Raw genomic sequence first — 110,461 nt, 5'->3', positions numbered from 1 at the left:
ACCCCCGGGTCCTGCATTTTTTCCGCTTGCTTCTGGACGGCTTCGCCTTGCGGGGCGTGGCGCACGGAGTTCATGACCATGCCGTCGTCCTCTTCTGCGCCGGGGAAGTACAGCTTGACCTTGGAACCAAGCTCTGGCATGAGGTATAAAATCTGGTTGCCTTCTGCGGCGTACGGGAACCATTGGGCTTTGCTTGCGTCTTGTTTTTGGTCCATATTCAGATGAATTTTGACCTGGTTGCGGCCAACCTGAATGATTTTGCCGTCGATGGCTGCGCCGATAATCGCGGAGTTGTACAGCTTCGTTTGCTTGACCGATTCAGGCACAGCGCACACATAGGTCCACTTCAACAGTCCCTGCTCCAGCGTTCCCACAACCTTCGTGATGACAAACGTCCGGCCGTCACGCTGCACTTCATCGCCGATGTGCAGCCATTCGTCGTGAGCGAAGGTGTACGTCGTGTACTGGTATTCGGACAGCGAGGATGCGCCGTTCGCCGCTTTTTTCATGTACGGCGCAATCGCCCGGTTGACCTCGTACGGAGCCGCTTCCAGCTTGATTTGCTTGCGTCCCTCGGGCATTCCGATCCAGAAACGCACCTTGTGGTCACTGACATCCGGGACGAGGACGGCTCCCACATGCGAAGCGATGCGCCTGACAAACGTCCAGTCTGTCTCCTCGTACTGCATGATGAACTTGCCCTGCTTTTTCTCGTCAAAAGCTTGGTCGATGAAATCTCCGCCCGGATAGACGGACAAAGCTTCCTCGACGACATCCCGGTACAGGCGGTCTACCTGTTGAAAAGAGCGTGTTTTCGGACTCAAGTCCATCGCGTATGTATGGGAAATCGCTTGAATCGTCACGTAATGAATATCCCGGACGACTTTGATCTCCACATGCTGCAAGCAACCCATGAAAATCGGCTTTTTCGCCGCGCCCTGTTTCCCGTACAGCCCGATGCCGTCGTGGTTGCTGGCCAGATGGATGATTTCCTCTTCTTTGTCTTCCGGGACGATTCCGGTCAGACGCAAAGTCGCATGCGTGCCCGTCTGATGCAAAAATGTCAGGCTGTCCAGCCGGATCGGTCCATACGGCCAGACGACTTGCAAATCGTGATAGGTCATGACGCCATCTGTTGCCTGCATGTCATTTCCCTCCCTTTTTCAGGTCGCAGGTTGGCGTCAATCTTGTCCGTCCTTGTCAATGGTGATGATGCCTGAGGCAGTGCAAACTAGCCGCGATTTGCTCAGCAAAGCGGGTTCGTTATCCACCAGCACATCCTCTTTTCCGTCCGTCCACTTTTCCGGCGTCTGCGGCACGCACTGGCTTCCCGTCAGCTTGCAAAATCCGAAGCAGCCAATATTCGCACCCGAAGCGTGATCTGCGACGTTCATGACAGGCTTTCCGCGACTGTACACTCCGTGGCACGTAGGCAAGTTTAGCACCCCGGGGTCTGTTCCTTGCGAGCATTTTGCTGTCGCGCCGCGTACGACATACGAATACTCTTCGCCAAATATTCCTGCACTCAGCGCCCTGAGCAAGTTTTCCAGCATATCCCTCTCTCCTTTCCCACTCATTCACCAAAAGCTTATACGCCCTCGCTTATCTTGAGAGTCCGGATCAATGCGGTCGCAAGCGGCTGCCACACCCACGCTTCACTCGCCGAAAACACCAGGCTGCCAAAAAAAGCTCTCCCGTTTAGCGACGTCGCGAACATGATCTGATAAAAGTTGCCGTCTGGCTTCGGAACGACATATTCGTAACTCGCCATTAACCGCCCAGCTTGCTCCCACACATCGTTTTTTACGATCTGCAAACCTGGCGTCTTGCTTTTGATCTGTGCCGTCATCTCACGCAAAAAAATTTCGCTCTCATTCACCGAAAGCGCATGGATCATATGGTTGAGACCAAGCAAAATCGTGCCTGCTTCGTCCTGAAAAGCCAGCTGCTCATGCTGCTGTGCCGTGCTGCTTTTGCCTACCAGTCCTCTCGGCATAAGCTGGAGCGTGCGCGGCAAAATCATGCTTACCTGTCCGTCGAAGATCACTTTCTCCTCAAACGCGAACGTGCGCCCGTCATGCTCCATGCTTCCAAGCTCCGCAGCCGCCAGACATTCTTCCCAGGTCAACTGTGGTCGCTGCCGACTCATCTCCTCCAGCTGCCGCTTCATTTGCAGCTCATTCCACACATCCAAAATTTTTTCATCCCAATGTTCTGTCATGTCTGTCTCCCCGACTCGATCTCCACTTTTTGCAATACGAAACCAGTCAAGCCTCTACGCAGAAAACTTTCCGCCGCATCCAGACTCACCACGATGTACGGCTCCAAAATGCCTTGCACCGAGAAGAAATGGTGTCGCTTTACCTTTTCGTAGTCCAGCACCATTCTTTTCAACGCTCCATTCTGGTGAAACTCGCTGCCCGCGGATAGCGCATCCACCGGGGGAACCTGCATGATCCAATACACATTCCGATCGTTTTGTTGTCGGTCGATCAAATCGACGCGTTTCCAATGAATGCCCAGATTGTACTTGGCGGTAATGGATTTCATCCGGTCGGACAGCATGTACAACGGCCTGTCCAACCAATCCGGATACGTGAGGCTCCCCTCCGACCGGACTTCCAAAACAGTCACGGGCAAAAGCGCCTCGATCCCCTCTTCCAGTGGCAAGCCAGTGGGCTGCACCTTCCGCGAGATACGCCTGTCCTCCGTGAGCAAATAGTAATCCCGCACCATGATCACCTCCTTCATTCCGTTGCCCAGCAAATCTCTTCCCGTTGTTCGTCCGTCAACGCAAACCGATCCTGATCCCGTTCCAAAAAGATCGCCTGTCGTAAATTTGCTCCGCAGAAGCTTGCCCTGTATAGACGAGAATGGCGAAAATCCGCCCCCTCCAGATTCGCCTGATCAAACCGGATGCCAAGCAAGCCTGGTTGCCTATACCGTTTGTCATTGCTTGTCTGTCCGTCTGTGTAAGTGAAATTGGCCCCACGAAGGTCGCTTTGGCGAAAATCGGCATCGCAAAGCAACGAATGGCGAAAGTCAGCGTTTGTCAGCTTGCTGCCGATCCAGTGCGTACCCATCAGCACGCATTGACGAAACTCGCTGTTAGCCAGATCACTGCTGCTAAAGTCGTTGAATCGCAAATCCAGCCCGTCCGCCTTGATCTCGCGCAACTGCATGTTGGCAAATGTCTCGTGCGTACACTGCGCCCCTTTTGTTTGCTCCAGCAGCTTTCTCGCTTCCTCTTCTTCTCTCGCCTGGATATCTTCCACATAGACCGGCTCGCTCAAATCTTTAAACTCGCCCACCCGGATTTGAAATCGCTGCGCTTTTTCCAATTGCTTGTACTCTGGCAGCTTGACCACTTCTGATAGGGAGAGACGGGCAAGAGCTGTCACGAATTGGGCAAAAAAGTCCAACTCCTTGAGCACCATCCGTTCTACATCCGGTGCATCCAGCACGCCCATGTACCTTTTGCGCCGCTCTTCCAAAAGTCGCAGAAGTCCGGAGATTTCTTGAAAAGCCCAGCCTGCGTCATAGCGGGAAAAGCAAGCCGCCTCATCCCAATACCATTTGTCTGTATAAGCTTCGAGCAAATATTGGTTTGATCCGTCCAACACGGACGTGCGCAACAGCGAAAGGTGAATAAATCCGACAGCTGGCATAGCACCTCGTGCCTGCCTTTCTTTAATCTGGATGGCAAACTGCCGCATCGCTTCCACAAAATCCGCTACGAGCCGCTCCCTGTTTTCCAGAAAAAAAGATTCCAAAGCCGCAACACATTCTTCCAGCGCAGGCAAAGCGACCTGCTCGTACAGATGCTGGAGCGCTTCCGCTTTTTTCATGGCTGAACGAGCCTCCTAGTTCATCTTGATTTCCGAGCCCTTCATTTCAATTTTGTCTTCCAACGTAATCGTGTTCCCTTTGCCTGTCAGCTCGATCTTTTGCGCATTGATGTGTATCGTGTTTCCAGACATGTTGATGTCTTGTCCGGCTGTAATGTTCACGTTTTGGTTGCTCACAATCGATATTCCGTGCTTGTCGCTGATCGTAATCGACATCTCCCCTGCGGAAATGACGATTTTATCGGGAGCCAGCACAATTTCTTTTCCGTATTTCGTACGAAACGTCTTGACCGCCGGATCTTTCATCCGATCGTTTCCGCCGCCGCTTCCTCCTGCGGCAGCAGCTCCGCCTCCCGAGCCGCCTGACTTTTTCTTGGCATCCGGTTTGGCGTCTGGAATATCCTTCAGAACCGAGCTGATGGCTATCCCGTCCTCTTCCTTCTTGCTGGGAAAATAAATCCGGATTTGATCGTTGACCTCCGGCATGACGTACCAGCCCGTCTGGTTTTCGGATGTGTAAATCGTCGAGTACGGAAACCAGTAAGCTGTGCTCTGGTCTTGCTGGTCATCCATGTCCAGCTTGGCCCGCACATTGTCATTTTGGATCTGGAGCACGCGTCCCTGGATGGAAGCCCCGATGATCGCATGATTGTACAGCTTCTTGCGGTACATGCCTTTGCGCGGAAACAGCTTGTACGTATGCGTCAAAATGCCGTCCTTGATTTCTGAGACAGCTTCCCCGACCACAAGCGGCCTGTTTTTGAACTGGACTTCGTTGCCTACCTCAAGAACTTGCTCACTCTCTACCTCGTACACCGTATAGTCTTGCTCGTTGATTCCGGGAATCTTATTTTCCGAATCGCTTTGGAACTCGCCCACCCGCTTGTGGACGGTGTAGTGGCCAGCCGTCAATTTGCCCTTGTCCTGGCCGCTTGGCAGTCCAAAGAAAAATTTAGGCAGCGGAAAAGTCGTGGCGGGAACAAGACCGGTATAGAAGCGCGAAGCCATTCTTTTCAGAAACTGCCAGTCTGTCTCCTCGTATTGCATGATAAAGGTGCCAAGCGTTTTGCCTTTGGTAACCGAGTCGATAAAATCGGCTTTACCATACGCTGACAGTACCGTCTTCACCAGATTGGCATACGTCATCGCCGGGTTTTGGAAGGAGCGCTTCTTCGTTTTGACATCGAGCAAATACGTGTACGAAACCGCCTCTACCGACAAGTAATACACGCCCCGACTCGCTTTGACATTGACCCGCAGCACAATCCCCTCAAACCAGGCTGTCGGCTTTCCCTTTCCGTCCGTCAAAACGATTTTGACAGGTGTTTGCGAATTGGTTTGATTCACATAGCTATCCTTCTGCTCCTCGGAAATGATTCCGGTAAACCAAAGCCGCGCGTGCTCGTTCATTTTTTTCACGACTTTCAACGTTTGCAAATGAGTCAGTTCATACGGCATCACTTGGATGTTCTTGTAGGTGAAAAACTGGCTGCTCATCGAATCCCTCCCGTCTGGCTACTGCCTGATTGTTGCCATCCCGCTTCCGCTAATCCACAATCACCCGCTGCCGCCCGGACGCCCGCCACTCTTGTCTGGTCTTGTCGCCGCTCTTCGCCTCTTCCAAAATACGCCCCAAATAGCTGACGATCTGCGGGTTGGAGCTGGCGCGATAGCCGAAGCCCAACCGGGTGCCTATATAATGAAGAATCAGGTCGCGCTCCACTCGCTCGGCGTTGATTCCTTGCGTGGCAAAAGCGAGGTCGAAGGCGTTTGTCGTTTTGGTCTTCAACAGCTCGTGCGAAAAATAACGCAAGATCGCCGGAGCGAGTGTCGGGTATTGCTGGCCTGCATATTCCACATTCGTGAAATTCCACGTGTTGTACTCTGTTGTCAAATCGAGAAAATACGGGTAATCCGAGCGCAGCTTCGCGCCTTCCTTGAGCTTGAAACGGCCCAGCTCGCGCTCATCCGTCCCGATGTCCATGTTCGTATCGAGCACATAGTGCGTCTCGTACGCCAAAAAGTCGGTCAACGTCGTCTGCTCGTCGAAACGTATTTTCAGCATCGTCTCCTTGCCTGTCGCTTCGTACGGGAGCCGTTCCTCGCGATCCAGCAAATAAATCCGGCCTTGATGCTTGATGATGCCGCGGCCGACGACGAGCTGTCCGTCCTCGACCGCAACGTCCATGCCGGAAATAATTCCGTCCGTGTAGGCGAGAAAATGCAGCTCGGCGAGATGTCTCGGATAGTCCCGCAAGCTTTCGAGCATTTCCCGCTTGAGAATCCGCCCCTTGTGAAATTGGGGAGAGAGATGGGAAAACAAGGTTGTTCCCCCCTTCTTGTTCATATGGATTAGGTTGACTCGCTATTTCATGCCGTCGAAAAAGTCCAGCTCGGACAAATCGCTTTCAAAGGCGAAGAACACTTTTTTCCCCAGAAGCAGCTGCTCGTTTTGCCGAGCGACTGGCACCACGTGGAATCCCCATTCGCTGCCGCCTGAAAACACGAAAAACTTGACCTCTCCGTTTTGAATCGAGTCGGTTTCTTCCTGGGGAATGTGGCTTGCGTACTTGGCCTGGATTTCTTCGTAGAGCACAGGCTTGTACGCGCTTCTGTCGTCCGTGTACAAATAGCGCTTGCGCAAAAGTCCGTCGCTTTCCTTGAGGAAAAACTCCACCTCGCTCACTCCGTACGGACGGGAGATGGCCCCATGCACCTGGCTCAGCTTTTCCTGACTGCGAATCAGTATCCGCTCCTGTCTGTTGTGCGTGAACGCCGTCACCGAGTAAGGAACGACAGGCGCGTGATTGGTGATTTGCGCTTCGATGAATCCCGCTTTTTTCGCGCTCTGATAACGAAGTGCGCCGCGCAGGCAGGACAGCTTCAGGTCGGGTACTTTTCCTGCGTCCTCGGACCTTTGGCGAAATTCGATGCTGCGTCCCGGCACGAACTCCTTCAACGCTTCGCGAAACACGTCAATCCGGCACGACTGTCCGGTCAGCTTGATGATGGAAAAGTCCGCGAGCTTTCCTTCCTGATAAAAATCGTCGAGGAACACCCGCAAAATCTCGTAAATGTCCGCCTTGATCAAATGGTTGATCTCTTTGCTGTTGAAGACGACGTCAGGCAAGTCGTACACATCCCGGAAGCGACCATCCTCGCGTATCGACAGCACCCAGCGCTCGACTGCTGTCAGCTTCAAATCCTGCTCCTGACGCTGCTCTCCTTCGGCTGTAAACCGGTTGCGCAAAATGCCCGTCTGACGGAAAAACTCCTTTTTCATATGGTCTGCCAGGTCCCATAAAAAGTGAAAGTTGTTGCGGACGCGCTGATAGTCGTCGCGGCTTTTGTTCTCGTAAGCTTTGTAGCAGGTGGGCAAAAGCGCCTCTGCCTCCCGATAGCGCCGTTCGAATTGCTCGTAGACAGCATTGACGCCAAACTCATCGACGTGCCGGAATATTTCCGAGCCGGGGATGTCGATCAGTTGGTCGATGTCGGTTACGTGGCGGCCTTTGCTGTAGTAGTCGGCAAACACGATTTTCATGAACTGCATGATCCGGTATGTGATGTTGTTGCCGCCAAAGTTCGTATCGCCGTTTTCGTAGGTTGTACTAATGTCGATGCGATAGGAGATGTGGCCATCCTCGATGCGAAAGCGGCACGATGACAAGTCGGTCGTTCCTCCGCCGCAGTCAATGACCAGCGCTTGGTACGTCTCGCCGTCGAGGAAGCTGTCTTTGTCAATCTGGTCCGCGATCGTGTTGAACAGCACCGCCATCCCTTCATCCAGCGCATCCTGCGATTCGATGCGGTATTCCGGCAAAATGTCCGTAAACATCTCGATGAACTGCGTTTTCAGCTTCACAGGACTGGTGATATGCAAGTGCCGAAACCGACACTTGAACTGATGCTCCGCCGTCTGGATGACATGCAGCAGGTACTGCCGCAAAATGTCGCTGCGTTTGACCATGGCCGTATTCCCTTGGCTGTCCATCACTTCTTCCAGCTTGTGATAGCTGTTCACCCAGCGCTTCAATCCGAAAAATACGGTCGCATGCGAGCTGTATCCGTTCTTTTTCATCTGGCGCAGCGCTTCGTAGCCGATGTGGTAGCGCACGTCTTGCGCGACGGAGCAGTCTGCTACCTGGACAACGGTCGGCAATACCTCGATCCACTCTTCTGTTTTCTGGGTCGTGTCTGGAAACGCGACGTAATTGATCGCATTCAGCTTGATCCGGCCATTCAGCAAATCGTTGCTGGAAGGGGCGCTGACATACTGGTGGTCCAAAAAAGCGCCAGCGGTCGTGGAAGAAGTGCCGAAATCAATCGCCAGCACAGCATCCGTCTCTTCCAGCTCCCTGATTTCCAGATCCGTTACAGGCACTTTGTAATAGTGCAAGTTGACAGGGGGGAGCGGCTTATCCTCGGTGTATGCTTTGTACAAATAATCCGAGTCTTGCTTGCGAAAAAAGAGCAGGCTGTAGCTCTGATTCACGGTTTTGCGCCACGGGACGTCCTTGTGGGAAAACAGCATGTACCGTCCCTGCTTGTCTGCCTCTTTGCGCAGCTGAAAAATGCCGCACAGCTCCATGTAGTCATTGACGAGCAGGACATTCGACTCGGACAAGCCTTGGGCCGACTCCACCCGATAGCCATCCAGCCTGTCTACAGCCAGCCCGGCATACAAACTCATCTTCGCCGGGATTTTGATGGAGTCCGCCCCAGGCAGCGGCGTATTCAAGTAGGCATGCAAAGCCGCTTCGATCCGTTCAAAGCCGCCTGTTGTATCCGATTCGATAAACAAGCTCTCCTCCGCGCTGCGAAACCGCAAGATCGTGTTCAGCAATCCTTCCCGATCGAGATTGTTCACAACCGAGCCAACCAGCTTTTCCTTGTAACAAATATTGCGCAGCTGAAAGGTCGTCATCTCCATCAGCTCATCTCGCGTATACGTGGTTTCGTTTCGCGGGACGTCCATGCTGCCTTTTTGAATATGAAGCTTGTACGACATTTTACTCATGAGAACGCTCCTCCCACACCCACATGACTTTCTAGCAAAATCACGTGCCTTCTAGTACATTGCCATGCTGTCGATTTGCATGGTTTCCTCCACATCGAGAATGCCAAAGTGGTTGCGCCAATACACTTCTGTCTGGAAGCGAACAGGCAGGAAAATGTCCTTGATCAGCTCCAGCCTTGCCCGCGCTGCTGCCGTCTCCTCCTGCCCGACATACAGAAGCAGTTCATCCTTCTCCTCGCAGTTTGCGTAGATGGTCGAGCGGGGAAAAATTTTTCGCATCGTGTCCCGCAGCAAATAAACTGCTTCTCCCGTCTCATACAGTCGCAACAAATTGCCCGCAATGATTTCACGTTCTTCCTGGGTGAACAACCGAATGTGATCCGCCGTCCTTTTGCCGAACAGTCCCGCTTCGAGATCGCGCAACACAAAGCGGATGTAGTATTCTCGCTTGTTCATTCCTTGCACCAGATCGATATCGGCCAACAGGTGAATGACGATGTCAAACAAGACGTGACGCAGTTCAGGCTCATCCGTGTAATTGACATCAAACAGCTCGCGGAAAATATCGTCAAAGCGATAGAACGGGTTCACTTCTACCGTCTTGTCCACGGTTTTGGCGTTGATCGCTTCCTGGCTCAGCTCCATGTAAGGCGAGTACACCTTCGCCGCTTGGAACGTAATGTCTCTTTTGGCAACTCCGGCGCGCCTGGCCTTGATGACCAGATCCCAGATGTAGTTCACGCCCATTCTCCTTCGCACTTGTATTCCGGGAAATACATCTGAATCTCGGACACGAGAAAGCTCATCATATCCTCTAAAATAAAGCTGTCGGTTCCGCGCTTGCGAAAGCCGAGATGCATGATTTTTTTATCGTGCTCCACGCGGACATTGTCGCTGATAAACGGATTCATCTCATACGTAGCGGCCGTCCCTTTGCTTTTTTCGCGAATTTCCACATGCAAAAGCTCCAGCTGCTCCGCTGCTTCGAAGGAGTGGACGATGCGAATGATCTCTCCCTTGGCCCGGACCGGCATTCCTTGCTTGCGCGCGAAGCTGGTGACAAAGCTGCTCTTGCGGCGGTTGGACACCAGTTCATAGTGCAGGCGGGACGTAGGCGTCTCGACAGGCTGGGTAATTTTGCAGACGTGCCAAATTCCCGACTTTTCCTGGGGAGACACGATGGTCAATTCTTCGGGCGTGCGCTTGATATAGCGGATCAGCGCTTCGTCGCCGTCTACCAAATACCCGTGCTGGCTCCCTGTCTTGCGCAGCGACAGCACGTGCTCGAAGTTCACCCGATCGGTAGCAGGCACGGGGAAGCCGATATTTTTCAAGGCCAGCCGTTCGATGTTCCAGAGCGGGATGACGTCCAGCTTTTTGTAAGGCTCCCACTCTTCCAGGTGGACGGACACTTCCACGATCTCCTCGTCCTCGCCAAGCTCGCCCTCGCAGGAGACGAGGATGACGTCGAAAAACTTGTTCGCGTACGGATGGTTCACGGTTTTCCACGGCATGCCGTTTTTTTGAAACATGTTATACAGCTTTTCCAGCTCGTTTACGTACAGCGGGTTTGGCTGCAAGCGCACTTCGATCGGGTACGAATGCTCCGCTGTCGTCAAACGCCCCTGAAAATGCCGCTTGCCATGCGCAAGCGATTGGAGACGGCTGTACTCGCACTCCAGAAAAATCGTCATGAGCACCGCTTCTTCCTGTCGGGCGAGTTGCTCAAACAACTCCTTGCGATCGAACCATGTTTTTTGTTCGTCGCCCGGAATCATCGGGTACAAATAGTCGTGAATCGGATCGAAGTCATCCCGCTGACATAGCGTGACGTAAATATCGTGCTTCTCTTCCTTGTCCTCAAATTCGGAGAAGACACGCTGCTCCAGCTTCTTTTGCATGTCCTCCTGATATTCGACCAGATGCAAAAACACGCTGTTCATCATCTGCTTCAGCATCCGGCGCTGTTCCAAATCTTCCATTTTGTTCAAACGGTCCAGTACGATCTCTTTCATCATGGTGCTGTGACAGCCTCCTTTTGCGCCGGATTGGCTGGTGATTCGGCAGCGGACTTGCCCTCGACTGGCCGAGCGGAAGGAGCCGGACTGGCGGCTTGGCCCGGTTTGGGTGCTTGTTGCTGCACCGCCGGGGGTGGAAGTGCTGCCGGACTCGGGGTGGTGACATGCCCAGAATTGCCCCCTTGCTGCTGTACCGCCGGGGCGGGAGTTGCGACCGGACTCGGGGTGGCCGCATGCCCCGCATTACCCCCTTGCTGCTGCGCCGCCGGGGGTGGAGTTGTTGCCGAAGTCGGTGGGCTGACATGCCCTGCATTGCCTGCTTGCTGCTGCGCCGCCAGGGGTGGAGTTGTTGCCGAAGTCGGTGGGCTGGCTTGACCCGCATTGCCCGCTTGCTGCTGCGCCGCCGAAGCTGGGGTTGTTGCCGGAGTCGTGTTGCTGACTTGACCCGCATTGCCCCCTTGCTGCTGTGCAGCCCATGGCACAACCTGCGGCGTGCTTTGCTCAGCAGCAGCAACAGGCACTGCGGCTGGCGGATTCAGCTTTTCCTCCACCTTGGTCACTTTGCGCTCCATCGCCAAAACTTTTTCCAGCACGCCGATTTCCTGATACATCTCCTGCGCCATCGTGTACGATTCGATGGCCGCCGCAAAATCGCCAGCGGCGTAGCTGTCGTCGCCTTTTTTCTCCAGCTTGTCTGCGGACAGCATTTTCTGCTCTTTGCTGATGCCCGTTTTCTTCGCTTCCACCTCGTCCAGCTTCGCCCGAATCTCTTTTTCCCCCGTGAGGTAGGACGATTCCAGCGCCAGCTTTCTCGCCTTTTGATAAAAGGCGGCAGCCCCTTCGTAGTCTTGCGCCTCGAACAGCATGTCGCCTTCCTTCTTCCACTGCATCACGAGCAAATACGATTCGGTCTTTTCCTTTTTGGCAGCAATCTCCGGCTCGTTGAAATCGTCCCGGCCTTTCATTTCCTTGAGCGCCTTGTCGTATTTTTCCAGCGCTTTCTGATACTGCTCGTCCTTCATCGCCGTATCCCCGTCCACGATGAGCTGGGTGATTCGCTGCTTTTTGTTCAAAAGCGCCGCGTGGATTTTGTCCTTGACGATGTTGGCGGCATTGCGCGCTTCGCTGTATTCCTTGAGCGCTTTCGGATAGTCGCTTTCTTCGATAAACGCATCCCCGTTCTGCTCGTGCTCGAACATGCCTGTCGCAGCATCGGCGATTCTCTCGGCTTCCTTCATCTTGAACAAAAGGGCGCCGCCTCCTGTCAAGGCAAGCAACAGGACGATAATCGCGACCCGCTTGATGATTCGCCACTTTTTCTGCGGATCGGTCTTGAAAATCTTGTTGGCAAAAATCGCCGCAGCCGTATAGTTGTTCACCACACGCTGCTGTTTGCTCAACAAGACATCCTCCACCGTATCGATCAGCGCTTCGGGATCTTTTGCTTCCTCAAGCGCGTCCTGCATCTCGGCTGGACCGACTCCCTCCCACACCCCCGGAGTGGTCAAAAGCAAGACGTCTCCGTCGTACAGCGGCAGCTTTTTGGAAATGTACGGGCGAAATTCATCCGGCGTTCCCAAGTAATTCAACAGATTGTGGCGCTCCTCGTGGCAGTCAAGCACGTCCTCTGCGATTTCTTCTCCATCCGCCATCTGTTGCGACAGACTCTGGTCCTTGCTCCGCAAATGCAGCCGTCCGTTGCGAAACATATACAGTCTCGTGTTCCCGGCCACACCGTAAACGACGCGGGCATAGTCGGTGACGATCAGCGTCAGACTGGCCTTCAGCCGCACCCGATGGCTCTCCTGCCGGAGCACGCGATGCGCTTCCTGCAAGTAGCGGCTGATGCGATAGCGGGAGAGAGACGGCTTTTGCATAAAGTGTCCCAGGACGCTTTTGACCGCAAGCTCGGCGCTCTGCACTTCCTGATCCGCATCCAGGCCGCGGGCGATCACCCAGCAAGCGATATCATCCAGTTCGGTGTAGGCAAAGTAATCCTTGTTGCGCACATGCGTGCCTGACTCGGACAAAAATCCGGTTACAAATTCACTGTTGTCCCTTCTCATCCTTAACTACCCGCTCCTCCTTCTCTTCCGGATGCTGCTGCCCTCGCCCTCACCAACCTTTTTCCAAAATCAGAATGGTCGCGTTGTCCTGGTTGGCTTTTTGCTTGCTCTCGACGGCATCGATGATTTGCTCGGCAGCATCGTGGGAGGAAATGTTCTGAAACAAGATTTTCTCCAGCTCCACTTCTGTCAACGTATCGTAGACGCCGTCGCTGATCAGAATCACCTTGTCGCCCTTCTCCAGCGGAAAAGGTTCGCGGCCAATCTCGATATTATGAAAGCCTTCGTAGCCGAGGTAATTGATCAGCTGCTTTTTCTTTGGATGGCTGATCGCTTCGTCTTTGCTGATTTCCCCCGCGAGAAAACGCTCTTCCAACACCGATTCGTAAATGTCCTTTTGATTGATCGGAATAAATTCTCCCCCGCGAAAAACAGTCAGGACACTATCCCCGACCGCGCCCCAATGCAGCATGCCGTCGTGAATGACTGCCGCAACCAGCGTAGTGCCTCCCCGGCTGCCTTTTAGCGCCTGCAAAATCTCCCCGTTGGCAAGCGTAGCGGCTCGGGAAAAGAAAAGAGAGAGGTGGCGCGGATGGTCCAGCTTGGCGAACTCGCGAATAAACGTCTGGACGGCCAAAGTCGATGCCAGTCTGCCGTTGGCAAGGCCGCTGATGCCGTCTGCCAGCACAGCAATCGTTCCGTGCGAGGTCGTTGTCGTGGCAAAATAGTCATCCTGCTCTGCTCTTCTGCCAATCGTCTGTCCATTGCCAATCTGAATGACCGGATGCTTTTCCTCTCTGATCCAAGCGGCACGAACGCGAAACAACCAAATGATGACGGCTATGACGGCAAACACAACCAGATAAGGAATGATCTCCTGTGCAAACATGCTCATCATTCCTTGCCTTTGCTTGCGTTGTCCCATTCAAAGTGAACCCCGCACAGCGGGATGAAAATAAACGTACTGCCGCCAAGCTGGATGACGTCATAGGCAGTCAGCTCGACTGGCGTGTACACCGCTTCGTTATTGTGGTAAGCCAGACCGGAGGCATCGCCGGGGAGCAGGTAGAAATTGCGCTTTTTCGGATCGTAGACGATGACGGCATGGTTTCTGCGAGAAATTTTGTTATCCCCGATGATGCGGATATGCATATCCTCGGAGCGTCCGATGAAGTTTTTTTCTGCCATGATGCGATAGTCTTGTCCCTGCTGTGGCCCATCGATGCAGACCAGCCAGCCTGTGACAGGCTCGATGCCTTCTGTCTCCCCCAAGTAAGGCATGGTCTTGTCATCTTCGTCGCCGCCCCTGGCAGGCATTCGGTTCTCCGCCTTTGCCGCAGGCTCTACCACCAGGCTGCAATACGGGCAAGTGCTGCCGTGTTTTCTCGTGCTAAACATGTGTCCATTTGCGCATCTCGTCAAACTCATTCAAGTCTTCCCCCGTTTCGTGTCTCTCCACCTGCTCGTCTACTTCAGCAGCAAGCGTGTATTGGCTATGTAAATGATGTCGCCCGCCTTCACTTTGTGCGGCTGCTCGATTTCCAGCTTGTTCTTGTCGCGGCTGTTCGGCTGTTTGATTCCAGTGCCGTTGCGGGAGTGAACATCCTCGATAAACCAGTTGCCCGAAGCATGGTTGAGCACTGCATGCTGTTTGCTGATCAGAGCAGCGTACTCGGCGTCAGACAAGTCGATGTCGACTTCGTTCTGGTTCGTGTTTTTGCCGATCAAAAGCGAGGTCGCTCCCTGGATAAACCACTCCTTCACGCTCTCGCCGTCCTCGTCCAGCAGCACGAGCTTGGAAATGCCTGTTTCCTTCCTGTCCTCCTTCTCGTCCGGGCTTCCGACCGTGACAATAAACATGCCGAATAAAAAAAGCCCAAAGGCAATTCCCGTAAAAATCTTCAGAGCGTTGCTGTCTGTGTAGCCAAAAACATAAATGAGTTCGCCAAACAAAAGAATTGCAATCAACAGCTCGATCAGCTTTACCCTGACAGATTTTTGATAAGCCTTGCTTTTCTTTGCCATCTTGAGTACCCCCCTTACGAAAAAGTGCCCCAAGCTTTGGGAGAATGGTTTTTTGCTGACATCCATCCAAAGAAAGGAGCAGGTTCGGTGCTTCTATGTCCATAAAAGAGCGGCCATCCGCCTTGTCATCGTTTCGGTCTCTTCGCCTGCTGTCAGGATGTCGCCCGATTTTTCCTTTTTAGGTATGCCGTCTGTTTGGTTAGCTGCTCTGTCTTGGCTGACAGCGTCTTATTTTTTCTTCATGCGAAAAAACTGCTCGAACGTATCTGTGGTATCCAGCGGATTTTTTTTGCCGCGGTTCATGCTCTTCTCGTTGACCTCTCCTGTTTTCGGATGAAAGCCGAAAAACTGCTCAAACGTCTTGTGCAAATCTTCCATCGAAGCGCCCGGATTCGCTCGCTGCTGGTTCGCTTTCGCCTGGCCCTGCGCCCTTGCTTGCTCAGCGCCGTTTCTTTCACGGGCTTGTCCTCTTCCCTGGACAAACGCTTCGTAACGCGCGTCGTAGGCTTCCCGCGCAGACTCGTCCTGCAAAGTCTGGTACGCCTCTGTTATATCTTTGAAAAGCTGTTCGGACTCCTTGCTCCCCGCATTCACATCGGGATGGTGCTGCTTCGCCAACTGTCGGTACGCTTTCTTGATGTCGTTTTGGGAGGCCGTCTTCGCAAGCCCCAAAATCTCGTAATAATTTTTCACCACAGCACCCTCTGTCTGGCTTTTTGGAAAACCGTACCTTGAACACGGCTTTCAAGGTACGGCTCGTTTACTCTTTTGAAAGAAAAGAAGCTGTGACCGCTTGCGGTCGATCCGCTGGACGCGACCGTTTGGCCAGTCCTTCGCGGCAAAAGACTAGACAGCGTAGCCGCCTTCGATTTTCGCGAACTCGGTTTTGTCTTTCTTTTGTTTGATGAAGATGCTGAATGTACCAACACCTTCTGTATCGCCGAATGTCTCGTTGTAATCGACGACGAAAGCGTTCGGGAAGTAGATTTTGCGAATGACCTGGTCAGCAGCGATCACTTCCAGTGTCACTTTGCGGTAGCAGTCTGCTTTTTCCGCTGGAACCAAAGACCACAGAGCCAGCTTCATCGTGTCATCGGCGCTGTCGCCGTCCGTTGCTGTAATGATTTTGCCTGTCAGACGCAGTGTTGCCCCTACGTCAGTGGAACGAGCGTTGGAATCATCTGGAGTATCCGTGTCGTACTTGACTGTTTGGATGTTGTCCATTCCCAGCTCGATTGTTTCGGAACCTTCTACTTTGAGTCGAAAACCCATGAAAAAAACCTCCTTGGCGTATATGTGTGCTCTCGAATGACCGGATGGGCTTCGAGGCTTATGTGTAAGGGTGCGCTTTGGAAAGCACACCTCTAGCCACCTGCGTAATGTGTGAATCCATTTCATAAAAAGCTCTCCCGACTGAAATCAGGTACTAAGCTTTGACAGGAGTCGTACCTTTCGTGATCGTGACTTCCAGATTTTTCACATTGCCATTGAAGATCAGATCGATGTGGCACAGATTGCTCTTGTCGTCGATGATATAGCTCATGTCGTCGCCATCCTGAATGATGGAGTTGACAAAGCCGCGTGTGCCGAGCCATTTGCTCTTTTGGCTGCTCGGGTTGTTGCTGAAAAATTTGACGATGTTGTCGTGCTTGAAATCGCCCGTCTGGAAGCGGAGAATCCGCTCGATGTAGGTGCTGACCAGCGTTTTGTAGATGGAATCGAAGCCATCCTCGGCCATCGCCAGGCTGCGCGCCTTGTACACCGTGATTCGCTTGATATCCTTGCCCTGGATTTGCGCATTTTCCGAAGAGAAGACAAAGCCAAAGTTTTTGCGGTTGATCGAATCTTTGATGTTGTTCGTAAAGCCGGAGATTTCCTTGGCCATGGTCGTAATCGCACGCAGACCGTTTTCGCCCGCTTCGATGTCAAAGCGCACGCCTGGATACTCGCGGCTGACCACCTTGAATGCTTCGCGCAAATACTCCGGACACTGATACGCCGCCACAATCCCTGCCGCTACGTAGCTCGCTCCGACGTAAACGCCTTCGATCCACAGCTTCAGGATGTCTTCTTTTTCCTGCGACAGCTTCACGCCGTCTTCGGTTTGCAGCATGCGGCTGTCGATGACCACTCCCGATTTGTCCTTCGGAATAATCGTAAAGTTCGGAACGCACGGGATCGCAAACTCGCTGTACTCCTTGCGCACGAGCACGCCGCACTTGTCGATGTACTTGTCGATGCCGGCAGTCGCCATGCTGTTGAAGGTCGTCTCTTCGCCCGTGCTGAAGCTGAAGAAAATTTGGACCTTGAAGTCTTTGACTACTTGCAGCAGCATCGTCAGCGACTCCATCGTATTGCCGTCCTGTTTGACGACCTTTTCGTTGCCGCGGAAGCGCTCGCGTGTGACTTTCGCTTTGGCGCCAGCTTCCATGTCGATGGAAGGCACGATTCCGAACCAGATCGTATCGGTGAAGTCGTTTTTCGCGTTGACGGTGTTGAGATACGTCTCCAGGCGCGGGATGTTGCTGCTTTTCACCAGCATGTCCAGCTTGGTGTTGGTGATGAGCATCGCAGGCTGCATGCCTTTGTTCTTGGTCACGTACTGATCGAAGAACATTTTCACGCCGAGAATTTTCTCGACCAGCGGCTTGACTGTTTTCACGAAGTCATCCTTCGCGTTTTTATAAAATTCGAGGTACGTGTTGTAGTTTTGCACCTCTGTCTCAATGTCGATCTCGCTATGAACGGCAGGCAGCGGGCAGAACGTGCGCACCACCAAGTCTTTGACATAGGAGGACGGCGTTTCGGTAATCGACTCGTAATCATCCTCGAACACGTTCATCAATCCGTTGCCGTTGCCCTCGTCGAGAACCATCAGCTCGCGGCTGTCGCTTTTCGGCGCTTCGATGATTTTCAGCTCACCGTTTTCCCCGATCGTCAGCATCCCGATCTGAATCGCTTCCGACTGGTTCTCCTCTTGCGCCCCGCCGAGAAGCAGACGGGTCTTGATATCTTCAATCGCGAGCGGGAGCATGGCCATGACGTTGTTGTAGTTTTTGCTCGCATCTTCAAACATGATGTTCAGCTTGTCGCCGAGATCGAGCTTCTTCGGATCGCCATCGTCCAGCTTTTCGTAGTGGCTGTACAAGTAGTGAATCTCTTTGCGCACCTGACGGATATCGTCCATCACTTTTTTCGGGGAGATCATGTCCAGAAGATTCTCGAATTTAAAGTCGACGTTCGTGATTCCCTGGCTGCGCTTTGTATCGATCAGTGTGAACAGCATTTTCAAAAAGTCATTGCTCTGGTCGATCTTGATCTCGGAGATCGCATCTTCCGCAATGCCATCAGGCTTTTTCAAGGTGTACATGACCTTTTGGTTTACGGCGTTGTAGAACGAATAGACAGTCGGGGAGAACTTGTCCAAAAACTCATCGAAGCTTTTCACAAGCAAATGCTCGTTGATTTCCTTGATCTTGTCGTCGCTCAAACTGTCGATGCCCTTGACGTCGCCTACAATCGTGATGAGGTCGAGTTTCTCCGGGTTGATCTCTTCGAACAGCATGGTTCTGTTGGTCTGGTTAATAATGTCCATAAATGACCCCTTCCTTTTGTCTCTCGTAAATGCGTGGTCCTAACTCAGGAGTGTATGAGTCCTACTTCCACAATCAATTACAGTTGATTACATAAATCCCAATAAAACCAAAAATCTTGCCTCTAAATTAAACTCGCTCGCCATATTTTGTCAACAAACCCTCTATTATGACAATTTTCCTATGTGCACCATTACCGTTTCTGGTATTTAGACCCATTTTATTCCACTCATCTTCCTTTTTCTGGTTGAGCACTTTATGCTGAATCCAGGGAGTCTTCCCGCCTACTTTTCCCGACAAAACCAGCATCACGCCTTACTTTGTCCCTACTTCTGCCGCCCTGCCCGCACAGCGCCGGATGCGCCCATAACTCGAAATACTGACAAGAAAGGACAGAATAAACCTTATTTTTACAAAAAAGGCTATTATTTCACTTTATATACCTCGGCAAAATGGTGTCCGCCGTTTAGCCGGAAGTTGATTTATGGGCAAATAGTCCTGTTGCAGCAAAATGTGAACAATTTGCAAACTTTTAAGGAAAAGAGTGAAAACATGTACAAAAAAACTGGACATCCTCCTCCGTTCTCCCTGGCGTTCAAATGGGTGGTTAGCGGTATCCTCCTGCCTTTCCTCCTCCTTTTCTCTCCCCTTCCAAGCGGGGCAACCGGGACGGGTGAAGCAGGAATCGATGCGGTTTTTGTCATTGATACGAGCAATTCGATGAACCAGACAGACCCTGGGAAAACAGCTGCCGAGGTCATGGGCATGTTTATCGACATGAGCGAAGCTAGTCGTACCCGGATCGGCTTTGTCGCCTATAATGATCGAATCGTCCAGACGCAGCCGCTCACCAGCATGGCGGAGAGCAGACAGCGCGAGCAGTTGAAAAGCAAGATTCAAGGGTTGCGTTATTCGGGATATTCCGATATGGGGCTTGGCTTGCGAAAAGGGGAAGAACTGATTGCCAGAGCGAAGGATCAATCGCGAAAGCCGTTTTTGATCCTGCTCTCGGATGGGGGAACCGATCTGCGCCAAAACGCCAATGGCAGAAGCGTCGCGGCATCGAACAAAGATGTGGAGTCGGTTATGGCAAAAGCGAAAGCGGAGGGCTACCCGATCTACACAATCGGGCTGAACAGCGATGGCTCTGTGCAAAAAGAGCAGCTGAAAAAAATCGCGGAGACGACAGGCGGGACTTCTTTTGTCACGCAAAGCACAGATGATTTGCCGGAGATTTTCAATCAAATTTTTGCGAAGCACATCCAGTCGCAGCTTGTGTCGGTAGCAGCCATGACGGCGACGGGAAGCTTGCAAGAGGTCACGGTAAACATCCCGAACGCCAGCATGCAGGAAGCGAACATCGTGCTGTTGTCGAACCATCCGCTGCTGGAGTCACAAGTCTACTACCAGTCGAAAAATGTGCATTTTATCCAATCGAAAAAATACTCTCTGATGAAAATCGAGCAGCCGACAAAGGGGAGCTATCTGGTCAAATTCCGCGGACGGCCGGGCGACCTGGTCAAAGTCAATTTGCTGGGCAACTACAGTCTGAAAGCCGATGTACAGGTTGCACCTGATCCTGTCTCCAAAGGCAATCCGGCGACCTTCACGACTTATTTGACCCAGCTGGAGGGCAATCAGCGCCTGGAAGATCGGGACGTCTACGGTTTGATGCAGGCCGAATTGATCGTCACCGACATCGCGAAAAAGCAAACCGAAAAAATTCCGCTGAAAAACGGGGGAACGGTCTTCACAACCGACTATGTGTTCCCGCACTCCGGGCAGTACCAGTGGAAAATTTTCATGAGCGGCCCGGACTTTTACCGCGAGACGGCAAGCAAAACATTCGAAATCGCCAACATCGCGCCCGTGGCAGTAGCCAAAAACAAGCTGACCATCGAAAAGGAAAACGGCGAGCAGACAATTGACCTCGCTGCTTATTTCACCGATGCCAATCAGGACAAGCTCACCTATGCGATCGTCTCTCCTACTCCCGCCGATCATTTTGGGGCAAGCATCCACGAATCCGGGTTGAAGCTCGTGCCGAGCAAAAGCGGCACTTCCGCGATCACTATCACGGCTACCGATTCCGAAGGGGCAAGCGTGACTGGCTCGCTTGTCATCACGGTTCATTCTGTCTGGGATCGCTACATCACAATCGGACTGATTGTTCTCGCTCTTGCCGCAATTGGCGCAGGCGCCTACTGGTTCATGCGCCCGAAACCGAATTTTAGCGGCCGTTTGGAAGGGTATTTTCTTCACACCGCCAGCGGCAACGACATTCCCGTGAAGTTTTGGCCGCTCGCCGCGTTTGGCAAAAAGCAACGCATCACGCTCCACGAGCTGTTTTCAAGCCTCGACGTCAACGAGCACCTGCCGGAAGCACACAAAATTTACTTCCAGCCAGGGAAAAACCAGACTTTGGTCATGATCAGCCACAGCCAGTGCACACTGCAAAAAGGCAAGGACATTTTGCCTCGCCATAAAAAAGTGGTGCTCCACTACAACGACAAAATTTACGTGACGTTTGAGGATCATGTCACCGAGATTGAACTGCGCTACAAAGAAAGCAAACCCAGCCCCCACCAAGCTGGGAACTGGGAAACGGCATAACGGACTATTTGCTTTTGCTTGCGAGAAAGGGGGTCTGCAAGCGAGACTTGCCCGCTCTCAACAGATGCTCCGCACGGACGGCTGCTGCCAGCACCCGAAGTGAGGGGCATCTTTTTTTCGCCTCGACTGCCATGCCCCACGCAATGACATTCGCGATCAGCCGCGGCACAGTCGGATTCAGCTCGCGAACGGACGGCAGCCGATCCTCGATCACTCGCGTCGCCACATCGGCCGGACGGTGCCTGGTCAGGCAAAAATAGAGAGTAGCCGACAAGCTGTACACATCGGAAAAAACACCTTGTCGGGACTGGCTGGAATAAAATTCGAGCGGAGAGTATCCTTCCGTCGTCACGATCTGGCGGGGGGCGTCGGTTGCAAAGCGAATAGCCGAGCCGAAATCAATCAGCATCGGCTTTCCCTCATCGGTCATCACGATGTTTTGCGGCTTGATATCCCGATGGATGATCCCTTGCTTGTGGATGTAGTCCAAGCTTGCCAGGAGCGGGAGCACGGTTGTCTGCACGAAAGCAGCGACATCCAGCTCCCCTTGCTCTTGCACAAACTGGTCAAGCGTCTTGCCTTTGCAATACTCCACGACCAGATAGCCTGTCCCATTTTCTGCAAAGTGATCGACATAAGGAGCGATATGCTCATGGCGCAGCTCCTGCAAAATCGCCGCTTCCTGCCAAAAGCTCTCCAGCAGCGTCTGAAATCGCGCTTTTGACGATGGCTTCCGGCAGATGACGCTGCGGTTATCCAAGTCGCGCATCGCCAGTGCTCTCGGGAAAAACTCCTTCACAATTCTCGTCTTTTTGGCCTCCATGTGGTAAACGAGATACACATGGGACAGCTCGCTCGTGGAGACGGTCTTTTTGATCCGGTAGGCTCCCCGCAAAATCGTGCCTTTTTTCAGCTCCATCCGTCTTTCGGTTCACTCCTCCCTAGCATCTTTCTCGTTCTCAGGAAACGATACCAAATACCAGGGGCAGGTGGCAATATGTGGAGATTTATCCTTGGCGATTCGCTGCATACAGCAGGGCCGTGTCACGGTCAGCCGCCAGCTTGGAGGCACTCGCTTTTGCAAAATCAGCAACATGGTCGTAAAAGTCATTCCCGATGCTCAGCCGCTTGACTCCCCACTCTGCCAAGCGCTCGGCATTCGTCAGGGTGGGGCGCGACAGGACATTCAGCGGCGCACGCACCGCTTGGGCAATCGCTCTGATTTGCTCCTCCTCGACGATCCCCGGAACGAAAATGCCGCTCGCCCCGCTCTCGACGTAAGCCAGTCCGCGCTCAATCGTTTCCGCGAACGGGTCCTCTCGCCGGAAATACGTGTCGATCCGCGTATTGATGTAAAAAGCAGCGAAGCCACGGTTGTCGAGAGCAGCCCTCATCGTCTGCAAAAGTTTCGCCTGATCGGCGATCTCTTTTAACCCCGGCCCTCGTTTGAAAGAGTCCTCGATGTTGATCCCGGCAACCCCCAGGTCAGCCGTTCGCAGCACGTTCTCGACAATTTGCCCGTGAGTCTCTGCATAGCCCGCCTCAATGTCGGCGGAAACCGGAATGTTCACGTGATCCACGATCAGCTTGATGATGGACAAATGCAAGGCAAAGTCAATGTTTTCCCCATCTTTGTATCCGAGAGAAGCCGCAACGCCCCAACTCGTCGTCCCGATGGCCCGAAAGCCGCTCTGCTCCAACGTGCGTGCCGAAAGGACATCCCAGGCATTTCCCAAAAACAACATCTCGTCTGCATGATGAAGCGCTTGAAATTGCTGAATCTGATTCATTCTAATCCCTCTTTTCAAATCGTGATTTGTATAGGTTGTTCACAATCTTGCGTCTTCTGCTGACGCTGTTCCCACAGTCTTTGACCGCGCTGGAAAAACGGCAAGGCCAAAAAGGTCAGCAGCATCAAGATCGCGAAAATAACTGGCCCTTGGTCAAAGCCCAATTGCTGAAGCAGCAAACCGCCGATCCACGCAGTGGCGCTCTGCCCCAGAAAAGCGAAGCCGCTCGCGCCGTAATAGGCGCCTCGCATATGCTCGGGAGCGATTTCTCCGATCAGTACATCACCGATGACAAAGCATAAAATTTCCCCGATGGTAAAGACCACCATCGACACTGACAGCCAGAACAAATTGGTGAAGAGTCCGAACCCGAACAAGCCGAGTCCGAAAAGGAGGCAGCCGACTTTCAGGGCCGTCATGGCAGAATAGCGTTTCATCAGCCTGGCAAGCGGATATTGAAAGACGAGGACAGACAACGTGTTCATCACGAACAGGAAGGAGTAAGCCTCGACCCGGTCGTGACCGATGTACTGGGCAAGCGTCGTATCCAGGTGCGTATAGGCTCCAGCCACAAACAAATTGCCGAGCAACAGATACAAAAACACTTTGTCTGTGAACACGATCCGCGCCATCTGCCCCATCGGAATCGAATCGGAATGCTCCCGCAGTTGTTGCTTGAACAAGATCATGAACACGACCAGGATGACCGCATACAGCGCCATAATCACCGCACTGATCAGAAACGGCAGCATGGAGGACGAACTGCCTGCGCCGAGCTTCAACCCAATCAGCGGCCCGATCGCTCCCCCCAGGTTGATGGCAAAATACCTGGCGTTGAAAGCACCCCTGCGCTGGCTGTCCGGGGTAAAATCAGCGAGCAGGGCACGCGCCGTCGGTTCAAATACATTGCGGCACAAACCGTTCAGCGCACTCAAAAGGAAGAACATCCACGTCTCGCTCGCCAGCGTGAAGCCGACCAGGACAAAGCTCCAAAGCCCCATAGAGGCGATCATGACCGGATAGCGCCCCAACCGATCTGACAACGCTCCCCCAGCGAAGCTGCTGACCGTGCCCACCAAAAGGCTCATCGCCAAAATCGCGCCAACTACGGCCGGGTCGATTCCCTTTCCTTTGCCCAAGTAAATCCCGAGAAAAGGCAGCGTCATGAAAAAACCCGTCCGCGATAAAAAGGTGCCGATGATGACGCCCCATGCCACGGGATGAAAGCGCGGTAACGGAAACCTTTTGCTCATCTTGTTTGCTCTCCCCATTCCTGTTTTTCGTCTGTCGTGTTATCTTCAGTATATTGATCTGAGAAAAGCGAAAAAGGGTAAGGTGTAAGCAAACTCTGTCACCTTTTCCCAAAAACAAAGGGGGGCCTTCATGGTTACCGTTCTCTACTTTTTGGAGCTGCGCCTGTTCTTTCAGCAGGAAGAAACGGCCAAACCGTTCCCCGTCACGATTGAAAAATTGAGCGGACTTTGGCACTGTACCCCCCGAAACGCGAAGCTGATCGTCCGCAAGCTGGCAGAAATGGGCTGGATCGACTGGCAGCCTGGGCTTGGCCGGGGCAATGCCTCCGTCCTGACGTTTCTGGCGGATGCCGATGCCATCTTGCTTGCGGAAGGAAAGCAGCGCATGGAGCAAGGCGATGTCACAGAAGCTATGGAGCTTTTGAATCGCTTCGGCAAGCCCGCTGTCAAAGAGCAGTTCATGGAGTGGCTCTCGGCAGAACTTGGCTATTGCACACCGAGCGAGTCGAACCATTATCAGGACACGCTGCGCTTCCCGGTCTACCGCAGCATTGTCACACTGGACCCCGCGCAGGTGTACTATCACTTCGATGCGCATTTGGTCCGCCAGCTTTTCAATACACTCGTTCACTTCGACACGGACAGCCGGACGATCCATCCAAGCATTGCCCACTCGTGGGAAATGAGCGCGGATCACAAGGAGTGGACGTTTTATTTGAAGAAAAATGTCGTGTTTCACCACGGTCGGGAGCTGACCGCGCACGATGTTGTCTTTTCGCTGGACCGGCTGCGCTCGCATCCGGAAAAGTATGAAGCAAGCTGGATGCTTGGCGATATCGCGCAGTTGGAAGCAGTTGATGCCAGAACGGTGCGGATTTTGTTGCAGGAGCCGAACTACTTGTTTCTGCGGATGCTTTCCACTACGCCCACCAGCATCGTCCCGGCAGAGATCGTCCTGGAGACGGCTGGCGAGTTTGGGAAAAACCCGATCGGGACTGGCCCGTTCCAGCTCGTCCGTCTGGATGAAGGCATTTGCATTTTGGAAGCTTTTTCGGGACATTTTCAGGGGAGGCCGCAGCTTGACCGTGTGGAAATCCTCCTGTTCCCCGATCTGGAAACAGGCATTCTCCATGAACCGGACTGGACGTCTGTCATGATGTCCCACGGTGTGGCCACAAAAGCCGAAGCATTAAGGGAAGCAATCATCCGCGACAGCCGCGATTGGTGCGATCTGGAGACGCTGTTTTCCTGCTGCAACCTGCTCGTCTTTAACCAATGGAAAACCGGGCCGCAAAACCATCCGAAATTCCGCCAGGCGCTCGACTTGCTCATCGATCGCGAGCAGATGATTGCCGAGCTTGGAGGAGATCGCGTCTTTCCGGCAAAAGGCTTCCGCCCCTTCTCTCCGCAGCTTGCGACTTGGTCAGCGGAACGAACGCCCCGCCCAAGCGCTGCGCAAATTGCCGCCCTGCTTGCGGAAAGCGGCTACCAGGGAGAGACGCTGCGCATGGTCATGACGTCCTATCACGAGCCGGACGCCTTGTGGATTCAAGCCCGCTGCAAAGACTACGGCATTCACCTGGAAATCGACGTTCGCGAGCCGTTTGAGTTTGCGAATCACGATTTGCTGCCGGAGCACGACTGCCAACTGTTCGGAAACGTTTTTAGCCATGATGAAATCAGTGAACTGGAAATGTACTTGCAAAAGAACTACTTCCTGCCCAGCTTTGACGCACCGTTAGCCGAAGCGGTTCATCGAGAGACTGCTGCCCTTTTTCGGGAGGCAGACGAATCCGTCCGGCAACAAAAGCTCGCGCACATAGAAGCGCTGATCCAAGAAAACCATGCCGTTTTGTACCTTGTGCAAAAGAAATCGCAAGCTTCTTTTCACAAGTCGGTTCGCGGCGTCACGATCAATCCGTCCGGCTGGCTGGACTTTCAAAAAGTCTGGTTTCACCCGCATGCTTCGCAGCCCGTGCAGCAGTAGGGGGTACAAAAAAACAGCCCCGGCGCATTGTTTCATCCACGCGCCGCCCTGCCCGTGCAGCAGTATACGACAAAAAAAAGCAGCCCCAGCGCATCTGGGCTGCTTTTTTACGCCTATGGATTGGATTACTGAGCGCGTTCGTATACGCGTTTTCCGGCAACGAAGGTCATCGCCACTTCAAAATCGTCATCCAACACGATCATGTCGGCATCGTATCCGGCTGCCAGCCGACCTTTTCGCTCCCCGTATCCGAGGATAGCGGCTGGCGTATGCGATGCCATCTCTACCGCTTCCGCCAGTGGTACACCGCTCAGCGTCACCATGTTTGCTACGGCTTTGTTCAAGGTCAAAATGCTGCCAGCCAATGTCCCGTCCGCCAACTGCGCCTGATTGTCGCGGACGCGAACCTCTTGCCCGCCCAAGTCGTAAGTGCCTTCGCCGAGCGCAGCAGCGCGCATCGAGTCGCTGACCAGCGCGAGCCGCTCCGGCGTTTTCACCCGATACAAAATTCGCATGACCGCAGGATGGACGTGGATGCCATCGGCAATCAACTCGGTGCTCAAATGCTCGTGGTACATCGCAGCACCGACCACTCCCGGCTCTCTGTGATGCAATCCGGTCATGGCGTTAAAGCAATGCGTGAAGTGGCGCACGCCCGCATCCACAGCTTCAGCCGCCTGGACAAACGTCGCCCCTGTATGGCCTGCCGAGACGATCACGCCGCGCTCCTTGAGCCAGGCAATCGCTTCGAGCGCTTCCGGCTGCTCGGGAGCAATCGTCACGACCTTGATCAGCCCTTGGGCCAGCTCGTACATTCGCTTCACCGCATCCAGCTTGGGCAAAGAAATGTTTTCTTCCTTTTGCGCCCCTTTGTAACGCGGATTGATCCACGGCCCTTCCAGGTGAATCCCGATCGCCTCTGCCCCCGGCAAGCCAGCCTGGCTTGCGCGCGCAATGTTTTCCAGCACAGGCTCAAGCTCGGCGTAAGGAGCCGTCATCGTCGTCGCCAAAAAAGAAGTGACGCCATATCGGGCAAGCGCGCCGGAAATGGCCTGCAAAGATTCCGGCGTCCCGTCCATCGTGTCGTGGCCGTCGATCCCGTGCATGTGCATGTCTACCAGGCCTGGGCAAATCCGCCCGGTTTCCACCGTCAGCAGCTGTGCAGGGCATTCGCCCGCATAAGCTTCGGCTTCCCCTGCGTACACGATCTTCGCTGCCGCCACTACGACAAGCCCGTCCCTGATTTCCTGTCCGTCTGCAATGATTGTTCCTCGAAGAGCGTATTCCTGTTCCATCTCCATTCCTCCGTCAACGCACTGCCGTAGTCTGTCCGTAATGATGCCGCACCTGTTTCCTTGCTATTCCTGCACAAGTCCTGCGCATGCACGCTTCGTTTCCTCTACGAGCTGCAAGACCAGTTCGCCTGCGCCAAGCTCCCTGCCAAGCGGTGCCGCCTGTCCCGCCCACATCGACATATACGCGGATTTCTGCTGCTTGCCCGCAGCGGCGCGAATGTCTTTGGTGAGGGCATTTTGCACCGGGTAGGCGGGCAATTCCTGATCCAGTGGCGCCAGCTTTCGCATGAACTCGTTCTCGATGCCTCTCGCCCATTTGCCGGAAAAAGCCCGTGTCATGACGATGCCCTCTTCGCTCGACTCCCGGATGGCTTGCTTGTGCAAAGCATGCGCGCCGCTTTCCGCACACGTTAAAAATGCCGTTCCGAGCTGGGCCGCCTGCGCTCCCAGTGCGAGCGCGGCTGCAATGCCTCGCCCGTCCATCATCCCGCCCGCTGCGATCACCGGAATTTTGACGCGATCCACGATCTGTGGCACCAATGCCATCGTTCCGATCAGATTGCTCGGGGAATCCGGCAAAAACGAACCGCGATGCCCGCCTGCTTCACTGCCCTGCGCTGCGATCATGTCCACGCCGCCCGCTTCCAGCACGACTGCCTCGCGAACCGTCGTCGCAGTCCCGATCACCGTCACGCCTTTTTGCTTGAGCGCTTGCAGTGAACGCGCGTCGAGCATGCCAAACGTAAAGCTGAAAACCGCAGGCACTTCCTCCAGTACGACTTGCAGCTGTTCCGCAAACGACTCCTGAAAGCGCGTGACTTGCGGGCTTTCGGGAATGTCCAGCTCAAGGCGCACCTCATTGAGCGCGGAAGCAACCGTGTCTGCGATCGGCTGGGTCGCGTCAAAGTCTTCCGGGATGAACAAATTGACGCCAAAAGGTTTGTCGGTCAAATCGCGGATCGCATGTATCGCTTCACGGATTTGCTGTGGAGTCATATAGGCAGCTCCCAGCGTTCCCAATCCCCCTGCTTCCGAGACGGCCGCGACCAGCGCAGGAGTTGTCGCACCGCCCGCCATCGGTGCCTGGATAATCGGCCATTTGATTTTCAGGCGTGACGTAATCGGATTCGCTTTCCACATGCTTCTTCCACTCCCTTTTGTCTATTTCGTTCCATTCACGCACGAGGGCAGGGTCATGGCTCGTGGCGAATCAATTCAAGAAAATGGGCCAAAACTCGCGCAGTAAGCCCCCAGATGACTCGTCCGTCCAGCTCGTAAAACAGATGCTCGACTGTGCCTGTGCGCCACGGATACTTTTTGCCGCCCGGAATCAGGTGATAAGGGAAGTCATCCTCCGGCTCGTTCACAAGCGCTGAAGTGTATGTCGCAGGCTCAGCGGCAGCCAGTCGTTCCAGCGAGATGATAAACACTTCTCCCACTTCATCGGGATTCGGCTTCATCTTCGCTATGTCCTCCACGTAGCCGACAAACGGGTAAATCGCAGAATGGCCCGGACCGATCAACCGATCCAGCTCGCCGACGTAGTGAATGCTTGTGAGCGGCACTCCCAGCTCCTCGCTCGTTTCCCTGCGGGCTGTCGCCCAGCGCGATTCGTCGCCCTCTTCCGCCCGTCCACCGGGGAAACAAATTTCATTGGCCTGCCTGCGCATCGTGCTTGCCCGCTTTTCGAACAAAACCCCCAGCTTGCCGTCCTCCATCTTGACCAAAGGAAGCAAAATGCCAAACACACCCGTTTGCTTCGCTCCCATAAACCCCGGCTCGCGCTCGTTCAGCACTTGCAAAATACGGTGAACGCCCGGCTCTTGCTTAATTGGGTCGGCTGCTACGCGTGTGTCCACATCCGCCCCTCGCTCGATCGGTTCAGCTTCGCGTGTGCCCACATCCGCCCCTCGCTCAATTGACTCAGCTTCGCGTGTGTCCACATCCGTCCCTCGCTCAATTGGCTCAGCTTCGCGTGTGTCCACATATTCCGCCACTTCGATTAAATTCCGGTCGGGGTCGCGCACGTAAACCGAACGGATCAGTCCCGCTGCACCTGTCCTGTGCACTGGCCCTTCCTCGATGTCCACCCCGCAGCTTGCAAACCTGGCGATGACTGCCGCAAGCGGCACAGAAGCGATCAAGCACAAATCAGCAGAGCCTGGCAACGGCTGTCCCGCTTTCGGCTCAAACTCGTGTCCCGCCACATGCAGGTTGATTTTTTGTGCGCCAAAATGCAAAGCTTTTCTGCCATTGCCGAAGGTGACAACCTGCATGCCAAGCGCGCGCTCGTAAAACTGGCAAGTCGCTTCCAGGTCGCGGACGGTCAACACCAGATGGTCCAATCGGTCGATCATGCTTACCATTCCTTCCTGTCCCGCTACATGCTCTTGCTATGTATTATAGCAAACAGGGAGCTTCTATCGTTTGATTCGACTGCAAAACGCCCTCCAACTTGTTCCTCACCAACTGGAGGATACGCTTTTCTTTTCACGAACATGTCTACCCGTACATTATACAATGATTTCCTTGTTTACAGCTGCTTTTTGCCCCGCTTGTACAAGGCGCATAACTTAGCATATAGCACAGCAAAACGAGCGTCCCCCGCCTCATGCGGAAGAACGCTCGCTTTTTTTGTGGAAGAAACGCCACGGACAATCACAGCCGTTTCATCGTCTATGAACTGAACTGCGCTTGATGCAGTCTGCTGTATACGCCTTGCGTTTGTAAAAGCTCGTCGTGATGTCCTTGCTCGGCGATGCCTTGTTCGGCGACGACAATGATTCGGTCTGCGTTCTTGATCGTCGCCAGGCGGTGGGCGATCACGAGCGTCGTGCGTCCGTGGGACAGCTCTGCAAGCGCCTGCTGAATCGCCGCTTCCGTCTCGGTGTCGAGAGCAGAAGTCGCTTCATCCAAAATGAGGATCGGCGGGTTTTTCAGGAACATCCGGGCGATCGACAACCGCTGCTTTTGACCGCCGGAAAGCTTGACGCCCCGCTCCCCGATCAGCGTATCCAGTCCTTCTGGCAAGGCGCGGATCACGTCTTCCAGTTGTGCCCGTCTGGCTGCGTCCCACAACTCTTCATCGGTCGCGCCAAGCTTCCCGTAGGCAATGTTTTCCCGGATCGATCCGTCAAACAGGAAGACGTCCTGCTGCACGATTCCGATATGCGAACGAAGCGACTCCAGCGTCATGGAACGAATGTCGATGCCGTCAATCATGATCGAGCCGCTGTCCACATCGTAAAAACGGGGAAGCAAGCTGCACAGTGTCGTTTTTCCCGCGCCGGAAGGTCCCACGAGCGCGACCGTCTCGCCAGCGCGAATGGACAGCGACAATCCCTGGAGCACTTTTTCCTTGTTTTCATAGCCAAACGTTACGTTCTCGAAGCGGATGTCGCCGCGAAGATTGCTGACAGGCTTCGCGTCTGGCGCATCGTCGACGTCAGGCTCTGTCTCCAGCAACTCCAGGTAACGCTTGAATCCGGCAACACCTTTTGGAAACGTCTCGATGACGTTGTTGATCTGCTGAATCGGGTTCAAAAAGACGTTCGACAGCATCACGAAAGCGATAAACTCCCCGTACGTCATCTTTCCTTGGATGACGTAATACGTTCCGCACACGAGGACAAACAGCGATACCAGCTTCATCAAAATAAAGCTCAACGACGAGTTCCACGCCATGATGCGGTACGTGAGCAGCTTGGTCAGGCGGAAGCGCCCGTTGTTCTCTGCAAAGCGTGCGATTTCATGCTTTTCGTTAGCAAACGCCTGTACGACGCGAATGCCGCTGATGTTGTTTTCCACGCGCGCATTGTAGTCTGCGACATCGGCAAACATCCGGTCAAAAGCGCGGGACATTTTGCGGCTGAAATACATCGACAAATAAATCATTAAAGGCACGATGATAAAAGTCAGCACCGCCAATTGCCAGTTGATGCTGAGCATGATACCGAAGGCGCCCAGCAGTGTCATGACCGCGATGAACAAATCTTCCGGGCCATGGTGAGCGATCTCCCCGATATCCATCAGGTCGTTCGTCATGCGAGATACGAGATGTCCGGTCTTGTTGTTGTCGAAAAAGCGGAACGAGAGCTTTTGCACCCGATCAAACAGCTTTTTGCGCATGTCCGATTCAATATTGATGCCGAGCTTGTGTCCGTAATAGGTAACGACGTAGTGCAAAGCCGCACTGACCACGTAAATGCCCAAAAGCCCCAGGCACGCGTATAGGATCAGCAGCCAGTTTCCACTCGGAAGCAAATCGTCCACAACCCGGTTGACAGCAAGCGGAAACGCCAGTTCAAGCAGCGCGGCCAAAATCGCGCAAGAAAAATCTGCTATAAACAGCCCCATATACGGCTTGTAGTACGCAAAAAAGCGACGCAGCATACCGAATCCTCCTCCTCTTCACCGCACGATGAAAGCCTTTCTTTTTCTCTACGACTTCGAACGGGCAAGCAAGTACAAGAAGTACGGGGCTCCGATGACAGCAACCACAATGCCTGTTGGAATTTCAGACGGCTGCAAAATCCAGCGTCCGATCGTATCAGCAACAATAACCAGGAGCGCGCCTGCCAAGGCCGATGTCGGCAGCAGCATTTCGTGTTTCGGTCCGACAAGTCTGCGCGCCAAATGCGGGCCAATCAGACCGACGAAGCCGATCCCGCCGCTGACAGCCACGCAAGATGCCGCCAGTCCGACCGATGCGGCCAACAGCTTCAACTGTTCTCTTGCGACCGGAGCGCCAAGACCGATGGACAGCTCTTCTCCCAAATTCAGGACGTTCATCACACGCGCTTTGTAAAAGACAAACGGCAGCAGGACGACAATCCACGGGAGCAGCGACAGAACGAATTTCCAGTTGGTTCCCCAAATGCTTCCGGCAAGCCAGGTTGCGACAAACTGGTACTTGTCAGGGCTCAGCTTGAGCGTCAGCACGATCATCGCAGCGCTCATCCCCGCTGCGACCGCGATCCCGGTCAGCAGAATGCGAATTGGCGACAAGCCTTTATGTCTCTTGTAAGACAGCACAAAAATCAGGGCTGCGGTCAAGCTTGCTCCGACCAGCGCCAGGACAGGCAACAGGAAAACAGGAGCGGCAGCCGTCGACGGATAAAAGGAAATGAACAGCATAACCATCAAACCCGCACCTGCGTTGATCCCCAAAATGCCGGGGTCAGCCAGCGCGTTGCGGGAAATCCCTTGAATGATGCAGCCGGAAACCGCCAAACCTGCTCCGATCAAAAGCGAAATGACGATGCGCGGCAAGCGGAAGTCGAACAAAATCAAGCTTTGCTTCTCGGTGCCAGACCCGAACAAGGTCATGAGCAAATCCATTGGCGACAAGCGAATATATCCTGTGTTCATGCTGATGATGAACGCAATCAAAATGAGCACAGACAAAATCATCATGACGAGGATGCCCCTGCTGCGTTTGCGGGCATCGATTTGCGCAGTAGCTGGTTGCATGATTTACATCTCCCTTCTTTCTTTACGAGCCAAGTAAAGGAAGAACGGAACGCCAATCAGCGCAATCAGGGCGCCCAAAGGTGTTTCGTAAGGCGGATTCACCATTCTGGCTGCCAAATCGGCAAAAACGACGAGCAAGCTGCCCATAATGGCAGAGCAAGGAATAATCCACCGATAGTCGACCCCGACCAAATAACGCGTCAAGTGCGGGATAATCAGTCCGACGAAGCCAACCGCACCGACGACAGCGACAGCCGAACCTGCCAAAATCAGGACGATGACCGTACCCGCCAGTTTGACGAGCGCTGTTCGCTGGCCCAAGCCTTTGGCAATGTCCTCGCCGAGACTGAGCATCGTGATGGAACGCGACAACACAATCGCCCCGAGGATCGCAGCGGCAATCCACGGGAACATCACTTTGAGCTGGAACCATTTTGTCCCGGCTACCCCGCCTGCGTACCAGAAAGCCAAATCCTGTCCAATTTTGAAGTAAAGCGCAATCCCTTCGCTAAGAGCAGACAACAGGGCGCTAAGCGCTGCCCCTGCAAGCACGAGCCGCACCGGAGTAAGCCCGCCTTTTGCCATCGAGCCAATTCCGTAAACAAGTCCTGCGCCTACACCTGCGCCCAAAAACCCGTACAAGATCAAGTACATGAAAGGCAGCCCCGGGAAAAAGGCAAAGCAGAGAGCAATGACAAAGCCTGCTCCCGCATTCAGCCCGAGCAAACCGGAATCGGCAAGCGGGTTGCGAGTCATCCCTTGCATGATCGCCCCTGCCACAGCAAAGCTGGCCCCGACCATCGCTCCACCGAGCAAGCGGGGAAGGCGTATTTCCTGGATGATCTGATGCTGCGTAATATCTGGATTAAAATGAAAAATAGCGTCCCAAACGACAGAAAACTGAATATCTGCTGCCCCGAATGAGACAGACAGAAACATTCCGAGAATCAAGGCAAAAACTCCGCCCGTGAGGATCAGCGTTGCTGCCCATGGCCGCGAGCGAAACTGTTCCTGTTTTGATGTACTCCCCTGCTTCAGGGTGTGTGTCTGTTGACCCATGCTAGCCACCTTTTCCATTCATTATGTACATGCACGAAATGTTGCTTTCCCCTTCCCTTTCGCTAAATTCATGAAATTGATTCTTATTATCATAGTAGGATTTTAGGCGATTGACAAAAAGAGTGTCAATGGACAAAAGAGTGGTCTTTTTTGTATGTTTGCAACAATCGTGGTCCATGCTAGGCCAGCACGTGCAAAATGTGCTCGATTTTTTTCTGGTTGGCGATGATTCCGTGATTCATCCACGTCATGAAATCGACTTCGTACGCCCGCTTGTCACGCACAGCCCGCAGCGATTGCCAGACGGGATGGTGCACCTGGAGCTTTTCCGCATCGGTTCCTTCTCCATGCCATTTGTCAAAAGCGTAAAAAATATGGTCGGCGTCAAGCGCAGAGAGCCATTCCCACGACACCCCGGCTCTTGCCTCCTGCACAGAGAGCGACCTGACCAGCGGATGTGGCTGCATGCCCAAATCGTCGAACATGACAGGGGCCGAGTACGACTTTTCCACGCTGATCATGTCTGCCGATACGCGCAAAAAGGCGACGGTCTGCCCTTTCATGCTGCTTGACAGCTTACTGCGGGCAGCGGCGGCTTTTTTTTCATAATGCTCGATCGCCTTGTCGGCTGTGTCTCGCCGATTCAGCCAATCGCCCAAAATCCGCATCGTCGATCGCCAGTCTGACCCGAGCTCGCGCACCATGCATGTCCGCGCGATCTTGGCACATTGCTCGTAGTGAGCCGACTCCCAGCCTGTGCAGGAACGCAGCATGATCACGTCCGGGTTGCTGTTGGACAAAGCGTGCACTTCATCCTTCAGCACGTCAAACGTCGGGACGTCTTGCAAGCCGAGATAGTCCTGCTTGCCCCAGTACGAATGCGCCCATTGCACAATCGGCGTAATGCCCAGCGAGCACAAGTAGTCTTCCATAAACAAAGAGACGACGCGCAGATCGTCGCGGTGGACATTCCGGTACTTGCCGGGAGCCAGCCCGACCATTTGCTTGAAGCGGCGATTGAAGTAATACTCGCTGTTGAACCCGACATTTTGCGCGATCTCATGCACCCGATCCGCTGTCAAAAGCAACAGCTGTTTGGCCCGGTTGATCCGCAAGCCGTTGATATAATCGAGCGGAATTTGTCCGGTCAGCTCCTTGAACAGCTGCGTATAGCGCCAGCGCGGAACCGCTGCCTCATGAGCAAGCTGCTCGACCGTCAGCGCCTCCTGGTAATGCTGCTTCACATATTCAATCGAGCGCTCCACGGCGCGAAGCGGGTCCTGCATCGGCCCTCCGGTTGCATTTTGCTGGAAAAGGTCAGACAGAACCGTCTCGAAGCGTACGTGACTGCTGTAACGCACCAGCCGATCCGTCTCCTCCCGCACGGCGTATATTTCCTCGATGCCCTCGACTAATTTGGAAAAAGGAGTGCAGACCATCTCTCCTGTGCGAAACCAAAGCTCCTCTTCTCCCTGCGGTTGCAATGGCACCATCCGAAAGGTCAAGCGATAGTATTCCAAATCCCGCTCGGCTGTGCAGATGCGCACATGCTGACCAGGCTCCGTGATCCAGCAGCTCTCTCCCCCCAGCCGATAGCTGGTTTGATCGATTTGCAGGACACCTGAACCGTCTGTCGTGACGAACATGGCATAATCATTCTGTTCATGGCTGTCTTGGCAAGCATGCGATGCAAGAACCCCTCGCTCTATCCCCGTCAGCACGTATATGGACGACGGATACAACTGATTCTCTGTCCCGTTTGTATACATATCCTCACCTATTATATGAGAATGATTATCATTGTATATTATACGGGGATAAGCCGGGTTTGCCAAGCAAAAGAGCGGGTCCGAACCTTTTCAAATGTGCGCTTCCCGTGAAAAAAGAAGGTGCCCCGCGCAGCTTCACCTGCCTTTCGGGACACCCTGTCTTTGTTCTGCTCGCCTGTACAGCTCGGTTTATTTGACGAATGTCTTCACCAGATCGTCGGCTTTCATCATATTGGCCAGCATGGCGCCAGACTGCCAATGCGTCCGGTTCATCTGATAGACGTGGCCTTTTTTCACGGCAGGGACGGATTGCCACAGCGGGTCTTGAAGAATTTTCAGCGCCTCTTTGTTTTCCGCAGAATCCCAGCCGCCGTTCGACGGGAAGATGATGATGTGATCGGCATTGATTGTCGGAATCGCCTCTTCGCTCAAGACGACGTGCGTGTCCTGATTTTTCGCCGCTTCATACGGGGCAAGTCCAAGCTCCTTGTAAATGATGCCAGTGTACGCATTGCCTTCTCCGAACAGGGCAAGTGTCGGCTTGTCTCCCACGTTCAGACGGATGACGGCTACGCTTTCCTTGCCGATTGCTTTTTCCAGCTTCGCGCGGGCATCGGACATTTTTGCCTCGTACTTTTTCACAGCCTCATCGGCTTTTTCCGGGATGCCCAATACGTCCGCGATGTTTTTCAGCCGACCAATGGTGTCATTGCGCAGTTCGTCCGGGATTTTATACGTAGGTGCGACTTTGCTGTATTGCTCGTATTTTTGCGCATCCGCGCCCCCGTCTACAATAATCAGATCAGGGTTTGCCGCGATCAAAGCTTCCATGCTGCCTGTAATGTCAAACTGCGGGACGTTCAGGTTGAGGTAATCTTGCTTGCCCCACGCCGGATGGTACCATTGCACGATCGGCGTCACACCGAGCGCGAGCAAGTAGTCTTCCTGGTAGATGGCTGCGACTCTTTGCGGATGGGCCGGGATGGTTACTTCCCCGTACGCATCGCGGACAACTCTTGTTTCTGCCGCTACTGCCTTGTCGTCAGCGGCTGGTTTTTGCTCAGCTGGCTGCTGCTGTGTCGTGCCTGTCGCCTGCGGCTCCGCTGCTTTCTCGCCGCACGCTGCCAGTCCTGCCATCGCGATCAGCAAGATAGCCAACCATGTCATGACGATCTTCCGACTATTTCTCCCCATTTTTTCGACCCTCTCTCTTCTGCTGATGAGCTTATGATGATTATCATTCTCACAACTTTTTTCATCATGATCATATGTGGTTCCATGCCGACAAACAATGCACGTTCTCCAGTTTTTTTTGTCCAAACTCACGATCCGCACGATCAAAATGTTTTTGCCGCTTCTGTTTGGACAAGTCAGGCGCTGCACGCCAAAAAGCCGGATTTCTCGCGCAAAGAAATCCGGCCTGTCTCGCTTGTCGTTATTTACAGTTCTTTGGCTACCAGCCAGGTAACGCCTTTGGCTTGCAAATCGTCGCTCCATTCCTCGGGAGCCGCCGTATCGCTGATGACCATGTCGATTTCCTTGAGGTCGGCAACCTTGCACAACGTGCTGATCCCGATTTTAGAATGATCGGCGAGGACGATGTTCTCGTTCGCATTTTCAATGTAATGCTTCGCCAGCTCTGCACGCTCCGGGTCATAACAGGTCAAGCCCTTGTGCAGCAAAAGACCGTCCATGGACAGAAACGCTTTATCCACGTAGAAGGACTTCATCATTTTTTCAGCAAACGGACCGCCCACACGGTAATGCTTCGCGTTCACTCGGCCGCCCAGGAAGTAGACCTCTGCGTTGAGCAAGCCGTTGTTTTGGTACTCGATGAGCAGATTGAGCGCCGTGATCGAGCTGGTCAAGACGGTCAAATCCTTTTTGTTGAGCAAAAAGCTGATCATCTGGAGAGGCGTCGTGCCTTCATCGATCACGATCGTATCGCTGTCCTGCACCAGTTCGGCCGCTACCCGCCCGATTCTCCGCTTTTCTTCTGCCTTCATGACTTCGCGGCTGAGGTGGGATGGTTCTGTGCGATCTACGTTCAGCTTGATTGCTCCTCCATAGACGCGCTTCAGCTTTTTCTCCGCTTCCAGCTCTTCCAGATAGCGGCGAATCGATTCTGAAGATACTTGCAGCTTTTCTACCAGCTCGTTTGTCCTTACCTTGCCATTCGAATTGACCAACTGCAATATGATCTGCTTACGCTCTTCCCCGAACAACGACACCGGTCTTGTCCCCCTATTTACGTACTTGAAGCCAGATGGGCGGCTGACCATCGCTGCCGTCCCATTCCTGACGTGAATCTTGCCGTTTGCACCTGCTGTCAGCTTGAGAAGGAAACAACAACCATTTTATTCCGTTTTTTCCCCTCTCTTGAATTGTAGTGGTATTTGCCGCGACAATCAAGGATTGTCCTGTTGGATTATTGTTGATTTCGTTGGTTTTCGGGTCAAAAAAAATCGTCTACAGCCAAAATCGGTTTGCTTCCACTGCTGTCAGCAACCGCTCCATATCCGCCGGGTACACTTCGCCGATATTGCCGATGCGAAACGTATTTGCTTGCGATATCTTTCCCGGATAGATGACGAAGCCCGCCTGCTTCAATCGCTCGTACAGCTCTGCAAAAGAGAACGACTCCACCTCCGGATAGTAAAAGGAAGTGATGAACGGAGACTGGGATTCTTTTGGCAACAGAACGCGCAGCCCGAGACGCTCCATGCCCTCTGAGAGAATCGCCTGATTTTGCTTGTAGCGCTCGTATCTTTTCGCTACTCCGCCTTCTTGCTCCAGCTCAAGCAACGCCTGGTAAAAGGCCCGGACTACGTGCGTAGGGGAAGTATAGCGCCACTTGCCGTTTTGCTCCTCCATCGTTTTCCACTGGTCGTACAGATCGAGGGACAGCGTGCGGGCCACGCCAGCGCATTTGTGCAGCTCGGACGTCTTCGCGATGACGAAGCCGAAGCCCGGTACGCCTTGAATGCACTTGTTGGCGCTGGAAATCAAAAAGTCGATCGACAGCTCTGCCACGTCGAGCGGAATGCCGCCAAAGCTGCTCATGGCGTCGACGATGTACACCTTGCCGTATTTTTTAACCGCCGCTCCAATCTCGACAATCGGATTGAGCATGCCTGTCGTCGTCTCCGAGTGAACGACAGCCACATGCGTAATCGCGCCATCTGCTGCCAGCGCCTGTTCGACTGCGCGAGCCTCCACCTGGGCCAGCTCGCCAAAATCGATCACCGTTGTATGAATGCCATGCACTTGCGCCATCTGGACGATCCGGTCGCCGTACGCTCCGTTTGTCAGCACCAGCAGCTTGCCCGCTTTTGGAATCACGCTGCTGATGACCGCCTCGACACAAAAGCTGCCGCTGCCTTGCATAAGTACACTTGTATAATCATCCGTCTGCGTGGTTGCCAATCCGACCAGCTTTTGACGCGTAGACTGCACAAGCTCGTTGTAGTCGCGATCCCATGTGCACCAGTCGCGCATCATCGCTTCCCGCACGGTTCGCGAGGTAGACAATGGCCCTGGCGTCAACAGCAAATACGGGTTATCGGTTGTCGTTGTTTGCGTCATGCTTCTCATCCTTTCTGTCTTTCGTGCCTGCTGGAACCTTTTGCCGTTACGGACGCTCTCCCGCCTTCAGGCGCAGCTCGATTTTCGCTAACACTTCATCCAGCCGTCCGATTTCTTCGATTACATAGTGCGCTCCTGCTGCCTGCAATCTGGCGGCAGCGCTTGCAAGCCGCTCTTCCAGCTCGTCCGCTGGCATGTTCGCTACTTCCTGCTGCGACAAGCCAAGCTCGCTTCCGCCCTTGAGGACGCCTACGGTCCACATGCCCGCATTTCTGCCTTCCTGCATATCGCTCGTCGTGTCGCCTACTTTGACCATTTCGCCAAACGGATACACATCGAGCTGGATCGCATTTTGATAGCACATCCACGGATACGGTCTGCCTGCGGGCACTTCGCTTGGCGTCACGAGGCAATCCGGCTCGTAGCCTTGCTCTTTCGCCGCTGCGGCGACGACGTTCATCATTTCCCGCGTATAGCCTGTAGTCGAGCCGATCTTGATTCCCCGCTCGCGCAGCCGCGCCACCAGCGCAAGCGCTCCCGGCACAGGAGTCGCGTAATCGTGCAGCGTCGCCATCAGCATCGGCTCGAAATCAGCGTACAGCTCGTCTACATCTGCCTCGTTCGGATAGCGGCCGAATTTTTCTTTCCACAATTCAGCAACCCTCTCCATCCGGCACAGCGCCGCAATATGATCGCGCTTCAGCATCCCCATCGGCTCGCGTGCCTCTGCTGCCGTCAGTTCAATCCCTCTTTTCTCAAACACTTGCAAAAACACTGCCAACGGCGCAAAGCACCCGTAATCCACCATCGTGCCTGCCCAATCGAAAATGACTGCTTTCATTTATGCCACCTGTCCTTTCTCCTGCTCTGTTCTTGCCGTGCGCTTGCGCAGTCTCGCGCTGATCCACTCCGCGCCTGCACGGGCGATGATGTTGAGGACGACAATCAATACCGACATGGCTGCCGCCGGGGCAATATCGCCCGCGTCATCCATATTGACGATGGAGACGGACGCCAGCTTGAAATCCGCCGCGTACAAAAACACGACCGCCGAGATCGTCACCATCGCGTTGATGAAAAAGTACACGAGCATTTCGATGATCGCAGGCATGCAGACCGGAACGGTCACCCGCCAAAACAGCTTCATTTGCCCGATGCCCATCGACTCGGCTGCCTGCTCGAACTCCGGATCGAGCTTTTTCAGCGCGGTTGTTGCCGTGATGAAGCCTACCGCGAAAAAGTGAATGACGTTGGCCAAAATCAAAATCCAGAGCGAGCCGTACAGACCGTGCAGCGGGTTGGCCGGATTGTTGAAAAAGAAAATGTAGGCCAGACCGATCACAAGTCCGGGAAGCGCCAAAGGAAGAATCGACAGAAAGTACCCTGCCTGGCGCAGCCCCTTCCACACCTGCGACTTTTCAATCGCATACGCGGCGACAAACGTCACGCATGTGCCGATCACCGCCGTCAATACAGCGACGACAATGCTGTTCCACAACGGCTCGATACCTTCTCCTGCGACATTGGAAAAATCGTAGTGAACCAAGCTAAAGTCGAGATTGTACGGCCACACCTGAATGAAGGAAGCCAGAACCACTGTCGCCATCAGCAAGAGCAAAAATCCGCTGACGCCCAGGCAAACAACCGTATAAAACAGGTCGCGCCAGCCGTTTGCCTTGATCCGGTACTCTTTGGACTTGGCTGTGACGGCTGCATGCTGCTTGCGCTCCACGATTCTGTCCACGATAAACGCCACGAGCGCCGGGATGATCAGCAGCAGTCCCACGGTAGCTCCCATCGTCATGTTTTGCTGCCCGATGACTTGCTTGTAAATATCGGTGGCAAGCACGGAAAACTGTCCGCCCACTACTTTTGGCGCCCCGAAGTCGGTAAACGAAAGCGTGAAACAGACGAAGCAGGCGCTGACGATCCCGTATTTGACGCCGGGAAGCGTGACCGTCATCAATTTGCGCACATGTCCGGCGCCGAGCGTATCCGCCGCTTCGTATAGCTGGTAGTCGGCAAAGGCGAGCGAGACAGCCAAAATCAGGTACGCCTGCGGAAACACGTAGACGATTTCCGCCAAAACGATCCCGACTGGCCCGTACAGATCCACGTCCCACCGAAACGGCAGCAAGCCGAAAATCCCCGTCGTCACCAGTCCCTGATTGCCGAACAAATACGTCAAGGCAATCCCGTGCATCATCGTCGGTGCGAACAGCGGAAGCAGCGCGACCGCCCGGTAGAAGCCTTTTCCCCGGATGCCGCTGCGCGTCAGGGCATAGGCGAACAAAAAGGCGAGTGAAACGGCGATTGCCGTAGTCATGGAGGAAATATACAGCGTGTTGTGAAGCGACTGCGACAGCGCTGGAGTGGAAAAGTAGGTGATGAAGTTATCCAAGCCGACGAACAGGCCATTTTTGTCGTAAAACGCTTTGGAAAACAATTGGATGAGCGGCAGCAGCACGCTGGCAGACAGCCCGGCCACGACGAGCACCATCAGCCACTTTTGCCCCGCCTTGCCTTTTGGCGCGGTAACAACTCCGTTCATTGCGCTCACCCCCGTCCTGCGCTGGCGTCTGCCTGCTCAAAACAAAGCAGATTTTCCAGCGGGAACTCCAGCCACACTTTTTGCCCGCGCACAAGCCCCAGCTTGCGGGCCTGGGTCGCCAACAGATCGAGCGTCAGCACGTCAGTCGCGCTCTGACCGCTCTCTTCCCAGGCGAGAAACATCCGGTAAAAGGAACCGCGAAACTCCATCTCGGAAATGACTGCCGGGATGCCGCACTCCGATTCGTCCGGCAAAAGCCGCACATGCTCGGGACGGATGGCGAACAATCGCTGGTTGTCTGCTTGCTTGTGCTCAAAGTGATCGGGAGCAAAAAAGTTGATCGCTCCGATAAAATCGGCGACGAACGGGTTGGCAGGCTTGTTGTACACTTCTTCCGGCGTACCCACCTGCACGACCTCGCCGTGATTCATCACGACGATCTTGTCTGCCATGGTCAGCGCTTCCTCCTGATCGTGCGTGACCATGACCGTAGTCATTCCGTATTGTTCATGCAAACGGCGAATCTCCCGACGCAGCTTTTGCCTTACTTTTGCGTCCAGCGCGGACAACGGCTCGTCCAACAGCAGCACATCAGGCGACAGCGCAATAGCCCGCGCCAAGGCAATCCGCTGTTGTTGGCCGCCCGAGAGCTGTCCGGGATATTTGGCGGCGGCATGAGACAAATCCACCATGTCCAGCGCCTCTTCTACTTTGGCGGCAATCGCTTTTTTGCCCAGCTTTTTCTCCTCTAGCCCAAAGGCGATATTTTGCGCCGCAGTCAAATTGGGAAACAACGCATAAGACTGGAACATCATCGCGATGTTGCGTTTGGCCGGAGGCAGAGAGGTAATCTCCCTGCCGTCCACGATCATCCGGCCTGTTGTCGGTTGCTCCAATCCTGCCAGCATTCTCAGTAATGTCGTTTTGCCGCAGCCGCTGGGGCCGAGCAGACAGACAAATTCATTTTTGTCGATATCGATGGAGATGTGCTCCAGAGCGGCAAACAAACCGAAACGTTTACTGACCCCTTGAATGGATAGATAGGATGGTGTCATGCTGTTCTCCTCGCTGCTTACTTGGGTTCGCTTTTGGTCGCGTAGCGTTTTTCCCACTCAGCCAAAACTTTGTCGCGGTTTTCCGCCGCTTTTTTCAGGTCGAGCTTGACCAGCTGCGAGATCGGGTCTACGGAATAGCCTTCTGGCAGTGGCGCGCCGTCCTGCTTCACGCTGACGATGGCATAGTTCTGGTTGTAGGCTTTCATCGCTTCATCCGTGATTGCCCAGTCGAGGAACAGTTTGGCCTCTGGTTTGATTTGCGCTTTTTTGATCAAGCCGTTCGCTTCCACGTCCCAGCCGGAGCCTTCTGTCGGGAAAACGACTTCCACGGGAGCGCCTTTTTTCTTCTCGGTAATGGAACGGTAGCCGAAGGAAATGCCGATCGGATACTCACCCGACGCCGCCATTTTCGCTGGCTTCGAGCCGGAATGCGTGTAAATCGCCATGTTCTCGTGCAGCTTGTCGAGGTAAGCCCAGCCTTCCTGCTCGCCTTTGAGCTGCATGATCCCGTTGACGGTCAACAGTCCTGTGCCGGACGAAGCCGGGTTCGGCATGACGATCAAGCCTTTGTACTCCGGTTTGATCAAATCTTCATAAGTGCGGGGGATCGGCAAGTTGCGCTTTTCCAGCTCTTTGGTGTTGACGGCAATCGCCGTTTCCCAGGCGTCAATCCCTACCCAGCTGGCAGGCTCTTTCGTATCTTTGAACTCAGGGGAGACACGCTCGATTCCTTTTGGCGAATAGCCTTCCAGCATTCCTTGCTGTTCCAGTACCAAAAGGCTTGTCGCCGCTGTACCCCAGACGACGTCTGCTTGCGGATTGTCTTTTTCCGCCAACAGCTTTGCCGTGATGATTCCGGTCGAATCACGCACGATGTTGACCTTCACATCCGGGTACTTCGCTTTGAACGATTCCAAGTACGTTTTGATCTGGTCGTCCTCCAGCGCGGTATAAACGGTAATCGCTCCCGAAGCAGCTTGCTGTTGGCCCGCCTGACTTGCCCCCGCTCCTTGTGTGTTTGCTTGGGACTGTGGAGCTTGTCCGCATCCAGCCAAAAAGGCGATCGACAAAAAGGACGCAAGTAAAGGATAATGCCACTTTCTCATTGAGAATCTCTCCCCTGTGTGGAATATTCATTTCCTGACCTCACGTCCCATCTTACGGGCCTAATATTAAGTGGATGTGAATCCAGCGTAAAGGAATTGTTTTTAAGTGGTTTTTGTTTGTTTTAGTTGTGTAATTCTTTTCCTGCTCTCGCCTGGTTGACGAATGTCTCGCGCAAGTGGCAGGCGAGCTGGATTTTCAACACGTCTTCCGGTCGCTCAAAAGAGAGGTCCCCCTAAAAACGCTGGCTGCAAAATAAATAGCCCCGCTCCTCCATGCCACCAGGCAAAGAGAAACGGAGCCTTCTTTTTTCTGTGAAAAATGTCTCGATGTTTTTCATGACATGGGCTGTGGCCGCTTGCGCTTGCGGTCAATCAAACGGTCATGACCGTTTTGTTTGCACTTACAAGGTGTAGTCGCGCTCTACCTTGCAAATGCGCGTGATGTAATGGCCGTACCACATCTGTCTTCCTTTTTCCTGCGCCACCCGGTGTTCCTCGTTCCGCTTCCATTCGCGAATCGCTTCCAGCGAGGCCCAGTAGGAAACAGTAATCCCGAAGCCGGATTCGTCGCGGACGCTCTCTACCCCCAGGTACCCGGGTTGCTCCGCAGCCAGCTCCACCATCCGGTCCGCCATCTCCCCGTACCCTTGATCTCCCTCTGTTCGCTGGGAGGAAAAGATGACGGCGTAGTAAGGCGGTTTCGGGGTCTGTGCAAAAGGATTCATGCTTACTCGCCCGCTTTCAGCAAAGCCGCTTCTACCGCTGCCTGCGCATGAATGAGCGATGTATCAAAAACGGGAACCTCGCAATCGTTGGCCGAAATCAGCAAGCCGACCTCTGTACAGCCGAGAATGACACCTTCTGCTCCTTCGCTGATGAGACGGTTGATGATTTTCATATACTCGCTCTTTGATTCCTCACGAATGATTCCCCGGCACAGCTCTTGGTAAATGACGTCATGCACGATTTTTCGTTCCTGCTCATCAGGTATGAGCACTTCAATGCCGTGAAGCTCGCGCAGACGATCCGTGTAAAAAGATTCTTCCATCGTAAAGCGGGTAGCAAGCAGGGCGACCCGCTTGATTCCTTGCGCGGTTATCGCTTTTCCCGCCGCATCGGCAATGTGCAAAAAGGGCAGCTTCGTCGCGTCCTCGATATAAGACGCCAGCTTGTGCATCGTATTGGTGCACAGAACGATCAGATCGGCACCTGCCGCCTCCAAACTCCGCGCTGCTTCTGCCATCTGCTCTCCCGCCTCGTCCCAGCGACCATCGCTCTGCATGTCTGCGATTTCGGCAAAATCAACGGAATACATGATGCTTTTGGCGGAATGCAGCCCACCCAGTCGTTCTTTTACAGCTTCGTTGATCAGTCGATAGTACACGTGAGAAGACTCCCAACTCATGCCGCCGATTAATCCGATCTTTTTCATGTTTTTCGCTCCTTTGTCTGCCATCCGTTTTGATCGCTTTTCCGGAAAATTTCATTCCAAGTGTGGCAAAAGGTCAGAATCGTTTCGCCAGTGCAGGCGCAGGCGCACATCCTGCCTCTTTTCTAATGCCGTTCTGTTTCCTTTGCCGCGCTGCACGCTGCTTCCCCCACTTGGCGAAAACGCGTGCGCAACAACGCATTTGCCCTGCCTGTGTTCAGCGAGGTATCCAGCGGAATCCCTTTTTCCCTGGCTTCTTCTGCATCCAGGCGATCCTCTGTCACTAGGCGAGAGTCAAGTCCGAGCGCTTTTGCCAGCGTGACAGCAAAAGAATAATAGCTTTCTTTTTGCGCGGGACCGAGGTGCAGCGTCCCGACGAAAGAGCTGTCGGCCAATTCCTTGATCGCTTGAGCGGCATCCTGTACATGCAAAAATGTTTTGAACAAATTGCTCGTACGGGTGATCGGTCGGCCAGCGGCAAGCTCCTGGCGAATCGTCGCCGCTCTTTTGTCCCATTTGCCCAGGGAATTGCAGCCGTAGAGCGGGCCGATGCGAACGATGACATGCTGTTCGCGGCGTTGCCGGACAAGCTCTTCCCCCAACGATTTTGCCCGCGAGTAACGGGCCAGCGGATTGCGTTCAGAGAGCATCAGCGGCGGGTCTTCCTCCGCAAAAGCACCCGTCCCTTGTCCGAAAATGCCGTCAGAGGAAATGAAAATGACTCGGCTCTTTGGCGGCAGATGCGCCTGCAAAATGTCCAAACCTTCTGTAATCAGAGCATGCTCATCGGTCGCGCTCATCAACGCCCAGATGACGACCTCCGGCGCAAAGTCCGCAAGCAATGCGGCAAACGCTGCGGGATGAGTGACGTCGACCTGCACGAGCTGCTCTCCTGTTGGCGGAGCAGAATAACACGTGCCGACAACCTCGTTATCTGCATCCTGCTGTAGCTCATGGAAAATTTGCGCTCCCAAATATCCACTGGCTCCCAGCAGCAACATACGCCGTTTTTTCATGCCAGCCTCCCCTCTACTCGCGGTTTCCAATATGCTCCAAGTCTACTATAGAAACGCAGTTTGCGGAAATGGGAAAGTCGGCTTTTTCCGAACAAACTGCAAAAGCACCAGTTGCTTGCCCGAAAATGCCGTCAGTGGATATGCAGATGACCCGGCTCTTTTGCGACAGGAGCTTTAGCAAGGTATCCAGGGATTCGCGGTCGAATCGGGGAACCCCCTCCCTGATTTTATAATCCTAAATCTCCCGCATTAAGGGACTCCCAGTGCCGACTGATTTTCAAGGAATCATTTTCCTTTGTTATAGTCACTTGAGCCTCCTACTTCCTTTTTTATCCAAGGCACAAGTATTTTACGTTTTCCCATATAGAAAGGTTGCAAATAAAGAGTGTCCAGACAAACACCAAAAAGCTGTGACCCCGTTTCGGATCACAGCTTTTCTTTTTCGCAACGCAGCCAGCTTATGCCTTCGCGTCTTTTTCTTGCAGTTTGGCCAGCGGTGCGTTTTTGTCCAGCATGTATTTGCCGACAAAAATCGCTGCGACCATCAAGTACGAGTAGACGAACTGCATGGACGAATCTAGGGCAAAGCCGACCGTTGGCGAGTGGATGATGCCAAACAAGGACAGAGCGGCCCCCGCCGCACCAGCGATTGCGCCCCGCAACGGCTTGTCTGTAATCGCAAAGATCGCGATGCACCCCCAGACCATGCTGCTGATCGGCGCCCCGTTGCCAAGATGCATCAAACCGTTGTAGTAAACGCCTTTGTTCGCCATCACGTCCACCCCTACCTTGGCCCCGGTCGTTCCGGCAGCGGACAGCACGTTATTGGTCAAGGTCAACGCCCAGTTGGCAATCCACGGGAACATGCAGATGAAGATGACCGGGACTTCCAGCTTCGGCGTCTCCCGCACGACCTGGTTGGCTGTGACGATCCCGATATAGACGAGAATCGGCACAATCGCCGCAACCGGAATGACCGCAAGCAAGAACGCCCCGATTCCGAACAGCGAGATGATGAACATCGACAGGCCAGTCGCGACGGTATAGCCAATTCCGGCGCCGAGAGATTTCCAGCCGGCATGTCCAACGTACACAGTGACCGGGTACGGATTGCCGCAGAAGCAGCCGATGATCGAAGACAGTCCGTTGGCAAGCATCACTTGTCTTGTTTTGTACTCGTCGCCGGCAGCGTGCGCGCTTTCGATGTTTTCCAGGTCAAAGATGTAGTTGGCCAAGCCCAGCGGCACCGCAGACGCCAAGTAAGGCAGAGCGTGCGGGATGCCTTGGATCAGCGAGTCGACATGCACGGTCGGCGGATTGAAGCCAAACGATTGCATCGATGCAGCAATCGCTGCCGGATCTTGCAAGCCAAATGCCCAAGCGAGAATCGTTCCAGTCGCCAGCAGCAAAAAGCCTGTAGGAATTTTCGCCAAAATCGGCTTTTTCCCGAACCAGTTCAAGAAAATGATGATGAGGACAGCAAACGCGACAACAGGCGTCTCGAACGATTGCAGCATCGGATTCATCGCGAGCAAAAGCAGGCCAAGCCCGGACAAGCAAGAGAGCAGCACCGTTCTCGGAATCATGCGGCGGATCGTATCGCCCAAAAAGGAACCGACGACGAGAATCATCGCTTCAAAAAAGCACCAGACCAGGGCAATCTGAAAGGCAAACTCCGCATTTTTGGTAGACAGATAGACGGGCAAAATTACGAGAAACGTCACGGTAAAAATCGAAGGAGCGCTCGGGCCGGACGGCAGTGCCGTCACATCTTTTCTCCCGGTCGTTTTGGCGAGAAAATAACCGAACACAAAGTAGCAGATGCTGGCGAGAAAGATTCCGAGGCCGAACGCAGGAACGACGCGGCCGTACACGATCTCTTCCGGAAAGCCGACAACAAACAGCAACAAAGCGATCATGGTCAGAAGGTTTGTCAAGTTGTTGGCAAGCAGGCCGAAGTACGCGGCCCAGTCACCCTTTTTCCACAGCAATCCTTGCAATGATTTATCCATGCTGCCTCACCCCAACTGTTTTCTTTGAAATGGCGATTACTTTTGCGTTTTGTTCAGCTCGTGGAAGTACGTAAACAGGTGATCGCAATCCTCGCGCTTCTCCACCTTGATCATGTTCAGGACGCTCTTGTCCTTGCCAGTCAAGTAGTCGCGCAAGTGCATATCGGAAAAGCCGTGCTCATGCGCATCGTGAGAAGTCGAGCAATAGTGGACGACCTTGATGCCGGACCAGATGATCGCGCCTACGCACATCGGGCAAGGCTCGCACGTGGCGTAAATCTCGCAACCTTCCAAATTCATCGTGCCAAGCGTTTTGCACGCTTCGCGGATCGCCACCATCTCGGCATGCTGGGACGGGTCCATATCCGCCATCATCCGGTTGCTGCACACCGCGATAATTTCATCGCCGCGCACGACAGCCGCTCCGAACGGCCCGCCGATTTTGTTTTCCATCCCTTCGATAGTTTTCTCTACAGCCAGTTTCATGTAATCCACGATCATGCGTCCTCCTTGCATCGGGTTATTGTTTGACGATGTGCGTGCCTGCTTTGCCGACGATCGCGTCTTTTAAGCTCTCCGGGTTGGTGATGATGACCCGCGACCCGCGATGCTCCAAAAAGCTCAGGCTCGCCTCGATTTTCGGCAGCATGCTGCCTTTGGCAAAATGTTCTTCCTGCACATACTGCTTCGTTTCTTCTATCGTGATTTGCTCAAGCGCCTTTTGCTCCGGCTTGCCAAAATGGATGCACACTTGCGGAACGCCCGTCGTAATAATCAGCGTCTGCGCGTCGATTTGTTCAGCCAGCAGGCTTGTGGCAAAATCTTTGTCGATCACGGCGTCGATGCCGTCGTACGTATTTTCCCCCGTCTTGACGACCGGAATGCCGCCACCGCCAGCCGCGATCACCACGTATCCGGCTTCGATCAGCGAGCGGATCGCTTCTTTTTCCACGATGTCGATGGGCTTCGGCGATGGAACCACTCTTCTGTAGCCGCGCCCGGAGTCCTCGATGAACACCCAGTCCGGATGCTCGGCTTTCATCGCTTCCGCCTGCTCCAGCGTAAAGAAGGAGCCGACTGGCTTCGTCGGATTTTGGAAGTTCGGGTCTTCTTTGCTGACTTCCACCTGCGTAATGATGCTCGCCACTTTTTTGGCAATCCCGCGTTTGGCGAACTCGTTGGTGAGCGCCTGCTGGATTTGGTAGCCGATGCCCCCTTGCGTGTCTGCCACGCAGTTGACGAGCGGAATCGTCGGCATTCCCGACACTTCATGGGCAATCTCGCAGCGTCGCATCGCGAAGCCGACCTGCGGGCCGTTGCCGTGTGTAACGACAACCTGGAAGCCTTGCTCGACCATGTCGGCAATGTTGATCGCGGTTTCGCACACCGCTTCGTATTGATCCGCGATCGAATCGCGACCGTTATCTCTCACCAATGAGTTGCCACCGATAGCAACAATAACGAGTTCTCCCATTGGTAAACCTCCTTTTCTTTTTGCAAAAAGTCATGCTGTTTGCTTGCCAAGGTCGTCCGCTTTCTTTACTGCTTTTTGTAAAAAAGCGTGTAGAGCACGAACGACAAAATCAGCCCGCTGAAGAAAGCAAACTGGTTCAACATGGACAAAATCGCCACCTGGGGCAAGAACGCCCCGGACATCGGGAGCAGGAAGCTGATAGCCATGACCAGGCAAGCCACTTTGTTGTAGCCGCTGGCATGCTCGCCGTTATCTCCCGGCTTCACGTAGATCGTATCCAGGTTGAGCTTGCGCCTGCGCTCGATGTAAAAGCTCGACAGCATGATTCCGGCGATCGGGCCGTACATGGAACCGATAAAGCTGTAAAACAAGTACAAGGTAGCCGTGCTCTCGACGAGCTTCCAGGGCAGGATGAGCGTGCCGATGACTGCCGTCCAGATTCCGGCCGACTTGACGGTAAACCATTTAGGTAAAAGCGCTGTCATTTGCAGACCTGCCGGCAACAAATTTCCAAAAACAACAAAGCCGGTCGCCCCGACGTTCAAAGCCAGGATCAGCACGATGACAGCAAACGGATTGTCAATTTTGCCAATTGCGTCGACGATATTGAAAATAGGTTCTCCAAAGGCAATCTGCGTTCCGACGATCAACCCGATGCACGTAACGGCAAACAGGAGGTAGGAAACGATCATTCCGATCGGCAAGCCATAGAGCGGAGCCTTCGGCGATTTTGCCCGCTGGGTCAGGTCAGAGATGTTGACAATCGGCCCAGCCCAGTTCGATACAAGCGCACTTACGCATGCGATGAAGACAAGCCCATTTTCCATCGGTTGGGCAGGAACGTACTCCATGATCGGACCGATTCCGCCTGCGATCGTAATCGCCCAGATCGCCGCCCCGATAATGAAGATGTAGACGACGGGTGACGAGTATTTACTGAAAACGCTGAGAATGTTCATTCCGCCCAAAAACAGGGCCACGGTGATGATCCACAAGAAAAGATAGGAGAGCATCGTCGGGAAATTGAGTCCGAACAGATCGAATCCGGCTCCCCACGTCATGTAATCAGGAAAAATTCTCGCAAAAATGACGTTCAACGATTGGGCGCCAACGACCGTTGTCGCACCGAAAAACACAACTCCGGCAATCAGTCCGCGGCACAAGGCAGGAATAATCGAGCCTTTTACGCCAAAGGAGTCGCGGAGCAGCATGGCAAAAGGCACGCCGTACTTCGCTGCCGAATGACCGTTCAGCACATAGCCGGCCGAGACGATCACGGCAGACAGCATGACGGCCCAAAATACTTGCGGAACACTTAGTCCCAGCGCAAAAAATCCGGCGACTGTCATGTACGACATGATGTTGTGAACAGCGCCCATCCAAACGGTAATGTAGTGAAACACGCCCCAATCTCTTTGTTCAGACGTCTTGGGCAAAATATCGTCCGAATACCCGTACGATTTCAGTTGCTCCGGCGAAATCTGCTCTGCGGGTTGTCCCATGACTTTCACCTTCCTCGCACTATAGGAGACTCCCATCCATGGAAGAAAAGAGTCTCACGCGGGAAAGCCTGCTCGCGGCGCTAACTTCTTGCTGTCGCGCCGCGAGCGCAAACCGCCTTCCTGCGCCTTGTTGGTCCAAAACGTTTTTAGCTGATGCTCTCCGTCAAAGCCAGGAGAGCTTTTTCAAAAGCTTCCATCGGCGGATACGTGATACCCGCGCCGATCATGCCGATGCCGGCGTCTTTGTGGGCAATCGCCGTATTGATGACTGGCAGGATGCCTGTTTGGATGACTTGGCGAATGTCGATTCCGGTAGCTACCCCTTGGAAGTCCAGCAGCGGGATCGTCACATTCGGATTTTCCGCTGTCGTGATTTCTTTCATCGTGGTAGAAAAACCGATCGCTTCCTCAACCGTCCCCCCTACGAGCGCTACGATTGCGGGAGCAGCAGCCATGGCAAAGCCGCCGATTCCGTATGTCTCCGTAATCGCGCTGTCTCCGATATCGAGACCGGAGTCTTCCGGCTTGTAGCCTGCGAACATCGGACCGATCACTTTTTGGGCAGGACCAGTAAACCAGGTGTTGCCTGCCATGCCGCTCACGCGAATGCCAAACTCGACACCATTGCGCGCCATTGTCGTGACAATCGTGCTGTTTTCGATTCCGTGCGCCGCATCCAGCGCGCATTTGCACAAAGCCATCCACGTCGGGCCGGAGAAATAGTCGCTGCTTGCCACAAATTCAAATACTTCGCGTTTTTGCTCGGTCGTGAAGTCAGTCTGCAAAATATGCGGGGTCAGCGCTTGAATCAGCAGGCTTGTCCCGGCGTTGTTGCGGTTGTGGCACTCGTCGCCCATATGGAGAGCCTGTGCCAGCATGAGGCGCAAATCGATTTCGCCTGCGATCTTCATCGCGTCGCGCAGCATCGGCCCGAGTACGTCGCGCATCCAGTTCAGGCGCGTGATGACGCTCTCGTCATTGGCACCCATGCGCAAAATTTTTGCCATTTGCTCGCTCATGTTTGTGTAAGCGACATTGCCGTACGTTTTGTTTTTTACTACGTGCATGAACATCGAAGCAGAAGTGACACCAGCCATGGAGCCTACGCAATTGTGCTCGTGGCAAGGAGAGAAAGTAATTGCGCCGGAAGCGGCTACTTGCTCTGCTTCCTCGATGTCTTTTGCCAAACCTTCGAAAACGATCGCCCCGGTTACGGCACCTTTCATCGCACCGCACATTTTGTCCCAAGTGATCGGAGGTCCTGCGTGCAAAATCGTCGTTTTGGTCATGCCCGGCACGACGTTGATGGCCTGGTCAAACCCGACGAGCATCGGCTGCGAGTTGATAATGCGCTCCACTGCCAGCTTGTTGGCCGCCGCGATTTTGTCTGCCAGCGCCGCGTTCTCCAGTCTGTCGAGCGCACGGATCAGTTCAGGCTTGCCGCCGCCTGGCGGTTTCCACTCCAGGTGCGTGGCATTCGCATTTTGCTTGATGATATCGTCTTTGAAAAATTCGATCCCTACGTTGATCGCATGGATGTTCCCGGCGAACAGCTCGTTGATTTTGCTCATGTTCATGCCCCTTTCACTACAAATTCTCTGGCCAGAAGTCCAGCGTTTGTGCTGCTGCTGGCAATCGTCACGCCTGCGTCCATCAGCTTTTTCACTTGCTCGTCGAAGTTCGGCGTATCCAGGTCGGTTCCCATTACGTAGCCGAGAATCTCCAGATGTCTGCCTGCTTTTGCCGCTTGCGCTTTTGCCTCCACAATCGCTGGCAGCATTACGCCGACAGGGTCTTCGTGCGAGCCGAAGCCGAGAATGAAGTCCATCAGGATGACGCCGACAGACGGATCTTTCGCTTCCTGCAAAAATCTGGAAATGCGCAAGGAGGGGTCGATCATCGGGTGCGGCTTGCCGTTTGTGAAGTCGTCATCGCCCATGTCGAGGTACGTGTGCGCTTTGCTTTCATGAATGTTTTTCAGCTTGTAGTCAGGATTTTTCTGGATGTTGCTGTAGACGTCCGCGAATGTTTCCATGGCGAGATACATCGCTTCATCGCAAAGGGTGCCACCGCAGAACAGGCCGCGAACGTATTTTTGCTCAGGCGCAAGCTTCGCGCGCACTTCTTCGATCAGCGGCCAGTTGAGGGCGCGTTTGTTGATCTCGTCTTCATTGGCCCCTGCGAGCACGACTGCTTTGAGCGCCGCTTCTTTGGTTGTTTTGGCAAAATGGCCGCCTGCCGCCACCACGGCTTCTTCGTCTCCGCCGATGAAGTAGACGACTACTGGCTTCGTGCAGTTTTTCACCTGCGCCAGCACTTTTTCCTGAACCGATGCGGCTGGCGGCTTGGAGATGAGCACAATCACTTTCGTCGCCGCGTCCGCTTCCAGCGCCTTGATGCCGTCGATCATCATGATGCCGCCGACTTGCTCGCTCAGATCGCGACCGCCCGTGCCGATCAGCTGCGTGATCCCGCCGCCGAAATCGTGGATGCGCACGCTCACTTCCTGGCTGCCTGTTCCCGACGCACCCACGATGCCGATGCTGCCTTTGCGCACCGCGTTTCCAAAGCACAGGGCAACTCCGTTGATGATCGCCGTACCGCAGTCTGGCCCCATCATCAGCAAACCTTTTTCATGCGCGTATTGCTTCAGGGCAATCTCGTCCTCGATGCTCACGTTGTCGCTGAACAACATGACGTGCAGATCGTTTTCCAACGCTTTTCTCGCTTCTCTCGCCGCGAAAGCGCCATTGACGGAAATGATGGCGAGATTCGCTTCGGGGATGCTCGCCGCAGCAGAATCGATAGTCGGGTACTTGATCTCGCTCGCGCCTTTGCTGCCGCCTTTTTTCTTGGTGAACAGCTCTTCGATTTGCACATACGCGCTCTCGGCCAGCTCTTCTGTCGCCGCCTTGACGACGATCATCAGGTCGCTGCTTTTCGCCGCTTCCAGCTCCGGCGTGAGCAAGCCGACGTTTTTCAGCACTTCCTTGTTCATCTCCGTACCCATGGCAATCACTGCCTGTTCCACGCCCTCAATCTGATTCGCTTTGGTGGACAAAGACATCAGCGACACGGAATCAAAATACGTGCTTTGCTTGATTACAACTTTGGTAGACATACATTCCCTCCGGCTTCTAGATTTCGTTCCAAACCGCAAATCAGTCCCAGGGCCATATCGGTGCCTGAAGAAGAACCGATGCCCACGACTTTTTCTAGGGCTGGCAGCAGCTCTTCGCGCGAACCTTGCGTCAAGCAGCGAAGCAAGTCGACCAGCGACTCCCTCACTTTTCCGCTCGCTGCCTTTTTTAGCGTGATGGAACTGATTTCATTCGTCAGCTCTCTGGACGACTCGACCACTTTTTCAAAAAAACGGCATGACAAACAGCAGGGAATGTTCTGCATCTTGTATACAATGCACAATCCCACCAAAAAATCGTCTCCCGATGGCGTCAGCCCCGGCCCCAGTCCGACAAGCCGGACAGCCTGCTCGCTGGCTGACTCGCTGTTGCCCTTCGCCAGCTCGATTGACAGCGCCTCGGCACGCTCATTCAGCATGCGGGACGTCTCCCTTTCGAACAAACTGGCAGGGCGGGAAGACATTTTCATGCCTCCCGTTTTTCCCTTCGCGTCCACATACTGCTTCATGAACGCTACATTTTCGCGCAAAACGTCTATGTCACAAGGATAGGAAGGCAAGTGCGCTTCCCACTTTGTTGCTTGCCTCATGCAGATGAAGACGCCCGATCCGACAATCAGCTCGTCGCCTTTCCCGTAAACAGGATCGCCTTCCGCCACCTCCATGCCAGAGAGGGAAGGCAGATCGATCACCAGTGTGTTAGGACCGTTGTCCAGCTTGTTGCAGGCAATCGTGTACAGCTCATTGTCGTCGAGACATTTCAGATTGATCGTTCGCTCAAAAACACTGTGCACGAACCCGTGAAACGAGGAGCTTGCCAGCTTCTTGCAAAAATCCGCATCGCCAGACAATGCCTGAATGCGCATAGCTTGTGTTACTTCGCTCCTGCTGCGAGCAAAATTTGTTCGATTTCGGTGTAGCCTTTTCTTCTGGCAAGCTCAAGCGGTGTGACCCCGTATTTATCCACCATTTGCACGTTGACGCCATGCTCGATCAAGAGCTTGATGATCGTCTGCTGTTTTTCGCCGCCATCGCCCAAAATGATCGCTTCGATGAGCGGTGTCCAGCCGACGAAGTTCGTATGGTTTACATTGATATCTGTCGTGGTAAGCAGCTCGCGCACGATGTCTACATGGCCTTTTTCGCAAGCTGGCGTCAGGCCGACACCGCCAAAACGCGTCAAAAGTTCCAGGTTTGTGCCCGCTTTTACCATCATTTGCACAAGCTCCAGCTTGTTGTGAATGCAAGCGTACAAAAACGGGTTGAAGCATGTTTCATCCTGCAAATCGATATCCGCACCAGCTTCGATCAAAAATGAAACCGCATCCAAATGATCGTGCATCGCAGCCGTCAAAATAGCGGTACGCTTCTGTCTGTTTCGCGCATTGATGTCGACGCCTTGCTCCAGGTGCTGTTTCAGCGCCTCGATGTTTCCCTCTGCGGCAGCTTCGAGAAAAGCCTGCACTACGCTTTGGTCTGTCATGGTCGCCCTCCCATTTTCTCGTGGTGTTCACCGTTTTTTCTCGCAAAAAAATTGGACAAGCCTTCTGTCTTACAGCATTATTTTAGACAGGGGGCATGAAAACGTCATTGTGTATCGAAACTAAAAAAACGCGAAGGTCATTGTGCACATTGCATAAATAGCTTCTGTCCGACACGAAGGAGTGATCCCCGATGTTGACCATAAAAGATTTGCTCCAGATCAAATCCATCGAAGGCATCAAGATCATTGCCGGAGAACAAGGCATCGACAATGTCATATCCATCGTCAACATCATAGAGAACCCGGATGCCTTCGACTGGCTGTCTTCCAACGAGCTTTTGCTGTCTACCGGGTACATTTTCAAGGACAATCCCGAACTGCAAAACAAAATCATCAAGGAACTGGCAGAAATCAACTGCTCGGGGCTGTGCATCAAAATGCAGCGTTACTTTGATCAAATCCCGCAAAACATGATCGACCTCGCCAACCAATACGGCCTGCCGCTTTTGGCGCTGCCTTTTGAATACACGCTGTCCAAAGTAATCGCCATCATCAACGAGAAAGCATCGGGACGTTACGATTTGCTGAACCGCAAGACGCTGGACATGCACAACGCGCTGTTTCGGATCGCGCTGGAAGGCGGCGGCCTGGACCGCATCTCCTCCGAGCTGTCCGAGACGATCAACAATCCGGTTCTGTTCCTGGATCGGGACTGGCATCTGCTGCAAGCGACAGAAGTCGCCGAGAATCCGATACCGCTCGCCTCCTGCCTTACGCTGAACAAGAACAGGCCCGTTTTTACCCGCGAGTTTACCGATTCTGTCCCGAAAAATATCAGCCAAATCAAAAAATCGATCAAGCGGATTTACCACGCGAAAAACCAGGACGTCAAATGCCGAATCTTGCCTGTCGCCGTCGCCAACTACATTTATGGCTACATCGTTGTCTGGCAAACGGTTCGCGAGCTGAATGAATTTGACTACATCGTGCTGGAGCAAGCTTCTACCATCGTAGCGCTGGAGCGGATCAAGGCGCGGGAAATCGAGGAAGTGAAGCTGAAGATCAGGCAGGACTTTTTCGACGATCTTTTGACGGGCAAAATCACCTCGGCTGAATCGATCCAGACATTGTGCGATCTGCACGGACTCAATTCGGCTTACACGTACTTCTGCATGGTCATCAACATCGAGCCTGTCGAGCTGGAAGAGATGGCCGATATGGTCGATCGCAAATACGAGCTGGACCGGATCGCCAAAAAATGCGTGGATCTGGTCTACGACTACTCAAGCAAAGCGCCTGGAGAGGTCACTTGCTTTTACCGCAACAACCGGATCATCATTTTGCTCGGGCAGCATGAGCATCGCCCGCTGATTTCCGTCAGCGAAGCCAAGCAGTTTGCTGGCGAGCTGTACAGCGCTCTTGCGGAGAAAATCAAGAAGACCTTGTTTTTCATCGGCATCGGCCGATCCTACAAGACGATTGCTTCCTTGCACAAAAGCTTTTCCGAAGCGCACGAAGCGATCCGGCTCATGCAGCGCTTCAACAGCAAAGGCGATGTCTCGCATTTTGAAGACTACTCGGTCTATCATTTTCTCGATTCCAACATCAAGGACAGCGAGTTGGAGGACTTTTTCCTCAAGCGGCTCGGCAAGCTGTACGAGCACGATCAACAGTTCGGCACGAGCTTCATGGTGACGCTGGACCAATACTTTTTGCATAACCAAAATGTCAGCGAAGCGGCAAAAGCGATGTTCATCCATCGCAACACGTTTATTTACCGGATTGAAAAGATTAAGGAACTGCTGAACATGGATTTAAAAAATTCGGAGGAGCTGTTGCAAATTCAGCTTGCTTTGAAAATCGGGAAGCTGCTGCATAAAGACTGAAAAAGGCGCTGTTCGGACGTAGTAGCCGGAAAAGCAACGGGAAAAGGCCATCTCCCCAAGTCAGATTACCTGGAGCAGATAGCCCTATCCTGTCGATTATCGCTTACGGATTAAGCGCCCTTGCCATCGCATTCACATAGTTTTCAACAGCACGCTGGCTTACTTCTGCCTGCGGGACGAACCCTTCAAAAACGTGGAAGCAGCCGGGATACAACTGAAATTCGACGTCTACGCCCGCTTGCGCGAGACGCGTCACGTAGTCAATCGTCTCATCACGGAATACGTCGAGCTGACCGACGCATGTATAGGCAGGCGGCAGCCCGGCCAAGCTTTCCGCACGCGCTGGCAGATCGAGCGCGGAATCAAATCAGGCGAAATCGCCCCGCCAATAGACGCCAACGCTGTGTCCCAATCGCTGATCGTCTCGTTGATCGGGTTGACCGTCCTTTTGAACGCTCGTCCACAACGCTCTTTCGCGGAAAATACGATACAAGTCATTCTTCAAACACTTGGTTAACGAAAGGAAAAAAGAGCGCCATCCATGCAGGGTGAGCGTTGCGTTGGCAAAACGCCGCTCTTGAAAGCTCTGCACGGGACACTCCCTCTGTCATTTCCAGTTTTGAATATATGTTTCAAGCACTTTCTCGAAGTCTTTGACGACGTACTTTTCCCTGGCACCCACCAGCCAGTCGAAAGCGTAATGATTGAGCGGCCTGAGCTGGGACGCAGTTGTTTCATATAACGAAGTAGTTAACTTTTCTTATCTTTTAGCTTTGCTATTGCTGCGTCTACTTTTTTATGCAAATTTAATTCTGTGTTAAAAGGCACATAAAAAATCAAGGCATTATCAACCTCATAAATAAACGGAACGATCATATCTGTTCTCTCTCTTATTACTTCAAATTCCAACCGCCCTCTTACTCGCTCTTCATAAGATTCATAAACGTATATATGAAGATGCTCCATCTCACCAATTTGATAACTTTCCGGTGTTTTTTTATTCAATGGAAAGTACGATAGTTTTGCAGGATTTAACGGTAACCCGTTGTCTTTAAGTGCCTGTTTAATTTCCTCTGAACTGAGCAATTTTGTAATCTTTGCTTTCATTACTTCTACATTTTGCTTTTCGGGATTCCATTTCGTTGTGTAGCCTAAACTTTCAGCGAGTGGCCTCAATGGAACATAAGTTGTCCCATTATAATTTAATGCTTGCTTTGCAAGAGGAAGCTTTTGACCGTCAACTATTACATCCTTAATATTAAAACTAACAGCAATTTGATGCAGAGGTTCAGCAAAAACACTTATGGAAGTAAATAGCACACCTCCGACAATAAAGCCTGATAAAAATTTTTTCATGTAATATTTCACCTCTTCACGATAATCAAAATCCGTTGGAGTACATAGCCAACGGATTATTTTTTATTTATTCCCAATTATACTTCTGAACTACTTTATCTTTTAATTTTTGAAAATGATTCAAATTATCCCCAATAATTTCTTCATTTGCTACATCATCATATATTGCATCTTCAAAATCTGTTATAAACGTACGATTTTTAACATTATCGTTAATTGAGTGATCGTACTTTCCTTGGTACATTCCGACAATTTGGTAGGAGTTTTCTTTTGGAGTATCTCGTAAGAACAACGTGTACTCTCCTTCTTCACTCATTAAATTATACCCTTCAACCGTAACAAACTCATTTTTCTCGCTATCTATTGCAGCTGGCTCGAAGACCAGCACATTGTCCTCTTCCTCAAGATCGCCTTTCATAACCTTTTTAATCTTAACTTTTGATTTCGAAAAAGGTATGAAATCGGTGACAGAATCTCCGAGAATCGTTTCTCTTTCTCCGGTAAATTTAGCATTTACAATTATTGGGGATTGACTCTCTAATTCTTCCATATCTTCATAAACTTTATAATCGGCATGGTAAGAAAATACTTTCATTCCTTCCGTTTTCGCCATAAGCGTACCAGATGTGTAATTAATTCCGACAATTGCTGCAGCCATTGCAATTATTCCAATAGTTAGTTTAGTCCTTTTATTCATTTTATTATATCCTCCTCATTAATACTTCCATTGAAGGTTCGATATATCTAATTGCTGAAGGTCAGGATAGCTGATTTGTCCTGAAACCATGACTGATTTCACACCATCATACTGATGCTCCATAGCAAAGGCATGACCAATTTCATGAATAGTAGTTTTATTGCGCTCATCCGAAGTAAATTTGTGCTGTTTCATCATATAATCATTCAACCAAATTTTTGCATAAGCCCATGTTTCATAATTAGATGCGCGCTCATAGCTAGTAGTTTTGGGATCAATTTTAAACGGGATCATAATCCCGAATGCATCTCTTGCATACTCACTAGAATTTTTTTCATCCATCACTATACTTAACATTTCACCGTCACCACTTGATAATTTCCTAAATCCAATATTTGCATCACTGATTGAATCAAATTCATTTACAGCATCATCGACATATCTAGAGTACCCAAGTCTATCTACAGCGTTACTAGTTGAATATGTTAATTTTGAATATTTACTATTAGAAAATCCACCTCCTGGCCAAAAAGCGTTCGCATTTGTTTTTCCCTGAGATCCAGACGCTGGGATTGAGAAGGCACTTACCACAAAAAGAATGGCAACTAACGATGATATTTTCCTCATAAAAACAAACACCCCAATATTTGTAAATTTCACTTTCATTATAACCAACTATATTCACTTTCTGCAATTACTACAGATTTACAAAACTCGACATTATTCCTTACCTATACACAAGCTTTTATCCTCATTTCGATAACCTTCTCCATTAAATCAATTTAAAACGGATATTGCCCCTTTTAAAGTCAAAATAAAAAACCTGAAAAGCTGCTTTACAAGCAACTTTTCAGGTTTTCTAACCTTTCATTCCAACCAAGTCGTCTTCTCTTCCGCAGCCACACGGTTTGTCACAGGCGCATCCGCTTCCGGGTAGCCGATGAACAGCGTGCCTACAACCTTTTTGTTTTCCGGCGAGCCGAGAAATTCCAGCAAGCGCTCGTCGCGCACCAAGCCGATTCCTCTCGTGCGCCAAACCATGCCAAGTCCAAGCTCCTTCGCCGCGAGCCACATGGAATGAATCGCGCAGCATACAGCGTATTCGTTGTCTTCCGATGAAGCCTCGTCGCCCGGAATTACATCCGATGTGACGACGATGACCAGCGGTGTTTTTTCCAAAACAGCCAAAGAGTCCTGGACGAGATTCGGCTTGGTCGGAAAACGCTCCAGCAAAAACGCCTTGGCGATTTCCTCAAACCGTTGCTTTGCCTCTCCTCTGATGACGTAAAAATGCCACGGCTGGCGCAAACGGTCATTCGGGGCCAAAACGGCGCAATCGAGCAGCGCCTGGATTTTCTCTGTTTCGACTTCTTTCGGAATATAGTTGCGGACGGCTCTTCTCTCTTTCAATGTTTCGACTACGGACACGACTGTTACCTCCTCGCTTTCTTTCCATTCATAAATTTCCCATTTCATTATATCGAATGGCAAATCGGTTCGTATAGAGCGGCCGGAAGATTACGCTCCGAACCCCGTTTTTTTTCATTTGGAATGAATCGCCATATGCGCCGTGTGCTCGTCTTCTTTTTTCACGTAAATATCGTACTGGGTACGATCCTCGCGCGGAAACATCCCTGCGCTGTCTGCTCCCAAGTGACTCCGACCGTACGAGTACGAACGAGTCCGAAACTTCACCCCGTGGGCGGACAACTTGTGGACGATTTGCAAATATCGCTCGTGACCGAACGCCGTATAAACTAGGCACTTGTATTTGGAAAAGAGCGTGAGAAAAAAGTTCATGAACGCTTCTCCCTCCCTTTCATCTGGCACATGCCAAACAATGGCTGAATCAAAATTAATAATTGACAGAAAATTATCCACTCGTTACTATGAATTATACAACTAATCATACAACTATACGTGTATTAGTCTTCTTGTTGTATGAACTTTGGAAAAGGAGGTTGCGATGCACAAGCCGTCAACACGTCAAAACGTCAAATCCAAGGAGGACTTATGAACAAGCCAAAATATGTCTCTGCCAACATCCTACTCGCTCTCATTCTGCTTTTTGCGGGCTTCCAGCAAAGTACATTCGCCCAGGACAAGATTTCTGCACACCAAACAGCTGCGATTACAGCAACAGAAAGTCCCGTCTCCATCGCCAACAAGTCGTACGTCGTTCCCGGAATTTTGACAGTGCCTTCCACAGCAACAAAAGAACATCCAGCTCCTGCTGTGCTGCTCTTGCATGGCACGGGCGGAAACAAAAACGAGCTGGGGGATATATACAAAAGACTGGCAGCCAAACTGGCCGCAAACGGGTACGCATCTTTGCGCATCGATTTTGTCGGCGGTGGCGACAGCAAGGTCCCTTATGTCTACAACAACTTTGACGATTCCGTGCTCGATGCCAATCAAGCTATCGCTTTTCTCGCAAACAACCCGCTGGTCGACAAAACAAGAATCGGCGTTCTCGGCTGGAGTCAAGGTGGCCGGATTGCGCAAGTAGTGGCAGCGAGAAACGAATCGGTCAAAGCGCTCGTGACGTGGGCATCTGCTTCTTCCAACGGCGCGACAGACTTCGAAGATATGTTCAAGTATGAGGAGCAGGCAATAAAAAATGGCTACTACGATTTCGTATTGCCATGGGGCAGCAAGCTTCGCCTTGGCAAGCAGTGGTTTGTGGCGATGAAAAATTCAAAAGCAATGGAAGAAATCAAACAGTACACAGGCCCGCTGTTAGCCATTCACGGCTCTTTGGATGTCATTGTGGCTCCTGCCAAGTCACGCGAATTGCTGAAAAACGCAGGCAGCAACGATGCGACTTTGCGCATTTTGGACAAGGCAGATCACGGATTTCTCCTTGTCAAAGGCGACAGCCTCAATCCTGACCAGTCCACACCGGAAGAACTGCTCAAAATAACGGTCGATTGGCTTGCCGAAAAATTATAGCAACCTCTCTCTAACGATAGCGAAAATCCCATCAGCGCACCTTCTGATGGGATTTCTGTCATATGCCGCAAGTATAGGGCAGACAGGCAGGCGAAACACATTCGCTGGCTGCTGTTTACCGCTTTCCTAATACGTGCAGATCGTTAGCTGCGCGTCCTCTTCCGGAACAAAAAATTTATTGTGCATCAGGATGTTCCCCGTCTTATCGTAAATCACTTCCAGAATCAAGACGAACCAATTGTTTTGGGAAGGCATTTTATGCGTTTTAATGAGGTCGTTGCCTTTGACAAACTTGATTTCGAGCTTCGTGCTGTGCGCGTATTCATAGATTTGCTCGTCTACAAACGCCGCGAGCTGCGCTTCTTCGGCGTAGTTGATTGAGTATGCCTCAAAAGTGTCGTAGGGAATCATCGTGAATCCGTAAGCTCTCGCCCGTTTTTCATGTTCATAGAGCCGATCAACGCCCATAACCCAAGGGACGATTTTTCCAAGCGTATTGATCACATAATCATTCGGCACATCGATCCGATAGCTGATCGTTGCCAGCTCAATCTCGTACTGTGAGCACTTATAAACGGGATTCGTCTTTTTTTCCAACCCGGCATGGTTCACGTTAGGTGTCTTGCTGACATAGCTGCCTGAGCCGTGACGCATGACGATAAATCCGTCTTCCTGGAGCAGTAAAAGCGCCTGCCGCAAAGTCATCCGGCTGATCCCGAGCATCTGGGACAAGTCTGTCTCGGATGGAAGTTTGCTATTTTCGGGATACAGACCGCTCTGGATCATGTGCAAAATTTCGTTGTACGCCTTAATATATCTCAGAACTTTGCTATCGTTTTGCCCTTTTTTCGGATTTGTGATAAACACTCACCTCTTCTCTTCCCCTTCCTCTCATTATATGCCCGCCGGAAGCGGTCTATCAAACAGACGATGTATGCACCGTGGCAGACATGGTTGAAAAAAGCGGCTGCTCTCCGCGCAAAAACGCCGGATCGCAGCCGCCACGCCAAATAACAGGCATATTTTCATTGCTACTGAACGGGCCAAAGACACCCTACAACTCCATCACCGGAATCCCTTTCGGCGCTCGCAGCGGCTCAATCGGCTTGCCCGCCGATCGCACCAGCGTGTAGTATTCATAGCAGCCAATCACGGTAAAGTCGCCATCAATGACGCCCGGATAAGCGCGGTTGACGGAATACACCTGGCTCTGGTGGGCGCGCAGCGCTTCGCCTTTTTGTGTCCGGTAGTCTGTGATGTCTACCTTGCCTGTAATCGGAACCGCAGGCTGCGGGCCACTGTCCGGGCAATGGTCGTAGTAATGCGGGATCGACACGTAGTACAAATCCGGATATTCATCCGCCGCAAGCTGCGCTTCTGCTTGCTCGACCGCAAGCGTGGTCGCTTTGCAGGTGACGATATGATCGGGGTGTCCGGTCACGCCGTCTGGCGGAAACGTGATGACGACATCCGGCTTCCACTCCACGATCGCCTCGCGTATTTTGGCTGTCAGCTCAGCCAGATCGGCATGCTGCAAAGATCCGTCCGCATAGCGGAACAAATCCAGCCGCTTGATGCCGAGCACTTCCGCGGCTTTTGTCAGCTCCTGCTCCCTGTGGCGAGCCAGCTTTTCCCGGCAATCGATCTCAAATGGTCCGGATCGCCCTTTGCAACCAGATGTGATGCACAAGTAGCAAGTCTCTTTGCCCTCTGCCTTGCATTTGGCCAGGGTGCCGCCGCAAGCGAAGGACTCGTCATCCGGGTGGGGGAATACTACCATCAGTTTTTTCATCTCGGGCACCTCACTTGCCGCCTGACTGCCGCTCCAAATACGCCAGTCCTTTTGCTATGACACCGTAGATCGGGTCGTTTTGCGCCTTCTCGATGACCACCTGGGCAGCATACTGCTGGACACGCTCGACGACGATTGTTCGCACCCGATCGTCGTTTTGCAAGACGCCGCCCTGCATGATCATTTGAAACGGTTTTTCCTTCATATCCAGAGCGTCGATCACGGCACGAACGGCCGCAAACAGCTCTTCTCCGGCAACTTGCAAAATCCGGGTCGCTACCTGATCGCCCGCCAGTGCGGCCTGGCTGACCAGCGGAGACAGCTCCCCAACTTTTTCCACGGAATAAAAGTCGCTGTACGTCCAGTTGAACAGTTCATCGACACGCTCCAGTCCGGCATGCGGAAGCAGCAAATTTTGCAAAAGCGTCGGCTCGCCGCGACCGTCTGCCGCCCGCAGGACAGCCATGATCGCCTGCTTGCCGATCCAGTATCCGCTCCCCTCGTCACCGACCCGATGGCCCCAGCCTCCAGAACGCGCTGTTTCTTGCGCGTCGTTTACTCCGAAGGCGATGGAGCCGGTCCCGGCGATGACGAGAATGCCCGGCTTGCCGCCCGTCGCTCCGAGCAAGGCGGCAAACCCGTCGTTTTCCACGATCAAATGCTGGACGCGGATGCCAAGCTGATACAGCACCTTGCTCACCATCCGCGAGATCACCCGCCGATCATGCTCTGTATCCAGACCTGCAATCCCGATCACGGCGCATTCGATTTCCCATTCCAGCTCGCCCGCTGCCTGTTCCAGGCCAAGCTCTTTCCCTGCTCCACGGCTGACCGCATCGGCCATCGCTTGCCGAATGGCTGCGATCAATTCGCGGGCGGCCGCTTCCTCGCCGATTCCTTGATAGTTGCAAGAGCCGGAACGGCCTTGGCCGACTTCTCTTGCGGCTCGGTCCACGAGCACCGCCAAGCATTTGGTGCCCCCTCCGTCCACTGCCAGAAGAGGTATCCGCACCACTGCCATTACCCCACGCTCCATTCAGCTATCATCTGATCCAGCCTGTTCATGCCAACTGCAATGGCTTGTTGTTTCTTTGCGACCCACGCACTTTCCTGCCCGAGAACAGCCCGGCGCTCGGTGATCATCCGGTTGATTTCTTGCGGATTCGGTCCGCCTGGCAGCTTGCGGATCATGACAAAATGCACAGGATCAAGCGCCAAGCGCAGCTCTTCTTCCGTGATCGACAATTCGCGGCCGATCACTTCGACTGCGGCGCGATTGACCAGCTCCAGACTGATCTGGTTAGCCGCCAGCTCGGCGCTCATCGCTTCTTTTACGACCCGGCTTACGATGTGGTGCGATTTGCGGAACGAGAGGCGATCCGTGCGCACCAGCGTATCGGCAAGCTCTGTTACCGTAGCGAAGCTCGCTTTTGCCCGCTCCAGCAAGACGTCCTTGTTGACATCCATCGTCCCGACGACGCAAGCCATCAGGCGGTACATCTGCTCCAGCACAGCCATGCTCTTCCAAGCGTAAGGCTGCATGTCATCTTCTGTATCGACAATATCACCAAACGGCGTATTGTGCATCATCGTCAAAACAGTCGTGGCATTTCCAGCGCTGCTGGACAAAAGCGAGCGCATGTGTTCGAACGATACCGGATTGCGCTTTTGCGGCATGATCGAGCTGATCTGAACGTAGGGACTGGCGACTTTCAGGGCGCCAAATTCCTGCGTGCACCACAACAGCATATCTTGTACCGTGCGCCCCAAATCGATCGCGGCCAGTTGTACGGCAGTCGCTACCTCGCCCAAATAGTCGGCACCGCAGACGGCGTCGTATGAATTTTCCACCAGTTCGTCAAATCCGAGCAATTCGCGCATCCGCTCCCGGCTGATGCCAAAACCGGATGTAGTCAGAGCTGCTGCTCCCATCGGGGAACGGTTGCACGTCTGATACGCCTGGATGAGTCGCTTGATGTCGCGGCTCAAAAGATCAGCTGCTGCCATCATGTAATGGGCCATCGTCGTTGGCTGCGCCTGCTGGGTATGCGTATAGCCGATCATGACTGTCTCGGCGTGCTCTTGCGCAAAGAGGAGCAATTGCTCTTTCAGATAGAGGGCAGATGCGATCGTCACCAGCAATTTTTCGCGCAGCACCATGCGATAGATGGTGATTCCCATGTCATTGCGGCTGCGTGCCAAGTGCAAATTGCCTGCAACATCTGGCGCCAATTCCAGCAAACGGCTCTCTACCTGAAAGAACAAATCTTCAAACTGCCCGGTGTAAGTAGCGCGGCGCAGCTCTTCCATCTCGATCCCGCAAAGGGCGCGGGCAATCTCTTTGGCTTCGCCGTCCGTAATCAATTCCTGTTCGCGCAGCATGATCAAATGCGCTTTGTTGATTGCCATCATCGGCTTTAGCAGGTGGTGCTTCGCCTCATTAAATGCCGGCTCCAGCACAGCCTCTACGTATGTCTTTCCCGGGAAACTGGCTCCCTCCTGCGAAAATATGCGTTCCCTGTAGTCCATCCTACTCGCATCTCCTTTTTACGCCGAATCGTCAGCTACACATGTTTCAGCGATGGTTTCGTGATTGTTTGCTTCGTTTGTTTTCGTCCAGGCGTTGGCAGAGTCAAAATAACTCCCGGGACAAAGGAGGCGACCCAAACGAACAAAGATCGCCTCGCTTCGCTCCCAGGCAAAACGTGAGCCGTCGCGTCGGGCAAGCCCTGCGCCCTGTCCGGCTTTTCTACTGCTTCAAGCTGACCATGTTGACGAACATTCTGATCGCGCCAGGCACGAGCGCCGGAATTTCCCGGTACCAGACCAGCGAGCTGTACGTGTACGTTCCTTTTCCATACTTGGCGGAGAGGAATGTACCTGTGAACTCTTTTTCACCCGGATCGCCATTGGAAATCAGTGTGGTATACTCTTTGCCCCACTCTGCCGGATTGTAGGCGGAGCGGTCCTGAATCCAGTTGTTCCAGTCTTCCTCGGTAATTTTGTTCGGTGCGTTGAACAGAGGGTGATCCGGTGCGAGCATGGTCACTTTCGAATCTTCATCGGTGACGCGCCATTGGATCAGCGGCGTGCCGATTTTGATCGGATAAGGAGCCAGCTCGCTCTTCCAGTTATCCTCCGGTTTGTGGTATTGCACGACGAGATTGCCGCCGTTCTCCACGTATTTCAGCAGACGGGCATTGCTTTGGGTAAGCTCTGGCCGGAAACCGTAGGCGCGAATGCCGAGAACAATCGTGTCGTACTGGCCGAGATCGCCCGACTCGATGTCTTTTGCCGTCAGGTTGGTCACATTGACGCCAAGCTGGGTCAAATATTGATCGATGTTGTCAAAGCCGCTGGACACGTAGCCCACCTTCAAACCTTCCGGCACCTTCAGGTCAAACGCCTGGACAGCAAGACTTGCAGGCTGCACGAAATACGTTGTGCCGATGTGCGGATAGCGAATGACTTGCGCGCCATGGCGGCTTTCTTTTCCGTCACCGGACGCCACTGCCGTAATCGTGTACGGTGCAGGCTTGACGGAAGCCGACGCTTTCACCGTAAAGGCTACCGACTTCGTTTCTCCCTTGGCGGCAAAAGCAAGCGGCGCTGCTTTCGGCTCCACCGACCAGCCTTCCGGCACCTGCAAGGACACGTTTGTCTTCGCTGCACCCGGATTGTAGTTTTTCACAGTGACTTTGACAGGGATCGGTTCTTGCGACTTCAACGTGTTCAACACCGTTGCGCTTGGAGCAAGCGACATCGAGAACGCCGGAAGCACCGCAACAGCATCTGCCGGCGTGACATGGCTGGTTGCTTTTGATCCGGCAAAACTGTAGCTGACGTCAGCCGTGATCGCCGGAGCAGCATACGGTTGGAACAGACTTGCATCAGACGGAACCGTTACTTCAAAAGTAGTCTTGACTGTCTGATTGTAGGACAGGGAAGAGAAGCTCGTCGTGGACAGGGCTTTGGCCTGCCAGCCTTTCGGAACGTTCAGCGCCAGATTCACGCCGCTCACCTTGGCTTGACCGCCGTTGTACGCGCTCACCGTGACCTTCGTGGTTTGGCCTGCGACCAGCTCGTTTGTTTCCGGTTTGACTTTTGTCACCAGAGACAGTGCCTCCGCGCTGGCTTTGTTCAACTGCGCTTGCTTCACATCCAGGCGATGGAGCAAATCGGTTTTGCTTGCTTCGGGAAGCGAAGACGATTGGACGTCTTTTTGCGCTTTCTGCACGTCAGCGAGCATCTCGTGCGCTTCCTTGGCTACAGCGGCAAAGCTCGGATAGGCGGCAACCACTTCTTCCGCATCCTTTTGCAGCTTCTTCAATTCGCTTGCTACTTTTTCGCCGCCAGACTGGCTTGCCGTTTCTTTGGCCAGGTCGTCAAAAGTGAAGGCGATGCCTTCAAAAAAGTCAGCTTCCTTGGCTTTCGTCTGGACGATCGACTGATCGAGCTTGTAGTAGCCAAAGCTCGGCCCTTCGTCATAGTGGCGGCCCATCCCTTGGCTTTTGTGCATGAAGCGGGATTCTTCTCCCAGTTGCACATACGAAGCGCCGTAAATCTCGTCATACGCTCCGACAGGAACACTGACGGAGTAATCTTTTTCCTGGGCAGGCAAATACAGCTTTTTCACCTGCCACGGGGACAGCCCTTCTTTCAACTGCTCGGGGAAAACGTTTGGATCAGCGGCATCCTTGAATGCCCGGACAGTAATGACATTAATAGCGCGATGATGGCCGTGAGTCGAAGGTTCGTTCAAAAATGCGGGAATCACTACATCCGGTCTGATTGTGCGGATTTTGCGGATCAGCCTTTCGTAGGCTATATCCTCGCCCCACTTCTGCAAAGTTTCGTCCGGACTTTTGGAAAAGCCGAAGTCGAAAATGGGGTCATCAATCTTCTGGCTGAGATTCTCCAGATGGATGTTCGTGATCTTGGAAGCCTCCTGCAATTCGCGGGTACGGATAATGCCCAGCGCGTTGCCCAGCTCGCTGCCAATCTCGTTTTGTCCTCCCTCGCCGCGATTGGCAATGACGCTGGACGTGTCTACCCCTCTGCCGAGCGACAAATAGGCGAGCATGGAACTGTGCTCGTCATCCGGATGGGCTCCGGTATTCATCGCGCTGGCAATCGTCGTGAGCGGCTTGATCGCTTTCCACAAATCGACGACTCCCCGATCGGCGTGCGCCGTTTGTGGCGCCAACGGGATGACCAGAGTCGTGGCAAGCGCGGCCGCGGCCGCAATGGTGTAAAGCTTGGCAAGTTTCCCCTTCCTCAATGAACTCTCCTCCATTCGCTTTTACGATTGATGTCTATATCAATCATGGCGCTATGTATGCGAGTGTTTCGTTGCTGCTGCCATGGATCGACCCACGTTAGATCAGAGCTTTTTCAAGTGAATGGTCTTGATCGTTACTGTTTCTGGCTGATCATGTTGACAAACAGGCGGAAGGCCCCGGGCACAAGCTGCGGAATCTCGCGGAACCAGGCGAGCGAGCTGTACGTGTACGTCCCTTTGCCATAACGGGCCGTCAGAAAAATTCCGCGAAACTCCGGCTCCCCCGGATCACTGGTGGCAATCAGCTCGGTATATTCGCTGCCCCAGCGTGAAGGGTTGTAGATCGAGCGCTCCTGCACCCAACCGTCCCAGTCTGCCTGGGTGATCGGGTTAGGCTCGGAAAACATCGGATGCTCGGGTGCGAGCATGCGCACGTCTGACTGCTCATTCGTGACGCGCCAGTCAATCAGCGACTCACCGATGAAGATCGGGTACGGCGCGAGCTGCGGCTTCCACTTGTCCTCCGGTTTGTGGTACTGAACGACGAGATTGCCGCCGTTTTCCACATATTGCAGCAGACGCTGGTTGCACTCGATCAGCTCTCTGCGGAATCCGTATGCGCGGATGCCGAGCACGATCGTATCGTAGCGGGACAAATCGCCTGACTGGATCTCGTCTGCGTCGAGGTTGAGGCAATGCACGCCTACCGCGCGCAAATATTTGTCCAGGCTGTCAAAGCCGCTGGCGACGTAGCCGATTCGCCGATTTTCGGGAATCGCCAAATCGAATGCCTGAACGGTGAGCTTGGCAGGGCGGATGAAATACGTCCGTCCGACGTGCGGATACTCGATCACCTGCACATCCTGGCCGCTCTCTGCCACTCCATCGGCGCGGGTTACTTGCGCCTTGACCTCGTACTTCCCGTTTTCCACCTGCGGCCCTGTATGCACCGTGAAGGCAATCGTTCTCGTCTCTCCGCGAAAAGCAAACGGCACATCGATAAACGCAGGTTCCGCCGTCCAGCCTTCGGGCACAGCGAGGGACACTCTTGCTGTCGTGCTGCCCGGCCGATATTGCTTCACTGTTACTTTTACCGGGATGGGCTGCTCTGTATGCAGCGTGTTCCGCACAACGGCAGACGGCGTCAAGGTCAATGAATAAGGCGGCAGCACGGCGACGCTGTCATCCGGCACTACCCGGATGGTGCTTGCTATATCAAAGGCGAAGTACAATGCCTCGACTTCCAAAATCGGCGGCCGGTACGGGTGAAAAAAGGCAGCCGCAGCCGGGACGGACACTTCGTATACGGTGCAAACGGTCTGGTTGTAAGGAAGCCGCGGAAAAGTGGTCGGCGTAAGCGGCTTGGCTGTCCAGCCGGGCGGAACTCGCAGGCGCAGCTGCACATGTTCGACCTCGATTGCTCCGCCATTGTAGGCCGTCACCGTGACTGTCGTCGTCTGCCCGGGAACCCACTCGCCCGTCTCCGGCTTGATTTTGACCACAAGCGACAGCGCTTCGGCACTGGCGCGGTTGAGCTGCGCTTCCTTGATCCCCAGACGGAACAGCAAATCGGTCTTCGTCTCCTCGTCGAGCGAAGAGCCGGGCACCGCCAGCTGAACGGCATGCAGCAACGCCTTCATCCGGTGGACGCGGCTTGCCACCTCCGCAAAGCGCGGATACGCCGACAGCACTTCATTCGCCGCATCGTGCATCGTATCGAGGATGCGAGCCAGCTCGGATTCCCCTTTTTGGGCGACGCTTCGGGCCAGATCGGCAAACGTGAACGGCAATCCGGCAAAAAAGTCTCTCTCTTTTTCCGCCGCCGGAACGACGGACGCATCGAGACGATAGTAATTGTAGGTCGGGCCTTCATCGTAGTGGACACCCATCCCTTGGGTCTTGTGCATGAATCTCGATCGCTCGCCAAGCTGGACATAGGAGGAGCCGTAGTTTTGATCGTACTCCCCGACAGGAACAGCCACATGATAGTCTTCGTTGTCCATGACGGGCACATACAGCTTTTTCATCTGCCAGGGCAACAAGCCCTCCTGAATGTGAGCAGGAAACGTCTCAGGGTCTGCCGCACCGTGAAAAGCTCGCTGTGTCAGCAACGTAATCGCCCGATGGTGTCCGTGCGTAGTCGGCTCATTTTCAAAGCAGGCGATGACGACATCCGGGCGAAGCTCCCTGATTTTGCGGACAAGTCGCTCGTAGACGACTTCCTCGCCCCATTTGCGAAATGTTTCCTCCGCGCATTTGGAGAAGCCGAAGTCGTTGATCGGATCGTCCAGCTCTTCACTCAGGATGCCAAGCGTCACATTGCCGAGCGCAGACGCCTCTTCCAGCTCCCGCGTGCGAATGATGCCGAGCGCAATCCCTTGCTCGCAGCCGATTTCATTTTGGCCGCCCTCTCCCCTTGTCGCGATTACGCTGGACGTGTAAACGCCCCGTCCCATCGCCAGGTAGGCGAGCATCGCGCTATGTTCATCGTCGGGATGCGCTCCCGTATTCATCGCGCTGGCGATCGTCGCCAGTGGCTTGATCGCTTTCCACAAATCCAACAGCCCGTGTTCCCCCTGCATCGTCCGCGCAGAGGCGGGGATAGGTGGGCAGGGCAGCCTGGTCGGCTGCACCACCGAAGCACTTTTGTCTATCGATTCACTGCTTTCCACGTGAAGCTCCTCCTTTTGCCAATTCCCGTATGCTGCCGCAGGGCTTGCGCAAAAGCCGTTTTCCGAAGCGATCTAACCGATTGGTCGTCTGCTAGATGGCCGTTCCGGCTTTGTCCTTGGTCAGTTTGCTAGAGATGAACAACACGAGGATGATGACCACGATTTGCAAGACGCCATAGGCGCAAGCAGTTCCAAATTCAAAGCTGTACATGCGCTGGAATACCGCGACAGACAGCGGAGTCGTTCGCGGGGTAAAAATCAGGATGGAAGCGACGAACTCCCCGATACACTGTACAAACGCCAGCAACGTTCCAGCGAGAATCCCGCCAAGCGCCATCGGGAACACCACTCTCCTGAAGCTGTACCACCACGATGCGCCCAGATTGCGCGCGGCTTCCTCCACAGACGGGTCCATTTGCAGCAAGGTTGCCGATGTGGAACGGAAGACGAGCGGAAGGTGGCGCACAAAATACGCGAGCGGGATAATCCAGAATGTTCCGATCAGCACTTGCCCGAAGCTGAACGCCGTCGGCTCGCTGAACGCGGCAATCAGGTTAACCGCCACAACCGTACCAGGCAATGCCCAAGGCAGCATGATCAGCACGTCCAGAAGCGTTTTCCCGCGGAATTTGAGACGCACCATCGCATAGGCCGCCGCTACCCCGAACAGGACAATTCCGACAGAAGCAATCGCCGACAACTGCAAACTGTTCAAAATCGGACGCCATGTTTTGCTGTCCGTAAATAAGTCCATGTAATGATCCAAAGTGTATTGCGGAGGCAATATTTGCACCGTCCAGGTCCCATCCACCGAAAACGAGATGAGCACCAGCACGAGAATAGGCAGCATTAGAATGACCGTGCCGATAAACGACAGCACAATCGTTGTGTAACGGCCTGCTTTGCTCTTGATTTCCGTCCGGTGTACGCTCACGCCTTTGCTCAAGTTCTGATAATTGCGGGCGCCTTGATACCAGCGCATGATCAACAGAAACGCGATCGATACAATGGACAAAATCGTCGACTGCGCCGCCGCCATGTCGAGATCGCCATTCGTGCGGGACAAGTAAATTTGCATCGTCATCGTCCGGTCGATACCGAAGATGAGCGGTGCTGTGTACGACGCCATGGAAATCATGAAAACGAGCAGTGAGGAAGCGACCATCGCTGGCGTAAGCATCGGCAAAATGATGCGCCGCCAGACGGTAAAGCGGTTTGCCCCGAGGCTTGCTGCCGCTTCTTCCAAAGAAGGATCAAGCCCTTTGATCGCGGCTGTCGCCGTCATGAAAAAGTAGGTGTACATCGTAAACGTATGGACGACCACGACGCCCCAGATGCCTTTCAATGAAAACGGCACTTGGGCCAAGCCGAGCAACTCCTTGATCGCCCGCGGAAAAATTCCGCTCTCGCCGTACAGGAACGTAAACGACAGAACGCCGATCAACGGAGGCAAAGCCATCGGCACCAGAGCCAGTACAGAAAGAATTTTGCGGCCCGGAAACTCGTACCGTTCCAACAAAAAGGCCATCGCCACCCCGACGATGCCGCAGGTGATGACACTCAGTACAGAAATATAGACGCTGGTCCACAGCGCTTCCAGATTGGCCGTATGCTCCAGGCTGAAAAAGCGCGTGTAGTTTTTCCACGTAATTTGCTCATCGACGCTAATGCTGGCGACGAACGTCTGGAATAACGGATAAATGACATAAGCCAACAAAATCAAAAAGAGTGGCGATACCAGCACATAGACGAAGGCGGGTGAAGCCGTGATGGACTTTCGTCTGGCCGATGTCGGCGCTTGCTGCAATTCTGCTCTCAAAAGCTTTTTCCCCCTTATCCGGCGAAATAGATGCTCTCCTTCGGTATGTGCAGTCCGATGGCATCGCCGCGTTGCTTGATTGGACGGCCGAGGTTGATGGACATGCTGCGCAAGTTTTCCTGACCTACTTCCGTCACGTAGTTCACGCATGCGCCAGTGAACTCGGACATGACGACTGTGCCTGTGACGATATTCGTTCCTGCTCCTTCGCTCTGCTCCTGGACGGATTCAGGACGGATGGACATGGTCACCTGCTCTCCGACTGCCAGCTTGGCGCGAGGCGACGCATTTTTGGCAAAACCGCTGAGCACTTGTCCCGAGGAGATGCGCACTTGCACTTCATCCCGGTCGATGCCGACCACAGTCCCTTCCCACAAATTCGTCTCCCCGATAAACGAAGCGACGAAACGGTTCACCGGACGATGGTAAATCTCGTGCGGAGTACCGATCTGCTGCACTTCTCCGCCCTGCATGACCATGATTCTGTCCGACATGGACATCGCTTCAGCCTGGTCATGCGTCACGTATATCGTCGTAATCCCCAACTCCAGCTGAAGCCGTTTGATTTCAAAACGCGTCTCTTCTCTCAGCTTGGCGTCCAGATTGGACAGCGGCTCATCCAACAGCAGAATCTGCGGCTCGATGACCAGCGCCCGTGCCAGCGCCACCCGTTGCTGTTGCCCACCGGAAAGCTGGTCGATGCGCCGCTCGCCATAGCCTTCCAGTCGAACCAGCTTCATGATCCGCTCCACGCGCTCTTTCGTTTCTGTCTTGTTCACAGAACGCACCTGCAAGCCGAACGCGATATTTTCAAAAACGGTCATGTGCGGGAAAAGCGCATAGTTTTGGAACACCATGCCTGTATTGCGCTTGTGGGGCGGAACGGAGGTAACCTCCTGGGAACCGAAGCGGATTTGCCCTGCTGTCGGGTAATAAAAGCCGGCAATCATCCGCAAGGTAGTCGTTTTGCCGCAACCACTCGGACCGAGAAACGTAAAAAATTCACCTGATTCGATGTGAATGTGGACGTCTTCTACCCCTTTTGCATTGCCAAACTTTTTGTGGACGTGATCAAGTGTTACGCTGCTCATCAGGTTTTGTTTCCTCCTTCATGGCCATTCCTGGCTGCTTGGCCTAAGACGTTGGCATAAGCGACTAGACGGAAAGGAACACTCCTTCCCGTCTAGTCTGTTGCGAGTTACTTCTTGCCTTTGCCCTTGATGTTTTCATCCCAGTGCTGCATCCATTCTTTCTCTTTGGCAGCCATGACAGCCCAGTCGAGTTCGAGTGGTTTCAGCTCCAGGTTTTTCATGAAGTCTGGCAATTCATCCTTGCTGATATCCGTGCGGGCCGGGAACTGGAAACGCTCCTTCGCCAATTGGGAAGCAATCTCAGGACTCATCAAAAATTCCATAAAGTTTTTCGCTGCATCGAGGTTTTTCGCGCCTTTGACGAGAGCGATACCGTCTACGAGGATCGGCGCTCCGCTCTTTGGATAGATGAAGTCGTACGGATGGTTGTTCTTTTTGCTTTGGAGCAAAACATCTTGCAGGTTCCACAAGGAAATGACGCCCTCTTGACGGTCAAGCTTCAGGTAGAGGTTGGTCGGGTCTTGCGTGTATTCTTTCGTGTTGGCATCCAGCTTTGTCAGCCATTCGTAGCCTTTTTCCGGCGTATCCGCACCTTGGCGGAAAATCATCGCGGAGTAGATCGTCCGCATCGTGCCGGATGGCAAAACGTTGCGGATGACGATTTTGTCCTTGAATTTCGGATCGAGCAGCTCATCCCAGTCTTGCGGAGCTTCTTCCGGCTTGAGCGCCTGCGAGTTGTACATGATGACCTCTGGCAAAAGCATCTCGCCGTACCAGCGATCTTCCTTGTCTTTGTACAGATCAGGAATCTTGTCGGCAAAAGTCGGCTTGTACGGCTCCAGCAATCCTTCGTCGGCCGCTGTGCTCAGAGCAGACTGTGTGCCGCCCCACCAGAAGTCAGCTTGCGGATTCGCTTTTTCCGCGCGTACGCGCTCCAAAATTTGCTGAGCGCCCATTTCGAGCGTTTCCACTTCAATATTCGGATACTTTTCCTTGAACTTTGGCAGCACGATCTCAAAGATGTTTTTATCCCGTCCGGTGTAAATAACCAGCTTTTGCGGTTCACCGGATGGAGCCGGAGTTTGCGCAGCTGGCTGCGAGCCCGTTTGGCCGCCTGCGCCGTTGTCGGCAGGCTTTGCTTCCTGTCCTCCACCTGAGCACGCGGCCACAGTCAGAGCCAAGGAGCTGGCGAATACGCCTTTCATCCATGATTTCAGCTTGTGATTGACCTTTTTCAAAACTGACTCCCCCTCTTTTTTCTCACTCTTTGTCAAGCAGTCGTGTGAACGGAAACGCTTCCAATACACTGTGGACGGCACCAATCAAACCTGCTCGCTCCCCCAGAGCAGCCTTTTCGAGACAAGGCACCTCTGGCACCCACTCGGTCAGCCAATCGTGAATTTGCTTCACCCCTTCATCATCGACGTGGACCATCTCTCCGCTCAAAATCAGGATTTCCGGGTTCAAAATGCTGATGATATTCGCCATGCCGTAAGCCCAATGCCGATACACTTCCTGCAAAAGCGCTTTCGCTTCGCTGTTTTGTTTGGCACAAAGCATGAGCTGTTCTATGACACTCGACCCTTCCTGAAGGTCAGAGAGAAATCCCTTTGCCTGCTGCGCGATTCCCGGTATGGAAAAATTCGTCTCAAACACTCCGGACGCGCCATTCGGGCGGTTATGTACCGGACCGATCATCATGAAGCCGATCTCGCCTGCTGCTTCCCGACTCCCCCGGTAAAACTGTCCATCCAGGATGATCCCCGCACCAATGCCCGTTCCCACATACATGTAGACGACGTTGGAATGGCCAGTGCCTGCTCCGCGAACGTATTCGCCCAAAGTCATCATGTTTACATCGTTGTCGATGATGACGGGCAGCCCCAGTCGCGACTCGATGGTTTGCAATATCGGCGACCCCATCCAGCCCGTACTCGGCGAAAAGCTGACCGTACCGCTTCCCCGCTGCGTGACCCCTTGCAATCCCACTCCCATGCCAAGCAGTCGCTCGCGCGGAATCCCGCTCTCGGCAAGCAAGCGATCCAAACCTGCTGCCAAATCCTCGATGACGGTCTCCCCGTTCGCCGGCTGCGCCAGTCGCTTGCGATGACGGGCGAGAAACTCCCCCTTCATATCCGCAATCGCCATGTCCAGTATCGACCCTTCGAAGATCGCTCCAGCAATCGCATAAGCCTGGTAATTGTATTCCAAAAGAATCGGCTTGCGGCCGCCTTTGGAATCCCCCATGCCGACCTCTTGCAGCAATCCTTCCTGAATCATTTCATCGACCAAAGCGGAGACGCACGGACGGCTGAGCAGTGTCTGCTTGGAAATATCGGCGCGGGAAATCTGACCGTGTTGGATGACCTGTTGCAAAACTTCTTCCTTGTTCAGTTTCTTTACGAGTTTACTGTTGCCTGTTTTTCTGGGAGCTCGCACGCCTTTACAATCACCACCACAGCAGTTAGTTAACTTTACTAACAAAGATAACCAAATTATACCTACGCCCATTCAAATAGTCAAACAATTTACATTTGTTCCTCAGATATTTTCTGGATTTTTTACTTTATATCTCCTTTTGTACATGTAACTTCAATTTCAGTGAACAAAAAGCACAAAAAAGACACCTCTGCTCTGGAGGTGTCTGCTCTTGCCCCGTTTTCTTGGCTGCCGTCCGCAAGCAAAATCGGTTTGTCTCCCACGTCTCAACGGGTTTGAAACGTCACGGGAAAACTCTCCACGCCAAAAACAATCGGACTCGGAATCGGAGTCAGCGCTGTTTTTGGCGATGCGATCTCGTGCAGCGAAGACAAAATCCTGTCCAAGGCAATCTGCCCTTCCAGCCGGGCGAGAGGCGCTCCCAGGCAAAAGTGAATGCCGAAGCCAAAGCTGAGATGGGCATTCGGCTTGCGGTCAGGCAAAAACAAATCCGGCTGCTCGAACTTGCTCTCGTCGCGATTGCCCGATACGACCCAGGAGACGACCTGCTGGCCCGCTGCGATCTTTTGTCCGCCGATTTCCACATCTTCCACTGCGCGGCGGCCGACCACAACGAACGGAGGATAGTAGCGCAGCGTCTCCTCGATCGTCGATTTGACCAGCTCCCTGTCTTGGCGCACTCGCTCCTGGATGTCCGGCTGCTCGGTCATGACGCGAATCGTGTTCGTGATCAGATTGGTCGTAGATTCGTTGCCTGCGACCAGCAGCAAAATACAGAAGCGCAATACTTCCTCTTCGTTCAGCCGCTCTCCGTCGATTTCGGCAGCGAGCAAGGCGGAGATGAGATCATCTTTTGGATCAGCCCGCCGCTCGGCCAATATCGCCCGAAAGTAGTGGAACAGCTCTGCTTCCGCTTTTTCCTTGTCCTTGTGCATCTGGATAAGAGCCTCGTCTGTATCGGCTTCCGCTCCTTTGACCATCGTATCGGACCAATCCTTGAACAATCTGCGGTCTTTTGGCGGAACGCCGAGCAGCTCGGCAATGACAATTACAGGCAGCGGATAAGCAAAATCGCGCACCAAATCCATTTCCCGCTTGTCCTTGACCATGTCGAGAAGCTCCGTGACGATCGAGTCAATGCGCGGGGTCAAATCGGAAATCGCTTTGGGCGTAAACGCCTTGTTCACGAGATTGCGCATCTGGGTATGCTTCGGCTGATCCATCGTTAGCACCGTTTCTTTTTTCGCATCCGCGATCCTTTTGGAGGAAAACGTCGTGTGATCCTTCAAAATTCGCTGAATGTCGTCGTAGCGAAACACATCCCACGTCTGGCGGTTTTCATCGTAGCGGACAGGAGTTTCTGCGCGCAGGCGGCGAAAAATCGGGAACGGATGAAGCCGATCCTCTTCGCGCACCAGCTCCTTCATGTAAATGCTGTTGGCATAGCGCACAGGCGCTTGATCCTTGTTCGTAACAATCAGCTCCTTGCTGTTTCTGGTTCTGCTGCAACACAAGCTCCCAGAAATTATGCCCGTTGCCAATTCAAAACATGTAAAGGCGTCCGCCACTCATCCGGCCTACTCTTCCCACACCGAAAGCCACACGTCTTTTACCAGCTCCATGAACGTTTGAATCGCTGGTTCGTCGCGCCGCCGCTCCAGACAGACGAGCGAAGTTTCCGCCTTTTTGGAAAAACGGTACAATTCGACAAGCTCGCCCGTTCGCAGCTCCCCCTCCACCAGCGCCGTACTGAGCAAGGCGACGCCCGTCTGATTGAGCACAGAGCGCTTGATCGTCTCCTCGCTGCTGCACTTGATGACAGAGGGCGGGACGTAGCTGATCTCCAGCAGACAGTCTGTAATGAAGCCGTCGAGATTGCACCCTTCCTGATAGGACAAAAACGGGAATTGCATCAGCGTTTCCGTCATCGAACGGCCCTGCACCATATCCGGCGCAGCGACGAGAGCAAATTCCTCTAAATCGACGACCGTGGAATAAATCCCTTGCTGCGTACTGGTTCCGGCAATAATCCCGATGTCCGCTGCGTGGGCGCGAATTTTTTTCAACGCTTCCTGACTCGTGCACGAGATGACCTGCAAGTTCACTTGGGGATGTGTCTCCACATAAGCCTTGAGCATTTGCGGCATGTACTGGGTACAGTAAAATTCGGGTGCGGCCACCACGAGCGGGCCGACAGGCAGATGCAGGTGGTTCAGCCCCTCCTCCATGCGCAACAGGACAGAAAAAAGCTGATCGGTATGCTGCTTCACCAGCTTCCCTGCCGGGGTCAAAAAGGTGCGCTTGCCGACGCGGTTCAAAAGCGGATGCCCCAGCTCCCGCTCCAGTGCCTGAATCTGCAAAGTAATCGTCGGCTGGCTGTACCCGAGCAGCTCGGCAGCCTTCGTCAAGTTCAAATGCTCCGCTACGACCTGAAACGTTTTCAAATTCCGCAGCTCCATGCCTTGCACCACTCTCCCCCGCTTCTTCGTCTATACGGAAAAGTGTAGCCGAGAGTGGACGTGAAGTTCAACCTGCACAGTGCACAGAGCACCACTATGAATAACGGAATACGCTCCCCGCCAGCTTGGCGGCATCCCCATTGCTGCCGCTTGCAATCGTCAGCACCTTTTTTCCAGGCCAGCAATCCGCTTATCGCCTAGCTTCTCTCCCGCAAAAACTTCGAGACTTGCGCCAAACCCGCCTGGAGCACCTCTGTGTCGCAAGCGTACCCGATCCGCACCCAGCCTTCCATGTCAAAGCAGCTTCCCGGCGTCAAAAACGCGCCTGTCGCACGGAACAGCTCGATGCAAAACGCTTCCGACGGCATATCCAGCTCGTATTTGAGCATGGCGGTCGTTCCCGCTTTTGGCTTGACGTAAGAGATGAGCGGTTCCGCCGCCACCCACTCGTCCAAAATTTGCAGGTTGTCCCGCACGATTTTCAGATTGCGCTCCATGATCTTGTCCCTGTTTTTCAGCGCATGAACCGCCAGCATGTCGTCGAGCATCCCGCAGCTGATCGTCGTGTAATCGCGGTGCGAGAAGCAGTTTTTGATGACGTCGAGGGGCGCGGCGATCCAGCCCAGGCGCAAGCCGGCCAGCGAAAATACTTTTGACATGCTGCTCGTCGCAATCCCTTTTTCATACAAATCTACGATAGACGGAACCTCGATCTCCGGGTCCTGATGCAAATGGCGATACACCTCGTCACACAACACGTAAGCGTCGACCGAACGGGCAATCTCCACAATTTCGCGCAACGTCACCTCATCCATCAGCGCACCGGACGGGTTGTTCGGATTGTTGATGCAAATCAGCTTGGTCTTGTCTGTGACAAGCGTGCGCAGTTCATCCAGGTCAGGCAAAAACTGCTTCTCCGGCACGAGTCGCAGCAGCTTCACCTCAGCGCCGAACGACGCAGGCACTTCGTAAATCTGCTGATAAGTCGGGTGGACAGAGACGACTTCATCGCCAGGGCCGACCAGCGAAAACAGCGCAAGAAAATTGGCTCCGATCGCTCCGTTCATCACCAAAATATTGTCCGGCGTCAGCGTCTTGTACATGCCCGCGACGAGACTGCGGAACTCAGGCGAGCCTTCGATGTGGCCGTACGTCAGCTTCTTTTGCGCCATCTCGGCAAAAAAATCGACCGGCTCTGCCGACAGGCGAATCAGCTCTTCCACGGTCAGGGAGTCCACACACGTTTCCGCGATGTTGTAGACCGCTTCCAGCTCGTAGGCATTCATCCATTCTTCTACTTTAAACGGGGCAATTCTCATCTTTGATCTCTCCTTCGGTTGTTCCGTGCATTTTCGTGTGTGTGGATCGCAAGCTGCTACTACAGATCGACGACAGCTCCTGCGCCGCTCGCTTGCGCCTTTTGCAAAATGTGGTGCGCTGTCAGCAAATCTTGCAGCGCAATGCCTGTGCTGTCAAAAATCGTAATTTCCTCCGCCGAGCGGCGTCCCGCTGCCTGTCCGAGAATGACGCTGCCGATTTCCGCGACAATGTCCGCCTGCGAAATCAGCCCTTTTTTCAGCGGAATCTCGGTTTCTCCCACGCTCACAGCCTGCCCGATGTCATCCACGAAGACCCGTCCCATGGCGAAAAGTCGCTCGTCGATTTCCTGCTTGCCCGCCATGTCGGCTCCGATGCACGTAATGTGCGTCCCTGGCTTGACCCATTCGCTCTGAATCAGCGGCGTCCGGGAAGGGGTTGCCGTGATGATCACGTCCGCTTCTCCGACCGTCTTTTCCAGGCTTTCGACCGCGATAAACTCAACCTCGCATTTACGTGCGTAGCGCTCGTAGTCTTCTCCTTCGTATTTCGCTACGAACGCCGTGAGCAGTCTGTCTTTGATCGTTGCCGCGAACTTTTGCGCCTTTTCGTAGGAGCGCGGATGGCTGATGTACACTCGCTTGATGTTGTCCATCGCCATCAGTGTCGCGATGATTTGAAAAGGCGCCTGGTGACCCGTCCCGATCATCAGCAGATTTTCCGCTTCCGGTCGAGCCAAATACTTGGCCCCGATCCCGCCAGCAGCCCCCGTTCGCATGCATGTAATATGCTCGCCGCTCAACAGCCCCAGCGGAACGCCTGTCCGGCTGTCCAGCACCATCACGGTTCCGATCAGCTGCGGCAATCCTTTTTGCTCGTTTTCGCCAAACCAGGAGACGAGCTTGAGTCCGAATATATCCGCTCTGGGCAAATGGCCCGACTTGATATCCATATCCGCTTTGCCTGCCGCAAATTCATGAAAAATCAGCGGAAACAGCGTCGCTTGCTGACTCGATTTTATCTGGTAGGCTTGCTCCACCACTTCGATGACACTCGCCATGTCCAGCAGCTGTTCCGTTGTTGGTTGATTGATAACCCGAAATGGAAACATGTCTTGTGCTCCTCCTCTCGATTTCCTCCACACTAACACAGATTTTTCGGGCAAAAAAATTGAAAGTTCCAATAGTAAGCATTAAAAAACAAAAACCTCCATCCGATGACGTTCGGAAATGGAGGTTGCGATTAAGCGCCGCCGATTCTTGCAGATATGGCGGTTGCTTGCTGCTTTACTTTTTCGATGAGCTGCGGCAGCCGTTCATCCGGGACGCGGAAGATCGGTGCATTGATGGAAATCGCAGCCACGAGCTGATTGCCGTAGCCAAAGATCGGGGCTGCGACTGCCATCGTCCCTTCCGTTTTTTCGCCGTAGCTGATGGCATATCCGCCTTTTTTGGCGGCCGCAAGCTGTTCCAGAAACGCTTCGTGCGAAGGCGCTGGCAGCTGCTCGGAAATAATTTTTTCGATCTCGGCTGCCTTGGAATGGGCCAAAATCATTTTGCTGGGGGCACCGATCGTCAGTGGAATCCGTTCCCCCAAGTTCTCGTCAATGCGAATTTTCAGCGGACTCTCGACCTTTTCAATCGGCATCGAGTCCTTGCCTGCCAGTACGTTCAGGAAAATGCTCTCTTCGACCTCGTTGGCCAGCTCCTCCATGAATGGTCGAGCCACGGAACGCAAATTCAGCTTCTCGTGCAAAATAAAGCCGATTTCCATCCACGTATAACCGGGTTTGTAATGCTTGGTGACAGGCTCCTGCTCAACCAATCCGAACTGGATCATCGATTCGAGGAAACGGTGGAGCGTGCTGATCGGCAGGCCGGTCGCTTCTGCTAACTCCGATATGGGCCAGGCGTGTTTTTCGTCTGATATCAGCACTCTGATGATTTTCATCGTCCGTTCGATTGATTGAACCATAGTTCCTTCGTCCTCCATAAACGTGCCTTATGCTGCGACACTCGTATCCTTGGCCTGCTTTCGCAGTGTTTTTCCCTTGGCAAGCCTCGTCTCCAGTCTGTTGACAAAATAGGTGAACAGCATAATCAGCACGAGATAGTACAAGCCGACGACCATGTATGTCTCCAGCTGTTTGTAGTTGGAAGCCGCCTCGCCGAGACCAGTTCCCCACAAATCTTGCATCCCTACGTACGCTACCAGCGACGAGTCCTTCAACCCGATGATGAACTGGTTGCCGAGTGACGGGATCGCCCGGCGAAACGCCTGCGGCAAAATGATGCGGCGCATGGCCAGCGGGTACGACATCCCGAGAGAGCGGGACGCTTCCATCTGCCCGCGATCAATCGATTGGATCGAGCCGCGGAAAATCTCGGCAATATAAGCTCCGTTATGAACGGCGAGCGCGATTGCCCCTGCCCAAAACTGGGAAAGCGTCACCATGTTCGCCAACCCGAAGTACAAAATACAAATTTGCACGATCAAAGGCGTACCGCGAATGACGGTAATGTACAAGTGCGCGAAATAGTTAAGCGGCTTGGAATTGGAAATGCGGAAAAACGCAATGATCAGTCCGACGATGCAACCGAGCAAGAGAGCGACTGCCGTGAGCTGAACGGTCAACCAGGTCGCTTTCAGGAAAAGGGGATAGCTGTTCAGAAAAATATCGATGATCATAGGAAATCCTCCTCACATGAAGCGGAAAAAGGGGGGCGTCCAAACCGGACACCCCGTTGCCCACTTTATTGTTTTTGCAGGATATTGCGGCCAAACCATTTTTGGCTGATTTTTTCGTAGGTGCCGTCTTTGATGATTTCATCCAGCGCTTTGTTGATTCGGTCTACCGATTCCTGATCGCCCAGTCGCACAGCAATTGCCTGTTCGTCGAAGCTGAGTGGCTCACCCACGTCGATGACTTTTCCGCCACCCTCTTTAATAAAGCGCAAGCCTACTACCTGGTCGGTAATGACCGCGTCCAGACGTCCTGTCGGCAAGTCGAGCAGCGCCGTGATATCGCTGTCGTATTGGGTGATTTTATCTTCATCTGTCAGTTTTTTCGCCCAGTCCAAGTAGTTGGAAGCTTTGACGACCCCGATCTTTTTGCCTTTCAGATCGTCCTTGCCCTTGATTGTCGTGTTGCCTTCCTGCACGAAAATCTGCGAGCCGGAGCGATAGTACGGATTCGTGAAGGAAACCGCTTTTTGACGCTCGGGAGTCACCGTCAAGCTGCCGATGATCGAGTCGTATTTTTTCGCATCCAGACCAGGAATGATCGTCTCAAACGGGTTCGTGATCGGAACGGCGTTCATCCCCATTTTTTCCGCCAGCGCTTGTCCGATTTCTACGTCAAAGCCTGTCAGCTGCCCGTTTTCTTTAAAGCTGAACGGCTTGTACACTCCGCTCATCGCGTAAGTAAAATCTTTTTTGCCTTCGCCGCCCGCTGCTTGTCCGCCTCCTGCCGGCGCGCTGCTCTCTTGAGAGCCACATGCCGAGAGCAGAAGCGAGCCCAACAGAACGGTAGACAACAAAACTCCGGACCATTTTGCACGTTTTTTCATCTGAAATTCCCCCTGTTTTCTCTGTTTTTAACGAATGCTGCGCAAAAACTGCTTGGTTCTTTCGTGTTGCGGATTTTCAAAGAACGCACTAGGCGGCCCTTGCTCCAGGATTTGACCATCGTGCATGAACACGGCGCGATCTGCGACTTCGCGGGCAAAGCCCATTTCATGGGTGACGACGATCATGGTCATGCCTTCTTTTGCCAGTTGCTTCATTACCTGCAACACTTCGCCGACCAGCTCAGGGTCAAGTGCGGAGGTAGGTTCATCGAAAAGCATGATTTTCGGCTTCATCGCAAGCGCTCGCGCAATCGCCACGCGCTGCTTCTGTCCACCCGAGAGCATGTCCGGGTACACATCCGCCTTATCCTGCATGTTTACTTTTTTCAACAGTTCGTTGGCCAGCTCTTTCGCCTCGGCGACTTTCATTCCCTTGACGTGCACCGGAGCCTCGATCACATTTTCCAGTACCGTCTTGTGCGGGAACAGATTGAAGTGCTGGAATACCATCCCAACCTCTGCCCGAAAATGGTTCAGATTGGTCTTGTGCGGGTCAACCTTCTCCCCGCTGATCCAAATCTCGCCAGCTTCATGAAATTCCAAAAAATTCAAACATCGAAGCAAAGTGCTTTTGCCTGAACCGCTGGCACCGAGCAAGACGACGACTTCTTTCTCCTCTACCGAGAGAGTGACACCTTTCAGCACGGTGAGTGATCCGAAAGACTTGACTAGCTGCTTAACCTCAATCATCCTGCTATCCCCCTATCTATCTGTTGCCGGATGGATGGCCCTTTTCACTTTTTCCGAATATCGGAAATGATTTCTGATTTAAATTATAATTGTATATTTTCAGACATTCAAGAAAAATAAAATTTACTGAATAAATATGCATGCCTGAAAGGGCAGAAGCTGGCAGTGCCAAGCTTTCACGCCTTTTTCAGCAAAAAGTCGGGATGTTGTTTGGGACACAAAAAGCGCCTTCTTCCGGTTTTGCTCAGAAGAAAGCGCCTTTGTTCTTTGGCGTTTTTGCCGTTTTGCCGTTTTGCCACACGAAGCGTTACTTGCCCGGTGTTGGCTCCGCTACGGCTGCTGGTTTTTTGTCCTCACTGCTTTTGCCCAGCTCATGCTTGATGAATAAATAATTCTCGATCTCGCGCAACAAGTAAAACAGCGACGCTCTCGTCTCAAATTCCTCGCGCGTGCGCGGCAGCTCCGACTCCTTGATCTCCTCGCGCATTTGGCGAAGCTGATCGATAAAGCGGTACGCCGTATTGCCCGGGTGCACCGAGTCGCTGATCCGTTCGAGAAAATCAGCGATCCAATGGCTCTGCGGCACCTGCGTGTCGAGTGACGAAACGATCGGCATCATCCGCTCCAACAGTTCATACTGCTTTTCTCGCATGACAAAGTATTGGTAGTACGAGTCATCGCGCCGCCCCAGACGGTTATCGATGTCGCGCGACGCAAGCCTGAGCGCTTTTTCCAAAAGACCCGGCGCCTCGATCATCTCTTTCCCGTCCCAATCGCTCTCGCCATGCCGCAAGTAGTAGCAAAACTCCCGCAAAATTTGCCTGAACAGCTGCTCGATCTGCTTTTGCATCGCCCGCAGTTCCTTGTCTAGGCTCGGCATGTACAAGTTCACGAGCAGCGCGACCCCGACGCCGATCACCAGCAGTCCCGCTTCGTTCAGCAATAACGGGAAATCCATTCTTTGCGCCGAGTACAGGTGCATGAGCACGACCATGCTGCTGACGAAGCCCTCCTGGATGCCAAACCGCACAGCGAGCGGCAAAAACAGCAGGATGGCGAGCAAAATGGCAACAGGCGAATACCCGAGCAAATAAAACAGCGCCATCCCGATGCCAAGCCCGAGAAAGCTGGACATGATCCGGTTCCACGCTGTGCGGAACGACTGCTTGACCGTTACTTGTATGCAAAGAATCGTAATGATGCCCGCAGATGCGGGGTACAGCAGATCAAGCTGTTGAGCCAAAAAGATCGAGATCGCTGTCCCGATCGCCGTTTTTAAAGTGCGATAGCCGATTTTCAGCTTTAGAAAGCCCAGTCTTGTTCCCCTCCGCTCTGATGTCGCTTTCCTCTTTACTGTATCAAAAAGTTTCCGGGAACCAAAGCCAAGACTTTGTTAAGAAACCGTGTCCTTACACCTTTTTCCCGCAGCCCGGACAGTATTGGTAGCCAGCCTTTACGCGCTGCCCGCAGTACGGACAAAAAGCTTTTTCGCCTGTCGTCTCTGTGTCCGCTTCCGCTTCTCTCTCCTTGCCGAATCGGCGGTTCAACGGGTCGCCTTCCTCGCTGGCGTCCGTAATATCGTACAGCGACATCCGCTCTCTGCCTGTAGCGTTTTTATAGTGATAAACAGCCTGAACGATCCCGATAATGATAAACAAGACCCCAAACAAAGGAAAAATCGTGCCGACCACGGGAAACGGCGAATCTTGCGTGATGAAAAATGCCATAATCGTCCAAAATACTCCGAAAACAATAGCAACGACACTTCCCGCCGCGCCCATTGCCGACGGGCCTCTTCCTGGCTTGATGCTTTTCATTGCAATCCCCTCTCCTTCCGGCTTAATCGCTTCCCAGCGCAGCCTCTCTCTGTTCTTCACATTTCTCCCATCCTATTACATCTACGTTCCGAGCACAAATCGGTTTCCTGCGGCTGGCAGGCTCGACGCCTAAAAAAGACCGAGCCAGAGCCGATCCCCCGGGCAAAAAAAATCTGCCGATGCGACAACTAGCAGCCGCACAGCAGATTTTTGACAGATGATTACACTTCCAGTTTTTTCGCGAGCGTTTCCTGATTCAGCACGTTACCGACCAGGAAGTTGCCGAACTCGCCAAAACGGGCACTCACTTCATCAAAGCGCATTTCGTAGACGATGTGCTTGAACTCCAGCGGATCGTTGGCGAACAGCGTCACGCCCCACTCCCAATCGTCGAAACCGACGGAGCCGCCGATGATTTGTTTGACGCGTCCAGCGTAGGAGCGGCCGATCATGCCGTGGGAGCGCATCATTTCTTGACGCTCCTGCATGCTCAGCATGTACCAGTTGTCTTGCAAATCGCGTTTTTTGTTCATTGGGTAGAAGCAAATGTGCTCCCATTTTGGCAGGATCGGATACAGGCGATCGCGCACGTGCGGATTTGCCTTCGGATCTTCGCCCGGGTTATGTACATAGTTGCTCAACTCGACAACGGAGACGTAGGAGTACGGAGCATCTGTAAAGGCAGCAAAGCGGGTTTTATTGAAAGCCGTCTTGATTTCTTCGAGTTCTTGCATGGTCGGGCGCAGGAACATGAACACGAGGTCTGCTTTGTGTCCAAGAATCGAATAGAAAGCCGTGCTTCCTTGGTTTTCCGCTTCGTTCGCTTCCCAAGTGCGGATCAGCCCGTTCAGCTCGTCCAACGCTGCTTGGCGCTCCTCGGCGGAAGCCGCTTTCCACTTTTCCCAATTGATCGTGCGGAAATTATGATACGTATACCAACCTTCTAATGTAAGCAACGCTTCGTTTGCGCTCATCGAAAATCAGCTCCTTAGAAAAATCTGGTGAACCTTCGTGACAACACTCCCAGTATAGCATAAGGGACAGACAGATATTCGGAACAGATTGGTGAACAACAAAAGAAACAAGCGGCGCCAGACGGCTACCGCTTGTTTTCCACACTTGTCGCAGCGACAGTCAGCTGGCTCGCCGCCGCCTCGTCCACGATGACCGTTACATCCGGGTGAAGTTGCAGCAAGGACGCTGGCACATCCGCTGTCGGCTCGCCCTCCACCATCAGGCGCACAGCCTGTGCTTTTGCCTCTCCGCTTGCCAACAGCACGACCTTTTTCGCTCCGAGAATCGTCTTGATCCCCATGGAAACCGCTTGCGTAGGCACTTCCTCCACGCTGGCAAAATAACGGGCGTTCGCCTCAATCGTGCTCTCGGTCAGTTGCACCACCCGCGTCGTCGACTCCGCGGAAGATCCCGGTTCGTTGAATCCGATGTGACCGTTGTTGCCGATGCCAAGCACTTGAATATCGATACCGCCCGCTTCGCGAATCGCTTCCTCATAGCGCGCGCACTCCTTGTCCAGATCGACCGCATCTCCTGTTGGGACGTGTGTTTTGTCTGCTGGCAAGTTGATGTGCTGGAACAAATTTTCCTGCATATAGGCGCGATAGCTTTGCGGATGCGCCGAAGACAGCCCGACATATTCATCCAGATTAAAGCTCTGCGCCTGCGAAAAATCGATCCCTTCGTCTTCGTGCAGCTTGATCAGCTCCCGGTACATGCCTACCGGAGTGCCGCCCGTTGCCAGACCCAGGACGGTCTGCGGGTGCTGCTTCACCTCAGAGGCAAGCAATTCGGCCGCTTTGCGGCTCATTTCCTGATAATCTTTGACAATGACAAGTTTCAATTCCTCTCACCTCAATCAATATTTTCGTTCCAATACGGCTTTCGCTGTCCGTTCCTTGTATGTGAGCGCCTTTTCCTTGTTGCGCAGCGTAATGGTCGTGCAGATGACGTCCAGCACGTGCAACTGGGCGATTTTCGCAGCCAGAGAACCGCCCTGCAACGGGCCTTCCTGTGCGGCGGTCAACAGCGTCATATCCGCGACACTCGTAATCGGCGAGCGGCGGTAATGCGTAATGCAAATCGTCGTGGCTCCCGCCTCTTTCGCGACCTTGAGCGAATCGATCGTATCCTTCGTGCTCCCGGAAACAGACAGCCCGATCGCTACATCCCCCGGCCCGAGCGTAGCTGCCGCCATCGCCTGAAGGTGCGATTCACTCATGGCATCCACGCGCAGTCCGATCCGCAAAAACGCGTACTTCGCATCCTGCGCCGTCACAGCCGATGTTCCTACTCCGTAAAAGTGAATCGTCCCTGCCTGCTGCAAAAGCTGGACACAACGCTCGATCTGCTCCAGATCGAACAGGGCAGATGTATCGGCAATCGCCTGTTGATTCGTCGCGGTTATTTTTTGCGCCATCGTCTCCAGCGAATCTTCCTCGCCTACTTCGCCGTGCAAATTTTTCGCAGGTGCAACCAGCTCCTGCGCGAGCGCCAGCTTGAACTCCTGATAGCCGCGAAAACCGATTTTCCGGCAAAAGCGCAGCACCGTCGTTTCGCCGACGCCAGCCTTTTCAGCCAGGTCGATCACAGAAGAATAAATGACGCTGTCTGTCTGCTGCAAAACGATGCTCGCTACCTTTTGCTCCGATTTCGTGAAGGAGGGCAAAAGACTCTGGATGTGCAAAAGGGTGTTTGTCTTGACTCCGGCAACGGTCAACTCCTCTGTATGTCCTGCCATGCTGCGCCTCCTTTTGAAAAGTGACTCCGTTTGGTCGTGCTTACCGTCATTATATCAAAAAAGGAGTTATCCGCCATTACTTTTATATAAAGTGGAGTGTTTCTCCAAAATTTCCGCTCCCGTCCCGCGATCAACGCCCGACCGCCTCAACGTCAGCCCCGGCCAGGCAACAAAACAGTCATGACCTTTTGGTTGACCGCAAGCAGCCATATCCCGTTTCATGAAAAAAAGCCTTCCCCTGCAAGCGTGCAACTTGCAAAAGAAAGCTCTATGCATACATTTCCGTTTCCAGACGACTAGGCGAATACACGGTAGCCGAGCATGATGACTACGACCAGCACGATCAAACAGCCGATGAAAAAGCCGATGCTGCCTTCCTGTCTTTTCGCCCGTCCCAGCGACATCTCGATCAAGCCGAAAGCGACAATCGCGAGCAGACCTTTCACGTAGAAATACACTTCGCTGGCGTGCACGGTAAACAGCATCCACGCTCCGGATACGAGAATAATGACCATCATGAGTCTGAGCAGCATATGTACGATCTTGCCCGCTTTTTCCTTGCCCGCACGATAGAGGAAGTACGCTACGATCAACAGGACAATCGCGACTTCCCAACCACCCACGTGGGACTCCAGCAACGCTTTATACGGCACAAAATTCAACCCCTTTTTCCCTTGTTTATACTTGTCCCAGCCATTATAACAGAAGTGTCGGAAAAAAGCAGATGCCTGGATGCGTGGCAGTATTGTGACACCGTTATATGCATGAAAAAGAGGCCGCCCAGATCATGCAGCCCCTTTTTCCCCACTCCTGCCATGCCTAGCGCAGCAAAAAGCCGTCCTTTAACGGATCAGTCGGATCGACGACAAACTGGTGCAAACCTGTGATAAAAGCCCGGCCTTCAATGGACGGAATGACCGCCGGGTAGTCGCCTACCTGCGTCGTTTCCAGTACGGTACCGACGAATTGGCTGCCCACGATCCCTTCGTGCACAAACCGCTCCCCGACAGCCAGCTTGCCTCTGGCAAAAAGCGTCGCCACCCGCGCAGCCGTACCTGTGCCGCACGGCGAGCGGTCAATCTGCTTGTCGGCGAAAACAGTCACGTTGCGCAAGTGTGAGCCTTGCACACGCGGCTCATCCGAGATAATCACCCCGTAAATGCCAGCCAGCTCAGGCTCGAACGGATGAACGACCGCAAGCTTCGCTTCAATCTGCTGCTTGATCCGGCTGCCCCACTCCTGCAAAGTCGCCAGCTGCTCGATTTCGACCTGGACACCGATGTCCTTGGCTTGCACGACCGCGTAAAAAGCTCCGCCAAAGGCGATATCGACGGAAAACAGCTTTCCTTCCCACTCGATCGGCACATCCTTGGCGAACACAAAAGACGGGACGTTCTCAAAAGCGACCGACTGGACGTGCGCTCCATCCGTGTGGGCACGCGCGATGATCCGGCCCGCCGGACTGTCGATCACAATCCGCTCATCCGGATCAGCCACGCGAAGCATCCCTGTCTCGATCGCCGCTGTCACGACCGCGATGATCCCGTGGCCGCACATCGTACTGTAGCCTTCGTTGTGCATGAACAGGACGCCAAAGGCCGCATCCGGGCTGACGGGAGCCGTCATGACGCAACCGTACATCCCGTGGTGTCCGCGCGGTTCGTACATCAGCACCCGCCGGATATGATCCAGCTCCTGGCGAAAATAACGGCGCTTCTCCAAAATCGTTTCGCCTTTGAGAGGCGGGATGCCGCCCGTGATGATCCGCAGCGGCTCCCCTCCTGTATGGGCGTCAATGGTCGTAAACAACTGCTGGATGTTCATAGTCCTCCCACACCTTTACCTGCCAGGTTTCGCTGTTTACCAGGCGTATTTGATCGCGCATGTCTTCGTGGCACTGTAAAAGTCCAGCGCCGCTTGCCCTTGCTCCCGCGTATGCGAGCTGGACTGCTTCATGCCGCCAAACGGAGCCTGGTACTCCACCCCGGCCGTCTCCTGATTGACGCGCACCATCCCGGCCTGCGCCAAGTCCAAAAAGCGGTGGGCACTCGCCAGATCACGGGTAAACAGCGAAGCGCTCAGCCCGTACACAGACTGGTTGCACAGCTCGATTGCCTCGTCGAACCCATCTGCCGTCAAAAGCACAGCCAGCGGCCCGAACACTTCCTCCTGAACCAAAGCGTGGTCGGCCGCTACTCCTTCCACGATTTGCGGACGGATAAAGTAGCCGTGCTCCGCTCCCGCATAAGCCGGACTTTGGGCAATCAACCGGGCCTCAGACTGGGCGATAGACACGTATTGCCCGACTGTCTCGTACTGCGCCGCAGAAGCGACCGGACCCAAGTAAGCATCCAGATCGGAAGCATCCCCGACCTTGCACAGCGAGATAGCTGTCTGCAACCGCTCGACCAATGGCTCGTAAGCCGCCTTTTCCACAATAATCCGGCTCGTCGCCGTACATTTTTGCCCAGCAGAGCGGAATGCCCCGCTGAGCAAGATCGGCACCGTTTTGTCCAGATCCGCGTCAGCGAGGACAACCGCCGCATTTTTTCCGCCCATCTCGGTCTGGCATTTGATGTTGCGTCCCGCGCAAGCAATCGCGATCTGCCTGCCTGTCGCGGACGAGCCAGTAAAGCTGACCGCGTCCACCGCAGCTTCCTCAATCAAAGTCGTTCCGATTTCCCGTCCTTTTCCGATCACCAGATTGAGCACTCCTGGCGGCAGCTTCGTCTCGGCAAAAATTTCTGCCAGACGCGTCGCGGTCAAAGAACCGTTTTCCGCCGGCTTCCAGATGACGGCATTGCCGCAGATCAACGCGGGAGCGATCTTCCAAATCGGAATCGCGACAGGGAAATTCCACGGTGTAATGACAGCCACGACGCCGAGCGGCACTCGACGGCTGTACTGCAAAACATCCGTATCCGCAGACGGGATCAAATTGCCGTTGGCCCGCATTCCTTCGCCGGCATAATAGCGCAACAGACTGATGCCCCGCGCCACCTCGCCGCGCATTTCGCCCAGCTGCTTGCCCATCTCCTGGCTCGCGAGTCTGGCGAGACTGTCTGCATGAGCCTCCAGAGCGGAAGCCATCTGATACAACACCTCGCCGCGAGCAGCACCTGTCTTCCTCGCCCACTCGGCTTGCGCCACACGTGCGGCATCTGCTGCTGCGAATACGTGAGAACGATCCGACATATGCAACACGCCCACTTCCTCGGTAAAGCGCGACGGGTTTTTGACCGTCACTTCGGCTCCGTGCGGCGTGATCCATTCGCCGCCGATCCAGTTTTTGCTGTGCATGCCTGCCCTTCCCCCTTATCGTCCGCTGGCTGCGCCGACTGCGTAGTCAAACGCCTTTTTAATCCCGGCGTAGTAGTCGTCTGCCAGCGGGAGGCGCGGTGGGCGAGTCGGACCTACAGGGAAGCCAGCCAGCTCCATCATGTACTTGATCGACTGCACGAGCTGCGGACTTGCGTCGTAATGGAACAGCGGCAGCAGTCGGCGGTACAGAGCCTGAGCCTCCGCAAGCTTGCCTGCGCGCGCGAGTCGGAACAGCTCCACGCCTTCTTTTGGCAAAGCATTCGGCACGCCGGCGATCCAGCCCGTCGCTCCGATCAAGCCGCCCTCCATCACCAAATCGTCCACGCCGACCATCACTTCCAGGTCTGTCTGGGCGAGAATGTCCTGCATGCGACGCACATCCCCGGAAAACTCTTTGACAGCTACCACGTTTTCAAACTTCGCCAGCCGCGCCAAAATATCCGGGGTCAGGTCGATCTTGTAATCGTGCGGGTTGTTGTAAGCGATAATCGGCAATCCGACCGTGTTCAGCGCTTCGTAATGCGCGAACACTTCGTTTTCCAGCGGCTTGTAGTTGATCGGCGGCAAAGCCATCACCCCGGCTGCGCCTGCGTCTTTGGAAAATTGCACCCACTCCACTGCCTGACGGGTCGACGGCGCTGCCGAGCCGACTACGACCGGAACGCGGCCTTTTGCTGCTGCAATCACCGTATGGATGACTTTGGCCCGCTCCTCGCCTGTCATCGTGGCGTATTCACCCAAGGAACCGGACGGCACCAAACCGTTGACTCCTTCCTGAATCAGCCAGTCGCACAGCTCTGTCAGCCGCTTGTAATCCACCTCGTAATCGCTAGTAAATGGCGTGACAATCGCTACGTATACCCCTTCAAATCTTCCCATCGTTCATTCTCCTCTCAACTTTTTGTATTTAATGGTCTGTGGCCGCCGGAATCAGCAAAAAGCCGTTTGCCAGCTCATCTTCAGGATTGTAAAAAATCGTGTGCTTGCCCATCAGCCAGGCGCTGCCAGCAATGGTTGTCACGACAGCGGGAAGTCCGCCTTCCTCCGCAACCGCCAGCACTTTTCCTGTAAACAGCGAGCCGACGATGCTCTCATGGACAAATGGTTCGTCCAGCCCGATCTCGCCTTTGGCAAACAGCGTAGCCAGCTTCGCGGATGTGCCTGTGCCGCACGGAGAACGGTCAATTCCACCTGGCGGCACGACGACCGTGTTTTTGACATCTGCTTCCGGCGCGCTCGGGTCCGTGTAAAACTCCACGTGCGTCAAGCCGCGGATGAACGGCTTCGCCGGATGGACGACTTCCAGGGACTGGTTGATCGCTTTGCGAATGCGCACAGCCGTGTCGACGATCACAGAGGCATTTCCCGGAGCCAGTTCGAGTCCCAGCGCCCGCGCGTCCGTAATCGCGTAAAAATTGCCACCGTAGGCGATGTCGCATGTAACCGTACCGATCCCTTCCACTGTGACGCTGACATCTTGCTTGTAGAGAAAGGCAGGAATGTTCGTAAACGACACCTGCTTCGCCTTTCCCCCCTCAACCTGGATTTCCACCTCGACCAAGCCTGCTGGCGTATCCAGTTTCAATCTCGTCAGCGGCTCGCTTACCGGAATCATTCCGGTTTCCACCAACGCTGTGCAAAGCCCGATTGTGTCATGCCCGCACATCGGCAAGTAACCGCCCGTCTCGATGTAGATCACCCCCACGTCCGCTTCCGGGTGGCACGGCTCCACCACGAGAGCGCCAGACATGACGTCATGGCCGCGCGGCTCGTACATCAGCAGGGTGCGAATCCAGTCGTACTCTTTTTGCATGTGCAGCATTTTGTCCGCCATCGTCTCCCCCTGGAGCTTCGGCAGACCGCTGATGACCGTGCGGGTCGGATTGCCGCCCGTATGCGTGTCCACAGTCGTAAACACTCTGGCTGCTTTCATGGATGCAGCACCTCTTTCTTCGTGAATCGGTCGTGGCGAAGCGGTTCGGTGGGGATGATCGTGTCCGACTGTCCCTGTAGCATTTCGGACATCAGCTTGCCTGTGACCGCCGCCAGGCTGATCCCATCCCCTTCATGTCCAGCCGCGATAAAAAAGCCGGGCACTTCCTCGACGCGCGAGATGATCGGCAAATGATCCTCCGTCCACGGGCGCAACCCGCAATACGTACGGATCATGGCAAAGTCAGCGATTTTCGGATAAAAGCGCAGCGCCCTTCTCGCCATGCAGCGCACCACGTTCAGATCGATTCGCGTGTCAAAGCCGACGAACTGGCGGCTCGATCCGATCAAAAAGTTTTGACTCTCTGTCGGCTCGAACACCAGCGCAACCCCGTATTTTTCCGTCTCGGCATCGACCTGGCGCACTCCGCCGAATTTGGAGATCAAGTAGCCAAACTCCATCACCTTGCGCATCCCGACCGGAAGCTGTCTGGACGCGACGATCAAGTGTCCTTTTCGCGGCACGACCGGAATGTCGACTCCGACCATCTGCCCGATGAAAGGCGCCCACACTCCCGCTGCATTGACCACCTGCTGCGCTGTCATCGCGCCCGTATTCAGTTCGAGCTGAAACGTTCCCGTCGCCTGATCGCGGCGCAGCGCCTTGACCTCGGTACGCCGCATGATTTTTGCCCCGTGCTTTTTCGCGCCTTCAAACAGCGCAAAGGTCAGCATGTACGGATTCACAGTAGAGTCGGTCGCGCACTCCAAACCTCCCAGCAAGTCGTCGGCAAAGTAAGGCGACTCCTGGCGAATGTCCTGGCGATCCAGCATCCGAAAAGGCAGCCCGGCTTCCTTTTGCCGTCGCACCCACTGCGCTGCTGCTTCCATTTCCGCCTCTGACTCGCAGACGAGAATGCTGCCCAAAGCCCGATATTCAAACGAATGCTCCAGCTCCCGGGTCAGCTGGTCGACGAGCATCTGGCTTTGCAAGGACATCTGGCTGTCGAAGCCGGGGTCTTTGTCGATCGCCAAAATGTTGCCGTCGCAGCGCGAGGACGTCCCTGACGCCAGCTCGCCTTTTTCCAGCACGACCACATCCAGTCCAGCCTTGGCTGTGTAGTAGGCAATCGCCGCCCCGATAATGCCGCCGCCGATTACCGCAATCTGCGCATGGGTTTGTCTTGTCATGGCTGATTCTCCTCAAAAGCTTTTCGTAAAATCGTTGCACTTGTTTATTTTTGCAAATGCCGTGCCAACCAAAAGGAGCGAACATCCGCAAAATTTTTGTCTAAATTCTTTTACAACTCAACAAGCGAATGTATAATATTCGAGAAAGTGTTTACATTTTTATACACTCTTCCAAAAGGAATGATCGGGATGAACCATAAGCTGCCTGGCATTGCCGAGCTGATCCAGACGAACATGCAGATTTACCGGGAGCAACCGCTTTCTTTGCTGCCCTCGAAAGGAACCGTACCGATTGCGTTTGCCCCGCTATCTTCCGGCTGGCACGCCTGTACGCTCGCGTCTACGGACGCCGACATTTTTGCCGACGAAAGCAAGCCGCCAGCCGCATGGGAACAGGTCGGCGTCCTGACTGTTGCTGCTCCGCTTCCTGCTGCGATCCAACTGCTCGGCACCCACAGCTATGTGCTCGTCACCGATGACCAAGGGGAACCTGTCGGATATCTCGACCGCCCGACTGTTCTCCGTGCCGTTTTTACCTCTTATGAAATTTTGGAGGCTTATTTTGAGACGATGATCCAGACGATGGACGCCTCGATCTCCGTCATCGACGAAAAAGCTCGCGTCATGGTCTGGACGGAAGGTGCGGAGCGCATTTTTTCGCTGAAGGCCAAAGACATCGTCGGGCGGCCGATCACGGACTTTTTCCCGCTCGACATGCTGGAGACGCTCAAATCGCTGCATAACGGGCAATCGCTCTACCGCCATCAGCATCAGCCGCGAGAAGACCTCGTCGTCCTCATCAATACGAAACCGATTTATTTGCACGATACAATCATCGGCGCTGTTGCCGCTGAGACCGATATTACCAGCCAGGTTCGCCTGAATCAGGAACTGTTGAAGGCGAACAAAAAAGTGAATCATTTGCAGCAGGAAATGGCGAAGCTCAGCTCCACTCCCGATCCGTTCCAGCACATCAAAGGAACCAGCCTCGCCATCCGCCAGATCAAGTCGATGATCCAAAAGCTCGGCTCGACCCAGGCGACCGTGCTGATTATCGGGGAGAGCGGCGTCGGCAAAGAGCTGTTCGCCAAGGCGGTGCACGATGTGCGCGAAGGCGCAAACGCTCCTTTTATCGCGATCAACTGCGGAGCGATCTCCCCCACCCTTTTTGAGAGCGAGCTGTTCGGCTATGAAAAGGGAGCTTTCTCCGGCGCTGATCAAAAAGGCAAAAAAGGGATGATTGAGCTGGCCCGCGGCGGAACGCTGTTTCTCGACGAAGTGGGCGAAATGCCGCTCGACATGCAAGTCAAGCTGCTCCGCGTCCTCCAGGAGAAAAAGTATTACCCTGTGGGAGGAACGAAGCAGATCGAAGCCGATTTTCGCATAGTGGCCGCCACCAACAAAAACTTGGAGGAAATGATCCGTGAAGGAAAGTTTCGCGAGGACTTGTATTATCGGCTCAATGTCGTCACCCTCGCCATCCCGCCTTTGCGGCAGCGGATCGAAGACACAGTCGAGCTGGCCCACTTTTTTCTCTACGAGTTTTCCTTGCGCTACAATCGGCCGATCCACGCCATCTCGCAAAACGTCATGCAAAATTTGCTGCAATACGACTGGCCGGGCAATATTCGCGAACTGCGCAATGCCATCGAGCGGCTGGTCGTTTTTGCTACGGACGGAACGATCCGCGAGGAAGACTTGCCGTACTCTGTGCAAAGCCAGGCCAAGCAGTTGCCCGTCGAGCTGCCGGACGACCTGTTTTCTTTGCAGGAAGAACTGGAAGCGCATGAACGGCGCGTCATCCTGCGCGCGATCGAGCTGGAAAACGGCAACAAGCAGGCCGCTGCCAAAAGACTCGGCATTTCCCGCGCGACTTTGTACAACAAGCTGAACAAATAATCCGGCGCCAAAAACGAGCCGTGCCCCACTGCAAGGGGCCGCACCGCTCTCCGCTCTCCCTGGCAACAAGCTGAACAAATAATCCAGCGCGAAAGGCGAAGCTCGCTCGCACCTCGTCTTGTGAAAATCAACCTCCCGTCTCACTTTGCCGTGTGAAACGGGAGGTTGGTTTTTGCGTTTTTGCGGCGTGGTTTGCAGCAGCGCGAATGCAAAACGGGCCTGCTTGGGCTAACGGCGCCTGCCCGCCTTTTTGCACTGAAAAAAACGGCGAAAACACCCGCGCAGCTCCCGGCAGCTTCGCCCCTCTTTGGGCGGCAACAACTCAGACAAAATGCGAATCAATTCCACGGTTGATTCCTCCTTTGTCGTTGGAGAACAGCCTTGTCCTGACTGCCTGACTGACTCACGCGCCCAGGTACGCCTTGACGATCGAATCGTCTGTGCGCAGCACGTCTGCCGTATTTTCCATCACAATGCGCCCCGTCTCCATCACATAGCCGCGATGGGCAAGCTTGAGCGCTGCCTTGGCATTTTGCTCGATCAATAAAATCGTCGTGCCTTGCCTGTTGATTTCCTTGATTATGTTCATGATCTCTTGCACAATAATCGGGGCCAGCCCCATCGACGGCTCATCCAGCATCAACAGCTTCGGTCGCGCCATCAAAGCGCGGCAGATCGCCAGCATTTGCTGCTCGCCGCCGCTCAGCGTTCCTCCCAGCTGTTGACTTCGCTCCTGCAAGCGGGGAAACAAGGCAAAAGCTTGCTCGATCCCTTCCTTGACGGCCGCCTTCTCTCGTCTCTTCGTAAATCCGCCAAGCTCCAGATTTTCGCGCACGGTCAGTCCGGCAAAGATCCGCCGCCCTTCCGGAACATGGATGACACCTGCTTCCACGATTTGATGCGGGGCGCAGCCGACCAGACTTTTGCCGGCCAAAGCAATCTCGCCGCTCGTCGGCCGGACAATCCCGGAAATCGCTTTCAGCGTGGTGCTTTTGCCCGCTCCGTTGCTGCCGAGAAGCGCGACGATCTCCCCCTGGTTCACTTGCAGGCTGATCCCTTTGAGCGCCGCGATTTTCCCGTAATGCGCCTGGAGGCTTTCAATCGTCAAAAGTGCCGTCACACTGCCTCCTCCTTCCCCAGGTACGCTTCGACCACCCGCGGGTTGTTCAGGACAGCTTCCGGAACGCCCTCAGCGATTTTTTGCCCATAATCCAGAACAACGACGTGATCCGATATTTTTTTGATCAAGCCCATGTCGTGCTCAATGATCAGGACGGTCAGCCCATACGTGTCGCGGATGCTGCGGATCAACCCGATCAACGCCTCTTTTTCCTCATAGTTCAGTCCAGCGGCAGGTTCGTCGAGAAGCAGAAGCTTCGGCTGCGTCGCCAGCGCGCGGGCAATTTCCAAATACCGCTGCGCTCCGTACGGCAAATTTTTCGCGATCCGCGCGCAATCTTGTTCCATGCCGACAAAGCGCAAGCAGTCCAGCGCCGTCTGCTCGATCAAGCGTTCCTCCTGACGCTGTGCCCGCGTATGCCACAGCGCTCCCCAGACCGCTTGCTTCGTGCGGCTGTGCATGCCTGCCTTGACATTGTCCAAAACCGTCAAGTTCGGAAACAGCCGCAAGTTTTGAAAAGTGCGCGCCAATCCAAGGCGAGTGATCTGGCTTGGCTTTTTCCCGACCAGATTTTGTCCGTCCAGCAAAATCTGCCCCGCTGTCGGTTTGTAAAAGCCCGTGATCATGTTGAAGACAGACGTTTTTCCCGCGCCATTCGGGCCGATCATGCTCGTGATCGAGCCTGCACCGATCTGGACTGTCAAGTCGTTGACAGCCACAAGGCCGCCGAATTTAAGCGTTACATTTTTCAGCGTCAACGTTGACATCGTCGTCCCCCCTTCCCGAAAGCGCTGCTTCTGTTTCCCCGCTGGCTGCTTGCCCTGCATCGTATCGGGCGGGCCACAGCCCTTGTGGACGAAACAGCATCATCGCCACCAGCGCGATCCCAAAGATCAGATAGCGCCAGTCTTCCACTGAGCGAAGCAGTTCAGGCAAGGTGATGACCAGCACAGCGCCCAGGACGACACCCGGGATGCTGCCCAAGCCTCCGAGCACGACCGCGAGCAAAATCATGATCGACTGCGTAAAGCTGAAACTGAGCGGGGCAATCGCACTCATTTTGACGGCGAACACAGAACCTGCCAAACTGCCGATGACCGCTCCGATGGAGTAAGCCAACAGCTTCATGTTGATCCGATTGATGCCCATGGCCTCGGCTGCGTCCTCATCCTCGCGAATGTACATCCACGCCCTGCCGATCCGCGACGTTCCCAGCCGCTTGACCGCGAGCACAGCCAAGATGGCAATGACGAGAATCAGATAGTAAAAATCAAGCTGTCCCGCAAGCACATAGCTCCCGATGGACGGTCGCGGAATGCCGTAAATGCCGGAAGCCGAACCTGTTATACTCAAGTTGATCGCCAATAGACGAATGATTTCCCCGAAACCGAGTGTGACGATCGCCAAGTAATCGCTGCGCAGCCGCAGAGTCGGAGCGCCAATGATAACCCCGACGACAGCGGCAAGCGCAATCGACACGGGCAAAGTCAGCCAAAATGACCAGTCGTAAACCGTCATCAAGATTCCCGTCGTATAAGCTCCAACAGCGAAAAACGCCGCGTAGCCGAGGTCAAGCAGGCCGGCAAAGCCAACGACCACATTCAGCCCCTGAGCCAAAACGATGTAAAACAAGGCGAGTGTCGCCACATCGAGCCAGTAATTATTGGCGAGAAACGGCAGGATGGCGGCGACAAGCAGCAACAGGACGACAGGCAGCTTTTTGCGATATCCGTTCATCGGCTACATCCTCTCTGTCACTTTCTCGCCCATGATGCCCGTCGGCTTGAGCACCAGGATCAAGATCAGGAGCGAAAAGGCGACGACATCTTTCCACGATCCACCGAATACAAAAGTGCCCGCCGTCTCCATCAAGCCAAGCAAAAGCCCGCCGAGCATCGCTCCCGGAATGCTGCCGATCCCGCCAAGCACAGCGGCTGTAAACGCTTTAAGCCCGATGATAAAGCCCATCATGAAATTGACGGTTCCGTAGTAGGCGCCAGCCATCGTCCCTGCCCCCGCCGCCAGTGAAGCTCCGATAAAAAAAGTAAGTCCGATGACTTTGTGCACGTTAATGCCCATCAGCTGACACGCCGTCTGATCGTGCGCAATGGCCCGCATCGCTTTTCCGTAAAGCGTCCGGTTGATGAACAGATGCAGCCCGAGCATCAGCAATGCCGAGATGAGCACAAGCCCGATCTGGGTATACGTGATCGTAGCCCCGAACAAATTGATTCCGGCATGCGACAGTTGCAACGGATACACCTGATACTGTGCGCCCCAGGCGATCATCGCACCATTTTCCAGAAAAAGGGATACGCCAATTGCGGTAATCAGGATCGACAGTCTGGGAGCAAGGAGCAGCGGACGGTAAGCAATCCGCTCAATCCCCATCCCGGCAATGCCGACAATCACCATCGTCAACAGCAGTACGACGAGTATCCCGAACAGCCCCATGCCGGAATCGCCGCCGCCAATCATGCTGAGCAAGCTGTAGCCGACGAATGCGCCGAGCATGTACAAGTCGCCATGAGCAAAATTGAGCAGCTTGATGATGCCAAAAACCATCGTGTAGCCGAGAGCGATCAAACCGTAAAACGCGCCGATGACCAAACCGTCTGCCAGCGTTTGGACCAGAATCTCCATGCCACCACCATCCCTTTGCCTGAATGACCTCTTCCTTGCTCTCTTGCTCTGGCGGTCCTATTTCGCCAATGTGAATTTGCCGCCTGTCACTTTGAGCACAGCAAAGTTGGAAGTATCGAGCGTGTTTTGCGCGTTGAAAGAGATCGTTTGACCGAGAGCTTGGAAGTCTTTCGTTTCCTTGAGCGCCTTCTTGATCGCATCGCGCTCTGTCGAGTTGGCCCGTTTCAAGGCATCTGCCAGCAAATTAACCGCGTTGTAGCTGAGCGCAGAGAACGGCCCAGGAGCAAGGTTGTTGTACGTTTGCTTGTATTCGGTGGTGAAGGCTTCTGCGCCCTCGATAAATTCAGCAGTCGGCGTAGCCGTAATCAACAGCCCCTCTGCGTTGTCCGCTCCGGCGATTTTGATGACGTCCTCGCTGAACGATCCGTCGCCTACGAGGAACAGGCCCGGTACTGCTTTTTGCTTGAACTGTTTGACCAACAGCCCGCCAGCCGCATAGTAGCCGGTAAAATAGGTGGCGTCTGGCTGCAAACCTTTCAGCTTGGTGACGAGCGCGCTGAAATCTTTTTCTTCGGGATTGATCGCTTCATAGGCGATGACGGTGCCGCCGCTCTTTTCCACGGCAGCTTTGGCGAAGTCGGCGAGGTCTTTGGCATAAGCGGAGTTGTCGTGAATGAGAGCGACTTTTTTGGCCTGGTTGGCTGCCATGTAATCTGCTGCGGTTTGGGCTTGGTCTGGGGTTAGGCCATTGATCAAAAACAGGGTGTCATAACCTTGGGCTGGCAATTTTGCCGAGTTGGCTGCCGGGACGATCATCGGGATATTCGCATTTTTGAACACACCGGAAGAAGGAAGCGTAGCACCGGAGCAGTAGCCGCCCACGACTGCGACTACATTTTGCGAGACAAGCTTGTTCGCTGCGGTCGTTGCCATTTGCGGATCGCATCCGTCATCCGCGACTTCGATTTTCAGCTTTTTTCCAAGCACGCCGCCGCTGTCATTCACTTTTTTCACAGCCATTTCGATGGCGTTTTGCATGTCTTTCCCATCTGTTGCGTTGTTTCCCGTCACTGGCAAAAGCACGCCGACCAGGATTTCATTGGCGTCCGCTGCACCTTGGCCCTGGTTCGCACATCCCGCAACGGCGAGCGACAGACTAAGCAACGCTGCAACCACTACACTGCCCCATTTTTTCATAGACCTTCCCCCATTCACTTGTTATTCGATCGACGTCCATTTCCAGTCGATTGCGCCCAATCCGTCCTGGAAGACTCCTTTTACCTTGTCGTTTTTCACCCATGTATGCGTGTAAAAGTAGATCGGCATGATCGGCATTTCATCCATCATGATTTGCTCGGCTTCCCGCAAAATCGCCTTGCGTTTGTCCGGATCACCCTCTGTCGCAGACTGGTTCAGCAATTCCTTGAATTTCGGATTTTCCCAGCGCGTGTCGTTGTTTCCGCCGTCCTTTTCCTTGAACAGCTCCAGGAAGTTGATCGGATCGTTGAAATCGCCGGACCAGCCAAGGCGCCCTACTTGATAGTTTCCTTCGTGCATCGTTTCCAGGTAGACTTTCCACTCCTGGTTTTCCAGCTTCACTTCCACACCGAGATTTTTGCGCCATTGATCCTGAATGGCCTCGGCGATTTTTTTGTGACCTTCGGACGTGTTGTAAACGAGTGTTGCAGGTGGGAGCTTGGACAGGCCCTGTTCTTTCATGCCCTCTTCGAGCAGCTTTTTCGCTGTCTCCAGATCGTTGTCTTTGAAGTATCCATCCGGGTTGAGGGCCATCGTTGGCGGAACGGCCCCCATGGCTGGCTGCTGGTTGGCCTGGAGAACGTTGTCGATGAGAATTTGGCGGTTGATCGCATAGGCGAACGCTTTGCGGATTTTCACGTTATTAAAAGGAGGTTGCTCTGTATTGAACTTGTACCAGTACGTCGCGCCGACTGGTTTTACTTGCAGCTTGCCGCTGTCTTTCAAGGCTGGCATGGCATCGGTCGGCAAAGAGCTAAGCGGAGCGCCTGCCCAGTCAATTTCGCCGTTCTCAAACATGGACAGCTCCGTATTCTCGTCCTCTACCATGGAAAACTCGATTTTGTCGAGCTTGACGCTGTCTTTGTCCCAATAGTTCTCATTTTTGACCATGACCATCTTGCTCTTGTGTTCCCATGTTTCCATCTTGAACGGGCCGTTTCCGACATGCGTCTTGGCATCGCCTGCCCAAGTTGCCGATGATTCAATCACTTTTTTATTTACCGGGAAATAAGTTTGGAAGGCGGTCAGCTCCAGGAAAAACGGCGTTGGATTGGCAAGCTCCACTTGCAATGTCTTGTCATCAAGCGCTTTGACCCCGACTTCGTCCAGGCTGCCATTGCCTTTGTTCGCTTTTTCCGCGTTTTTGATGTAGTACAGCTGATAGGCGTAATTCGAAGCGGTCTTAGGGTCGAGGGCACGTTTCCAGGCGTAGACGAAGTCATGGGCGGTTACGGGATCGCCGTTGCTCCATTTCGAGTCGCGCAGCTTGAATGTATACGTTTTCAAATCAGGAGATACTTCGATTTTTTCTGCTACTGCCTCCTCTGGCTTTCCGGAAGGCCCGATGCGGGTCAGCCCGTCAAAGAGCGCCTTCACGATTGCGGCTGATGTCGTATCCTCAGCCAGTCCCGGATCGCCTGTCGGCGGCTCGGAGTGCAAATTCCAGCGCAAGACTTGCGCCTCTTTCGGCTTTTCCGCTGGTGCAGGCTGCGCATTGCCTTGTGCTTGTCCAGATTGTGCTGGCTGGCTCGTCGGCTGGGCGGCTTGCTGCCCTCCCCCGCAACCTGCGAGTGCTACCCCCAGTACCGCGATACTGCTGACTAATGCAAACATGCTTTTTTTCACGCGATCAACCCCTCTTCTTATGAACTGTTGCAAATTTTGCAAAATACTGAAAATGCAACATGTGTGCCAAATGGAAATATGCGGGGATTTTTGACACACGGGTGAATAGTGTATAAACATTTGTACACATGGACAGATGCGCTGTTTCATTTGTTAGACACTGTTTTCTGGAATATGGCTTGGGGCAGATTTGCATAGGAAAAGACCCTCGACTTTTCGCTACAGTCGAGGGTCCTGGCTTTTGGCTTTTGGCTTTTGGCTTTTGGCTTTTGGCTTTTGGCTTTTGGCTTTTGGCTTTTGGCTTTTGGCTTTTACAAAATAATGAGTTCGCGCGGGGAATGCGTCAATACATCGTTGCCTGTATCGGTGACAACAAGGTCATCCTCGATTCGGACTCCGCCAAGCCCCGGAATATAAATACCTGGCTCGACAGTCAAAACCATGCCCGCTGCGAGAATCGCTTCGCAACGTGTCGACATGAACGGCTCCTCATGAATGTCCAGCCCTACGCCATGACCCATGCCGTGACCAAACCGTTCGCCGTATCCGTGTTGCGCGATGTAGTCGCGAGCGAGCGCATCTGCCGCTTTTCCAGACAGCCCGGGGCGAATCCCCGCTACCGCACGATTTCGCGCTTCGAGAACGATGCCGTATATTTCTTGAAGCTGTTCATGCGGCTGTCCGACGGCAACTGTACGGGTAATGTCGGAGCGATAGCCTTGGTACAGAGCGCCAAAGTCCATGGTCACCATATCGCCGCTCTCGATCTTTTTGTCGCTCGCCACTCCGTGCGGCAGAGCAGAGCGATGACCGGAGGCGATAATGATGTCAAAAGCAGAGCCTGACGCTCCTTGTTTGCGCATGAACATTTCCAGCTCATTAGACACATCCAGCTCTGTAATGCCTGGGCGCAAGAACGTCAAGATATGGGCAAAAGCCGCATCCGCTATCTGTGCAGCTGTCTTGATCTTGTCCAGCTCGTCTGCGCTCTTGATCATGCGCAGTCCCTCGACTACGCCAGCAACCGGCAGCAAACGTGCTTGAATCGCATCCGCATACTTTTGATGCAAAGCATACGTCACGTTTTCTGATTCAAAACCGAGGGTCTGGATGCCCATTTCCTCTGCCTGGCGAGCGACTTCGCTGTAAACGGATTCTTTTGTCGGCAAAAATACAATCTCAAAATCGACAGCCTGGGCTTTGGCCTGCTCCGTATAACGGAAGTCAGTGAACAGCTTTGCCTCGTTCCGCGATACAAGCACCACTCCGTATGTACCTGTAAACCCGGTCAAATAGCGGCGGTTTTGCCCGTTTGTAACGAGCATTCCATCCATTCCCAAAGCATCGAATTGTGTGCGCAGACGTGTCAATTTGTCCATGTGGTCATCCCTCTTCGCTTCTGTGATTTTCGTTCTTTTTCTATAAGCTCTATAAGCAATCCTCGTGCCAAGCTTCCTTGCCCATTTGCGCTTTCTGCGGGGGTTTGTCTGTTGTTTTTATTGTAACACTCGCTGCTTCTGGCACGACACTTGCATTTTGCTATCTGACAACAACGAAGGGAGGCTTTTTGCATGGACGCACAGCAGGTGATCATTTGTCGCTGCGAGGAAGTATCTCTGGAAGAGCTGCTGAGCACTGCCCGCGAGTACCAGTGCACCGCTCGCGAATTGAAGCTGCGGACCAGAGCTGGCATGGGCTGCTGCGGTGGCAGAACGTGCCGGATTTTGATCGAGCAAATCGTTGAACAAGCAACAGGCCAAGTGCCTACGCATACAGTTTCGCTTGGATATCAGCCGCCTGTACGGCCCATTTCGTTTCAAACGCTTGGAGGAAAAAGCTCATGAGTCAACGCATCTTCCATCATCCTGTGCTTGGTTCTATGGAAGAAAGAACCGCTCTCCAGTTTCAGTTCAACGGCGCTGTTTATACCGCTTACGAAGGGGAAACCATTGCCGGCGCGCTTTTGGCTGCTGGCGTGCGCACGCTTCGGGTTCATGAAGAAACAGGGACTCCGCGGGGCATTTACTGTAACATTGGCCATTGCTACGAATGCCGTGTGCATGTGGACGGCATCCCGAATGTGCGAGCGTGTATGACGCTTGTTACGGAAGGAATGTGCGTAACAGCAGGCTCCGTTCTGCCGACTCCGCTGAAAAAAGGAGGGCATGCGAAATGAAGGATGTTCTGGTCATCGGAGCTGGCCCTGCTGGCTTATCTGCTGCCATTGCCGCCGCCCGGCAAGGATTGTCTGTGAAAATCGTCGATGAGTTTTATCGACCGGGCGGCAGACTGCTCGGACAGTTGCACGAAGAACCGGACGGGGTATGGTGGAACGGCTTGGCTGAAGCCGCCCGCCTGGATCAGGAAGCCAGAGCACTTGGGGTCAACATCTCCTGTGGTGTTTCGGTGTACGATATTGCCCGCTGCGACGACCGCTGGCGGATTTCCACGACAGAAGGCGAGTGGGAGTCTTCGCTGCTGCTGATTGCTACCGGAGCGTCCGAAGCTGCGGTTCCCGTTCCCGGCTGGACATTGCCCGGTGTGATGTCGATTGGAGCCGCACAAGTTATGACAAATGTGCAGCGTGTTCGCGTAGGCAAAAAAGGCGTGGTGATCGGCGTCAATATCTTGTCTGTTGCGATTGCCAGAGAGTTGCAGCTGGCTGGCGTGCATGTCGAGCAGTTGATTTTGCCTCCCCTGTCTGAGGTGAGCGGAAAGGCAGGACGGCCCCATGAGATTATGCGCTCGTTGCTGCGGGTCGCTCATCTCGCCCCCTCGCCTGTCATTCGCCTCGGAAGCAAGCTGATGGGCAGCGCGTGGATGCAGCGGTTGGCGGTTGCTTTTTTTCCGTCCAAAGGTGTGCGCATGTGGGATATGCCGATCCATTTGCGCACAGCCGCATTGGAGATCGTCGGAACTTCACAGGTGGAGGGAGTCAGGACTGCCCGCATCACGCCGGAAGGATTGCCGATTCCCGGGACAGAACAACTCATTCCGGCTGACTTTGTTTGCATCGCGGGCGGGTTGAGTCCACTCGCAGAGCTGGCGGCCATTGCCGGATGTCCTTTTGCCTATGTTCCCGCCCTCGGAGGACACGTCCCTTTGCACGATGAATACATGAAAACGCCTTTGCCAGGACTGTACGTTGCAGGCAATATTACGGGAATCGAAAGCGCCAAGGTTGCGATGAGCCAAGGGGTGGTCGCTGGCTTGAGCATGGCGCAAGCATCCGGGCTGCTTGCGGATGATTCATTGCTGTCGCAAGCGCAGCTCCAGGTCAAACGCGTGCGGCAAAACGCAACGATCCAGTTTCACCCCGATATTGCGGCTGGGCGAGAGCTTATCGGGCAAATGGCCGCTGCGTGGACAGCCAGATAAGGGGCTTTTTAGGTAGAGAGGCACTGTCTGGGGCTTCCTGATAAGCGGGCTTTTCAGGCAGATTGACCGTTGCGGCGGTATCCCGATAGTGACTTTTCAGATAGAGGGACACTGTCTGGGGCTTCCTGATAAGCGAGTTTTTCAAGCAGATAACCATTGCAGCGGTATCCAGATAAGTGGTTTTTCAGATTTTTTCAACGAAAACGAGCAGATGGTTTCCTCCTGGTTCGGGAATCAATCTGCTCCTTCTGTGTTGTTCAGCGTATTTATGCTGTTCGTAGTATTCGCAGCATGTCCGGGCGGAATTGCTTCTCCAGCGATGTCGGAAATCGCGCCTTCTGCTACGCTTATGTAATGAGCAACAAGCTCCGGGTAATCAGCCAGCTCCTTTTCTCCCGAAGCGGTTAGCGCGTACACCCCTCGCTTGACTCTCGTGAACCAGCCGTAAAAATTTTTGCTGAGAATCGAAGCGGTCTTCTCCTGCGCCCCTTTTTCCTTTAACGCCTTTGGCGATAACGGGCCAAAATGCTGAAGCAGGGCGGCGATCTGGATGCAGCCTTGCTTGTACGCTGTCATGATCTTCGTCTGATTGCTGCCGCCTACATTGTAATCTCCGTACCTGCCGCGCATTTCTTGGATGATTCGCTCTCGTTTCTTCTTGTTAAACTTTTGGCTTTTGCCCCGGTCAAATGGTGCCGGAGAAATGCTCAGCTCCATAGTCGCGCCTTTTTTCGGAAACGACACAATGATCAAGCCCAGTTCCAGCCTTCTGATGAGATATACGATGTCTTGCCACTTTTTTGAATACATTTTGTATTTCGGCTTGGGAATCGCGACGTACACATGATCGGTATATCTTTGGCGCTTGGCTGCCTGAATCAGCAAGTCGACACTGAGATTGCGCTTGAACTCGACAATGATCAGCTCGTCTTCCTTGATGGCCGTCAAATCGCAATGATTGACCTCTCCAAATACTTCATACCCTCTGCCGACAAAATAGTCACGAATAGGGGCGTACATATCCACTTCATACGGTTTGGCTGATTTTAGCTTCATGCGTTTCTCCTTTCTTGCATCAATCGTCTCATTATTTGACGCTGAAAATGCAAAAAAAGCCACGCAATGGGGCTTGCACGGCTTTTCACGGAATTGTTTCGTTCATTCCCTGAAAACTGAATACGCATGAATGCTAAGAGTGTGTGGATAAGTCCTCGACCGATTAGTATTCGTCAGCTCCACGCGTTACCGCGCTTCCACACCGAACCTATCAACCTCATCGTCT

94 protein-coding genes, 1 rRNA gene and 3 pseudogenes are annotated in these 110,461 nt (G+C 53.7%); 8 read left to right on the top strand and 90 right to left on the bottom strand.

What is annotated here, in order from left to right; genetic code table 11:
• From M2298_RS25780 to M2298_RS25700, 17 genes and pseudogenes are all read right to left on the bottom strand, one after another.
• Positions 1-1,145 (bottom strand): annotated as a pseudogene (locus tag M2298_RS25780) (late control protein); the annotation flags it as partial.
• A gap of 36 nt (positions 1,146-1,181) precedes the next feature.
• Positions 1,182-1,553: a DUF4280 domain-containing protein gene (locus M2298_RS25775; protein ID WP_122965909.1), complete on the bottom strand. Its 372-nt coding sequence runs from the start codon at positions 1,551-1,553 to the stop codon at positions 1,182-1,184.
• Positions 1,554-1,588: 35 nt separating this feature from the next.
• The gene (locus tag M2298_RS25770; RefSeq protein WP_122965910.1) at positions 1,589-2,221 is read right to left on the bottom strand and encodes a hypothetical protein; all 633 of its coding nucleotides are present in this window, start codon (positions 2,219-2,221) and stop codon (positions 1,589-1,591) included.
• Positions 2,218-2,736 carry a hypothetical protein gene (locus M2298_RS25765; protein WP_280649246.1) on the bottom strand — a complete coding sequence of 173 codons (519 nt, stop codon included), beginning with the start codon at positions 2,734-2,736 and terminating at the stop codon, positions 2,218-2,220. Before M2298_RS25765 ends, M2298_RS25770 begins: the two co-directional genes overlap by 4 nt.
• Positions 2,737-2,747: 11 nt before the next feature.
• Positions 2,748-3,848 carry a pentapeptide repeat-containing protein gene (locus M2298_RS25760; protein ID WP_280649245.1) on the bottom strand — a complete coding sequence of 367 codons (1,101 nt, stop codon included), beginning with the start codon at positions 3,846-3,848 and terminating at the stop codon, positions 2,748-2,750.
• Between the two features lie 15 nt (positions 3,849-3,863).
• The gene (locus tag M2298_RS25755; protein WP_173598228.1) at positions 3,864-5,345 is read right to left on the bottom strand and encodes a contractile injection system protein, VgrG/Pvc8 family; all 1,482 of its coding nucleotides are present in this window, start codon (positions 5,343-5,345) and stop codon (positions 3,864-3,866) included.
• Between the two features lie 49 nt (positions 5,346-5,394).
• Positions 5,395-6,171 carry a DNA and RNA helicase gene (locus M2298_RS25750; protein WP_280649244.1) on the bottom strand — a complete coding sequence of 259 codons (777 nt, stop codon included), beginning with the start codon at positions 6,169-6,171 and terminating at the stop codon, positions 5,395-5,397.
• A gap of 42 nt (positions 6,172-6,213) precedes the next feature.
• The gene (locus tag M2298_RS25745) at positions 6,214-8,868 is read right to left on the bottom strand and encodes a molecular chaperone (protein WP_280649243.1); all 2,655 of its coding nucleotides are present in this window, start codon (positions 8,866-8,868) and stop codon (positions 6,214-6,216) included.
• 51 nt (positions 8,869-8,919) lie between these two features.
• Complete coding sequence (locus M2298_RS25740; RefSeq protein WP_280649242.1) at positions 8,920-9,615, bottom strand: iron-dependent peroxidase; 696 nt, start codon at positions 9,613-9,615, stop codon at positions 8,920-8,922.
• Complete coding sequence (locus M2298_RS25735) at positions 9,606-10,883, bottom strand: normocyte-binding protein (RefSeq protein ID WP_280649248.1); 1,278 nt, start codon at positions 10,881-10,883, stop codon at positions 9,606-9,608. The genes M2298_RS25740 and M2298_RS25735 overlap by 10 nt, the downstream gene beginning before the upstream one ends.
• Positions 10,883-12,952, bottom strand: coding sequence for a PP2C family protein-serine/threonine phosphatase (locus tag M2298_RS25730; protein WP_280649241.1), 2,070 nt, complete (start codon positions 12,950-12,952; stop codon positions 10,883-10,885). Before M2298_RS25730 ends, M2298_RS25735 begins: the two co-directional genes overlap by 1 nt.
• A gap of 49 nt (positions 12,953-13,001) precedes the next feature.
• Entirely contained in the window at positions 13,002-13,841 is an 840-nt protein-coding gene (locus tag M2298_RS25725) for a PP2C family protein-serine/threonine phosphatase (protein WP_217022400.1), read from the bottom strand.
• Positions 13,842-13,846: 5 nt separating this feature from the next.
• Entirely contained in the window at positions 13,847-14,380 is a 534-nt protein-coding gene (locus tag M2298_RS25720) for an FHA domain-containing protein (protein ID WP_122965919.1), read from the bottom strand.
• A 39-nt stretch (positions 14,381-14,419) separates the two neighbouring features.
• Positions 14,420-14,977, bottom strand: a complete 558-nt coding sequence (locus M2298_RS25715) for an FHA domain-containing protein (RefSeq protein WP_122965920.1) — start codon at positions 14,975-14,977, stop codon at positions 14,420-14,422.
• Positions 14,978-15,205: 228 nt separating this feature from the next.
• On the bottom strand, positions 15,206-15,670 hold the full coding sequence (locus M2298_RS25710; RefSeq protein WP_122965921.1) for a DnaJ domain-containing protein: 465 nt from the start codon (positions 15,668-15,670) through the stop codon (positions 15,206-15,208).
• A 153-nt stretch (positions 15,671-15,823) separates the two neighbouring features.
• A complete protein-coding gene (locus M2298_RS25705) occupies positions 15,824-16,249 on the bottom strand; it encodes a membrane-associated protease 1 (protein WP_122965922.1) in 426 nt (141 codons plus the stop codon).
• 154 nt (positions 16,250-16,403) lie between these two features.
• Positions 16,404-18,572, bottom strand: coding sequence for a transcriptional regulator (locus M2298_RS25700; protein WP_122965923.1), 2,169 nt, complete (start codon positions 18,570-18,572; stop codon positions 16,404-16,406).
• A 550-nt stretch (positions 18,573-19,122) separates the two neighbouring features.
• Here M2298_RS25700 and M2298_RS25695 point away from each other — a divergent pair.
• Positions 19,123-21,183 carry a VWA domain-containing protein gene (locus M2298_RS25695; protein ID WP_122965924.1) on the top strand — a complete coding sequence of 687 codons (2,061 nt, stop codon included), beginning with the start codon at positions 19,123-19,125 and terminating at the stop codon, positions 21,181-21,183.
• Between the two features lie 4 nt (positions 21,184-21,187).
• Here the strand turns inward: M2298_RS25695 and M2298_RS25690 are convergent, their stop codons facing one another.
• The 3 genes from M2298_RS25690 to M2298_RS25680 form a co-directional block, all read right to left on the bottom strand.
• Positions 21,188-22,102, bottom strand: a complete 915-nt coding sequence (locus M2298_RS25690) for a serine/threonine protein kinase (protein WP_173599565.1) — start codon at positions 22,100-22,102, stop codon at positions 21,188-21,190.
• An 88-nt stretch (positions 22,103-22,190) separates the two neighbouring features.
• Entirely contained in the window at positions 22,191-22,973 is a 783-nt protein-coding gene (locus M2298_RS25685; RefSeq protein WP_122965926.1) for an isocitrate lyase/PEP mutase family protein, read from the bottom strand.
• A 14-nt stretch (positions 22,974-22,987) separates the two neighbouring features.
• Positions 22,988-24,226, bottom strand: coding sequence for an MDR family MFS transporter (locus M2298_RS25680; protein ID WP_122965927.1), 1,239 nt, complete (start codon positions 24,224-24,226; stop codon positions 22,988-22,990).
• Between the two features lie 130 nt (positions 24,227-24,356).
• Between M2298_RS25680 and M2298_RS25675 the strand changes: the two genes are divergently transcribed.
• Positions 24,357-26,213 carry an SgrR family transcriptional regulator gene (locus M2298_RS25675; RefSeq protein WP_122965928.1) on the top strand — a complete coding sequence of 619 codons (1,857 nt, stop codon included), beginning with the start codon at positions 24,357-24,359 and terminating at the stop codon, positions 26,211-26,213.
• Between the two features lie 125 nt (positions 26,214-26,338).
• Here M2298_RS25675 and nagA read toward each other — a convergent pair whose 3' ends face one another.
• From nagA to M2298_RS25550, 25 genes are all read right to left on the bottom strand, one after another.
• Entirely contained in the window at positions 26,339-27,508 is a 1,170-nt protein-coding gene (gene nagA, locus M2298_RS25670; protein WP_274874200.1) for an N-acetylglucosamine-6-phosphate deacetylase, read from the bottom strand.
• Positions 27,509-27,571: 63 nt separating this feature from the next.
• A complete protein-coding gene (locus M2298_RS25665) occupies positions 27,572-28,648 on the bottom strand; it encodes an NAD(P)H-dependent flavin oxidoreductase (RefSeq protein WP_173599569.1) in 1,077 nt (358 codons plus the stop codon).
• 53 nt (positions 28,649-28,701) lie between these two features.
• Positions 28,702-29,865 carry a VOC family protein gene (locus tag M2298_RS25660; protein ID WP_229049734.1) on the bottom strand — a complete coding sequence of 388 codons (1,164 nt, stop codon included), beginning with the start codon at positions 29,863-29,865 and terminating at the stop codon, positions 28,702-28,704.
• 319 nt (positions 29,866-30,184) lie between these two features.
• On the bottom strand, positions 30,185-31,900 hold the full coding sequence (locus M2298_RS25655; RefSeq protein ID WP_122965932.1) for an ABC transporter ATP-binding protein: 1,716 nt from the start codon (positions 31,898-31,900) through the stop codon (positions 30,185-30,187).
• A gap of 48 nt (positions 31,901-31,948) precedes the next feature.
• The gene (locus M2298_RS25650; RefSeq protein WP_122965933.1) at positions 31,949-32,980 is read right to left on the bottom strand and encodes a FecCD family ABC transporter permease; all 1,032 of its coding nucleotides are present in this window, start codon (positions 32,978-32,980) and stop codon (positions 31,949-31,951) included.
• 3 nt (positions 32,981-32,983) lie between these two features.
• Positions 32,984-34,039 (bottom strand): FecCD family ABC transporter permease, encoded by a 1,056-nt coding sequence (locus tag M2298_RS25645; protein ID WP_122965934.1) that lies wholly within the window; start codon positions 34,037-34,039, stop codon positions 32,984-32,986.
• 179 nt (positions 34,040-34,218) lie between these two features.
• Positions 34,219-35,808: an AraC family transcriptional regulator gene (locus tag M2298_RS25640; RefSeq protein ID WP_173598203.1), complete on the bottom strand. Its 1,590-nt coding sequence runs from the start codon at positions 35,806-35,808 to the stop codon at positions 34,219-34,221.
• A gap of 189 nt (positions 35,809-35,997) precedes the next feature.
• Positions 35,998-36,975, bottom strand: coding sequence for an ABC transporter substrate-binding protein (locus M2298_RS25635; protein WP_280649240.1), 978 nt, complete (start codon positions 36,973-36,975; stop codon positions 35,998-36,000).
• Between the two features lie 272 nt (positions 36,976-37,247).
• The gene (locus M2298_RS25630; protein ID WP_122965937.1) at positions 37,248-38,039 is read right to left on the bottom strand and encodes a DeoR/GlpR family DNA-binding transcription regulator; all 792 of its coding nucleotides are present in this window, start codon (positions 38,037-38,039) and stop codon (positions 37,248-37,250) included.
• Positions 38,040-38,277: 238 nt separating this feature from the next.
• Positions 38,278-39,393 (bottom strand): 2-aminoethylphosphonate--pyruvate transaminase, encoded by a 1,116-nt coding sequence (gene phnW, locus M2298_RS25625; protein WP_280649239.1) that lies wholly within the window; start codon positions 39,391-39,393, stop codon positions 38,278-38,280.
• Between the two features lie 46 nt (positions 39,394-39,439).
• Complete coding sequence (gene phnX / locus M2298_RS25620) at positions 39,440-40,234, bottom strand: phosphonoacetaldehyde hydrolase (protein WP_173598205.1); 795 nt, start codon at positions 40,232-40,234, stop codon at positions 39,440-39,442.
• Entirely contained in the window at positions 40,235-41,944 is a 1,710-nt protein-coding gene (locus M2298_RS25615; protein WP_280649238.1) for a putative 2-aminoethylphosphonate ABC transporter permease subunit, read from the bottom strand.
• A 5-nt stretch (positions 41,945-41,949) separates the two neighbouring features.
• Entirely contained in the window at positions 41,950-42,999 is a 1,050-nt protein-coding gene (locus tag M2298_RS25610; protein ID WP_280649237.1) for an ABC transporter ATP-binding protein, read from the bottom strand.
• 17 nt (positions 43,000-43,016) lie between these two features.
• Entirely contained in the window at positions 43,017-44,105 is a 1,089-nt protein-coding gene (locus M2298_RS25605) for a putative 2-aminoethylphosphonate ABC transporter substrate-binding protein (protein WP_122965942.1), read from the bottom strand.
• A gap of 401 nt (positions 44,106-44,506) precedes the next feature.
• Positions 44,507-44,830 (bottom strand): antibiotic biosynthesis monooxygenase family protein, encoded by a 324-nt coding sequence (locus M2298_RS25600; RefSeq protein ID WP_280649236.1) that lies wholly within the window; start codon positions 44,828-44,830, stop codon positions 44,507-44,509.
• A 2-nt stretch (positions 44,831-44,832) separates the two neighbouring features.
• Positions 44,833-45,537, bottom strand: coding sequence for an aspartate/glutamate racemase family protein (locus M2298_RS25595; RefSeq protein WP_173598209.1), 705 nt, complete (start codon positions 45,535-45,537; stop codon positions 44,833-44,835).
• 122 nt (positions 45,538-45,659) lie between these two features.
• Positions 45,660-46,550 (bottom strand): sugar nucleotide-binding protein, encoded by an 891-nt coding sequence (locus M2298_RS25590; protein ID WP_280649235.1) that lies wholly within the window; start codon positions 46,548-46,550, stop codon positions 45,660-45,662.
• A 458-nt stretch (positions 46,551-47,008) separates the two neighbouring features.
• The gene (locus M2298_RS25585) at positions 47,009-48,562 is read right to left on the bottom strand and encodes a xanthine permease (RefSeq protein ID WP_274874205.1); all 1,554 of its coding nucleotides are present in this window, start codon (positions 48,560-48,562) and stop codon (positions 47,009-47,011) included.
• Between the two features lie 36 nt (positions 48,563-48,598).
• Complete coding sequence (locus tag M2298_RS25580) at positions 48,599-49,057, bottom strand: nucleoside deaminase (protein WP_122965997.1); 459 nt, start codon at positions 49,055-49,057, stop codon at positions 48,599-48,601.
• Positions 49,058-49,082: 25 nt separating this feature from the next.
• A complete protein-coding gene (gene arcC, locus M2298_RS25575) occupies positions 49,083-50,036 on the bottom strand; it encodes a carbamate kinase (protein ID WP_122965947.1) in 954 nt (317 codons plus the stop codon).
• Positions 50,037-50,101: 65 nt separating this feature from the next.
• Entirely contained in the window at positions 50,102-51,538 is a 1,437-nt protein-coding gene (locus M2298_RS25570; protein WP_122965948.1) for a cytosine permease, read from the bottom strand.
• Positions 51,539-51,684: 146 nt separating this feature from the next.
• Entirely contained in the window at positions 51,685-53,109 is a 1,425-nt protein-coding gene (locus tag M2298_RS25565) for a YlbE family protein (RefSeq protein ID WP_122965949.1), read from the bottom strand.
• A gap of 2 nt (positions 53,110-53,111) precedes the next feature.
• A complete protein-coding gene (fdrA, locus tag M2298_RS25560) occupies positions 53,112-54,659 on the bottom strand; it encodes an acyl-CoA synthetase FdrA (protein ID WP_280649234.1) in 1,548 nt (515 codons plus the stop codon).
• Positions 54,641-55,543, bottom strand: a complete 903-nt coding sequence (locus M2298_RS25555; protein ID WP_122965951.1) for an oxamate carbamoyltransferase subunit AllH family protein — start codon at positions 55,541-55,543, stop codon at positions 54,641-54,643. The genes fdrA and M2298_RS25555 overlap by 19 nt, the downstream gene beginning before the upstream one ends.
• An 8-nt stretch (positions 55,544-55,551) precedes the next feature.
• Positions 55,552-56,160 carry an ankyrin repeat domain-containing protein gene (locus M2298_RS25550; RefSeq protein ID WP_122965952.1) on the bottom strand — a complete coding sequence of 203 codons (609 nt, stop codon included), beginning with the start codon at positions 56,158-56,160 and terminating at the stop codon, positions 55,552-55,554.
• 191 nt (positions 56,161-56,351) lie between these two features.
• Between M2298_RS25550 and M2298_RS25545 the strand changes: the two genes are divergently transcribed.
• Positions 56,352-58,046: a PucR family transcriptional regulator gene (locus tag M2298_RS25545; protein WP_122965953.1), complete on the top strand. Its 1,695-nt coding sequence runs from the start codon at positions 56,352-56,354 to the stop codon at positions 58,044-58,046.
• Between the two features lie 103 nt (positions 58,047-58,149).
• Here the strand turns inward: M2298_RS25545 and M2298_RS25540 are convergent.
• The 7 genes and pseudogenes from M2298_RS25540 to M2298_RS25510 all read right to left on the bottom strand — a co-directional run.
• Positions 58,150-58,395, bottom strand: a pseudogene (locus M2298_RS25540) (alpha/beta hydrolase fold domain-containing protein); the annotation flags it as partial.
• 258 nt (positions 58,396-58,653) lie between these two features.
• Positions 58,654-58,767, bottom strand: a pseudogene (locus M2298_RS25535) (YvbH-like oligomerization domain-containing protein); the annotation flags it as partial.
• 29 nt (positions 58,768-58,796) lie between these two features.
• Positions 58,797-59,402 carry a stalk domain-containing protein gene (locus M2298_RS25530; RefSeq protein ID WP_063227873.1) on the bottom strand — a complete coding sequence of 202 codons (606 nt, stop codon included), beginning with the start codon at positions 59,400-59,402 and terminating at the stop codon, positions 58,797-58,799.
• 67 nt (positions 59,403-59,469) lie between these two features.
• A complete protein-coding gene (locus tag M2298_RS25525) occupies positions 59,470-60,099 on the bottom strand; it encodes a hypothetical protein (RefSeq protein ID WP_280649233.1) in 630 nt (209 codons plus the stop codon).
• Positions 60,100-60,117: 18 nt separating this feature from the next.
• On the bottom strand, positions 60,118-60,765 hold the full coding sequence (locus M2298_RS25520; protein ID WP_280649232.1) for a zinc metalloprotease: 648 nt from the start codon (positions 60,763-60,765) through the stop codon (positions 60,118-60,120).
• 201 nt (positions 60,766-60,966) lie between these two features.
• On the bottom strand, positions 60,967-61,527 hold the full coding sequence (locus M2298_RS25515; protein ID WP_280649231.1) for a nitroreductase family protein: 561 nt from the start codon (positions 61,525-61,527) through the stop codon (positions 60,967-60,969).
• A gap of 114 nt (positions 61,528-61,641) precedes the next feature.
• Positions 61,642-61,899 carry a hypothetical protein gene (locus M2298_RS25510; protein ID WP_122965958.1) on the bottom strand — a complete coding sequence of 86 codons (258 nt, stop codon included), beginning with the start codon at positions 61,897-61,899 and terminating at the stop codon, positions 61,642-61,644.
• A 213-nt stretch (positions 61,900-62,112) separates the two neighbouring features.
• On the opposite strand from M2298_RS25510, the gene M2298_RS25505 reads away from it, so the two are divergent.
• A complete protein-coding gene (locus tag M2298_RS25505; RefSeq protein ID WP_280649230.1) occupies positions 62,113-63,051 on the top strand; it encodes an alpha/beta hydrolase family protein in 939 nt (312 codons plus the stop codon).
• A 126-nt stretch (positions 63,052-63,177) separates the two neighbouring features.
• On the opposite strand, the gene M2298_RS25500 is transcribed toward M2298_RS25505, so the two are convergent.
• The 29 genes from M2298_RS25500 to M2298_RS25360 all read right to left on the bottom strand — a co-directional run bounded on the left by M2298_RS25500 (position 63,178) and on the right by M2298_RS25360 (position 97,256).
• A complete protein-coding gene (locus M2298_RS25500; RefSeq protein WP_122965960.1) occupies positions 63,178-63,918 on the bottom strand; it encodes a GntR family transcriptional regulator in 741 nt (246 codons plus the stop codon).
• 187 nt (positions 63,919-64,105) lie between these two features.
• Positions 64,106-64,843 (bottom strand): PIG-L deacetylase family protein, encoded by a 738-nt coding sequence (locus M2298_RS25495; protein ID WP_122965998.1) that lies wholly within the window; start codon positions 64,841-64,843, stop codon positions 64,106-64,108.
• 10 nt (positions 64,844-64,853) lie between these two features.
• Positions 64,854-65,864: an N-acetylglucosamine kinase gene (locus M2298_RS25490; protein WP_122965961.1), complete on the bottom strand. Its 1,011-nt coding sequence runs from the start codon at positions 65,862-65,864 to the stop codon at positions 64,854-64,856.
• Positions 65,864-67,372, bottom strand: a complete 1,509-nt coding sequence (argH, locus tag M2298_RS25485) for an argininosuccinate lyase (RefSeq protein WP_122965962.1) — start codon at positions 67,370-67,372, stop codon at positions 65,864-65,866. The genes M2298_RS25490 and argH overlap by 1 nt, the downstream gene beginning before the upstream one ends.
• Before the next feature lie 220 nt (positions 67,373-67,592).
• Positions 67,593-70,124 carry an NEW3 domain-containing protein gene (locus tag M2298_RS25480; protein WP_122965963.1) on the bottom strand — a complete coding sequence of 844 codons (2,532 nt, stop codon included), beginning with the start codon at positions 70,122-70,124 and terminating at the stop codon, positions 67,593-67,595.
• 134 nt (positions 70,125-70,258) lie between these two features.
• Positions 70,259-72,796, bottom strand: a complete 2,538-nt coding sequence (locus M2298_RS25475) for an NEW3 domain-containing protein (RefSeq protein WP_122965964.1) — start codon at positions 72,794-72,796, stop codon at positions 70,259-70,261.
• 91 nt (positions 72,797-72,887) lie between these two features.
• Positions 72,888-74,615, bottom strand: a complete 1,728-nt coding sequence (locus M2298_RS25470; protein WP_063227864.1) for an ABC transporter permease — start codon at positions 74,613-74,615, stop codon at positions 72,888-72,890.
• Between the two features lie 14 nt (positions 74,616-74,629).
• A complete protein-coding gene (locus tag M2298_RS25465) occupies positions 74,630-75,706 on the bottom strand; it encodes an ABC transporter ATP-binding protein (RefSeq protein ID WP_280649229.1) in 1,077 nt (358 codons plus the stop codon).
• A 107-nt stretch (positions 75,707-75,813) separates the two neighbouring features.
• The gene (locus M2298_RS25460) at positions 75,814-76,944 is read right to left on the bottom strand and encodes an extracellular solute-binding protein (RefSeq protein WP_122965966.1); all 1,131 of its coding nucleotides are present in this window, start codon (positions 76,942-76,944) and stop codon (positions 75,814-75,816) included.
• Between the two features lie 22 nt (positions 76,945-76,966).
• Complete coding sequence (locus M2298_RS25455) at positions 76,967-78,145, bottom strand: ROK family protein (RefSeq protein WP_122965967.1); 1,179 nt, start codon at positions 78,143-78,145, stop codon at positions 76,967-76,969.
• A 266-nt stretch (positions 78,146-78,411) separates the two neighbouring features.
• The gene (locus tag M2298_RS25450) at positions 78,412-79,572 is read right to left on the bottom strand and encodes a cytochrome P450 (protein ID WP_122965999.1); all 1,161 of its coding nucleotides are present in this window, start codon (positions 79,570-79,572) and stop codon (positions 78,412-78,414) included.
• A gap of 150 nt (positions 79,573-79,722) precedes the next feature.
• A complete protein-coding gene (locus M2298_RS25445; RefSeq protein ID WP_280649228.1) occupies positions 79,723-80,604 on the bottom strand; it encodes a LysR family transcriptional regulator in 882 nt (293 codons plus the stop codon).
• Between the two features lie 197 nt (positions 80,605-80,801).
• The gene (locus M2298_RS25440; protein WP_280649227.1) at positions 80,802-81,923 is read right to left on the bottom strand and encodes an aminotransferase; all 1,122 of its coding nucleotides are present in this window, start codon (positions 81,921-81,923) and stop codon (positions 80,802-80,804) included.
• A 59-nt stretch (positions 81,924-81,982) separates the two neighbouring features.
• Positions 81,983-83,032, bottom strand: coding sequence for an ornithine cyclodeaminase family protein (locus tag M2298_RS25435; RefSeq protein ID WP_122965970.1), 1,050 nt, complete (start codon positions 83,030-83,032; stop codon positions 81,983-81,985).
• A gap of 131 nt (positions 83,033-83,163) precedes the next feature.
• A complete protein-coding gene (locus tag M2298_RS25430; protein ID WP_063227860.1) occupies positions 83,164-83,895 on the bottom strand; it encodes an IclR family transcriptional regulator in 732 nt (243 codons plus the stop codon).
• A gap of 27 nt (positions 83,896-83,922) precedes the next feature.
• Complete coding sequence (locus M2298_RS25425; RefSeq protein ID WP_122965971.1) at positions 83,923-84,609, bottom strand: amino acid ABC transporter permease; 687 nt, start codon at positions 84,607-84,609, stop codon at positions 83,923-83,925.
• Positions 84,610-84,674: 65 nt separating this feature from the next.
• On the bottom strand, positions 84,675-85,490 hold the full coding sequence (locus M2298_RS25420) for a transporter substrate-binding domain-containing protein (RefSeq protein ID WP_122965972.1): 816 nt from the start codon (positions 85,488-85,490) through the stop codon (positions 84,675-84,677).
• A 27-nt stretch (positions 85,491-85,517) separates the two neighbouring features.
• A complete protein-coding gene (locus M2298_RS25415; RefSeq protein WP_063227857.1) occupies positions 85,518-86,240 on the bottom strand; it encodes an amino acid ABC transporter ATP-binding protein in 723 nt (240 codons plus the stop codon).
• Between the two features lie 307 nt (positions 86,241-86,547).
• A complete protein-coding gene (locus M2298_RS25410) occupies positions 86,548-87,534 on the bottom strand; it encodes an aromatic acid exporter family protein (RefSeq protein ID WP_280649247.1) in 987 nt (328 codons plus the stop codon).
• A 115-nt stretch (positions 87,535-87,649) separates the two neighbouring features.
• On the bottom strand, positions 87,650-88,057 hold the full coding sequence (locus tag M2298_RS25405; protein ID WP_173599586.1) for a zinc ribbon domain-containing protein: 408 nt from the start codon (positions 88,055-88,057) through the stop codon (positions 87,650-87,652).
• A gap of 221 nt (positions 88,058-88,278) precedes the next feature.
• The gene (gene hemQ / locus M2298_RS25400; protein ID WP_122965975.1) at positions 88,279-89,031 is read right to left on the bottom strand and encodes a hydrogen peroxide-dependent heme synthase; all 753 of its coding nucleotides are present in this window, start codon (positions 89,029-89,031) and stop codon (positions 88,279-88,281) included.
• A gap of 125 nt (positions 89,032-89,156) precedes the next feature.
• The gene (gene nagB, locus M2298_RS25395; protein WP_122965976.1) at positions 89,157-89,915 is read right to left on the bottom strand and encodes a glucosamine-6-phosphate deaminase; all 759 of its coding nucleotides are present in this window, start codon (positions 89,913-89,915) and stop codon (positions 89,157-89,159) included.
• Positions 89,916-89,930: 15 nt separating this feature from the next.
• Positions 89,931-90,812: a MurR/RpiR family transcriptional regulator gene (locus M2298_RS25390; RefSeq protein ID WP_173598147.1), complete on the bottom strand. Its 882-nt coding sequence runs from the start codon at positions 90,810-90,812 to the stop codon at positions 89,931-89,933.
• Positions 90,813-91,108: 296 nt separating this feature from the next.
• Positions 91,109-91,474: a YisL family protein gene (locus tag M2298_RS25385; protein WP_122965979.1), complete on the bottom strand. Its 366-nt coding sequence runs from the start codon at positions 91,472-91,474 to the stop codon at positions 91,109-91,111.
• A 157-nt stretch (positions 91,475-91,631) separates the two neighbouring features.
• Entirely contained in the window at positions 91,632-92,636 is a 1,005-nt protein-coding gene (locus M2298_RS25380) for a proline racemase family protein (protein ID WP_122965980.1), read from the bottom strand.
• Between the two features lie 36 nt (positions 92,637-92,672).
• Complete coding sequence (locus tag M2298_RS25375) at positions 92,673-94,112, bottom strand: aldehyde dehydrogenase family protein (RefSeq protein ID WP_122965981.1); 1,440 nt, start codon at positions 94,110-94,112, stop codon at positions 92,673-92,675.
• Positions 94,113-94,127: 15 nt separating this feature from the next.
• Complete coding sequence (locus M2298_RS25370; protein ID WP_122965982.1) at positions 94,128-95,012, bottom strand: dihydrodipicolinate synthase family protein; 885 nt, start codon at positions 95,010-95,012, stop codon at positions 94,128-94,130.
• Positions 95,013-95,040: 28 nt separating this feature from the next.
• Positions 95,041-96,066, bottom strand: a complete 1,026-nt coding sequence (locus M2298_RS25365) for a proline racemase family protein (protein ID WP_122965983.1) — start codon at positions 96,064-96,066, stop codon at positions 95,041-95,043.
• Positions 96,063-97,256, bottom strand: a complete 1,194-nt coding sequence (locus tag M2298_RS25360) for an NAD(P)/FAD-dependent oxidoreductase (protein WP_122965984.1) — start codon at positions 97,254-97,256, stop codon at positions 96,063-96,065. Before M2298_RS25360 ends, M2298_RS25365 begins: the two co-directional genes overlap by 4 nt.
• Before the next feature lie 189 nt (positions 97,257-97,445).
• Here M2298_RS25360 and M2298_RS25355 point away from each other — a divergent pair, with 189 nt between their 5' ends.
• The gene (locus M2298_RS25355; RefSeq protein WP_122965985.1) at positions 97,446-99,155 is read left to right on the top strand and encodes a sigma-54 interaction domain-containing protein; all 1,710 of its coding nucleotides are present in this window, start codon (positions 97,446-97,448) and stop codon (positions 99,153-99,155) included.
• Positions 99,156-99,558: 403 nt separating this feature from the next.
• Here M2298_RS25355 and M2298_RS25350 read toward each other — a convergent pair whose 3' ends face one another.
• The 7 genes from M2298_RS25350 to M2298_RS25320 form a co-directional block, all read right to left on the bottom strand.
• Positions 99,559-100,275: an ABC transporter ATP-binding protein gene (locus tag M2298_RS25350; RefSeq protein WP_122965986.1), complete on the bottom strand. Its 717-nt coding sequence runs from the start codon at positions 100,273-100,275 to the stop codon at positions 99,559-99,561.
• Positions 100,272-101,042, bottom strand: coding sequence for an ABC transporter ATP-binding protein (locus M2298_RS25345; protein WP_122965987.1), 771 nt, complete (start codon positions 101,040-101,042; stop codon positions 100,272-100,274). The genes M2298_RS25350 and M2298_RS25345 overlap by 4 nt, the downstream gene beginning before the upstream one ends.
• Positions 101,008-102,012: a branched-chain amino acid ABC transporter permease gene (locus M2298_RS25340; protein ID WP_173598144.1), complete on the bottom strand. Its 1,005-nt coding sequence runs from the start codon at positions 102,010-102,012 to the stop codon at positions 101,008-101,010. The genes M2298_RS25345 and M2298_RS25340 overlap by 35 nt, the downstream gene beginning before the upstream one ends.
• A gap of 3 nt (positions 102,013-102,015) precedes the next feature.
• Entirely contained in the window at positions 102,016-102,918 is a 903-nt protein-coding gene (locus M2298_RS25335) for a branched-chain amino acid ABC transporter permease (protein ID WP_173598143.1), read from the bottom strand.
• Positions 102,919-102,975: 57 nt separating this feature from the next.
• Complete coding sequence (locus M2298_RS25330) at positions 102,976-104,115, bottom strand: branched-chain amino acid ABC transporter substrate-binding protein (RefSeq protein ID WP_173598142.1); 1,140 nt, start codon at positions 104,113-104,115, stop codon at positions 102,976-102,978.
• A 21-nt stretch (positions 104,116-104,136) separates the two neighbouring features.
• A complete protein-coding gene (locus M2298_RS25325) occupies positions 104,137-105,801 on the bottom strand; it encodes a peptide ABC transporter substrate-binding protein (protein ID WP_280649226.1) in 1,665 nt (554 codons plus the stop codon).
• 311 nt (positions 105,802-106,112) lie between these two features.
• The gene (locus M2298_RS25320; RefSeq protein WP_122965992.1) at positions 106,113-107,180 is read right to left on the bottom strand and encodes a M24 family metallopeptidase; all 1,068 of its coding nucleotides are present in this window, start codon (positions 107,178-107,180) and stop codon (positions 106,113-106,115) included.
• A 192-nt stretch (positions 107,181-107,372) separates the two neighbouring features.
• Between M2298_RS25320 and M2298_RS25315 the strand changes: the two genes are divergently transcribed.
• From M2298_RS25315 to M2298_RS25305, 3 genes are read left to right on the top strand one after another with little or no spacing between them, the layout of a single operon-like run.
• Complete coding sequence (locus M2298_RS25315) at positions 107,373-107,645, top strand: (2Fe-2S)-binding protein (protein WP_063227839.1); 273 nt, start codon at positions 107,373-107,375, stop codon at positions 107,643-107,645.
• A complete protein-coding gene (locus M2298_RS25310; RefSeq protein ID WP_280649225.1) occupies positions 107,642-107,977 on the top strand; it encodes a (2Fe-2S)-binding protein in 336 nt (111 codons plus the stop codon). Before M2298_RS25315 ends, M2298_RS25310 begins: the two co-directional genes overlap by 4 nt.
• Positions 107,974-109,179: an NAD(P)/FAD-dependent oxidoreductase gene (locus tag M2298_RS25305; RefSeq protein WP_280649224.1), complete on the top strand. Its 1,206-nt coding sequence runs from the start codon at positions 107,974-107,976 to the stop codon at positions 109,177-109,179. The genes M2298_RS25310 and M2298_RS25305 overlap by 4 nt, the downstream gene beginning before the upstream one ends.
• 234 nt (positions 109,180-109,413) lie before the next feature.
• Here M2298_RS25305 and M2298_RS25300 read toward each other — a convergent pair whose 3' ends face one another.
• Positions 109,414-110,235: a DUF2161 domain-containing phosphodiesterase gene (locus M2298_RS25300; protein WP_280649223.1), complete on the bottom strand. Its 822-nt coding sequence runs from the start codon at positions 110,233-110,235 to the stop codon at positions 109,414-109,416.
• Positions 110,236-110,378: 143 nt separating this feature from the next.
• Positions 110,379-110,461 (bottom strand): 23S ribosomal RNA (locus tag M2298_RS25295); the annotation flags it as partial.

It is taken from the genome of Brevibacillus sp. 1238 (assembly GCF_029892995.1).
GTDB classification, from domain to species: Bacteria; Bacillota; Bacilli; order Brevibacillales; family Brevibacillaceae; genus Brevibacillus; species Brevibacillus parabrevis.
This window is presented reverse-complemented; position numbering and strand designations above follow the sequence as displayed.

What these genes read in the sequence shown, in the direction of transcription:
- M2298_RS25740 (WP_280649242.1), bottom strand. Translation starts at nt 9,615, where the DNA reads ATGGGCGTGAACTACATCTGGGATCTGGTCATCAAGGCCAGGCGCGCC.
- argH (WP_122965962.1), bottom strand. Translation starts at nt 67,372, where the DNA reads ATGGACTACAGGGAACGCATATTTTCGCAGGAGGGAGCCAGTTTCCCG.
- M2298_RS25405 (WP_173599586.1), bottom strand. Translation starts at nt 88,057, where the DNA reads ATGAAAAGCATCAAGCCAGGAAGAGGCCCGTCGGCAATGGGCGCGGCG.
- M2298_RS25305 (WP_280649224.1), top strand. Translation starts at nt 107,974, where the DNA reads ATGAAGGATGTTCTGGTCATCGGAGCTGGCCCTGCTGGCTTATCTGCT.
- M2298_RS25675 (WP_122965928.1), top strand. Translation starts at nt 24,357, where the DNA reads ATGGTTACCGTTCTCTACTTTTTGGAGCTGCGCCTGTTCTTTCAGCAG.
- M2298_RS25530 (WP_063227873.1), bottom strand. Translation starts at nt 59,402, where the DNA reads ATGAAAAAATTTTTATCAGGCTTTATTGTCGGAGGTGTGCTATTTACT.
- M2298_RS25555 (WP_122965951.1), bottom strand. Translation starts at nt 55,543, where the DNA reads ATGCGCATTCAGGCATTGTCTGGCGATGCGGATTTTTGCAAGAAGCTG.
- M2298_RS25565 (WP_122965949.1), bottom strand. Translation starts at nt 53,109, where the DNA reads ATGAGCAAAATCAACGAGCTGTTCGCCGGGAACATCCATGCGATCAAC.
- M2298_RS25465 (WP_280649229.1), bottom strand. Translation starts at nt 75,706, where the DNA reads ATGAGCAGCGTAACACTTGATCACGTCCACAAAAAGTTTGGCAATGCA.
- M2298_RS25365 (WP_122965983.1), bottom strand. Translation starts at nt 96,066, where the DNA reads ATGAAAGCAGCCAGAGTGTTTACGACTGTGGACACGCATACGGGCGGC.
- M2298_RS25420 (WP_122965972.1), bottom strand. Translation starts at nt 85,490, where the DNA reads ATGAAAAAACGTGCAAAATGGTCCGGAGTTTTGTTGTCTACCGTTCTG.
- M2298_RS25570 (WP_122965948.1), bottom strand. Translation starts at nt 51,538, where the DNA reads ATGGGACAACCCGCAGAGCAGATTTCGCCGGAGCAACTGAAATCGTAC.
- M2298_RS25380 (WP_122965980.1), bottom strand. Translation starts at nt 92,636, where the DNA reads ATGAACATCCAGCAGTTGTTTACGACCATTGACGCCCATACAGGAGGG.
- M2298_RS25490 (WP_122965961.1), bottom strand. Translation starts at nt 65,864, where the DNA reads ATGGCAGTGGTGCGGATACCTCTTCTGGCAGTGGACGGAGGGGGCACC.
- M2298_RS25505 (WP_280649230.1), top strand. Translation starts at nt 62,113, where the DNA reads ATGAACAAGCCAAAATATGTCTCTGCCAACATCCTACTCGCTCTCATT.
- M2298_RS25360 (WP_122965984.1), bottom strand. Translation starts at nt 97,256, where the DNA reads ATGACAAGACAAACCCATGCGCAGATTGCGGTAATCGGCGGCGGCATT.
- M2298_RS25595 (WP_173598209.1), bottom strand. Translation starts at nt 45,537, where the DNA reads ATGAAAAAGATCGGATTAATCGGCGGCATGAGTTGGGAGTCTTCTCAC.
- M2298_RS25755 (WP_173598228.1), bottom strand. Translation starts at nt 5,345, where the DNA reads ATGAGCAGCCAGTTTTTCACCTACAAGAACATCCAAGTGATGCCGTAT.
- M2298_RS25730 (WP_280649241.1), bottom strand. Translation starts at nt 12,952, where the DNA reads ATGAGAAGGGACAACAGTGAATTTGTAACCGGATTTTTGTCCGAGTCA.
- M2298_RS25335 (WP_173598143.1), bottom strand. Translation starts at nt 102,918, where the DNA reads ATGGAGATTCTGGTCCAAACGCTGGCAGACGGTTTGGTCATCGGCGCG.
- M2298_RS25425 (WP_122965971.1), bottom strand. Translation starts at nt 84,609, where the DNA reads ATGATCATCGATATTTTTCTGAACAGCTATCCCCTTTTCCTGAAAGCG.
- M2298_RS25345 (WP_122965987.1), bottom strand. Translation starts at nt 101,042, where the DNA reads ATGTCAACGTTGACGCTGAAAAATGTAACGCTTAAATTCGGCGGCCTT.
- M2298_RS25605 (WP_122965942.1), bottom strand. Translation starts at nt 44,105, where the DNA reads ATGAGAAAGTGGCATTATCCTTTACTTGCGTCCTTTTTGTCGATCGCC.
- nagA (WP_274874200.1), bottom strand. Translation starts at nt 27,508, where the DNA reads ATGGAACAGGAATACGCTCTTCGAGGAACAATCATTGCAGACGGACAG.
- M2298_RS25600 (WP_280649236.1), bottom strand. Translation starts at nt 44,830, where the DNA reads ATGAATCCTTTTGCACAGACCCCGAAACCGCCTTACTACGCCGTCATC.
- M2298_RS25300 (WP_280649223.1), bottom strand. Translation starts at nt 110,235, where the DNA reads ATGAAGCTAAAATCAGCCAAACCGTATGAAGTGGATATGTACGCCCCT.
- M2298_RS25690 (WP_173599565.1), bottom strand. Translation starts at nt 22,102, where the DNA reads ATGGAGCTGAAAAAAGGCACGATTTTGCGGGGAGCCTACCGGATCAAA.
- phnW (WP_280649239.1), bottom strand. Translation starts at nt 39,393, where the DNA reads ATGACGCAAACAACGACAACCGATAACCCGTATTTGCTGTTGACGCCA.
- M2298_RS25415 (WP_063227857.1), bottom strand. Translation starts at nt 86,240, where the DNA reads ATGATTGAGGTTAAGCAGCTAGTCAAGTCTTTCGGATCACTCACCGTG.
- M2298_RS25440 (WP_280649227.1), bottom strand. Translation starts at nt 81,923, where the DNA reads ATGAGAATTGCCCCGTTTAAAGTAGAAGAATGGATGAATGCCTACGAG.
- M2298_RS25645 (WP_122965934.1), bottom strand. Translation starts at nt 34,039, where the DNA reads ATGGGTCAACAGACACACACCCTGAAGCAGGGGAGTACATCAAAACAG.
- M2298_RS25340 (WP_173598144.1), bottom strand. Translation starts at nt 102,012, where the DNA reads ATGAACGGATATCGCAAAAAGCTGCCTGTCGTCCTGTTGCTGCTTGTC.
- hemQ (WP_122965975.1), bottom strand. Translation starts at nt 89,031, where the DNA reads ATGAGCGCAAACGAAGCGTTGCTTACATTAGAAGGTTGGTATACGTAT.
- M2298_RS25495 (WP_122965998.1), bottom strand. Translation starts at nt 64,843, where the DNA reads ATGAAAAAACTGATGGTAGTATTCCCCCACCCGGATGACGAGTCCTTC.
- M2298_RS25390 (WP_173598147.1), bottom strand. Translation starts at nt 90,812, where the DNA reads ATGGCAGGACATACAGAGGAGTTGACCGTTGCCGGAGTCAAGACAAAC.
- arcC (WP_122965947.1), bottom strand. Translation starts at nt 50,036, where the DNA reads ATGGGAGAACTCGTTATTGTTGCTATCGGTGGCAACTCATTGGTGAGA.
- M2298_RS25320 (WP_122965992.1), bottom strand. Translation starts at nt 107,180, where the DNA reads ATGGACAAATTGACACGTCTGCGCACACAATTCGATGCTTTGGGAATG.
- M2298_RS25770 (WP_122965910.1), bottom strand. Translation starts at nt 2,221, where the DNA reads ATGACAGAACATTGGGATGAAAAAATTTTGGATGTGTGGAATGAGCTG.
- M2298_RS25315 (WP_063227839.1), top strand. Translation starts at nt 107,373, where the DNA reads ATGGACGCACAGCAGGTGATCATTTGTCGCTGCGAGGAAGTATCTCTG.
- M2298_RS25720 (WP_122965919.1), bottom strand. Translation starts at nt 14,380, where the DNA reads ATGAGTTTGACGAGATGCGCAAATGGACACATGTTTAGCACGAGAAAA.
- M2298_RS25615 (WP_280649238.1), bottom strand. Translation starts at nt 41,944, where the DNA reads ATGAACGGAGTTGTTACCGCGCCAAAAGGCAAGGCGGGGCAAAAGTGG.
- M2298_RS25725 (WP_217022400.1), bottom strand. Translation starts at nt 13,841, where the DNA reads ATGTTTGCACAGGAGATCATTCCTTATCTGGTTGTGTTTGCCGTCATA.
- M2298_RS25745 (WP_280649243.1), bottom strand. Translation starts at nt 8,868, where the DNA reads ATGAGTAAAATGTCGTACAAGCTTCATATTCAAAAAGGCAGCATGGAC.
- phnX (WP_173598205.1), bottom strand. Translation starts at nt 40,234, where the DNA reads ATGAAAGCAGTCATTTTCGATTGGGCAGGCACGATGGTGGATTACGGG.
- M2298_RS25585 (WP_274874205.1), bottom strand. Translation starts at nt 48,562, where the DNA reads ATGGATAAATCATTGCAAGGATTGCTGTGGAAAAAGGGTGACTGGGCC.
- M2298_RS25545 (WP_122965953.1), top strand. Translation starts at nt 56,352, where the DNA reads ATGTTGACCATAAAAGATTTGCTCCAGATCAAATCCATCGAAGGCATC.
- M2298_RS25430 (WP_063227860.1), bottom strand. Translation starts at nt 83,895, where the DNA reads ATGGTTCAATCAATCGAACGGACGATGAAAATCATCAGAGTGCTGATA.
- M2298_RS25695 (WP_122965924.1), top strand. Translation starts at nt 19,123, where the DNA reads ATGTACAAAAAAACTGGACATCCTCCTCCGTTCTCCCTGGCGTTCAAA.
- M2298_RS25330 (WP_173598142.1), bottom strand. Translation starts at nt 104,115, where the DNA reads ATGAAAAAATGGGGCAGTGTAGTGGTTGCAGCGTTGCTTAGTCTGTCG.
- M2298_RS25760 (WP_280649245.1), bottom strand. Translation starts at nt 3,848, where the DNA reads ATGAAAAAAGCGGAAGCGCTCCAGCATCTGTACGAGCAGGTCGCTTTG.
- M2298_RS25635 (WP_280649240.1), bottom strand. Translation starts at nt 36,975, where the DNA reads ATGACATGGTTGGCTATCTTGCTGATCGCGATGGCAGGACTGGCAGCG.
- M2298_RS25665 (WP_173599569.1), bottom strand. Translation starts at nt 28,648, where the DNA reads ATGTGGAAAGCGAATCCGATTACGTCACGCCTGAAAATCAAATGGCCG.
- M2298_RS25735 (WP_280649248.1), bottom strand. Translation starts at nt 10,883, where the DNA reads ATGAAAGAGATCGTACTGGACCGTTTGAACAAAATGGAAGATTTGGAA.
- M2298_RS25705 (WP_122965922.1), bottom strand. Translation starts at nt 16,249, where the DNA reads ATGGGTTTTCGACTCAAAGTAGAAGGTTCCGAAACAATCGAGCTGGGA.
- M2298_RS25700 (WP_122965923.1), bottom strand. Translation starts at nt 18,572, where the DNA reads ATGGACATTATTAACCAGACCAACAGAACCATGCTGTTCGAAGAGATC.
- M2298_RS25715 (WP_122965920.1), bottom strand. Translation starts at nt 14,977, where the DNA reads ATGGCAAAGAAAAGCAAGGCTTATCAAAAATCTGTCAGGGTAAAGCTG.
- M2298_RS25375 (WP_122965981.1), bottom strand. Translation starts at nt 94,112, where the DNA reads ATGCACAGCAAAAACTGGATCGGCGGCGAATGGATCACGCCGCACGGA.
- M2298_RS25450 (WP_122965999.1), bottom strand. Translation starts at nt 79,572, where the DNA reads ATGAAGGAGCTGGTGCGCGAAGAGGATCGGCTTCATCCGTTCCCGATT.
- M2298_RS25550 (WP_122965952.1), bottom strand. Translation starts at nt 56,160, where the DNA reads ATGACAGACCAAAGCGTAGTGCAGGCTTTTCTCGAAGCTGCCGCAGAG.
- M2298_RS25610 (WP_280649237.1), bottom strand. Translation starts at nt 42,999, where the DNA reads ATGACACCATCCTATCTATCCATTCAAGGGGTCAGTAAACGTTTCGGT.
- M2298_RS25445 (WP_280649228.1), bottom strand. Translation starts at nt 80,604, where the DNA reads ATGGAGCTGCGGAATTTGAAAACGTTTCAGGTCGTAGCGGAGCATTTG.
- M2298_RS25685 (WP_122965926.1), bottom strand. Translation starts at nt 22,973, where the DNA reads ATGAATCAGATTCAGCAATTTCAAGCGCTTCATCATGCAGACGAGATG.
- M2298_RS25660 (WP_229049734.1), bottom strand. Translation starts at nt 29,865, where the DNA reads ATGATCGACCGATTGGACCATCTGGTGTTGACCGTCCGCGACCTGGAA.
- M2298_RS25355 (WP_122965985.1), top strand. Translation starts at nt 97,446, where the DNA reads ATGAACCATAAGCTGCCTGGCATTGCCGAGCTGATCCAGACGAACATG.
- M2298_RS25525 (WP_280649233.1), bottom strand. Translation starts at nt 60,099, where the DNA reads ATGAATAAAAGGACTAAACTAACTATTGGAATAATTGCAATGGCTGCA.
- M2298_RS25775 (WP_122965909.1), bottom strand. Translation starts at nt 1,553, where the DNA reads ATGCTGGAAAACTTGCTCAGGGCGCTGAGTGCAGGAATATTTGGCGAA.
- M2298_RS25640 (WP_173598203.1), bottom strand. Translation starts at nt 35,808, where the DNA reads ATGTATACAAACGGGACAGAGAATCAGTTGTATCCGTCGTCCATATAC.
- M2298_RS25310 (WP_280649225.1), top strand. Translation starts at nt 107,642, where the DNA reads ATGAGTCAACGCATCTTCCATCATCCTGTGCTTGGTTCTATGGAAGAA.
- M2298_RS25590 (WP_280649235.1), bottom strand. Translation starts at nt 46,550, where the DNA reads ATGAAAAAACGGCGTATGTTGCTGCTGGGAGCCAGTGGATATTTGGGA.
- M2298_RS25655 (WP_122965932.1), bottom strand. Translation starts at nt 31,900, where the DNA reads ATGCTGCGTCGCTTTTTTGCGTACTACAAGCCGTATATGGGGCTGTTT.
- M2298_RS25370 (WP_122965982.1), bottom strand. Translation starts at nt 95,012, where the DNA reads ATGGGAAGATTTGAAGGGGTATACGTAGCGATTGTCACGCCATTTACT.
- M2298_RS25435 (WP_122965970.1), bottom strand. Translation starts at nt 83,032, where the DNA reads ATGTTTCCATTTCGGGTTATCAATCAACCAACAACGGAACAGCTGCTG.
- M2298_RS25510 (WP_122965958.1), bottom strand. Translation starts at nt 61,899, where the DNA reads ATGAACTTTTTTCTCACGCTCTTTTCCAAATACAAGTGCCTAGTTTAT.
- M2298_RS25680 (WP_122965927.1), bottom strand. Translation starts at nt 24,226, where the DNA reads ATGAGCAAAAGGTTTCCGTTACCGCGCTTTCATCCCGTGGCATGGGGC.
- M2298_RS25650 (WP_122965933.1), bottom strand. Translation starts at nt 32,980, where the DNA reads ATGCAACCAGCTACTGCGCAAATCGATGCCCGCAAACGCAGCAGGGGC.
- M2298_RS25520 (WP_280649232.1), bottom strand. Translation starts at nt 60,765, where the DNA reads ATGAAAGTGAAATTTACAAATATTGGGGTGTTTGTTTTTATGAGGAAA.
- fdrA (WP_280649234.1), bottom strand. Translation starts at nt 54,659, where the DNA reads ATGTCTACCAAAGTTGTAATCAAGCAAAGCACGTATTTTGATTCCGTG.
- M2298_RS25765 (WP_280649246.1), bottom strand. Translation starts at nt 2,736, where the DNA reads ATGGTGCGGGATTACTATTTGCTCACGGAGGACAGGCGTATCTCGCGG.